Annotated in this window: 90 protein-coding genes, 3 pseudogenes and 3 riboswitches; of the genes and pseudogenes, 18 read left to right on the plus strand and 75 right to left on the minus strand. The window is 48.6% G+C overall.

Annotated elements, in window-relative coordinates; all coding sequences use genetic code 11:
* Positions 1-204: 204 nt before the first annotated feature.
* On the minus strand, positions 205-663 hold the full coding sequence (locus MJ257_RS08075) for a chemotaxis protein CheX (RefSeq protein ID WP_240268761.1): 459 nt from the start codon (positions 661-663) through the stop codon (positions 205-207).
* Positions 664-932: 269 nt separating this feature from the next.
* On the opposite strand from MJ257_RS08075, the gene MJ257_RS08080 reads away from it, so the two are divergent.
* Positions 933-1,835, plus strand: a complete 903-nt coding sequence (locus MJ257_RS08080) for a LysR family transcriptional regulator (protein ID WP_240268762.1) — start codon at positions 933-935, stop codon at positions 1,833-1,835.
* 51 nt (positions 1,836-1,886) lie between these two features.
* Positions 1,887-2,696: a histidinol-phosphatase gene (locus MJ257_RS08085; protein WP_240268763.1), complete on the plus strand. Its 810-nt coding sequence runs from the start codon at positions 1,887-1,889 to the stop codon at positions 2,694-2,696.
* 142 nt (positions 2,697-2,838) lie between these two features.
* On the opposite strand, the gene MJ257_RS08090 is transcribed toward MJ257_RS08085, so the two are convergent.
* Entirely contained in the window at positions 2,839-3,402 is a 564-nt protein-coding gene (locus MJ257_RS08090) for a GNAT family N-acetyltransferase (protein ID WP_240268764.1), read from the minus strand.
* Positions 3,399-4,142 (minus strand): DUF1361 domain-containing protein, encoded by a 744-nt coding sequence (locus MJ257_RS08095; protein ID WP_240268765.1) that lies wholly within the window; start codon positions 4,140-4,142, stop codon positions 3,399-3,401. Before MJ257_RS08095 ends, MJ257_RS08090 begins: the two co-directional genes overlap by 4 nt.
* Before the next feature lie 170 nt (positions 4,143-4,312).
* Between MJ257_RS08095 and MJ257_RS08100 the strand changes: the two genes are divergently transcribed.
* Positions 4,313-4,648: an MGMT family protein gene (locus MJ257_RS08100; protein ID WP_240268766.1), complete on the plus strand. Its 336-nt coding sequence runs from the start codon at positions 4,313-4,315 to the stop codon at positions 4,646-4,648.
* Here MJ257_RS08100 and nagZ read toward each other — a convergent pair.
* The 5 genes from nagZ to MJ257_RS08125 form a co-directional block, all read right to left on the minus strand.
* On the minus strand, positions 4,636-5,979 hold the full coding sequence (nagZ, locus tag MJ257_RS08105; protein WP_240268767.1) for a beta-N-acetylhexosaminidase: 1,344 nt from the start codon (positions 5,977-5,979) through the stop codon (positions 4,636-4,638). The genes MJ257_RS08100 and nagZ overlap by 13 nt on opposite strands.
* Before the next feature lie 44 nt (positions 5,980-6,023).
* Positions 6,024-6,599: an LOG family protein gene (locus tag MJ257_RS08110; protein WP_240268768.1), complete on the minus strand. Its 576-nt coding sequence runs from the start codon at positions 6,597-6,599 to the stop codon at positions 6,024-6,026.
* Positions 6,600-6,638: 39 nt separating this feature from the next.
* Positions 6,639-7,181, minus strand: coding sequence for a hypothetical protein (locus MJ257_RS08115; protein WP_240268769.1), 543 nt, complete (start codon positions 7,179-7,181; stop codon positions 6,639-6,641).
* Between the two features lie 65 nt (positions 7,182-7,246).
* Positions 7,247-7,705, minus strand: a complete 459-nt coding sequence (locus tag MJ257_RS08120; protein WP_240268770.1) for a DinB family protein — start codon at positions 7,703-7,705, stop codon at positions 7,247-7,249.
* 154 nt (positions 7,706-7,859) lie between these two features.
* Positions 7,860-8,465, minus strand: a complete 606-nt coding sequence (locus MJ257_RS08125) for a TetR/AcrR family transcriptional regulator (protein ID WP_240268771.1) — start codon at positions 8,463-8,465, stop codon at positions 7,860-7,862.
* A gap of 192 nt (positions 8,466-8,657) precedes the next feature.
* Between MJ257_RS08125 and MJ257_RS08130 the strand changes: the two genes are divergently transcribed.
* Both MJ257_RS08130 and MJ257_RS08135 read left to right on the plus strand, forming a co-directional pair.
* Positions 8,658-9,437, plus strand: coding sequence for a nuclear transport factor 2 family protein (locus MJ257_RS08130; RefSeq protein WP_240268772.1), 780 nt, complete (start codon positions 8,658-8,660; stop codon positions 9,435-9,437).
* A 28-nt stretch (positions 9,438-9,465) separates the two neighbouring features.
* Positions 9,466-10,647 carry a YhgE/Pip domain-containing protein gene (locus tag MJ257_RS08135; protein ID WP_240268773.1) on the plus strand — a complete coding sequence of 394 codons (1,182 nt, stop codon included), beginning with the start codon at positions 9,466-9,468 and terminating at the stop codon, positions 10,645-10,647.
* A 171-nt stretch (positions 10,648-10,818) separates the two neighbouring features.
* On the opposite strand, the gene MJ257_RS08140 is transcribed toward MJ257_RS08135, so the two are convergent.
* The 4 genes from MJ257_RS08140 to selD form a co-directional block, all read right to left on the minus strand.
* Positions 10,819-11,565: a MerR family transcriptional regulator gene (locus MJ257_RS08140; protein ID WP_240268774.1), complete on the minus strand. Its 747-nt coding sequence runs from the start codon at positions 11,563-11,565 to the stop codon at positions 10,819-10,821.
* 428 nt (positions 11,566-11,993) lie between these two features.
* On the minus strand, positions 11,994-14,399 hold the full coding sequence (locus MJ257_RS08145) for a YcdB/YcdC domain-containing protein (RefSeq protein WP_240268775.1): 2,406 nt from the start codon (positions 14,397-14,399) through the stop codon (positions 11,994-11,996).
* 128 nt (positions 14,400-14,527) lie between these two features.
* On the minus strand, positions 14,528-15,565 hold the full coding sequence (gene mnmH / locus MJ257_RS08150; protein WP_240268776.1) for a tRNA 2-selenouridine(34) synthase MnmH: 1,038 nt from the start codon (positions 15,563-15,565) through the stop codon (positions 14,528-14,530).
* Positions 15,566-15,587: 22 nt separating this feature from the next.
* Entirely contained in the window at positions 15,588-16,640 is a 1,053-nt protein-coding gene (selD, locus tag MJ257_RS08155) for a selenide, water dikinase SelD (RefSeq protein ID WP_240268777.1), read from the minus strand.
* A gap of 197 nt (positions 16,641-16,837) precedes the next feature.
* On the opposite strand from selD, the gene MJ257_RS08160 reads away from it, so the two are divergent.
* Positions 16,838-17,920: a permease gene (locus MJ257_RS08160; protein ID WP_240268778.1), complete on the plus strand. Its 1,083-nt coding sequence runs from the start codon at positions 16,838-16,840 to the stop codon at positions 17,918-17,920.
* A gap of 50 nt (positions 17,921-17,970) precedes the next feature.
* On the opposite strand, the gene MJ257_RS08165 is transcribed toward MJ257_RS08160, so the two are convergent.
* The 8 genes from MJ257_RS08165 to MJ257_RS08200 all read right to left on the minus strand — a co-directional run bounded on the left by MJ257_RS08165 (position 17,971) and on the right by MJ257_RS08200 (position 28,828).
* Positions 17,971-20,616, minus strand: a complete 2,646-nt coding sequence (locus tag MJ257_RS08165; protein WP_240268779.1) for a carbohydrate-binding protein — start codon at positions 20,614-20,616, stop codon at positions 17,971-17,973.
* A gap of 200 nt (positions 20,617-20,816) precedes the next feature.
* Positions 20,817-21,338, minus strand: coding sequence for a YfiT family bacillithiol transferase (locus MJ257_RS08170; RefSeq protein ID WP_270406512.1), 522 nt, complete (start codon positions 21,336-21,338; stop codon positions 20,817-20,819).
* Positions 21,339-21,423: 85 nt separating this feature from the next.
* Entirely contained in the window at positions 21,424-23,781 is a 2,358-nt protein-coding gene (locus tag MJ257_RS08175) for a histidine kinase (protein ID WP_240268780.1), read from the minus strand.
* An 86-nt stretch (positions 23,782-23,867) separates the two neighbouring features.
* Complete coding sequence (gene kdpC / locus MJ257_RS08180) at positions 23,868-24,437, minus strand: potassium-transporting ATPase subunit KdpC (RefSeq protein WP_240268781.1); 570 nt, start codon at positions 24,435-24,437, stop codon at positions 23,868-23,870.
* 26 nt (positions 24,438-24,463) lie between these two features.
* Complete coding sequence (gene kdpB, locus MJ257_RS08185; RefSeq protein WP_240268782.1) at positions 24,464-26,491, minus strand: potassium-transporting ATPase subunit KdpB; 2,028 nt, start codon at positions 26,489-26,491, stop codon at positions 24,464-24,466.
* A gap of 27 nt (positions 26,492-26,518) precedes the next feature.
* Positions 26,519-28,189, minus strand: coding sequence for a potassium-transporting ATPase subunit KdpA (gene kdpA, locus MJ257_RS08190; protein WP_372489758.1), 1,671 nt, complete (start codon positions 28,187-28,189; stop codon positions 26,519-26,521).
* A 32-nt stretch (positions 28,190-28,221) separates the two neighbouring features.
* Positions 28,222-28,302, minus strand: coding sequence for a K(+)-transporting ATPase subunit F (gene kdpF / locus MJ257_RS24965; protein WP_372489759.1), 81 nt, complete (start codon positions 28,300-28,302; stop codon positions 28,222-28,224).
* A gap of 100 nt (positions 28,303-28,402) precedes the next feature.
* Positions 28,403-28,828: a hypothetical protein gene (locus MJ257_RS08200; protein ID WP_240268785.1), complete on the minus strand. Its 426-nt coding sequence runs from the start codon at positions 28,826-28,828 to the stop codon at positions 28,403-28,405.
* A 111-nt stretch (positions 28,829-28,939) separates the two neighbouring features.
* Positions 28,940-29,115, minus strand: a riboswitch (cyclic di-AMP (ydaO/yuaA leader).
* A 113-nt stretch (positions 29,116-29,228) separates the two neighbouring features.
* Positions 29,229-29,411, minus strand: a riboswitch (cyclic di-AMP (ydaO/yuaA leader).
* A 265-nt stretch (positions 29,412-29,676) separates the two neighbouring features.
* On the opposite strand from MJ257_RS08200, the gene MJ257_RS08205 reads away from it, so the two are divergent.
* A complete protein-coding gene (locus MJ257_RS08205) occupies positions 29,677-30,357 on the plus strand; it encodes an MBL fold metallo-hydrolase (RefSeq protein ID WP_240268786.1) in 681 nt (226 codons plus the stop codon).
* Positions 30,358-30,373: 16 nt separating this feature from the next.
* Here the strand turns inward: MJ257_RS08205 and MJ257_RS08210 are convergent, their stop codons facing one another.
* The 9 genes from MJ257_RS08210 to MJ257_RS08250 all read right to left on the minus strand — a co-directional run bounded on the left by MJ257_RS08210 (position 30,374) and on the right by MJ257_RS08250 (position 38,099).
* The gene (locus MJ257_RS08210; protein WP_240268787.1) at positions 30,374-31,159 is read right to left on the minus strand and encodes a nucleotidyltransferase domain-containing protein; all 786 of its coding nucleotides are present in this window, start codon (positions 31,157-31,159) and stop codon (positions 30,374-30,376) included.
* Positions 31,160-31,204: 45 nt separating this feature from the next.
* Positions 31,205-31,540 (minus strand): cupin domain-containing protein, encoded by a 336-nt coding sequence (locus MJ257_RS08215; RefSeq protein ID WP_240268788.1) that lies wholly within the window; start codon positions 31,538-31,540, stop codon positions 31,205-31,207.
* Positions 31,537-32,115, minus strand: a complete 579-nt coding sequence (locus MJ257_RS08220; RefSeq protein WP_240268789.1) for a DUF4269 domain-containing protein — start codon at positions 32,113-32,115, stop codon at positions 31,537-31,539. Before MJ257_RS08220 ends, MJ257_RS08215 begins: the two co-directional genes overlap by 4 nt.
* A complete protein-coding gene (locus MJ257_RS08225; RefSeq protein WP_240268790.1) occupies positions 32,112-32,735 on the minus strand; it encodes a class I SAM-dependent methyltransferase in 624 nt (207 codons plus the stop codon). The genes MJ257_RS08220 and MJ257_RS08225 overlap by 4 nt, the downstream gene beginning before the upstream one ends.
* 11 nt (positions 32,736-32,746) lie before the next feature.
* Positions 32,747-33,514 carry a DinB family protein gene (locus MJ257_RS08230; protein WP_240268791.1) on the minus strand — a complete coding sequence of 256 codons (768 nt, stop codon included), beginning with the start codon at positions 33,512-33,514 and terminating at the stop codon, positions 32,747-32,749.
* Positions 33,480-34,409 carry a glycoside hydrolase family 43 protein gene (locus MJ257_RS08235; protein WP_240268792.1) on the minus strand — a complete coding sequence of 310 codons (930 nt, stop codon included), beginning with the start codon at positions 34,407-34,409 and terminating at the stop codon, positions 33,480-33,482. The genes MJ257_RS08230 and MJ257_RS08235 overlap by 35 nt, the downstream gene beginning before the upstream one ends.
* 156 nt (positions 34,410-34,565) lie before the next feature.
* The gene (locus tag MJ257_RS08240) at positions 34,566-36,188 is read right to left on the minus strand and encodes an extracellular solute-binding protein (RefSeq protein WP_240268793.1); all 1,623 of its coding nucleotides are present in this window, start codon (positions 36,186-36,188) and stop codon (positions 34,566-34,568) included.
* A gap of 47 nt (positions 36,189-36,235) precedes the next feature.
* Positions 36,236-37,156 carry a carbohydrate ABC transporter permease gene (locus MJ257_RS08245; protein WP_240268794.1) on the minus strand — a complete coding sequence of 307 codons (921 nt, stop codon included), beginning with the start codon at positions 37,154-37,156 and terminating at the stop codon, positions 36,236-36,238.
* Positions 37,157-37,175: 19 nt separating this feature from the next.
* The gene (locus MJ257_RS08250) at positions 37,176-38,099 is read right to left on the minus strand and encodes an ABC transporter permease (protein ID WP_240268795.1); all 924 of its coding nucleotides are present in this window, start codon (positions 38,097-38,099) and stop codon (positions 37,176-37,178) included.
* A 358-nt stretch (positions 38,100-38,457) separates the two neighbouring features.
* Here MJ257_RS08250 and MJ257_RS08255 point away from each other — a divergent pair, with 358 nt between their 5' ends.
* The 3 genes from MJ257_RS08255 to MJ257_RS08265 are packed head-to-tail and all read left to right on the plus strand — an operon-like array spanning position 38,458 to position 41,824.
* Complete coding sequence (locus MJ257_RS08255; RefSeq protein WP_240268796.1) at positions 38,458-38,823, plus strand: hypothetical protein; 366 nt, start codon at positions 38,458-38,460, stop codon at positions 38,821-38,823.
* Entirely contained in the window at positions 38,757-40,199 is a 1,443-nt protein-coding gene (locus tag MJ257_RS08260) for a cache domain-containing sensor histidine kinase (RefSeq protein WP_240268797.1), read from the plus strand. Before MJ257_RS08255 ends, MJ257_RS08260 begins: the two co-directional genes overlap by 67 nt.
* Positions 40,196-41,824, plus strand: a complete 1,629-nt coding sequence (locus MJ257_RS08265; protein ID WP_240268851.1) for a response regulator transcription factor — start codon at positions 40,196-40,198, stop codon at positions 41,822-41,824. Before MJ257_RS08260 ends, MJ257_RS08265 begins: the two co-directional genes overlap by 4 nt.
* Before the next feature lie 232 nt (positions 41,825-42,056).
* Here MJ257_RS08265 and MJ257_RS08270 read toward each other — a convergent pair whose 3' ends face one another.
* The 10 genes from MJ257_RS08270 to MJ257_RS08315 all read right to left on the minus strand — a co-directional run bounded on the left by MJ257_RS08270 (position 42,057) and on the right by MJ257_RS08315 (position 46,783).
* Positions 42,057-42,704, minus strand: coding sequence for a FusB/FusC family EF-G-binding protein (locus MJ257_RS08270; protein WP_240268798.1), 648 nt, complete (start codon positions 42,702-42,704; stop codon positions 42,057-42,059).
* Positions 42,705-42,966: 262 nt separating this feature from the next.
* Entirely contained in the window at positions 42,967-43,380 is a 414-nt protein-coding gene (locus MJ257_RS08275; RefSeq protein ID WP_240268799.1) for a VOC family protein, read from the minus strand.
* Positions 43,381-43,399: 19 nt separating this feature from the next.
* Positions 43,400-43,855 (minus strand): NUDIX hydrolase, encoded by a 456-nt coding sequence (locus MJ257_RS08280; RefSeq protein ID WP_240268800.1) that lies wholly within the window; start codon positions 43,853-43,855, stop codon positions 43,400-43,402.
* A gap of 27 nt (positions 43,856-43,882) precedes the next feature.
* Positions 43,883-44,326, minus strand: a complete 444-nt coding sequence (locus MJ257_RS08285; protein WP_240268801.1) for a GNAT family N-acetyltransferase — start codon at positions 44,324-44,326, stop codon at positions 43,883-43,885.
* 28 nt (positions 44,327-44,354) lie between these two features.
* Positions 44,355-44,555, minus strand: a complete 201-nt coding sequence (locus MJ257_RS08290) for a DUF4177 domain-containing protein (RefSeq protein WP_240268802.1) — start codon at positions 44,553-44,555, stop codon at positions 44,355-44,357.
* A 64-nt stretch (positions 44,556-44,619) separates the two neighbouring features.
* Positions 44,620-45,039, minus strand: coding sequence for a hypothetical protein (locus tag MJ257_RS08295; protein ID WP_240268803.1), 420 nt, complete (start codon positions 45,037-45,039; stop codon positions 44,620-44,622).
* A 39-nt stretch (positions 45,040-45,078) separates the two neighbouring features.
* Positions 45,079-45,501, minus strand: a complete 423-nt coding sequence (locus MJ257_RS08300; RefSeq protein ID WP_240268804.1) for a VOC family protein — start codon at positions 45,499-45,501, stop codon at positions 45,079-45,081.
* Positions 45,498-45,968: a signal peptidase I gene (gene lepB, locus MJ257_RS08305; RefSeq protein WP_240268805.1), complete on the minus strand. Its 471-nt coding sequence runs from the start codon at positions 45,966-45,968 to the stop codon at positions 45,498-45,500. The genes MJ257_RS08300 and lepB overlap by 4 nt, the downstream gene beginning before the upstream one ends.
* Positions 45,969-46,024: 56 nt before the next feature.
* Positions 46,025-46,264: a DUF3977 family protein gene (locus MJ257_RS08310; RefSeq protein WP_240268806.1), complete on the minus strand. Its 240-nt coding sequence runs from the start codon at positions 46,262-46,264 to the stop codon at positions 46,025-46,027.
* 60 nt (positions 46,265-46,324) lie between these two features.
* A complete protein-coding gene (locus MJ257_RS08315; RefSeq protein ID WP_240268807.1) occupies positions 46,325-46,783 on the minus strand; it encodes an NUDIX domain-containing protein in 459 nt (152 codons plus the stop codon).
* A gap of 484 nt (positions 46,784-47,267) precedes the next feature.
* Between MJ257_RS08315 and MJ257_RS08320 the strand changes: the two genes are divergently transcribed.
* Both MJ257_RS08320 and MJ257_RS08325 read left to right on the plus strand, forming a co-directional pair.
* Positions 47,268-48,113 carry a sialate O-acetylesterase gene (locus MJ257_RS08320; RefSeq protein WP_240268808.1) on the plus strand — a complete coding sequence of 282 codons (846 nt, stop codon included), beginning with the start codon at positions 47,268-47,270 and terminating at the stop codon, positions 48,111-48,113.
* Positions 48,110-48,652: a PadR family transcriptional regulator gene (locus tag MJ257_RS08325; RefSeq protein WP_240268809.1), complete on the plus strand. Its 543-nt coding sequence runs from the start codon at positions 48,110-48,112 to the stop codon at positions 48,650-48,652. The genes MJ257_RS08320 and MJ257_RS08325 overlap by 4 nt, the downstream gene beginning before the upstream one ends.
* Before the next feature lie 119 nt (positions 48,653-48,771).
* On the opposite strand, the gene MJ257_RS08330 is transcribed toward MJ257_RS08325, so the two are convergent.
* Positions 48,772-49,161, minus strand: coding sequence for a RidA family protein (locus tag MJ257_RS08330; protein WP_240268852.1), 390 nt, complete (start codon positions 49,159-49,161; stop codon positions 48,772-48,774).
* A 90-nt stretch (positions 49,162-49,251) separates the two neighbouring features.
* Here MJ257_RS08330 and MJ257_RS08335 point away from each other — a divergent pair, with 90 nt between their 5' ends.
* The 3 genes and pseudogenes from MJ257_RS08335 (at position 49,252) to MJ257_RS24975 (ending at position 50,354) form a co-directional block, all read left to right on the plus strand.
* Complete coding sequence (locus MJ257_RS08335) at positions 49,252-49,530, plus strand: helix-turn-helix domain-containing protein (protein WP_240268810.1); 279 nt, start codon at positions 49,252-49,254, stop codon at positions 49,528-49,530.
* Between the two features lie 83 nt (positions 49,531-49,613).
* Positions 49,614-49,784: pseudogene (locus MJ257_RS24970) on the plus strand (IS3 family transposase); the annotation flags it as partial.
* Positions 49,779-50,354: pseudogene (locus tag MJ257_RS24975) on the plus strand (IS3 family transposase). The pseudogenes MJ257_RS24970 and MJ257_RS24975, both read left to right, overlap by 6 nt.
* A gap of 414 nt (positions 50,355-50,768) precedes the next feature.
* A riboswitch (cyclic di-GMP riboswitch) is annotated at positions 50,769-50,852 on the minus strand.
* Positions 50,853-51,292: 440 nt separating this feature from the next.
* Here MJ257_RS24975 and MJ257_RS08350 read toward each other — a convergent pair.
* From MJ257_RS08350 to MJ257_RS08475, 26 genes are all read right to left on the minus strand, one after another.
* On the minus strand, positions 51,293-52,675 hold the full coding sequence (locus tag MJ257_RS08350) for a sugar phosphate nucleotidyltransferase (protein ID WP_240268813.1): 1,383 nt from the start codon (positions 52,673-52,675) through the stop codon (positions 51,293-51,295).
* A 68-nt stretch (positions 52,676-52,743) separates the two neighbouring features.
* Positions 52,744-53,331, minus strand: a complete 588-nt coding sequence (locus MJ257_RS08355) for a hypothetical protein (RefSeq protein WP_240268814.1) — start codon at positions 53,329-53,331, stop codon at positions 52,744-52,746.
* Between the two features lies 1 nt (position 53,332).
* Positions 53,333-54,433 carry a glycosyltransferase gene (locus MJ257_RS08360; protein ID WP_240268815.1) on the minus strand — a complete coding sequence of 367 codons (1,101 nt, stop codon included), beginning with the start codon at positions 54,431-54,433 and terminating at the stop codon, positions 53,333-53,335.
* 37 nt (positions 54,434-54,470) lie between these two features.
* Complete coding sequence (locus MJ257_RS08365; RefSeq protein ID WP_240268816.1) at positions 54,471-55,532, minus strand: NAD-dependent epimerase/dehydratase family protein; 1,062 nt, start codon at positions 55,530-55,532, stop codon at positions 54,471-54,473.
* The gene (locus MJ257_RS08370) at positions 55,513-56,883 is read right to left on the minus strand and encodes a UDP-glucose dehydrogenase family protein (protein WP_240268817.1); all 1,371 of its coding nucleotides are present in this window, start codon (positions 56,881-56,883) and stop codon (positions 55,513-55,515) included. Before MJ257_RS08370 ends, MJ257_RS08365 begins: the two co-directional genes overlap by 20 nt.
* A gap of 29 nt (positions 56,884-56,912) precedes the next feature.
* Positions 56,913-57,485, minus strand: a complete 573-nt coding sequence (locus MJ257_RS08375; protein WP_240268818.1) for an acyltransferase — start codon at positions 57,483-57,485, stop codon at positions 56,913-56,915.
* Between the two features lie 32 nt (positions 57,486-57,517).
* Positions 57,518-58,999 carry a flippase gene (locus tag MJ257_RS08380; protein ID WP_270406687.1) on the minus strand — a complete coding sequence of 494 codons (1,482 nt, stop codon included), beginning with the start codon at positions 58,997-58,999 and terminating at the stop codon, positions 57,518-57,520.
* Positions 58,996-60,129, minus strand: coding sequence for a polysaccharide pyruvyl transferase family protein (locus tag MJ257_RS08385; protein ID WP_240268820.1), 1,134 nt, complete (start codon positions 60,127-60,129; stop codon positions 58,996-58,998). The genes MJ257_RS08380 and MJ257_RS08385 overlap by 4 nt, the downstream gene beginning before the upstream one ends.
* 25 nt (positions 60,130-60,154) lie before the next feature.
* On the minus strand, positions 60,155-61,564 hold the full coding sequence (gene wzy, locus MJ257_RS08390) for an O-antigen polysaccharide polymerase Wzy (RefSeq protein ID WP_240268821.1): 1,410 nt from the start codon (positions 61,562-61,564) through the stop codon (positions 60,155-60,157).
* Between the two features lie 30 nt (positions 61,565-61,594).
* Positions 61,595-62,656, minus strand: coding sequence for a glycosyltransferase (locus tag MJ257_RS08395; RefSeq protein ID WP_240268822.1), 1,062 nt, complete (start codon positions 62,654-62,656; stop codon positions 61,595-61,597).
* An 11-nt stretch (positions 62,657-62,667) separates the two neighbouring features.
* Positions 62,668-63,822, minus strand: coding sequence for a glycosyltransferase (locus tag MJ257_RS08400; RefSeq protein WP_240268823.1), 1,155 nt, complete (start codon positions 63,820-63,822; stop codon positions 62,668-62,670).
* A complete protein-coding gene (locus tag MJ257_RS08405; protein WP_240268824.1) occupies positions 63,819-65,102 on the minus strand; it encodes a glycosyltransferase family 4 protein in 1,284 nt (427 codons plus the stop codon). The genes MJ257_RS08400 and MJ257_RS08405 overlap by 4 nt, the downstream gene beginning before the upstream one ends.
* Positions 65,103-65,107: 5 nt before the next feature.
* The gene (gene gmd / locus MJ257_RS08410; RefSeq protein ID WP_240268825.1) at positions 65,108-66,088 is read right to left on the minus strand and encodes a GDP-mannose 4,6-dehydratase; all 981 of its coding nucleotides are present in this window, start codon (positions 66,086-66,088) and stop codon (positions 65,108-65,110) included.
* 13 nt (positions 66,089-66,101) lie between these two features.
* Positions 66,102-67,055: a GDP-L-fucose synthase gene (gene fcl, locus MJ257_RS08415; protein ID WP_240268826.1), complete on the minus strand. Its 954-nt coding sequence runs from the start codon at positions 67,053-67,055 to the stop codon at positions 66,102-66,104.
* A 13-nt stretch (positions 67,056-67,068) separates the two neighbouring features.
* Positions 67,069-67,746 carry a sugar transferase gene (locus tag MJ257_RS08420; protein WP_240268827.1) on the minus strand — a complete coding sequence of 226 codons (678 nt, stop codon included), beginning with the start codon at positions 67,744-67,746 and terminating at the stop codon, positions 67,069-67,071.
* A gap of 15 nt (positions 67,747-67,761) precedes the next feature.
* Positions 67,762-68,652: a UTP--glucose-1-phosphate uridylyltransferase GalU gene (gene galU, locus MJ257_RS08425; protein ID WP_240268828.1), complete on the minus strand. Its 891-nt coding sequence runs from the start codon at positions 68,650-68,652 to the stop codon at positions 67,762-67,764.
* A gap of 135 nt (positions 68,653-68,787) precedes the next feature.
* The gene (locus tag MJ257_RS08430) at positions 68,788-69,867 is read right to left on the minus strand and encodes a nucleotidyltransferase domain-containing protein (protein ID WP_240268829.1); all 1,080 of its coding nucleotides are present in this window, start codon (positions 69,865-69,867) and stop codon (positions 68,788-68,790) included.
* A gap of 310 nt (positions 69,868-70,177) precedes the next feature.
* The gene (locus tag MJ257_RS08435) at positions 70,178-70,822 is read right to left on the minus strand and encodes a CpsD/CapB family tyrosine-protein kinase (RefSeq protein WP_240268830.1); all 645 of its coding nucleotides are present in this window, start codon (positions 70,820-70,822) and stop codon (positions 70,178-70,180) included.
* Positions 70,823-70,835: 13 nt separating this feature from the next.
* Positions 70,836-71,600 (minus strand): YveK family protein, encoded by a 765-nt coding sequence (locus MJ257_RS08440; RefSeq protein ID WP_240268831.1) that lies wholly within the window; start codon positions 71,598-71,600, stop codon positions 70,836-70,838.
* A 45-nt stretch (positions 71,601-71,645) separates the two neighbouring features.
* Positions 71,646-72,407 carry a tyrosine-protein phosphatase gene (locus MJ257_RS08445; RefSeq protein WP_240268832.1) on the minus strand — a complete coding sequence of 254 codons (762 nt, stop codon included), beginning with the start codon at positions 72,405-72,407 and terminating at the stop codon, positions 71,646-71,648.
* A 163-nt stretch (positions 72,408-72,570) separates the two neighbouring features.
* A complete protein-coding gene (locus MJ257_RS08450) occupies positions 72,571-74,382 on the minus strand; it encodes an ABC transporter ATP-binding protein (RefSeq protein ID WP_240268833.1) in 1,812 nt (603 codons plus the stop codon).
* Positions 74,383-74,402: 20 nt separating this feature from the next.
* Positions 74,403-74,894, minus strand: a complete 492-nt coding sequence (locus tag MJ257_RS08455; RefSeq protein WP_240268834.1) for a lasso peptide biosynthesis B2 protein — start codon at positions 74,892-74,894, stop codon at positions 74,403-74,405.
* A gap of 4 nt (positions 74,895-74,898) precedes the next feature.
* The gene (locus MJ257_RS08460) at positions 74,899-75,198 is read right to left on the minus strand and encodes a lasso peptide biosynthesis PqqD family chaperone (RefSeq protein ID WP_240268835.1); all 300 of its coding nucleotides are present in this window, start codon (positions 75,196-75,198) and stop codon (positions 74,899-74,901) included.
* 175 nt (positions 75,199-75,373) lie between these two features.
* Complete coding sequence (locus MJ257_RS08465; protein ID WP_240268836.1) at positions 75,374-76,315, minus strand: phosphoenolpyruvate carboxykinase (ATP); 942 nt, start codon at positions 76,313-76,315, stop codon at positions 75,374-75,376.
* 86 nt (positions 76,316-76,401) lie between these two features.
* Complete coding sequence (locus tag MJ257_RS08470) at positions 76,402-76,527, minus strand: paeninodin family lasso peptide (RefSeq protein WP_240268837.1); 126 nt, start codon at positions 76,525-76,527, stop codon at positions 76,402-76,404.
* A 32-nt stretch (positions 76,528-76,559) separates the two neighbouring features.
* On the minus strand, positions 76,560-78,494 hold the full coding sequence (locus MJ257_RS08475; protein ID WP_240268838.1) for an asparagine synthase-related protein: 1,935 nt from the start codon (positions 78,492-78,494) through the stop codon (positions 76,560-76,562).
* Between the two features lie 349 nt (positions 78,495-78,843).
* Between MJ257_RS08475 and MJ257_RS08480 the strand changes: the two genes are divergently transcribed.
* The gene (locus MJ257_RS08480; protein ID WP_240268839.1) at positions 78,844-79,215 is read left to right on the plus strand and encodes a helix-turn-helix domain-containing protein; all 372 of its coding nucleotides are present in this window, start codon (positions 78,844-78,846) and stop codon (positions 79,213-79,215) included.
* A 1-nt stretch (position 79,216) separates the two neighbouring features.
* Here MJ257_RS08480 and MJ257_RS08485 read toward each other — a convergent pair whose 3' ends face one another.
* The 4 genes and pseudogenes from MJ257_RS08485 to MJ257_RS08500 form a co-directional block, all read right to left on the minus strand.
* Positions 79,217-80,269, minus strand: coding sequence for an LCP family protein (locus tag MJ257_RS08485; protein WP_240268840.1), 1,053 nt, complete (start codon positions 80,267-80,269; stop codon positions 79,217-79,219).
* Between the two features lie 33 nt (positions 80,270-80,302).
* Entirely contained in the window at positions 80,303-80,917 is a 615-nt protein-coding gene (locus tag MJ257_RS08490) for a YdcF family protein (protein ID WP_240268841.1), read from the minus strand.
* A 118-nt stretch (positions 80,918-81,035) separates the two neighbouring features.
* The gene (locus MJ257_RS08495; protein WP_240268842.1) at positions 81,036-81,311 is read right to left on the minus strand and encodes a hypothetical protein; all 276 of its coding nucleotides are present in this window, start codon (positions 81,309-81,311) and stop codon (positions 81,036-81,038) included.
* Between the two features lie 4 nt (positions 81,312-81,315).
* Positions 81,316-81,537: pseudogene (locus tag MJ257_RS08500) on the minus strand (HIT family protein); the annotation flags it as partial.
* Positions 81,538-81,967: 430 nt separating this feature from the next.
* Here MJ257_RS08500 and MJ257_RS08505 point away from each other — a divergent pair.
* Both MJ257_RS08505 and MJ257_RS08510 read left to right on the plus strand, forming a co-directional pair.
* Positions 81,968-82,813, plus strand: coding sequence for a sialate O-acetylesterase (locus tag MJ257_RS08505; RefSeq protein ID WP_240268844.1), 846 nt, complete (start codon positions 81,968-81,970; stop codon positions 82,811-82,813).
* On the plus strand, positions 82,810-83,352 hold the full coding sequence (locus MJ257_RS08510; RefSeq protein WP_240268845.1) for a PadR family transcriptional regulator: 543 nt from the start codon (positions 82,810-82,812) through the stop codon (positions 83,350-83,352). Before MJ257_RS08505 ends, MJ257_RS08510 begins: the two co-directional genes overlap by 4 nt.
* A 31-nt stretch (positions 83,353-83,383) precedes the next feature.
* Here the strand turns inward: MJ257_RS08510 and MJ257_RS08515 are convergent, their stop codons facing one another.
* The 5 genes from MJ257_RS08515 to MJ257_RS08535 form a co-directional block, all read right to left on the minus strand.
* Positions 83,384-83,935, minus strand: coding sequence for a GNAT family N-acetyltransferase (locus MJ257_RS08515; RefSeq protein WP_240268846.1), 552 nt, complete (start codon positions 83,933-83,935; stop codon positions 83,384-83,386).
* Positions 83,936-83,962: 27 nt separating this feature from the next.
* On the minus strand, positions 83,963-84,352 hold the full coding sequence (locus tag MJ257_RS08520) for a RidA family protein (RefSeq protein WP_240268853.1): 390 nt from the start codon (positions 84,350-84,352) through the stop codon (positions 83,963-83,965).
* A gap of 558 nt (positions 84,353-84,910) precedes the next feature.
* Complete coding sequence (locus MJ257_RS08525) at positions 84,911-85,561, minus strand: hypothetical protein (protein ID WP_240268847.1); 651 nt, start codon at positions 85,559-85,561, stop codon at positions 84,911-84,913.
* 59 nt (positions 85,562-85,620) lie between these two features.
* On the minus strand, positions 85,621-86,103 hold the full coding sequence (locus MJ257_RS08530) for a DinB family protein (RefSeq protein ID WP_240268848.1): 483 nt from the start codon (positions 86,101-86,103) through the stop codon (positions 85,621-85,623).
* 42 nt (positions 86,104-86,145) lie between these two features.
* Positions 86,146-87,690, minus strand: a complete 1,545-nt coding sequence (locus tag MJ257_RS08535; protein ID WP_240268849.1) for a serine hydrolase domain-containing protein — start codon at positions 87,688-87,690, stop codon at positions 86,146-86,148.
* Positions 87,691-87,798: the final 108 nt, after the last annotated feature.

Below are 87,798 nucleotides of genomic sequence, written 5' to 3' on the forward strand. Positions count from 1 at the left end.
TTCTCAACATCGAATCTTGAACTCAGCCGGTCCTTCCGTTGCTCACGTAGGTCTGCCTACGCTCCGCTACTCACTCCCTAGCTTCATTCAACCTTCTCGGTGCTCCAAACCCGCCTTTTTGAACTTTTATTTAATCAGTAGTTCAAAAAGTCATCTTCGGATCACGAAGCAAATTCAGGAATCTGACTTCTTGCTGCCCCTATCTTAAGAAATCATCACTTGAATGTCCAGTTCGCCGATTCCGTCCATCAACAGCGGAATGCAAAGCGCCTTGCGTGGTCCCATCCCGGCGGCATTCTCCGTCTTGATGACCTGCGGTGGCGTGATATCCACGGCAAATCCCTGGTTGGACAAAATCGTGCTCGCATTGCCGCTGATCATGTTGCCGAGCTCAGAGATCGCGCTTTGTCCCATCTCATCCATTTCCGTCAGGACGAAACCGCCCATCATCGCCGAAACGATGCGAAGCGCCACGGTTTCCTGCAAACCGAACACGACCATGCCGCTAAAGTGGCCCGTCATGCCGATTTGAATCCATATATGATCCTGCACAGGTATTACGTCTTTAACCCCCATACTCCCGGTGGAAGGAGAAACTTGAACAACCTGTTGTATGACCGAACGTGCGGATTCAAGAAAAGGATTTATGACTTCTGCTTTCAAAATTATGCGCCCCTTTTCACTAGGAGAATAACTTTACGATACAATAGACCCAGCTTTTAGTTAAATCTTATTATACTTTATTCCTATGTATAAGTCATTAAAAATCGAATGGTGGAAATCGGGCGTAGTCTATTAGGAATTCCTGTCGAAGCATGCCAAACGGCGCATCATTGATTTAGCGAAGGAACATCCCCTATAATGATTAAATCACAGGGAAAACGCCAAATCGGGCGCTCTCCCAAATGAACGGAAAGAAAGGAGGCCTTCTGGTGAATATTAGTCAGTTGGAGACGCTGATCACCATATCCAAAACGAAAAGCTTCCGAAAGGCCGGGGAACTGCTCAATTTGACCCAGCCTGCCGTATCGGCCCAAATCAAAAGCCTGGAGGATGAATTCCGCACCGTGTTGGTCGACCGCAACCAACCGGTTACCCTGACGGATCGGGGACAGGTCTTTCTCGAACAAGCGGAACGCATCCTGGATATCGTCGAGGAGCTCAAGCAGAAGTTATCCGACATGGAGCATACCCCGCAAGGCCATATCGTGCTCGGAACCACCACGTCGATCGCCATTCAGATTTTGCCGCGGATTTTATCGTACTTTCAAGACCAGTTTCCGCTGATCAAAACCACCATCCAATCCATGCCTTCCAGCCTAATATATCAAAACGTGGAGCAGGGGCTTGTCGACATTGGCATCGGGTATTTGATTGAAAACAACCCTCAAGTGCTCTCGTCGGTGCTGTATTACGATACCTTCGAATTCGTCGTCTCACCGCTGCACCCTTTGGCGGGCAACCCTTCACCCACCCTCGAGTCGCTGCGCGACGTCCCCCTTATTATGTTATCGCCCGACACGGTTGGGCGCCGTTTTATCGACGAAGTCTTCCGGCAGCATGACATCGAACCGCACATCGTGATGGAACTCTCCAGCAGCGAGGAAGTTAAACGGATGGTGGAAATCAATTTGGGCGCGGCGATCATTTCGCGGCAATCGATATTACGCGAGTTGAAACAGGGCACGCTAAAGGTAGTTCCGATTCCCGAGCTTGAAGTGACGCACCCGGTTGGCGTCATTTACAAATCGAGCCGTTATATCAATTCGGCGATGCAGCAGTTCCTGGGCGACCTGAAAGGCATGCCGGAAACGCATTTCATCAGTTCCGAATAAACCGGACGGAAACAAGCGCAAGTTCCCATTACTAGAAAGGAGCAGACCCCGATGAAATTCGACCTTCATACCCATCATTTCCGCTGCGGCCATGCCGACGGGAACATCCGTGACTACATCGAAGCCGGCCTTGCTGCCGGGTTGTCGGTGATCGGCATCAGCGACCATACGCCGTACTTCGGCCGGGAGGAAGATCAGCCTTTTCCCCGGATCGCCATGGGTAAACAAGCCTTTGCCGGATACGTCGAGGAAGTGCAGAAGCTCAAGCAAGAGTACGCCGGCCGAATCGACGTTCTGCTGGGGATCGAATCGGATTTCTTTCCGGAACACCTGGGCGCATACCGGAATACGTTAAACCAGTACCCGTTTGATTACGTGATCGGGTCGGTGCACAGCGTTGGAGAGGTAAGCATTTTTAACAAAAATCGTTGGAAAGGCCTGAGCCGCGAGGAGAAAGTGGCCAGCAAGGAAGCCTATTACGAATTGATCCGCCAATCGGCGCGCAGCGGGATGTTCCAGATTCTCGGACACATCGATGCAATGAAGGGCAATTACCCGGCGTTTACCGACATACCGGCCGCCCGGGCGATCGACGAGACGTTGAAAACGATCGCGGAGCATGAGGTTGCCATCGAAATCAATACCTCCGGGAAAACGAAGCTCAGCGGCGGTTGGTATCCGGACGATTCGATCCTCGAGCGTGCGCTGCATTTTGGCGTTTCCGTGACCTTCGGTTCCGACGCCCACACGCCGTCGCGGGTTGGCGATGAATGGGATGAAGTTGCCCAACGCCTCAAACAAATCGGCTTTCACGAATGGGTGTATTTCAAGAACAAACAAAGGGTCGCCGTTCCGCTATAGACAAAAAAAGAGAACCCGTCATCACACGCTCCGGGTTCTAAAGAGAAATATATATTCAAAAGGGGGTCATGTAATAAGTGTACCCCCTTTCTATTAGGGTTTGATCACAGCTATATTTCATTTGTGTAACAAAAACGATCACTTACGTTTCAAGGAAGTTCCCTTCCGCGAGATACCTTTTGAGCGTCATTCCCTCGCCCTTTCGTCCCGCCGCGTAGATGTTGCCCGCCTCACGCAGGCCGCATTTCCTCAAGACGCGCTCCGAGGCCGGATTATCCGGGCTGCAGCGAGCTTCGACGCAGCCGAGCCCCAGCGTGCCGAAAGCGAAATCGAGCACGCGTTCTACCGCTTCGGTCGCGTAGCCCCGGTTCCAATGCGCCGGTGAGATTAGATAGCCGAGCCGGGCCTTTTGGACATCTACGTCCCAATACTGCAACGAACATAGACCTATCCAATCGCTTTCCTCTCTGCGAATCACGGCAAAATGCAGATCCCGCAAATAACGGTACGATTCTTCGAAATAGCGGTATAAACGGCCCGGAAATAGCAGCTTGCCCGGATTCATCTCCGTAAACGCGCGCACCGCCGGATCGGACATGCAGCGGAACATCGGCTCCGCATCTTCCGGCAAGAGCCTCCGCAACATGAGCCTTTCGCTCTCCAGTACCGGAAACTGCCGCCGCAGCTGTTCCTTGATTTCCGTCACGTTCCTTCCCCCCGGATCCGCTCCGATGAGCGGAAAACTCTGGCAAACCCGTAGAGCACGACATAACAAAATAACGTGATGAGAAATATCCATTTGCAAAACGCCAGCGCATGCTCCACGTTCGCGGCATCGGCGAAATAAGCGGCCGTTTCTCGGAGCACGAATCCCGGGTGCCTCAGCAAATCCCAACTGTTCCAGCGGATAAAACGGCCGAGATAAATGCCGAAGCTGCTAAGCAGCAGCACGGCAACGGCAAATGCCCAGCCTGCCAGACGGCCTCCCGCTTTTCGCACTAGCTGATGTACCGACGCCAGAGAGACCGACGCCAGCGCCAATCCCAATAACCCGGCAAACAACAGCGTAAATAAGTGATCCCAGAACGAAATCTCTTCCCAGAACCGGGTGCCTGCCGCAATCGGATAGCGGTTAAACGGGTGCAGCAAATCGGTGATCAGATAAGCGGCATTCGGGTAAAAAAACAGCCACAGCAACCCGACCGGCACGCTTAAAGTCAACCTGGCCGTCCGCGATGTCAGCAAGTGGATCAAGTCGAGCAGCACCGCCAGACCCAGCGGAATCCAGGCCAAAAAAGCGTTCCAGATCAGGAACAAGTAGGGCGGACGCCCGCCTCCCGGCAGACGCGTGCCGATCACGTATTTCATCCCAATGACCGTGAAGATGAACAAGAGGATATAAAAGATCCATTTCTCCGGATAACCGAGATTCCTCCAGCGTTGCAAACCCATCCCTCCCGTCTGCCTTTGCCCAATATACGTTACAGGCCGGCGGATAGTTACCGGCGCAGCGAACCCCCGCTCCGGCCTTGGGCGGAATAGAGGCTGGAACTTGTCTCAGCGGCGTGGTATATAAACGATATGGATCCTACGTTTTGGATAAGGAGTTTTCGCCGATGCAGCCGTTTACCGCACGAACGATAGAAATCATCTCTTCCATCCCGCAAGGCAAGGTGATGACCTACGGCCAGATTGCCGCCGCTGCGGGCAGCCCCCGCGCCGCCAGACAGGTCGTCCGCATCCTGCATAGCATGAGCGTCAAATACGGCTTGCCCTGGTACCGGGTCGTCAACGGCAAGGGGCAAATCGCCTTGCAAGAGGAAGCCGCCGTACAAGAGCAGACGTGGAATTTGGAGGCAGAGGGCGTAGAGGTGCTGCCGGGCGGACGGATCGATCTGGATCGTTACCAGTACCACTATCGCCCGGAGAGCAACAAGGATCACAACCCGTAAGGCTTCAGGGTATTGCCGATTTCGCGATTTATCTGCTCCGTATCGGGCCCTGGCGCGGCGTCCTTAGTGAGGGCATATTTCTCCTTCAGCTTCAGGACGTTATAAACCCGTTCATCCAGCGTCTCCGCCGATATCTTGCCGGAGCTGACGGCATCGCGAAGCGCTTGGATCACCTGCTTCTCCTTCTCATCATCATGGCCAACCAGCACGATATTCCCGCCGGCTTGCACGAACTGCACGGCAGCGTCAGCGATATCGTAATGCTCGACGATGGCGCCCATCGTCATGTCATCGGAAATGATCGTCCCCTCGAAGCCCAGCTCCTGCCGAAGCAAGTCATCGATAACCGCCTTGGAGAACGAGGCCGGATGCTCGGGATCGAGCTTCGGCATCAACAAATGAGCGATCATGACGACGTCGGCCCCCTCTTGAATCGCCTGCTTAAAAGGCACCAGCTCCAGCTTCCGCAGTCGGGTTAAATCATGCTCCACGACTGGCAATCCCAGATGCGAATCCACCGAGGTATCGCCGTGCCCGGGAAAATGTTTGACGACCGGGATCACGCCTTGTTCCCGAATCCCCTTCATGACGGCGATGCCCATGCGGCTGACGATTTCCGGCTTCGTACCAAATGCCCGGTCCCCGATCACCGGATTATCCGGATTGCTGTTCACGTCAAGCACCGGGGCGAAGTCCAGATTCAAGCCGAAGCCGGCCAGCTCCCGGCCGATGATGCCGCCGATTTGCCCCGCCAATTCTTCGCTGCCGGTGTTGCCGATTTTGCGTGCGTTCGGCAGCTTGGCGAGTTCTCCAGGCATACGGCTGACCCGGCCGCCTTCCTCGTCGACGCTCAGAAACAGCGGCACGGGCTCGTTAGCGTTGGCGGTTTTCAAGCCATTAAATAATTCGAGCGCCTGTTTGGCGTTCTGGATGTTGTCTTTATAGAAAATAAAGCCCCCGACGTGATACTCCTCAATCAGCGAGCGGGTCACGTCGTTCGGCTTGGTGCCCTCCATGCCGACCAGAACCAATTGGCCGATTTTCTCCTCGGTGCTCAGTTGAGCCAGCAGCTCGGCAGCAGGATCGGCCGGAGGCTCTGGCGTTACCAATGTTTCCGGCTTTCCGGGTGCGGCGGGTGACGCCTGCCCCTGTGGGTTGGTTTCCGATCCGGTGGAGCCGGAACCGTCGTTTCCTTCGCCAGCGGAAGGCGAAGGATTGCCAGTTGCCCCCTGCCGGGGGGAGCACCCTCCAATGAAGAGGACAGCCAGCAGCAGCAGGCAAGTGATCGTCCATAGGCTTCTGTTCCGATGCGGTGCGCTCATCCCGTCCATTCTTTCGCCTCCGTTCTCTTGAATTTGCCTTCATTCCGCAGGGTTCAGCCCTGCTTCCATTTCTTCTCCGCGATGGACGGGGTGAAGCTCTCCATTTGGGACAGCAGCTCCCCCGGTTCCTCGGCCAAATTGATCAGGGATTCATGCCCCGGGTGTACGAACCCCGCCCGAACGCAGGAATTCACCAACTCCATCAGCGGCTCGTAATAGCCCTGAACATTAAGGACGCCAACCGGCTTTTGGTGGATGCCGATTTGCAACCAGCACAGCACCTCAAACAGCTCCTCCAACGTGCCGAATCCCCCGGGAAGGGCGATGAACCCCTCCGCCATTTCGCTCATTTTCGCTTTGCGGGCATGCATGCCCTCAACCTCGATAAACTGCGTGAGTCCCGCGTGGGCCATTTCTCCGTGAATCAAACCGGAGGGCATAATGCCGACCGCTTCGCCGCCGGCCGCCAGGATCGCATCGGCGACCGTCCCCATAAGTCCATGTCTCGATCCCCCGTAAATTAAGCGGTATCCCCGCTGTGCCATGACTTTCCCCAGCAACTCCGCTTTCGCGCGGTATTGCTCGTCTTCGCCGAAACGCGAACCGGCAAATACGCAAATCGATTTCATCCTCTTCCCTCCTGCCAGATGAATATAGACAACACGAAACTAAACCAAATCCAAGCGTCCTCCGGCAAGGTCCCAGCGATGGGCGTATTTCACCAGCCGTGGATGCGGATGTTTCGGCTCGGCCGCAAGCAGAAGCCGGATTTTGACGATCCACTCCTCAAAGGAGGAGAAGGAGGCGAACTGATTCGCCAGCTCCGGCGTGAGATACAAAAAGTGGGGAGCCGGATAAACTTCCGTCAAATGGCGAAGGGCCGTGTCGATTGGCGTGTATTTCTTCCTCTTGCCTTCCCAACCTTCCACGACAATCGCCGGCGCTGCTCCCTTCTGCTCCCGTCTCCACTCATGCAGCCGGTCCTCCCTTCGGTAGAAAGGGCTCACCGGATCTTTGGACATCCGTCGCATCGTTTCTTCATGCAGCGGATAAAGGACCAACTTCGTAAACTTGCGAGTCTCCGCTTCCTCAGCAGCCCGAAGCAACTCTTCGTCCGAAAGCGACTCAAAGGAATCGTAGAAAATTAGCGTACCTTTCCGGCTCGGGGCCGGAGGCTCATAACCAAAGGGCACCTGAATGTTTTGTCTCAAGCCGTTTCCTCCTCGGTGCGTGATTTGGGAGATATGGATTAGATTGCCCTTTTTTTCGAAAAAAGCTACCGGATTCCCCGGTTGATAAAATTAGTCGAAACCGGCGCTAACCCCAGTTCCCGCGACCAAACCGACAACTGCCCGACGTGATGGATTTCATGAGCGATGACATGGCGAAGGATTTCGCCTTGCGTAAACTCCCTTCCCCATGGATCGGTAACAACCAATCCGTCCATATCGTTGGTCCAAGTCTGAAGAAACGCCTCTACTTCCGTATGGAAGGAATCCGAAAGCTTCCTCACCAACTCCAAAGACATAAATGAGTTGAAATCCTCCTGGAAATCGGGTTTCCCTTGGATGATGCGGATCCAGCTCCATTCTACGTCGGCAATGTGAAACAGCGTCTGCAGGATATTCCCGACGCCCCCCACCCGCTTGCGCAGCAGTTCTTCTTCAGAAACGTTCTCGCACCAGTGAAACCATTCGTCCCGGACCTGCCAATTATATTGAAACATTTTTAACATCGATCTGACTCCTCTCCCTGGAAAAGACGCCTCGGATCCTTCACGCTCCTTGGCGGTAACCTGATTTTACCATAAGTGTCCGGCCCAATTCAGCCCGCCGAATGTAAAAAAGCCCCCTGGACAAGATGTCGCGGGAGCTTTTGATGAAACGACGTTATTCCTCGACGGCAATGCCGGCGGCTCTTAAATGCCCGTGGGCAACGATTCGGCTAAACTGAGATGAAACTTCATCTGCAGGAAGGGGTTTGTCGTTTTTAACCCACCAAATAACAATCCCCATGAAAGACGACCCGAGGTATTCGAGCAGCAATTCCTTGGATATCGCTAAAGAAGAATTCCCCTGAGCAGGTTTCCACCCTTCACTCAATTTATCTTTAATGATCTTCTCCATTTTCGCTTGAAACGGATAGATTCGATTCTCATCAATTAACATGGAATGGTAAAAGGTCATATTTAGAGAAATATGTTCCAATACCGTCTTCATGACGGTCTCGAGCAGAGAAACACTGAAAGGGTTCATGCTGATGGGACAAAGAACGACTGCATCCTTTAATTCGCTTAACAATTCATTCATGCATGTATCTAATAAATCAGGCTTGTTTTGGTAGTGAAGATAAAAAGTGTTTCGATTGATCATGGCCTGATCGGCAATATCCTGAATCGTAATCGCTTCATATCCTTTTTCCTGAATCAGCTCATAAAACGCCTTTCGAATGGATTGTTTCGTACGCAGGATTCTTAGGTCGGTTTTCTTGTTCATGTATTCGTTCCCCCAACATTTTTTTAGGTCGTTAAGCGACAAAGTTTTATGGGTTGTCTATTATACTTCAAAATTAAAAATATTGAATATTGAGCATGATGTTAACCTCCATTATAATGAGCACCAGATAAATAAACAACACGATGTTCATTATTTATCTAATGACTAAAAAACTCTAAGGAGGATCTTTCAATGACATCCAACCATCAAAATGAGCTTGTTCGTAAGGCAGTCGCCGTACTGGAAAGTTTCGAGAGCGGCAACCCCGAAGCGATTACGGCTTACGTTCATCCAGATCGATATATTCAGCACAACCAGGCCCTACTGGATGGTCGTGAATCCATGCTTGGTGCACTTCATCATTTAAAGGAAATGGGTACTAAGGTAAGCATTAAGCGGACTTTAGTCGACGGAAATGTTGTAGCTCTTCATTCTGTATATCATTTTCACGGCCTTAAAGTCGCATTTGATATCTTCCGTTTTGAGAATGGACTCATCGTTGAACATTGGGACAATTTACAAGAGATGGAGGAAAGGACACCAAGCCCTCATACGATGATTGACGGACCGGTTACGATTAAGGATAGCGACAAGACGGATGCCAACAAAGCATTGGTCAGAAGCTATGTTGAGAACATTTTGCTCGGGAAAAACCCTGACCTGCTTGTCTCTTATTTTGATGGAGATAACTATATTCAGCATAGTCCGCATATTGCAGACGGCCTTTCTGGTCTTCACGCAGCTTTGCAGGATCTGAGGGAGAATAAGATTGAGTTTCAATACACCCATCTCCATCAAGTCATCGGACAAGGCGATTTTGTCCTTACAGGGAGTGAAGGTCTATTGGATGGTCAACCTACTGCATTCTACGATTTGTTCCGAGTGGAAAATGGAAAGATCGCTGAGCATTGGGACGTCATCGAGGCCATATTGCCGGCAGAAAAACGAAAAAATTCGAACAGTAGATTTTGAAACTAGGCCAATAAGTAGGGAGAGGATCATGAGAATACTGAAAGAAAAAACGACGTGGCTCGGAGTGGTAATCGTACCGGTCGTGTTGATCCTATTCGGATTGGCGACGATGGGTTCGGTGCTTGGATCGGAGGCGAAAGAGATTCCGGTGGCCCTCGTTTTCCTTGACCAACCGACGGAGTTGCCGTCTGGCGGAACGTTAGAGGTAGGGAAGACGATTCAGGCGACATTAGGTTCGAACCCGGCGCTGCCGTTCGTTTGGCATGTTGTGGGTTCCGAGGAAGAAGCTCGGGAAGGGCTGGATAAACGCGAATATTACGGAGCGCTGGTACTTCCGGCAAATCTGAGCAGCGGCTTGCTTTCGTTAGCAACTTCTTTGCCGATTCATCCTCAAGTGAAGATCATCGCTAACGAGGGCATGAGCACCCAAGTTTCGACGATCGTAACAACGGTATTGGGGCAGGCTCTGAGAATGATTAACGAAGAACTTTCGCAACAACTGCTTGAGCAGATCGGACAGCAAAAAGGACAACTTCCAGTTGAGTCGGCTAAAGCTTTAGTGACACCTATGAACGTTCAAGAAGAAGTCCTACATTCGCCGGGGGCTAACAATGCTTCGGGGAATGCACCGGCTTTGTTAACCCAGGTTATGTGGATCGGCAGTCTGGTGACTGGAATCTTCTTGTTCTTGGCTAGCAAGAAGGCGATAGCTGCAGGTTCAAGAGGATGGGCGGTCAGTGCGGTGCAAGCGACCGTCGGACTTGTGATCGTGAGCCTTGCGTCAGGCTTTACCATTTGGATGGCCTTGTCATGGTACGGAATGCAGATGGCAGATGCAGGGGTAACATGGTTGTTCCTATGGCTGGTCGGATCAACGTTCTTCCTGCTGCAATCTTCCTTACTGAATTGGATAGGTTTCCGGGCGATGCCACTGCTCGTATTTCTGATGTTTTTTTCCATTCCGTTGCTGAACACGGCTCCGGAATTCTTGCCACAGACGACGCGAGATTGGATCTATTCGTGGACGCCACTGCGGTTTGCGGCGGGAGGGTTGCGAGAGGTGATGTACTTCGGCGGATTAGACGCGGTTAGCTCAAACGCCTTTATTTTATGGGGCGTCGCCGGTGGATTTATGGTCTTGCTGCTCACTTCGGGATTTAAAGCAAAACGAGCGGCCGATGCCGCCCCTGCTTCTGTTACAGGCGATTAACTAATGGATGGACCAGAACAATGAAATGGTATACTCAGTTGTTGCAGAAAACGGCTATCTTTTCACGCAAGGACAAGCCTCATTACCACATCGGGCCAAGTAGGCCCGATGTGCATTACAGTGATACTTGTTCGGTTCCATATATGGCTCATACTTGCCGTCGGAACTAGACTAAGTTGCGGCATAGGCCTCGGCCGCCGCCAACAAATAATACGCCAGTCCGGTTTGTTGCCCTTCCAGCATGGTGCGATGGAAATCGTCGCTCAGAAAGAACCGGGCCTGCGCCACAAAATCGTCCGGGGAAGCAGGGTGGCCATGTTTCTTCATGAAGTCCAAATGCCTTCCGATGTTCTGCCGGACCTCCTCTTCCCGGTGGGAAACCCCTGAGCGTAACGCATCTGCCAGCTTTTCCGTAAACTCCATGGCTTCCCTGGCTTGCTCGTTCAGTGACGACACGTCGATCGGCTGAGCTCCGGGAACCTCTACTCCGTAGGTTTGGTGCAAATGCTCCTCCTGCTCTCTCAGCGCTTCGCGCCACTCTGCTTCATCGGCAAAACCAACAAACAGTTCCTTGCCCTTCAGAACTTCTCCCGCAGCGGAACTCTCCAATGATTTCTCGAGCGTTTGCAGGATGGCCTCCAGCCTCCGTTGTCGGCTTCGCAGCAGCTCCCGCTGCTCGGTCAAAACCTCTCTGCGATTCCGCTCCTCCTCCAGCAGCGATTGGATTTGCGCGAGCGGCAGCTCCAACTCGCGATAGAACAAGATCTCCTGCAACCGCTCCAGCTCACGGTCTCCGTACAGCCGATATCCCGCCTCGCTGATTTCCCGCGGCTTCAACAAGCCGATCTTGTGGTAATGATGCAGCGTTTTGATCGTCACCCCCGATAAGTCCGATACTTCTTTAACCGTGTATAACATCAAACATCTCCTCCTTTTTTGGCGGTCTCGCCGTTGTTCTACATCGCCTTTCCGACGTCCGCTAATTGAGCTTAAGGCCTCCTCAAAGGGGAGAGTCAAAGAAAATAGTTTTTTCGAACGGGCAGGAAGGCGTGACGATCTAATAACGAAATGGAAATCCTACATCTATTTTTCACGAAAAGTGATAATAAGTCATCAATAACTGGAAAACAAGCAGTTAGTTTAGGGGAAATCGGCACTTAAGGGTGGTTTTGAACAAATTAGTTGTAGGATTTCCAATTAGGACAAGCCGTTACCGCAGGTTTGGATAATTAAGTGTAGGATATCCAATTAGCCTCCGGAAACCAGTAAACCCCAGCCAGAGATAGATCAAGGCAAAAAAAGAGAGAAGCCCCAGGGCTTCTCTCTTTTTTATCTTACCTATCGGCTTATTCTATGCCGATCGGCTGGTCGGTTTGGCCCTGAAGCTTCACCAATCGCATCAGAATGGAAGCCGCTTCGGCTTTGGTGACTTGACGCTGCGGGTTGAATTTGCCGTTTTGCCCCTGCAGCAATCCAAGTCGTACCGCAACGGCGACCTCGCCGGGCCGGGTGATTTGCTTGGCGTCGCTAAACTGATCGACCAATGCATCTTTACCGTAGAAATTCGCCGCCAATCGGTCGTACTTCACCATTGAGGTGAGCAGGACGGCCAACTGCTCCCGGGTCAGCGTGCGATCCAGCTGCAACGGTTGGGCGGCATCGATCCACCCCAGCTCGGCGGCGTAGCTGACGACCTGAGAATACTTGCTGTCCGTCGGAACACCTGCCGCCGTCGCGGCAGAGGAAGCCAGCACGTAACCGGTATAGTTGGGATTCGCCGCTTTAACGGCGTAGGTCAGCCAATCGCCCACCGTAATCGACTCATTCGGATTCAGGTTTCCTTGATCATCCGGTTCAAGAATGCGGTACTGAACCAAAGTCCTTAAATCCGCTTCAGCCCAATGGCCTTTCAGATCCTTAGGCTCCACGTTCCCCGCCGGTTCCGTACGGAGATCCTCAAAGTTGGTCACCCATTTGCCCGTCACGGCATTCAGCACTTGGAAAGGCTTCGATGGATCCTTGGCCTGCGGAGAGTAGACCAGGTAAACCTTCGGCTCCACGTAAGTGTTATCGATCGTATACCCGCCGATTTGGGAATATTGCAATTCCAGTTCATAATTGTCCAAATACGATTTGAGCGCTTGCTCGGCGGTTACGGTCACGGCCTTGCCGTCAGGCATATTCGCCGGAACTTCGCCACGGTTGATCGAATAGTAGAACAATCGGCCGTAGGCGTCGACCGTAATGGACACTCCTCCGGCAAGCACCGGAATGTCGTTCACGTAACGGTTAAGCTCGAAGCGGAATTGCTCCCCGTTCGAGAGGCGACTCCAAGACTCTCCGCGTTCCATCAGCTTCAAGTCCCGGCTTGCTTGCGGATACAGTTGGTTGACCCACTCCAGGGCCCGCTGCTTCGCCTGCTCGTAATTAAGTTTAACTGCTCCCGAAGGCGCCGCCAACGGTTCGCGTGGTTCGCCGTAATTATAGGATTCAATCTGGAATTCCAGGATTTGTCCAGTCAAGGCATCGACCGTTGCGGACGTTTGCGCCGGGAAATAGAAAGGTCCCGCCATGTTTTGGCGCTCCTCTTCCCATCTTAAGCGCCACGCCTTCCGCTCCGGATTCTGATAATCCTTGTCTAGGTTCGGATAACTGAGCTTCCGTCCTTCCGGAATAAAGACGATTTGTTCCACCAGCTTGGCGGCTTCGTCGGACGTCAATTCGGTGGCGGACGTTCGCGGCTGGAACAGCTTGGTTCCGGCAGGAACATCGCTGTACGTAATCTTGGTGGCGGTCATTTCTTTGCCTTCGGCGTCGATCTTACGACCGGTCTGGGCGTTTATTACCTGGGAAGCATCGGAGGCAGGACCCCAAGCCAACACCCAATCCGAGATGACGCCGTTCTTGTACACTGGGACATACCCCAGCTCAACCTGGAACTCCTCCCGGAATTTCTTCTCCGCATCGGCTTTCGAAACCGTCGGAACGGAGGACGGATAATCCAGCTTCTCCCCTGGCCGGCTGAATTGCATCACTTCGCCATCGCCGGTAACCGTGATATAGATGGATTCAAAACCGGAGGACAGGCCGTTTTTCAAAACACTGAAATTAAAGCTATAATTCACGGGGCCAAACAAAGCCTGAGTATCCGCGTAAAACATCGAATCGCTTTCCTTCACTTCGTCCGCAGATAACGAAGGGACGGCTTTAGCGATAAAGGCCTTTGCCTTCTCTAAGGCCTGCTCTCTCGTAACTTTCGGAGGATAATACGACTTGTTGCCTTCCCGCGGAAAACCGATGTATGTATTAATCAAGTCCCCCGTGATCGCGTCGACTTGGCTGCTAAAGCCATAGCTTCCATTCCCTACTTCTACTTGCCATTGGATGGTCCATACATCTTGATTGCTCGGAGCCGGGTACACATTATTCACGCCATAATCCACCTGGGATACCGTGGCTGCTTCCAAAGCCGGGAACCACTCCCGGACCTTGGCAATGGCCTGCTCTTTCGTAATCTTCGCTTTGGACGGATCGGCTGCCGTAGCCCCCGCTTTGGCCGGTCCGGTTCCCAATGGACCGGACTCCGCGATAACCGTGGTCGTCGAGGAGGACGCCGCTGCATCTGCCGCGAACGCCGCACCTTGCGGCAAAGTCACTGAAAGCGCAACCAAACCGACGAATGCCAGTTTGGCTGACGGCTTCCTGCCTGCCTTTTTGCCGAATTTATGAGCCTGTTGCTTCAACCGTTTCACCTTCCCACTTTTCCCAATATTTTCTTCTCTATTGTAAAGCGGTTTGTCTGTATTTACCATCCCCAAATCGGATTTATCCAAAAGAAACAGCCCGCAAATTCATTTGCGAGCTGCCTAGAAACGTTCACTTAAATTGGCTTTGGCAAGAGCCGCTGCGCTTTCGTAACCGCCTCATCGACCGAGTCGGCACGGATCACCGTAAATTCCGCATCCTCGTATTGCCCCTCCGTATGCGCATACCGGGGATCATAATAATAGATCAGCAGGAGCTCAACCGCACGGTCATAACGGCCTGCGAGCAGACTTTGTTCGATTTCCGCAGCGATCGGCGTATGCATCTTCGATTTGATTTTCCGAAACGCCTGCAGGCAGGCCTCCGGATGGGTCCAAGGCGCATAATCCTCCAAAATGATCTGCACGCGAACGTCCGTCGGCAGATCGATGCGGATATGACGGCCCCGCTCTTTCTTCGCCATGAGAAGATCGGGGACGACCACTTTGCCGATCCGTTTGCTTTCCGCCTCCATCAACACATAGGGCGCTTCCCGGTAACGCAGTAAATCCTCCAGCAGCAGCGAGTCGAACATCTTCTGGTTACGGGCCTGTAGCCCGATTTGGCCAAACACCGATCCTCGATGGCCGGCCATTCCTTCCAGATCGACCACGGGGTATCCTTGTTCCTGGAGTTTACGCAGCAACAGCGTCTTGCCGCTTCCCGTATTCCCGTGGATCACGGTCAATTCCGGCGCAAAGTCCAGATTCTCCAGCGTGCTGACGACCCATTGGCGATAAGCCCGGTATCCGCCAGCCAGCCGGTAGGTGTGAATATCCATGAGGCTGAGCAGCGTGGCCGTCGTTCGGCTCCGCATGCCCCCGCGCCAGCAGAATACCGCTTTACGCCCGGAAATTTCCGCAAACTTCCGGACGAAATCCGGCAGCTTGGCCGAAACGATTTCAAGCCCGCGCTGTTTAGCGGCATCCACACTTACTTGTTTGTATAAAGTTCCGATTTCCGCCCGCTCCTGATCGTCAAACAGCGGGATATTCAAGCTGCCCGGAATCGTGGATTCGGCGAACTCGGAAGGCGATCTCACGTCGATCATCGTGATCGCCTTGCCGCTCTCTCTCTGTCCCGCCCATTCCTCCAGCTCTAAATCCTGAAACATATCCAATGCTGCAAACCCCTTCCTACGCTTCCACCACGATATGGCCCGCGTTCTCCGCGGTAACCTCGCCGATCAGGCTTGCCTCGACGCCGGCCTTCCGCAGTTCGGCCAGCAGCTGCTCGCTTTGGTCCGGGTTCACCGAAATCAGCAAGCCCCCGGACGTCACCGCATCGCACAAAATATACCGGCCGATCTGGTCCAGCGAATCCGGGAACGTAATGTCCGCTTCCACATGGGCGTAATTGTTTTTGGTCCCGCCCGGAACAAAACCTTGTTCCGCCAATTCGCGCACGCGCGGGAGCACCGGCACGTCGCGCTGCATGATTCGGATGCCGGTGCCGCTGCCCTTGGCCATTTCCAGGGCGTGGCCCATCAAGCCGAAGCCGGTGACGTCCGTGCAAGCGTGCACGTCGTACGGCTCCATCACCTCGGCCGCCGTCTTATTCAGCGTAGCCATGACAGCGGTGACGCGCTGCGTCTCCTCCGCGCTTAACTGATCCTTCTTGATCGAGGTCGTCATAATCCCGACGCCGATCGGCTTGGTCAGGATCAGCTTGTCCTCCGGTTTGGCGCCGGCATTCGTTCTTACTTTATCGGGATGCACCAAGCCGGTAACCGCCAGGCCGAATTTCGGCTCCTTGTCATCGATGGAATGGCCGCCCACCAGCGTCGCCCCGGCCTCTTGAACCTTGTCTCCTGCGCCGCGCAGGATGTCGGCCAGAATGCTTTTATCCAACGTTGAAATGGGAAAAGCCACAATGTTCAGCACCGTGAGCGGCTTGCCGCCCATCGCGTAAATATCGCTGAGCGCGTTCGCCGCAGCGATCTGCCCGAACGAATATGGATCGTCGACGATCGGCGTAAAGAAGTCGACCGTCTGCACCAGCGCGAGTTCGTCGTTTAACCGGTAAACACCGGCATCGTCACTTGTATCGAGGCCCACCAGCAAATCGGGATTCGGCACCGTAGGCGGGAGGCTTCGAATCACCTGCATCAGGTCGGCCGGGCCGATTTTGCAGCCGCAGCCCCCTTTGCTGGACAGGGATGTTAATTTTACAGGTTCAGCGGTAGACATGATTGATCACAATCCTTCCCTATATCCTAAATAGGAATCTTTCTTCTATATTCAAGCGTACTCCAGTTCCGGTATAAAAGGCAACCGCCTGGCTGCTGCTGGAGCACGGATGCGATATAGTTCACTTGCCATCGTATGGTATACTATATTTCGTGCATTTGATCAAATCTAATCGTTAGTGGAGGGAGCAACATCTTATGGTTTCATCATCGACAAGCGGCCATTACCCGCAGCAGCCGCCGCACGGTTTCAATAAACGCAAAACGGCGTTGTTTATCGTACTGTTTCTCATCATAGCCATCGCCGGCTTAAGTTATGTCAAATGGTGGCCTTATTACGGAAAAGCGTTCAAGGCCGCCACGGAGCATTCGATCGGCTCTTCGATCCTGGGAGCGGATGCTTCCGGTCCGATCTCGTGGAGCGCGGCGCTCGATTATGCGGCCGCCTATTTCAAATCGGTATGGAAGGCTGCCGTACTAGGCATTTTGCTAGGTTCCCTCGTACAGGTTCTTCTACCCGCTCAGTGGTTACATAAAGTTCTCGGCAGCAGCCGGTTTAAGAGCACTTTTCTCGGCGGCATCGTCTCCTTGCCGGGGATGATGTGCACGTGCTGCGCCGCGCCGATCGCCGCAGGCCTGCGTAAACGCAACGTGTCCGTTGGCGCCAGCCTGGCTTTCTGGCTTGGCAATCCGGTGCTGAACCCGGCGACGCTGATTTTCATGACCTTCGTGTTGTCCTGGAAATTCACCTTGCTCCGCCTCGTCTTCGGAATCGTGCTGACGTTTGGAGTCAGTTATTTCGCCAACCGTCTGGCCAAAGGCCAGCAGGTTCCTGCTCCGGCGGAGATGGAACGGGCGGAAGCGGCAGCCGAGCTGAAGGACGAAGGACCGTTTGCCCTGCGTTGGCTGAAAAGCCTCGGAATGATGATCCTGAACGTCGTACCGGCGTATCTGTTATCCGTCCTGCTGCTTGGTGCATTCCAAGGCGTCTTGTTCCCGGTCGAACTAGGCGGCGGCATTCTGGCCATCCTGCTATTCGCCCTCGTCGGCACGTTGTTCGTGATCCCGACGGCGGCGGAAATTCCGATTATTCAGTCGTTCACCGCGCTTGGACTCGGTGCTGGACCGGCTGCAGCCCTGTTGCTTACGCTGCCAGCGATTAGCCTGCCATCCTTGCTGATGGTGTCGCGCTCTTTCCCGCGCAAGGTGCTGGGATTCGTGTTCGCCTCGGTAGTCGTCCTCGGTATCGTTGCCGGTGTCGTAGGCGCTTGGGTACTGTAAAAAATAGATAAAGGGAGCCGTGATCCACGGCTCCCTTTTTTTATTGATTTTTATTCGCCGCCCGCCACGGGAACGAGCTTATACAGCTTGGACTCAGCGCCTTGCAGCCGGGTGTGCAGCCCGGTCTTCGCACGCGATTCCTCACCGGTCCATAGATCCGTCACGCGGAAGCCGGAGCGGCCTTTGTTGTCCATTGCGGCTCGCTCGAAATCAATCGTACGCTCCGCCGGCTCGTTCGTGAAGTTAAACAACGCGAGGTAATACTCGCCGCCGTCGTTCAGGATAAAAGCGTCCGCCGCCGCGGTTCCGGTATTGCCTTCGATCGGGCGGAACGCTTGCCCTTTCTTAGCCACCGCGTTGACGGCCGGATTGACCAGCAGCTTCTCCATGTATTCGCGCGCGGTCTGATCAGCGACGTCGTCCGAGTTCAGGAACACGGTGCCGGAAATCGCCGCCGCGTTCACGCGGGTTTGCGCGCCGAGCAGCGATCCACCCTTGACCAGTGTCATGTAGTCCGGATCGGTGTAGCGGTAGATCGTGCCGTTCTGCCACCAGCCATAGGTCAAGTTGTTCAGCTGGTATTCGGTGCTGCCCAGCGAACCGTCCACGTCGCAGGAGATCCGCCGGCTATGCGCGTATTGGCTTGGGAACAACGGAGCGATCGAAGCGCTGATGAACATCGAACCGTCCAGTGCATCCACGATATAAGCCATGCCTTCATTGTAAGCCTGAATCCCCGTAGTAGCTTGCGGGTTGTAGTGCTGGCCTTCCAGCGAACCATGGCTCAGGAAATCCAGCTTAATATACTCGAATCCGTGCTCCTTAAACCGATTCACGTAATAGTCGATCCGCTGCTTCGTGCCCGGATGGGTCGGATCGACGGCGTAGGCGCCGTCCAGCTTCGGCAGCGGATTCCCTTGCGCATCACGCAGCACGATGTCGCCATAGGTATACTTTCCGTCCGTCCCTTCCACCGGTTGGCTTAAATTGTCGCCCCAGTAGACGAAGGGGCCGTAATAAATGCCGGCTTTTTGACCGTTCGCCTTGATATGTTCGACCAGTTGACCCAATTGTTCGTCATTCATGTTGTCCCAGTAGGAATCGAGGTTGATATAAAGTTGGCCGCCGTTATCAAATGACTTCCCTTGCAGATTGGCCTTAAAGTAATCGGAAGTCTCGACCGCTTTGTCGTAGGATAAATGGCTGCCGACGGCTCCCCAGCTGTTCCAGCCGACCGGAACACCTTGCGGCACGCCGGGGCCAAAGGCAAGCGGCGGCGCCTCTGAGGCATTCGCCCGCCCGTATGTCTCTAACCCGTCCCGATAGTCGGCGAAATAACCGACAAATACCTTCGGCGAGGCGACCGTCGTCCCGCTGACCTTGGCATGAGGCAACGAATCATGCGTGGAGGCCAGGGAAGAGAACCCGCCGTAAACGTTCAGCTTATTCAGCCGGTCGTTCGAACCGCTCCAATAAATGCCCGTTTTCCACGTATCGTGGCTGACCGAACCCACCACAAAGCCGCGGCGGCTGTCGTTGTCGTAAATTGCCGTTAGTTCCGAGCTCTCGTAATTTTGATTGTTCAAGTCTGTATTGATCGTCTTGGACAAGTACCGCGACCACGCATCGTTATCGAACGGGGTCACCAGCACCCGGTTGTCGCCGTACTGGCCGAGGTCCACCCCGCCGCGTCGATCCACGATGAGCGGAGCGATATAGTTCGTGGCCATCGGCGTGGCTTGCTCCGCGACGACCTGGGTAAGCAGGTAATCCTTCTGCTCATAAATATAGTAAATTTGCTTCAGGGTCGGCAGTCCGTCCTGCCGATGGCTCACCGTCACCTTGATTCCTTTGCCGCCCCGGTCCTGGAACGGTTCTACCTCTTCCATCTTAAATTCGTGGTTTGCGTAATCCTTGCTGGTTAAATATTGATCCAGCTGCAGGGAGCTGTAAGCCCCTTGGATCTTCGCTTCTTCCCCGCGCGCTTTCCAGATATAAGCCGACAACCCGGTTTCCGTGTTGTATTGCAGCTTCAAGCTACCGCTCGAAACACTTACTCCTTTCTCGTGCCGGGTCACGGCGATCAGTCCGTATTTCTCCGTGCTCACCGGTGCGCCAAGCTCCAGATCTTCGCCATCCCCCGGGCCCGTTCCCGGATCCGACGCGGACACGAAGGTCAAGCCGATCTTGTCCAAATCCGGAGCATACCCTCCATCATCGTCAAAAGACAACGTATTGGCGCCCGCCTGCAAACGAACTTCGAAATCGAAAACACCGACCGTATTCCAATCCTTCGTCGCCGGCGGCGTGAACCGCTCTCGCTCTCCGCCATTAACGCTGATCATGAACGAGCGGGTGTCCCCGGAAATATAGGACAAGCTCAGTTTGTACACGCCGGCTTCCGCAACGCGGACGTCATGAAACTGCATGGCCGATCCTTGGTAGAGATTGCCTACCTTGGCCCCGCCGGAGCAAGTATCGCACGAGACCGGCCCGGCTTTACCGGAATAAGAGTTCGCCGGCGCCTCCGCCTCATACGAGTATACCGCGCCCGCTTCTTGCGCGTTCGCCGCCTCGGCGGCAGCCCGCTTCGGAGCGACCTCCGCGCCTCCGGTCATCGAACATGCCAGTATCGCGATCAACAGGTATCGCAACACCGTCTGCAACTTCCACTTCTTCGCTGTGTCAGCCTTCACGAATCATCCATCCTTTCGTCGGGTAAGTTCGATTACGAACCCCATGTTAAAATAGGCAGCGCTTTCTTTCTATAACTCAAAATGCCGATTTATAGCCGAAATTAAAGTTCTTTTCCAATTCCGCAAAGCTCCCTGGAACGCAAAAAACAGCCCGAGGTCCTTCTTGGGACTTTCGGGCTGCTGCGTCGATAAAGCCGGAACTAAAGATCCAGCTTCGTTCTTAAGGCGGTGATATGCGCGAGATGATGGTTTCCGTGCCAGGCGTAATTGCCGAGGGTATAGGCTAAGCGGGTCGTCTCACCCGATTCGGGGTGATGGAACTTGCGCTCATAATCCGCGTCGCCCAACGATTTCAACAGGTTGGTCCAGCGGCGGTGCAGCGCTTCGAGCAAAACCAGCGAAACCTCGATTTCACCCTCGTAGTCTGCCAGCCTCGCCCAGCGGTCCTCGAAGTAAGGCCGGATCGTCGGCGTCTCTTCGGTTAACGCCAGTTTAAAACGGGTGTAGGCATTGATATGGCTGTCAGCCAGATGGTGCACGACCTGACGCAAGGTCCAGCCTCCCTCGCGGTAGGGCAGGTTCAGTTGATCTTCGCTCAAACCGGCTACGGCCTGCCTTAGTCGCGCCGGCAGCGTCTCGATTTCACGTATCCATTGCTCCCGCTGCGCCGCGGTGATCTCGCCTTCGAATGCATACTTGCCAATCGGATATCTAGGGTCCATTGCTAGGATCGCCTCCTGTTCAGGAATGAATGACCACTTTCTTGTTGATTCATTTATACCTGATATGAATCACCTTGTCGATATCCTATTCCGTAGAGAAGGGAAGCACCTCCTTGTTGATTTGGGCCGAAGGATCGAAATCGGCAACGACCAAGATGTCCATATGCCTAGCAAGCCGGAGCAACGGGCGGATGACCTCTCCTCTCCAAAGCCGCTGCCACCAGCTTCTCCGGGATTGGCCAAGGATCATCTGCGTGCTCTTCAGTTCATCCGCCCTGCGAACGAGCGCCTCGCCGAGCTTTCGCGTGCGCGGCCCCCTCTGCATCTCGAAGGTTCCGCCCAGACGACGGGTCAGCTTCTCGATCGCCTGGAGCCGCTCCTGTTCCTGCGGAGTCGGCTCTTGGCCGCTATGCCGGTAGAAAACATGCCATTTGGCTTTCAGACGATAAGCGATCCGAAATCCCCGCCTTACCAATCGCTCCGCGTTGGCGCTTAAAGTAACGCCCACGAAGATCGCTTCTTCCCGGGATGTCGGACCCCGAAGCGGACTTTGGCGCTGCCATGATTCCAGCCGTTCGTCGACGTCGTCGGCCAGTTCTCTAAGCGCGAGTTCGCGCAGGGCGATCAGATTACCGGTTTTGAAAAAATTCCCGAGCGCCTGGTCCACTTTGTCCATCGCGTAGATTTTACCTTCCCGCATCCGTTGCTGCAGAGCCCTGGGGGCTACGTCGATAAGTTCGACCTCATCGGCCTGGCGGAGGATCGAATCCGGCACGGTCTCCCGGACGCGAACGCCGGTCATCCGTTCCACGGCGTCGTTCAAGCTCTCCAAATGCTGCACGTTCATGGTCGAAATCACCGAAATACCGGCGTCGAGAATCTCCAACACGTCCTCGTAGCGCTTTTTATGTTTGCTGCCAGGAACATTCGTATGGGCCAACTCATCAACTAAAATGACCTCCGGATTCTCGGCGATGATCGCCTGCGTATCCATTTCCTCCAGCCTCGTCCCTCGATAATCGATGACCGCACGGGAAATCTGCGGCAGCGAGCCGACCTGCGCCGCGGTTTCGCTTCTTCCGTGGGTTTCAAGCAACCCGATCCGCACATCGATTCCTTTCTTGCGCAAATCGTTGCCTTCCCGCAGCATCGTGTAGGTTTTGCCGACCCCGGGGGCTGCGCCGATGTAAACCTTGAACCGGCCGCGTCGGATGCGCCCGATTTCACGGTCCACTTCCGCTTCGCTCAAACGGCGGTAAGGCTCGGCCGCCCCGTGTTCCTCCCTGGTTTTGGTCGGCAGAATGCGCTCCCCTTCGTTGTCGGCTCGGTCGGCGATGATAAAGACGTCCACATTCCTCGTTTTCTTTAAGATATCGCCGACGATCGAGCCTTGCCGCCATTCCTGCATCCGGCTTTGCTTGGAATGCCCCAGGACGATCCGGGTCACGCGATGTTCCAGGGCAAACCGGACCAGCGCTCCCGGCAGCTCCCGCCTGGATGCAAGGGGAAGTTCCGCGAATTCGGCCTCCACTTTCTCCACCAGCTGTGTCAACGACCGTTTGAAGGCCATGGCTTCCGGGGATAGTTTCAAGCGCGGATTCACGAACGTCACCACCAGCAAATCGCCGTTCAGCCGTCTGGCGATCTGCTGGCCCCGCCGCACGTAAATCGAACCGTTCCAGTGATACTGCGCAGATACCAAGATCCGTTCCGCCACGCCCGCCGCGCCGATCAGCCCCTGTTCCTCCCGGTGTTTCTCGAGCGTATCATTGACGCCCTCGGCCATCCACCGCAATGCCAGCTCGCGTAACACGCCCAAGTTCCCCCGGTTGAAGACGGCCTTATCGGGAATATTGCGCAGGTTCCCGTCCGCCAGCCGCTGCAGCAGCGTCTCCGGAGAAACGTCGATCAGCCGAACTTCGTCGGCAAGCTCCAACGTATCCGCCGGAACGGTTTCCTTGACCTGGATCCCCACCAGTTTTTGAACCAATTCCGTCATCCCGTCCAATTCATAGATGTTTACGGTCGTGATCACGCTGATGCCATGGCCAAGCAAATAGTTGATGTCTTGGAGGCGGGTCGGAAAAGGGGCGCCTTCCCGGTTGGTGTGCGCCAGTCCGTCCACTAGTACCACCTCGGGATTACGCTGGAGCAAAACCTCCAGGTTCAAATCCTTTTTCTCCACGCCGTCCTTTTCCCAGTGGATGCTCGGAATTCGCTCCAATCCGGCCAATTGCTCCACCGTCTCCGGCCTTTGCGAGGTCGATACGGCGCAAACGACCACGTCGATGCCTTCGGCCTGCAGCATTTGGCCCTCCCGCAGCATGTGGTAGGTTTTCCCTGATCCGTTGACCGCCCCGACATAGACCTTCAGGCGACCCCGATGCAATTCGAAGATCGATTTGAGGATTTCCTCCGGCGTCTTTCGTTTGAAGCTTTGCAAAACCTTTTCCTCCCCCATGGATTTCGCATTTTAAAACGCCAATAACCCTGCCTGAAAAATCGCTTTTCAAGCAGGGCACCGGCTTTCTATTTCACGGCCTTTTGAACGTCGATATTCAGCTGCAACACATTGACCCCCGGTTCGCCAAGGAATCCGAGCTCGCGTCCCCGGGTATGCTCCTGGATCATTCCCTCCAGTTCCTCCGCGGAAATCCCCGTGGCTTGGCTGACCCGCGGGATTTGCGCTCGGGCAGCCTCCGGGCTGATCTCCGGATCCAGGCCGGAACCGGAGTTCGTGATCAAGTCGATCGGCAGCTCCTTCACCGGGACATCCGGGTTATCTTGCTTCCACGCTTCTACGGCGTCCGCCGTCCGCTGCAGCATATCGGCGTTGGACGGCGCATAGTTTGGCGTTCCCGAGCCGCCCGCATCATAATCAATGCTGGACACCCGCCCATGAAAGAACCCCGGGTCCGTGAAGCTCTGGCCAATCAGCTTCGAGCCGATCACTTCATTATTTTCGTTGTAAACGAGGCTTCCATCCGCCTGATCCGGCATGGCCGCTTGAGCAACCCCAAGCACGACCAGGTGGTACAGCAGCCCGCAAAGCACCATCAGCACGAGGCTGGCGCGCAGCGTTATCCATATATTTCGCATCGCTCATTCCATCCTTCCGAAAGTAATCAAATCCACAAGTGGACCAGCAGATCGATGATTTTGATGCCGGCAAACGGCACGATCACGCCGCCCAGTCCGTACACCAGCAGGTTGCGGGCCAGCAGTTTGGAGGAGCTCATCGGTTTATAAGCAACGCCCTTCATCGCGAGCGGAATCAAAAGCGGAATGATGATCGCGTTGAAGATCAGCGCCGAAATGATCGCCGAGTCGGGGGAACCCAGCCCCATGATGTTGATGGCTTTCATCTCGGGAATCGCCAGCATGAACATCGCCGGGATAATCGCGAAATATTTGGCAATATCGTTGGCGATGCTGAAGGTGGTTAACGCCCCGCGGGTCATCAAGAGCTGCTTGCCGATCGACACGACCTCGATGATTTTGGACGGGTCGGAGTCGAGGTCGACCATGTTGGCGGCTTCCTTCGCTGCCACGGTGCCGCTGTTCATCGCGATCCCTACGTCCGCCTGCGCCAACGCAGGGGCGTCGTTCGTGCCGTCGCCCGTCATCGCGACCAGCTTGCCCTCGGCTTGTTCTTTGCGGATGACCGCGATTTTGTCTTCGGGTTTGCTTTCCGCGATAAAATCATCCACGCCGGCTTCCCGGGCGATCGTCGCGGCCGTCAGCGGGTTGTCGCCCGTGCACATGATCGTCTTGATCCCCATTTGCCGCATTTGGTCGAACCGTTCCCGCATGCCGGGTTTCACGGTATCCTTCAAATAGATCAATCCAAAGATCCTGTCGTCCACCGCCACCGCGAGCGGCGTGCCGCCGGCCGTGGCGATGGCGTCGCTGTTTGGATCAAGGTCCGCCGGAACTTGACCGCCTTGAGCGAGAACCCATTTCTTCACCGCGTCCACCGCGCCTTTGCGGACCTTCCGGCCGTCGCGCATATCAATGCCGCTCATGCGCGTTTCCGCCTTGAATTCGATGAATTCCCCGCCTTCGGCCAGAGCGGCGTCGTAGGCAAAACCTTGCTTTTTCATCAGTTCCAGCACCGAACGCCCTTCCGGGGTATCGTCCTTGACCGAGCTGATCGCCGCCCAGGCCGAGACTTCGGCCAACCCGGCTCCGCCGACGGGAACGAATTCGCTGGCCATCCGGTTACCGAACGTGATGGTCCCCGTTTTATCCAAAATGATCGTGTTGATGTCGCCGGAAGCCTCGACCGCTTTCCCCGACATCGCCAGTACGTTAAACTGCGTGACGCGGTCCATGCCCGCAATCCCGATCGCCGACAGCAAGCCGCCGATCGTGGTCGGAATCAAACAGACCAGCAGGGCGATCAAAATCGGCACTTCCAGTTGAACGTTCAGGTACTGCCCGAAGAACTGCAGCGTGACGACCACGATCAGGAAGATCAGGGTCAAACTGATCAGGACGGTGTTCAGCGCAATTTCGTTTGGCGTTTTTTGGCGTTTGGCTCCTTCCACGAGCGAGATCATCCGGTCCAGGAAGGATTCCCCGGGATCGCTGGTGATCTTCACTTTGATCCGGTCGCTGATCACCTTCGTGCCGCCGGTCACGGAGCTGAAATCCCCGCCGGCTTCTTTGATGACCGGCGCCGATTCGCCGGTGATGGCGGATTCGTCGACAGAGGCCAGACCTTCGATAACCTCCCCGTCGCCCGGAATCATTTCGCCTTGGGATACGACGACGATGTCGCCTTTGCGCAGTTCGGTGGAAGGCACCTGTTTCACTTGTTGGCCTATCAGCTTATTGGCCATAATCTCTTTTTTCGTTTTCTTGAGCGAGTCCGCTTGCGCTTTGCCGCGGCCTTCCGCCAGCGCCTCCGCGAAATTCGCGAACAGGACCGTAATCAGCAGAATCAGCGCAACCGTAAGGTTAAAGCCACGGGATACGCCGCCTCCGAAAGCGTCCGGTACAAAGATCAGAAAGGTGGTGATCAGAAACCCGATTTCGACCACAAACATGATCGGGTTGCGAATCATGACCCTAGGATCGAGCTTAATGAATGATGCTTTGACCGCATTTTTAACGATCGCTCCGGAAAGCATCGTTTTTTTCTTATTCATGCCAGTTCCTCTCCTTCATTCAACGTACTAAGGCATCAAGGTGAGATGTTCGGCGACCGGTCCCAACACCAAGGCCGGGAAAAACGTCAGGGCGCCGACGATAAGAATCGTGCCGACGAACACGCCCGCAAACAGGCCCGTATCCGTCCGAAACGTGCCGGCCGTCTCCGGTACCGGCTTTTTCGCCGCAATCGACCCCGCTACCGCAAGCAGCGTCACGATTGAGAAATAGCGGCCGAGAAACATCACGATGCCGGTGGCGATATTCCAGAAAGGCGTATTGTCGCCAAGCCCTTCAAAACCCGAACCGTTGTTGGCCGCCGACGACGTAAATTCGTACAACGCCTGCGTCAAGCCATGGAAACCGGGATTGGAGATCGTGTCCGGGTAGCTAACCAGAGCCAAAGCGGTCGGGGCCAAAATCAGCAGCGGATGAATCAGCAGCGTGACGGCGATCAGCTTGATCTCTCTGCCTTCCAGCTTCTTGCCGAGGAACTCCGGCGTCCGCCCTACCATCAGGCCCGACAGGAACACCGCGATCATCGCATACATCAAGACGTTCAGGAAACCGGCGCCCACGCCGCCGAAAACCGTATTCAGCATCATGTTGGAGATCGTCACCAAACCGCCGAGCGGCGTCAGCGTATCATGCATCGTGTTGACGGCCCCGGTTTCCGATGCCGTTGTCACGGTGGCATATAACGCGGACTGGGCCATGCCGAAACGGACTTCCTTGCCCTCCATGCTGCCTTGGTCATGCTGGATTCCCATGGCGTTCAACGCCGGATTGCCGGCGCTTTCCGACGCCAGCGCGACGCCCAGCATCACGATAAACATCATCAGCATCGACACGAATAATACGCGACCCTGTTTGGTGTTTCCGACCATTTTCCCATAGGTGAAAGGAAGGGAGGTACCGAAAAACATCATCAGCAAAATTTGCAGCAGATTGCTGATTCCGCCCGGGTTTTCGAACGGATGGGCCGAGTTCACGCCGAAAAATCCGCCGCCGTTATTCCCGAGCTCCTTGATCGATAGGAACGAAGCGACCGGTCCCCGGGCAATATGCTGCTCCGCCCCCTCCAGGGTATGGGCTACCGCGGTCGGCTCGAGAGTTTGGGGAACTCCCGCAGCCACGAAAATCAAAGCCGTTACAAAAGCGATAGGCAGTAAAATCCGCGTAATCGAACGGATCAAATCGACGAAGAAGTTGCCGAGCGGCTTACCGGCCAGCCCGCGAATAAACGCGATGGCCGCAGCCAGCGCCGAGGCCGGCGCCGTAAACATCAGGAATACGATCGCGATCATCTGCGAAAGATAGGACAGGCCGCTTTCCCCGCTATAATGCTGCAAGTTCGTATTCGTCATAAAGCTGATCGCCGTATTGAAGGCCAGCGTTGGCTCCATGTTCGGCACTCCGCTTGGATTCAGCGGCAGGATACTCTGTACCCTGAAAATCAGATAAACGATCAATATCATCACCGCGTTGCTCAGCACGACGGATATGGCGTACTGTTTCCAGGTTTGATTTTCCTGGCGTATGCCGCTGATCTTGTAAATCACCTTTTCCAAAGGTCCAAACCATCGGTCCAGGCCGGTTGTGTTGTAATCGAAAGCCTTCGCCATATACAAACCCGCCGGTTTGGCAATGAGAACGACAAGCCCCACCGTCACGATAATGGCGATCCAACTATAGATAGTCACGTCTTATCCCTCCGAACGACAAATATTTAGAACTTTTCCGGATGAAGCAGCGCATAACCCAAGTAAACGAACATCGCGGCAAGGATGATGCCCAGTACCCACATCATCGCATCTCACTACCTTCCGAAGTCGCTTTGGAAGCCCACGAAACAAGGCCGACCATCATCAAGGTCATGAGGATCAAAATGCCCAACATATAAATATCCGTCATTGTCCGTATGCCCCTCCTTTGTTCTCTTTTTGCAAAATAAACGAGACGTCTTTCCCTTTCGTATAAATTACGTAGTTCGCTCCGAGCCCTTTGTAGACCGCACCGGGGTTCATCCTTTGCGTAATGATGTAGATCGGACTTCTCGTCCACGGGCGGCAGAATTGCAAATACCGGCAAGTCAAAGTCAACGATTCCTCGAAAATATACACGGGCCCGATGGGGATTTCTGGAACGATTTGATTTTTGCGCTTTGTAGTATCCACCAGAACAACATGCTCTATTCCCCGCTCCGTAGCTTCTTTGCGGCTTTTGGAATTATTGACCATTAGCGCAAACGGGATGCCGCGGATTTTCATCGTTCGGATAAACTCGACAGCCAAGGCATTCGGGGCCGTCACAAGCGCATATTCGAGCTTGCACATGTCTTTTCTTTCCTCCTGAAATCACTGAATTCGGCATCAAAAAAGAAGCCTTGGGAAGAGGGAATCTTCGCGGGCTTCCGGCATGTGCTGCTATGGGAATCGCGCTATAAGGTTTCCTCTCTCGTTGCACTTACGAGGTTAGCTGCCGGGCTCGGGCGCGAGAGACGCCCTACCTCGCGATACGCAAGCATCGCCAGGATTCGCCCCATAGGCGGTAAGCGCGACCTGCGCTCCGCCCGAATGGGTCCCCCGTTCCTTGAAAGTCAAGGACTCAGTGTAGATCATGTTTATTTTTTGTTAATTTTCTACTTCTTTGTTAATGTAAGCAATCTGAAATCTTTCATTAAAGGGCATAATAAAACCACAGAGGATTCCCTGTGGTTTGCAAGATTACAAGCCATCATCCTCTCTCCTTACGCTGACGAGGTTAGCTGTCGGATTCGGGCGGTGAGAGTCGCCCTACCCTTGCGGCAAGCACTGCTGCCGCAAGGGATTCACCCCGGACCGTTCCGCCGACTCTCACATCGGCACCGGTCATTTGGGTCCCCCGTTTTCCTGATCGGAAATTAAGCGATACAGAATGTTATATTGGATTCATTTCATGAGACGAATATTACGCTTCCGGCAAATCTTTGTAAAGCAAGGCCGAATGCAAAAAAGATAGGAAAAACAAATTATTTTCGGCATTTTTAGCGTTTTCAGGGGACAAAAGAAGCCTTTCTCGACGATTTGCTCCTCCGCAGACCCTTACTTGAAGGTTGGGCTAAGGCTTGTCGTTCGGACGATTCTTTGCTACGATTTGGCGCAGGAATGAGTTATCAGAACATGACCGCTGAGGAGGAACAATCATGGAGCAAAGAACTGTAGCGGGGATCCTGCCGCTGCCGCTAAACCTGAACTTGCCGAATGGGAACCAGATGCCGGTCCATGCGGCGTTGTTATGGGGTACCGATCATCTCGTCCTCGTCGATACCGGAGTTCCCGGTCAATTGGACGTGATCCGCGAAGGGCTGGAGCAAGCGGGGTTCTCCCTGGAACAGCTGACGCACGTGATCATCACGCATCAGGACAGGGATCATATTGGAAGCTTGCCGGAACTGATCCGGGCGAAAGCGGGGAAGTTGGACGTGTTGGCCCACGAAACGGGGATTCCTTACCTGGCCGGCGAAATCCCGCTGATCAAGAGCGGAATTACCGCCGAACCGGTCAAGGTGGATCGGGCGCTTCGCGACGGCGACGAGCTGCCGTTTGGCGGGGGATTGCTGGTGATGTACACCCCCGGACACACGCCCGACCATATCAGCTTGTATCATCCTTCCAGCAAAACGTTGATCAGCGGGGACGCGCTCGTCTCGAGCGGCGGGACGGTTCAGCCGCCCGAAGCGAAGTTCACGCCGGATTACGCCCTGGCTCTTCAGTCGGTTGAAAAATTGGCCGCCCTGGATGTGGAAACGGTAATTACCTACCATGGCGGCGTATGTACCGGGCCGGTCAAAGAACGGCTGAAAGAGATCGCGGCAGGAAAATAGGCGAGCCGTTGTTCCGTTAAATATCACCCACTGGCGTAAAGCCGTTCAGCCAGTTCAATTCGCTGTCTTCCAGGAAACGCGACGGCCAGCTTCGTCCGTCCTCGCCCCAATCGGCGAACGTGCGGACCGACTGGTAAAACGCTTCGATATGCTCGGCCGCGGGTTCTTGCAGCATCCGTTCGATCAAATGCAGGAGGCCTTCGGGCCGATGCGGCGCTTTTTCCAGGACGTTAAGAAACCATTTGTGGTAAGGATAGAGCATTTCATTATGCGCTAGGATCAATCTTCCGCCGAACAAAACCAAGTTATTGACGGCATGCCGCAGCAGGTAGAGGTTGTCGTGCTTGAAGGCTTCGGCGGAATACCATTTCCACGCTTCAAGCTGGGCCAGGAAACGGGCGATATTCTCCCGCTTTCGTTCTGCCGGGTACCGGACGATACTCGCCAGCAGATCTTCCAATCCTGCGATTTTCGAAAAGATAAGGATCGCCCCTTCGAACGCAAAACGGGCCGGCTCGCTCCCTTTCTCGGCCACCTGCTTCATAAACCCGCAAGAGATATATTTCCCGTCCACGTAACCGGACTCATAGTCCGTCGATTCATTCTCCCAATACGTCGTCTCTCCCGTGTTTACTCGACGGGCATAGTCCTCTTCGGACACCACGATCATTACGTCTACATCCGAGGACGGTTTAGCGAATCCGTGGGCAATCGAACCGGAAACCAGCAAGGCCAATATGTCCTCCCGGGCTGCCAGCTTGGCCTTTAATTTCTCGATCGACTCGGCATGATGTGCGTACATTTCCTTTCTCCCCTTCCTTGGATACAAAAACAGTCGTGCATCCCTTCAAGCCAACACCCGGTCCCCCCGCGTATTCGGGCGGGAAATGACGAGAAATTCTACCGGGTCGGCTGACCGGTTCATGGCCTGGTGCGGAATATTCGACGGGATCTCGATCCCTTCTTGCGGATGAAGCTCGTGTTCGGTCCCGTCCAATTCGATATGCAGGCAGCCGGACAAAACGAAGAAAAACTGCTCCGCCTTTTCGTGAAAATGCCGGACTTCCCGGCTATCCGGAGGCATTTTCTCATGAATAATGCTGCATTCCTCCCGGTCCACCAACCGCCAGCCATCGCAATTCCCGCCCCAAACATAATGCTCCGCGTTCTGTTTGCTGATCATTTCGTTCTGATCCTTTCTTCCATAAATTGGCGCAACCGCGCATCCTCCCAATCGTACATGGCCAGCAGCGCCTCATAAGGGTCACCGTCGATTCGAAAAAACTCTCCGAAAGCCGGTTCCGTCTTCAGCCCTCCTGCCTTTAGCTTACGGATGGCGTCGCGGGTTCCGGCCCCTCCCATCTCCAGCATCCGATGCTCGATCACCATATGCCTGTAGGCGTTTTGCGCCGTTACCGGCACGGGCTGGCCAAACACCTCGAACGCCAAGCCGCGATGCGTAAAATTCGCGACCGTACGCAGGAGGCCGCCAACGGTTTTGCTGGAGCAGGCGTAATCCCGGCATGCCCCGAAATAGAGCTGCAGCTCCTGCTCAAACCGCTTGGCGTCATAAACCTCGCAGATGAGATCCAAGTCGCTTTCGGGCACATCGATCTCCAGCGGAATCGTTCCGACCAAGACCGGATGGTAGAAGGCCAGCCTGTCGGCAACCTGCAGCTCCGTTAGCGCCTCGTAAGCCTGGCGTTGACGCGCATTGCCTTGTTGCAAATAAGCCAGGTCGAAGAAGTTGATCGTCATGATCTTGCCTCCTGTGCACTTCCGGGTTTCGCCCGAAGCAACTGGACCATATCCATCCAGTAGCTTTCCGCCTCGATGACGTGGAGTCCGGCCTGTTCGGCCAATTGCCGGATCTCCCGCGTTTGATGACAGCCATAAGCCCGGTATAACAGGGGATCCAGCGATTTTTGCAGCGCGGCGACCAGCCGACGGGAACTGATCCCATGCTCCAGCAGCAGAATTTCACCCTCCGGCTTGCACCAGCGACGAAGTTTCCTCATCAGCTCCAGCGGCCGCTCATAGCTGCAAAACGAAAGCGTGGAAACCACCGTATCGAACGAATGATCGGCAAAATCCGCATTTTCCATGTCCGTGCAGACGAATTCCGCGTTCACATGCAAGTGCGTTGCCCGGCGCTGAGCTCTCTCCAGCATGGCCGGACTGAAATCAACCGCCGTGACGTGCACGCCCAACGGGTAGTAAGGGAAGTTCGCCCCCGCCCCGACAGCGAGCTCCAGAACATGTCCCCGGGCATGGCTCAGCAGTTGCTGACGCCACCGGCTTTGGGCTGGATTTTCCGTACGGCGATCATATTGATTGGCCTGCTTGTCAAAGATGCGAACCAACTTCTGCTTATCCACCCAATCCCTCCTTAACCTTGCTTTTGGAGCCGTTGCTTGATGCGAATCGCCTTGTTCAAGTGCAGGAAATTATGCCGGGTCGCCGGCATCAGAATCAATCCGGCCAACGTCTTCTTACTCCAATACTCCAGCAGCCATTCGGCTTCCGGCTTCACCGCACTTTGGGTACGAAGCCTTTCGATTCCCGCCCCCGGCACTTTGCGCTTCATATCCGCGGGCTCCATGCTGCGGACGATCTCCCGGGTGCGCCGGCCTACTTCGATCCGATAGCCGAGCAAGGCTTCAATGTCGATTCCGGCACTCAGCTCGGCCGCTTCCTCCTCTGTCATGCCGTTTCCCGTATGGGTGCAAGCGAGTCCCATCTTGGCCAGCCAATCTCCCTCCTCAAAAATCTGCTCACGCCCTGCAATCAGCACGTTCATCGTCATGTCCTCTATGCGGGCGATATGCCATAAATGCCAAAGAATCGAGTTTTTCGTGTCAGGCGCCTTTACGGGATACTGACGAAGCGTCTCCTCCCTGATCCCATCCAGCAGTTCGTCTTCCAGCGTATTCAACTTGTTGGCCGAACCCGCGTCCGCCATCTTCGAGACATACAACCAGGCATGCTGGCTGAGAAACAACTCCACCGCTTGCTCATGCCCTTTTGGATTCTGCAAAAGAGCGGTTAACCGCTGATGATTGGCATTCCACAGCTTTCTTTCCGTCAACTGCATCGTGATCCCCCCTTTCCCGTTATTGCGGCTAGCGCCGCAGCGGTCTGGCCGCCACTCCTTCATGGGTCATCTGCACCGGCTGAATTCGCCCGTCCTCTTCAAACCACATCCGGTCCATGCAAACCACGCGATGATTCGCATCCGTTTCGCTGAGCGGCCGGCGATGGTAAACGATGTACCATTCGTCGCTGTCCGGAATTTGCAGGAATCCATGGTGGCCGGCACCGGTGGCGATTTCCGGATCCTGCTGCAGAATCTTCCCCACTCTCTTGAACGGTCCGACCGGCGAATCGGACATGGCGTAGGCCACGGAATAATCCGGCCCGGTCCAGCCCCCTTCGGACCACATGAAATAGTAGACGCCGTTCCGTTTGAACATGCAAGGCCCTTCGATATAATGATCCGGGGTGATCTCCTTAAACGGGGTTCCGTCCTCGAACGTGTCCAAATGAACCAGATCCTCGGCCAACTTCGCCACATTGCAATGCCCCCAGCCCCCGTAGTACAGATAAGCGCTCCCGTCATCATCGAGAAACACATGGGGATCGATGGGCTGCGCGCCATAATGAAACCGGTCGATCAACGGCTTGCCGATCGCGTCCCGAAACGGTCCCTCCGGACGTTCGGCAACGGCCACGCCGATCCCGCCAAGCTCATCGTCGTGTTGTATATCGTTCGCGGCAAAGTAATAATAATAGGTTCCGTTTCGTTCGATCGGGGACGGAGCCCATAACGCCCGCCTCGCCCATGCGATGTCTTCCATCTTCAGGATGCGCTCTGCCTTCGTCCACTCCGTCAAATCCGTGGAATAGAAGGCATCGAATTGCGTCTGCATATCGTATGGGGCTGAATACGTCGGGTAAATCCAGTACCGATCCTGAAAAATCCTCGCTTCCGGGTCCGCATACCAGCCCGGAAATAACGGATTGCCCGATTGGTTGATCCGCTTTTCGCTCATGGGGTTCCTCCTTCTCCTTATGGCATCAGCGCATATCTAATGCTTTATTCTCCGCCGCGGGCATCCATACCTGCATCAGGCCCGGTTATTCCGATGAGAAACAAAACCGCCCTGCATTTTCATTTGCAGGGCGGTTTCCGCAGACATTAATTCGGTTTATTTCACACTCATATAACGGTCATAGGCGTCGGTGCGGATTTTCATCAGCTTCTCCAGGCCCATGTCGTTCAGCTTCTTCACATACGCGTCCCAGCCTTCGTCAATGCCGCCTTTCGTTACCCACTGGGCACGCATCGTCGCCACATAGGTATCGATGTCCGTCGTCAAGGTCGGGAGCTCCTGGAACTCCTCGGCCGTATACATGACGTTCGGGAACGGCGTGGTCACGTATTCGCTGCCCATTTTGTCGATCTCCAGCTTCAAGCCATCGCCGGCTTTCGGGTTCAGCACAATGTTTTTCTCGAAGGAAGGGCTGACGTATTTCGGTCCGAAGTCCCGCAGCGATTGCTCCCAGTACCACGCATCCGCGCTGGTTCCGGCCGGCGGATCCATCAAAGTGTAGGTGCCATCGTCGTTCTTCTGAATGACCGTGCCGATCGCGCCCCAGAAGTTCTGGATGCTCGCTTCGTTGGTATAGAACTGGTCGGCCCACCGGGCGGCCACTTCCGGATATTTGCAGGACGTCGTAATCAACAGCTCGTTGCGGTTAAAGCTCATGCCGTTCGGATTCCCCGGATTGTAGCGCTTCCCGTCGGGACCGGCGATCGGCGGAATGGCGGCATACTGATCGCTCCATTTGCCGAACACCGCATCCGGCGTCCATTGGTTCGTGAACCCGACGATCGGGGCATCCGCGTTTTGCTGTTTCGCCGACGTCATCGTCGCATCCTGGGTGAACAGCTCTTTGTCGATCAGGCCTTCCGCATACAGCTTGTTGGCGAATTTCAAGCCTTCCTTGTACTCTTCGCTGATTGGATAGTACACCGGTTTCCCGTCTTTCACCAGCATGTTATTGGCGTTGATGTCGGTAATGCCGAACGGATTCAGGAAATCCGGCGCCAGTCCGGTTTCGGTATACGGAATTTCGTCCGCTTTCCCGTTACCGTTCGGATCCTGCTCCTTAAACGCTTTCAATACGTTGTAAAGATCGTCGACCGTGTCCGGTACTTGGAGCCCCAATTGATCGAGCCATGCTTTGTTGATGACCGGCTGGTTTTTCGTTTTCGGTCGCGACGGCAGCCGGGTCGGCAAGGAGTAGATTTTGCCGTCCGGGAACGTGCTGATCTTCTTCAGCTCCGGCGTCTCGGCCATGGCGGCTTTGAGGTTCGGCATGTATGGATCGATGTAATCGTCCAGCGGACGGAAGTAACTCAGGTTATTAACGATATCGGAATCGGAAAAGGTCTGGTCGCCCAGGATGATGTCCGGCAGCGTGCCGCTGGCCAGCATGATCGATTTCTGCTCGCCCCAATCGTTGGAGGACACGACCTGCCATTCGATTTTGACGTTCGTGTTCGTCTCCAAATCCTTTAACCATTGGTTTTGGGTAAACGTATCGCCCATGTTCCCCCAGCGCATGGTCAGCACTTTGAGGGTCACCGGTTCGTTCACGATCGGCAGTCCTTCCTTATTGAAGTTGCTCGTTTCGCTTGGTGCCGGGTTCCCCGAACCCGTGGCAGAATTGTCCCCGCCGCAGCCCGCCAGCCCAAAGGCAAGCGCGCCTGCGAGTACCAGCGCCGTCCATTTTTTCCCCGCGAATTTTCCGGCTTGTTTGCTCATTGAAAGATCCCCCATTCATGGATTTTACTTTGCTTAAACGTAACGGATTAGCTCTTTACCGCGCCGATCATCACCCCCTGATTGAAGTATTTTTGCAGGAAGGGATACACGCACATGATCGGAACGGTCGCGATAATGATGACGGAGTACCGCATCAGATTGGCGAGCCGGAGCGCGATTTGCGCCGCTTCACCGGTCCCCATGCCCGACTGCATCTGATTGGTGATCAGGATGTTGCGCAGCACGAGCTGCAGGGGATGCAGGTCCGGATTTTTCAGATAGATCAAAGCATTGAAATAAGAGTTCCAGTAACCGACGGCGATCCAAAGCCCCAGCACCGCGATGATCGCCTTGGACAGGGGCAGCACGATTTGGGCGAAATAACGGAGGTTGCCGCAACCGTCGATTTGCGCCGCCTCCCACAGGTCCTCGGGAATGCTCGATTGAAAAAACGTTCGAGCGACGATGATATCGTACACGATCACGGAAAACGGGAGGACCATGACCAGAAACGTATCGTACAGATGGAAATCCCGGATCGTCAAAAAGGTCGGGATGAGTCCGCCGCTGAAAAACATCGTAAAGATGAAAAACAAGGAAAGGAACTTCCTTCCGACGAGATCCTTCCGCGACAGCGCGTACGCCGCCGACACGTTGACGACCAGGCCGATGGCCGTGCCCGCTACCGTATACAATATCGTGTTTCGGTAACCGATCCAAATGTTTTCGTGCTTGAACAGTTCCTTGTACCCGTCCAGGGTAAAGCCCTTGGGAACGAACCATACCTGCCCGTTCGCCACCGTCGACGGATCGCTGAAGGAAGCGATGACGATAAAATAAAGCGGATACATCAAGACGATCAGAAACAAGACGGCAAAAACATAAAGCAGCACTTCCATCACTCTGTCGGACGAGCGGTTGTTGATCGGCTGCGCGGCCGCGTTCGCTACCGGATTGGCTGTGTCCATCTCCCTCTCCTCCTTTCCCCTACCATAAGCTGTTCTCGCTGTATTTCTTCGAAATCTGGTTCACCAGAATCAGCAGCAGGAAGTTAATGACGGTGTTGAACAGGTTGACGGCCGAGGAGAAGCTGTACTGGCTGCTCAGCAGGCCGATTTTGTAAATGTACGTGGACAAAATTTCGCTCGCGGTAATGTTCAGGTCGTTTTGCATCAGGTAGACCTTCTCGAATCCGACCCCCAGCAGGCCGCCGACCCGCAAAATAAGCAGCGTGATCGCCGTCGGCATCAGCATCGGAATATCGATGTAACGGATTTTGTGCCAGCGGCTGGCCCCGTCGACCGTGGCCGCCTCATACAGGCTCGGATCGACCGTGGACAACGCGGCGATGTAAATGATGCTGTCCCATCCGACGTGCTGCCACACGTCCGACCAGACATAGATGCTGCTGAACCATCCGGCCGAGCCGATTAAATCGGGCGCATCCCCGCCGAACAGTTTGTACAAATTACCGACCAGGCCGGTACTCGGGGAGAGCAAGATCAGCATCAACCCGACCATGACGACCGTGGAGATAAAGTGCGGCATGTACGACACCGTTTGGAAAAACCGGCGAAACCGGTTCGCCCGCATCTGATTCACCATCAACGCCAGCACGATCGGAATCGGAAACGTGGCGATGCTGTATAAGCTGATCACGATGGTGTTCTTAATGGTCGTCGAAAACTGATACGAATGGAAAAATTTCTCGAAATGCTTGAACCCCACCCATGGACTGCCGTCAATGCCCAGCGCCGGGCTGTAATCCTTGAACGCGATCAGCACGCCGTACATCGGTTTGTATGCGAACAACAGCGACAGCACGACCGCGGGCAACAGCAGCAAATACAGTCCCCGGTTTTGTTTGATTCGCCCGAACGTCCGCCTAAAACCCCATGCGCCGGATTTCATGACATCCCCTCCTTCTCTATCGTCTGCTCCGAGGCGCGCCTTCCATCAGTCCGGCGGCTTCAACGTCTTAAGTATAGCTTCGCGCCTTGCGCGTTTACCGGACCACTTGGGCGCGGAATGCGGACTATTCCGCCGAGTTCCGAAGCCCGGGGAGCCTCATGGGCGACTCCCTCGGCAGCCGTCTGACGGTAAGCAGACTTTTCCTGGCATTATCCGGACTTTCCGGCAGGGCAAGCCGGATAACGCCTTCTTTTTTTAAAGGTAGGATTTATAATAGGGTTAAACACTGTAAAAGCGCATTCATCGGATCGGTTGAACGAATGGATGCGCGCGGGAAAGGATGCGGCGCTAGCGAGCCATGGCCAAATCGACGAAAAACAAACAGTATCCGGTCCGCCATTACGTCAATTTCATGTTTCTGATCTCCTTCATCGTCCTGATTTTGGATTTCGCCATCAGCCTGTCCGCGATTTCGATCGTCAAACAGCAATCCACGCGTTACTTGCAGGATACCGCGGACTTATACATCAACCGGATTAACCATGATTTCGCTTATATCAACCACTATACGGGCTGGACGCTGGCGAACGACGAAAGCCTGAAGGCGATGAACGATAACCCCATGAACAGTGTGGAGTTTTTCGAGGGGAATGAAAATTGCACAAACGTTTTAACGAGCTGCAAAAAAACTACGGGCAGGAATACAACTTCTTCGTGTATTTGAAGGAACAGGAGTTTTTCCTCAACTGTTCGCCGATCAGCATTCCGTATTCGGATTACCTGGAACTGAAGGAGCAGGTCATCGCCAACGTGGAAGCGGGGCGGGACGTGTACGAGAAAATTTACTCCAAGTGGATGCCGGTTGAGATTGGCGGCAGGTATTACATCACGAACATCGTTCCTTATCACGACAGCTACATGATCAGCCTGGTATCCGCGGATCATCTGATTCGTCCGTTACGGGAGTTGAATCTGGGCGAAAACGGGTTCGTCTCCCTGGTCGATGATCGCGGCCAGGTCCTGACCAGCCCGATTTCCAACAACGGCGAACGGCTGGGCGAGGAGCGGCAGTCGTCATTCTTTCCGAATTTATTTAAGGGCGGAACGACGGTGAACGGGGAGTTCACGAACGCCTCTTTTCACGTGAAGCTGGTGATCCAATTCGGGACATTCGAGAAAATCATGATTGCCCAGTTGCTGATTCTCCTGCTGGCGGTCATCATCACTTGCAGCCTCGGGTTCATCCTGCTCTATTTCCGGAACAAGGTCCTTCGTCCGATCAAAAGCTTCTCCTACAACCTGGCGTTCTGGACGGAAGAAGGCGAGTCATTAGCGTTCGAAGGCAGTAAGATCATCGAGCTGGAAAGAGCTAACAAGCAATTCATGAACCTGGTCGACCAGATCAAGAAGTTCAAAATCGACCTGTATGAACGGGAACTGGAAAAGCAGCGCATCCAGCTGGATTATATGAAGCTGCAGATCAACCCGCATTTCTTCCTGAATTGCCTGACGAATATTTACAGCATGGCGCAAATGCAGCTGTACCGGGAAATCGAGCAGATGGCCTTGTCCACCTCGCGTTACTTCCGCTACATCTTCCAGAACGACGGCGATTTCGTGAAGCTAAGGGACGAGATCGAACACGTGCGGATTTATCTCGACATCCAGAAGCACCGGTATCCCGATGCGCTAGCCTACCGCATTGAGGAGAGGGATCTTCTGGGGGACGCCAGGATCCCGCCGCTCGTCCTGCAGACCTTCGTGGAAAACGCGGTCAAATACGCGGTATCCCGAGTTTCGCAAGTGCAAATCGAGTTGGCGGTGCGGCTGCGGCAGGAAGCCGGCGAGGAGCGATTAGTGATCCGGATCGCCGATACCGGACCCGGATTCCCGCCGGAGATCCTGGAGTGTTTGCAGAACGGCAGCCCCTTGGATCAATCCGCAGGGAACCATATCGGAATTATGAACACGTTGCAGCGTTTGGCTTCCCTCTATAGCGGGCAAGCGGCCGTGTCGTTCTCCAATCGGGAGGATGGCGGGGCGTGCGTGATTTTATCCCTCCCGGCATCGGCCGGGACGAACAGGAGCGTGGCGGTATGAATGCCTTGGTCGTGGATGACGATGTTTACGTCGTCGCCGCTTTGGAGAAGAAAATCGAATGGACGTCGCTGGGCATCGAGAAGGTGTATACAGCAAACAACGTTGCCCAGGCTCGCGATATTCTGCAGCGGTATCCGGTGCAAATCCTCATTTCCGACATCGAGATGCCTCAGGGAAGCGGGCTTGAGTTGCTGGCCTGGATTCGGGAGGAGAACTACGCCGTTCAGGCCATCTTCCTGACCAATTACGCCGACTTCAACTATGCGCAAAAAGCGATCGAGCTGCAGAGCTTCGAATATTTCCTCAAGCCGATCGAATTCGATAAACTGATGCTGATCCTCCGCAAAGCGGTTGCTCGGGCCCAGGAACAGCAGCATCGGGAGAGGGCGATTCAGGAAGGGGCGCTGTGGCAGAAAAATCAGGCGAACCTGGTGGAGTATTTCTGGCGGAAACAGATCAGCGCCAGCGCGGCCACCCCCGTCAAGCCGGCGGCGGTGGCTCAGGCCGTGGAAGATCAGCAGCTCGCCTACCTTCCGTCTGACCTCATCCAGCCGGTGCTGATTCACGTATTTCCCTACAACGGCAGCCTGGGCCGGGAGGAGAAGGGGTTGTTCGACTTCGCCCTGGGGAACGTGTTGGGCGAGCTGCTGCAGAACCCGCGATTTTCCGTCGAAACCCTCCTGGAGTTCAAGGAATATCATTGGATCGCGATCCTCAAGTGGAACGGCCCGCCGGAATCCGCAATACTTGCGGAGTTGTGCGCCGAATGGATTCGCCGGGCGAACGCGTATTTGTATTGCGACGCCTGCTGCTGCGTGGGCCTCTCCGGCCGGTTGGAGAGAATCGGTCAGGTACTGCACCAACTGCTGGCGATGAACGAGAATTTGACGAAAACCCGCAACCGAACCTATTGGGCGGAGCGCGACGATTCGCAAAAGCCGCCGGTATATCTCCCCCCGGACTTGGCGCGATTGGAGGAGTTGCTTCATCAGAACAATCCGGCCGCGTTCATGGAAGAAACGTCGCGTTACCTCAAGGACCGCTTGGACCGCAAGACATTAGACACCTCTTGCCTCGCTTTGTTCCGGTTGGATATCGTGCAACTCGTATACGCCTTCCTGAAGTTAAAAGGCATCGAAGCGCATAAGCTGTACGCCGCGCGGGCTAATGAGGAGCTGCTAGCCGGATCCCTCCATTCGATCGAGGACATGCAGGAATACGTGACTTATTTGGTGAATACGGCCATGGCCTATCGGGACTTCGCGGCGGAACCGAAATCGGTCGCCGAGGAAATCAAGCAATACATCCACGCCCATTACGGCGATGAATTGACGCGGAACGATCTGGCGGAGGTCGTCTATCTCAACCCGGATTATCTGGCCCGCTTATTCAAAAAAGAAACGGGGATCTCGCTTGGCAGTTACGTCATCCAGGTCCGCATCTCCGTCGCCAAGCAGTTGCTCGAAACGTCCAAACTGTCCGTGTACGCCGTGGCGAACCAGGTCGGTTACGCCAACTACTCCTATTTCTCCAAGCTGTTCAAGCAGGAGGTCGGGGTGACACCTAACGAGTACAAGAAGAACCCGCGGAGTGCGGCGCGTTGGCCGGTGGCGGAGCGGGCTTGAGGCTAGAAGAGCGCATGAAAAAGGGCCTTCCCGACGGTTGGGGGGCCCTTGTCACTTGTCAATTCTATTTTTGCACCTTAAACGTAAATTTCCACTCTGCGGTGTTCCCGGAGTATCTCCCCCGATTATCACCTTGGTTTCGCTTCCATTTTACTCCAATGCCTAAGCACCTACAATCCTTGCAAAAGCAAAAAGAAGACCACCGTATAACGGCGATCTTCTTCTCCCTTATTTATTTTCCTACCGACAGCAAGAACCTCTCCAAGGCTCCCGTATCCGTAATGCTATGGTTGCAGCCCTGGTTCTCCAGGCAGACATAATGCCCGTACATGGAGAAGTTATCCGGCGAAGCATTGGCGGATTTGGTTTTGACCGAGAAAAAAGCAAGCTCCTGATGCCGATTGCAGAACAAGCAATACCCTTTCTTGTTGGTCGGCGTTATCCGTCCTTCGATGCCGATAAACCGACCCTCATGCGGATAGACGATAAACAGCTTGTTCGACGCGATATCCACCCAACTCAAGTACGTCACGTAACGAAAGTCGATGGAGGCGAGATCCGGTACTTTCAGTTTCTTATTTTTAGGGAATAGCTTCTCAATCTGCTTCGCCGTAATCGGCGGAAAAGGCTCCAGATATCCTTCTAATGCGCCAAGATACCTTTGGAAATCGTAAGCCGTCTCGAAGGAAGCGATTTGACCCAGCATCTGCTTCTGCTCCTCCGTCAGCATCGGAAAGGCCTCAACGATCTTCGTAACGGCACTAAACCTTACGGTCTCCAGAACGCTTCGATCCGCGACGGTACGCAGTGTTCTCTGAAGAAATTCCGCTTGTTTCTTGATCACGTTATACTGGTGGTTTCTAATAAATGGTGTACTCATAGCTTTCAGCCCCTTATTTGTGATGTACCCTCAAATCCATAAGGTGCAAAGCCTGTTATTAGAAACGATAAAGTTAAGTTTGGGCGATCGAATTCATCCTCTCGCACCCCACGCAAAGTATCGCCCTAGATCAGGCTTTGCATGAGGACTTCCTAGCAAATGAGCAATCGCGAATTGCCATCTGTAAAACCCCCAATTCCATTTTATAGGCAAAAGTATAACAGCAAGTTCGGAAAGCCGCAATTCTATTCCAAGTATCCTGCTAGATTCCCGCCGTGTTCTGCAAGACGATTCTCCAACCGTCCGGGTCGCATACGGTGATGCCCTGTTGCTTCCAATAGGGATTTTCAGGTTCGACTTCGGGGTAGCCCATGGAACTTAACCGCGCGACGATTTCGTCTCTGGCGCTGCCATCCGGAATGTAGAAGACCAACAAATTGTCTTTGGAGGGAGGCAACACCGGAACGGCGTCCACATGCTGCGTAAACTCCAGGTGATAATTGACTCCCGGCAAACCAAACATCACCCCGTCATAACCTTCATGTTTTGCGAAGGAACCTACGATTTCCAGTCCAAGCCCTTTCGAATAGAACTCGATGATCTTATCCATCTGATGCGTCGGCCGTGCTACGCGAAACTGAACCGCCGGCATTTGCTCTGACCAAGGTTGATTCATCGGAAGCCCACCTCTCCTTTTACCATTTTTGGATATATCCCGCTTGTTTTAAAATCATATAGCTGTTGGAGTTCAAGTTGTCGATCGGCTCGTCCAGGGAGAAGTACCTTAATTCAAGGCCTTCATCATCGTTGATGGTCGGTGTGCCATGGACACGAACCGCCTCGTAAACGGCGATGGCATTATATACCTCATCCCCATGCGGGTACTTGTAGTAGAAATCTTCGCCGGACAAATTCGTGATGAATTTCAGCGCATCCGCTTGGAGCCCTGCCTCCTCAAAATGCTCACGGCGTGCGGTTTCCTCAAAGGTCTCTCCGAGTTCCATGGAACCGCCAAGCGTTCCCCAATCCCGACTATCCGTCCGTTTCTGAAGCAGCACTCGTCCTTCCGGATTCTTGACGATGACGCTCACCCCAACCATGATGATCGGCCTTGTGCCGACCAGTTTGCGAAGCTCCGAAATGTATCCCATGAAACAATCCTCCCTTAAGGCATGCCGTTACAGGTTCATAACGAACCCCGTTTTCTTCCCCTTTATAAATCCAGCGCTCTCATAAAATTCATGGACACCTTCGGTTCTGGAGCTCGTTAATAACATCAGCTTATAACAATTCTGCTCCATGGCCATTTCCTTGGCTTTTTCCAAAACCATTCGTCCAAATCCCATTCTTCTGTAGGCTCCATGCGTTACCACGTTTTCGATGAGCCCATAGGGCCGAGCATTTCTTGTTAGGTTCTTTACAATAATGAATACGCATGACGCGACAATTTCACCATTATGTTCTACAACCACGATGTTCATGTTGTTATCATGAAGGATCTCATTCCAATGCTGATCCAGTTTAGGACCTCTTTCTACTTCTGGATCATCCGGTATCAGAAATTTGTATAGAGCGAGAAGGTCCTCCAGTTCATCCTTATAAATCAATCGGCATTCTGCCATCTTAGGGCACCTTCCTTCGGGACTATTTTCAGTCCACCAAGAGTCTCTTAAATACAACAATCACTTCTCTAGATGTCCCCTGACCATAACTGGTATCGAAACAGGACACCACTTCCCAACCAGATTGGCCAAAATGATTTAATTCACTCTCAAACTCCGTCTCATCCACTTTCCCCCCCATAAATCCTCCGGTTTTCACCTTAATCGTTTTATACTCCCATTTCGTCATTGGATCTCCTCCCATACGGTTTCCTAGTTATTTTTACGGCTTATATGATAGAGAACATGCTTGCTTAATGGACTATCTTTCTCAACAAGGAATTCTTCTCCGTCACCAACCAGGTTTTGGCATCCTCTGGATCCGCATAAAAACGAATGTTCAAGTCTAGACCCGATTTTTTGATCTGCTTTTTCAGCCTCCAGGCATTCATGGGGGAAAGGCCCACGATAGACAATCTCTCTACATATAAGCTTATTCTGCTTAAATGATTGATCAATTCCTGAATCACTCGATCCGTTATGGAGGTCTTGTAAAAATCCACCCAAATCTTTAATTTCCGATGAACCCCGATCATAAATTGTTCTTCCTCTTGAATGAGTCGAAATAGTCTTTCCTCATCTTTATACATGCTTCCATACTTCAGGCAATGGATCTCGCCCCCTTTGTAATAGTAGGGAAACATTGACCCTCCTGGAGATTTCACACTGATCATTTCTTCCCCTCCCTAGCATGTGATGGCTCGCTTGCCGATTTATTTCACGCGTTTCATCATCGGATGATCTTCTTTGAGCTGCAGTAAATCCCACAGGTTGCCGAATAAATCCTTAAAAACTGCCACGATTCCATATTCCTGTTCCTTGGGTTCTCTAACAAATTCAATCCCTTTTGAAACCATATCCTGATAATCTCGCCAGAAATCATCCGTGTTCAGAAACAGAAAAACCCTACCTCCGGCCTGATTTCCAATGAACGGCTCTTGCTCCGGTTTCGAAGCCTTTGCGAGCAATATTGTCGTACCCACTGAGCCTGGCGGAGAAACGACTACCCATCGTTTATCCTGTTCCGGCTGATAGGTATCCTCTACTAATGTAAAATGAAGTTTTTTCGTATAAAAATCTATGGCCTCGTCATAATCCTTAACCACAAGAGCGATATGGACGATCGACTGAATCATGGTCTTTTCTCCTCAATTCTATTCGTATTTGTCATTTTCATAACTGAAGTCACTTTCCCTATAATCTGCGATCTTTTTATGGGTCCATACGTTCTGCTGTCCAGGCTGTTATCAAGATTATCTCCGATGACATAGAACTCATCTTTCTGTAGGGTAATATCAGTGTCTTTCCCGATTTGAGCTTCCGATTGGTATCGCTCCTTGCCGTTAACCCTGATTTGAGTTCCCACCGTTTCGATATGGTCTCCTTCAATCCCGATGACACGTTTGCAGAATGATTTATCGTCTTGCTCAAAAATAATAATGTCATCTTTACCAATACGATCATTCAATTCCGTGTTTACCATCACCCGATCTCCGTGATTTATCGTCGGGCTCATGGATGGACCATCGATAATAAAGGTTTTCTCTGTTGGATTCCCAAAGAGTACGGTAAGTAAGATAAGAAGTGCGGATATTGCGTTCACTTATTTGTCTCCTTTCCTATTACGTTCACGACTAGAGGTTATTCAGTTGCGAGCTATCAAACGCCGTAAAATCCTAGTATGATCTTGAAGTTGCTTTTACTTTTAGCCTGAACCTTTACTCCTTCTCTGAGATCAAGAATCAAAACTCTCCTTCTTATCCAAACTCTTAAATAAACTGATTTTAATTTAAATGGTTTTACGATACCTTTCATTTCGGTCTCGGTTCCATCTTCGTGTTCTATCTCTGTTCTAATTAGCCACGTGTTACCAATCCCAATCTCAATATACTTCTTCAAGGAAACCTCGGTCAGAATCTTCTCTCCCTTTCGTGAGTGTTGCATCGCGCTTAAGCTTTTTCAATCAAATGTACTTTCAAAGTAAGGACCCTCAGGACCACGAATATAGTTATGAATAAGCTTTCTCATTGGTTCGGGAAGTAAATTGTGACGATCCATCTCATTTACGGGGATCCAATAAAAATCTAGATGACTCTCTTTCGATTCGGGATTCGTTCCAAGATCTAAATACTCTAGTTTAGTAGCAAACACATGATTGATTTCTTGATGATACACGCCTCCGTCTTCGTAGCTAGCTTCAACCGCTCCAAGATAAGCGCCAACCTCACTGGTTAAACCAAGTTCTTCATTGATTTCCCTGTACAAGGTGGTCTTTATGCTCTCATGAAATTCAACATGTCCTCCGGGTAAAAATGTGTTATCCATTCCCTTACAATGAGCAACTAAGAGATGGAAATCCTTGATGATAACTCCTCGAGCCAGCACATGATATTTTGCTATCGGAGTTTTTTCTTGCATCAACCTTCCCTCCTTGATTCCTCAAAATTACTGTTTCATCCCCGCAATCACGTTATTGGGTTCTTTTCATTCTGTCCTCAAGCCTTTTAATTTCATAATTAGCTTCCTTTACCAAACACTTCAGCGAGACTCCTGCAATGAACGAAGAAACAGAAATCACAAAACAAACGATTTCATGTTTCTGATTCTTCCAAATTGCCTTTGTATACACAAAACGCCCCAGCCCAAGATAGCTCTTATCTTAGGTTAGGGCGTTTGTCGTCTGAGCATCTTCCATGATTATACATCTGTTCGCCAAGTGGCGGAAGGACCCTGCAGCATATATATCTTGCTTACAACTTATCCTATAATCTCATATTCCAACGTCATCGTGTCGATCGTCCAACTTCTTAAATCATTTTTAGCAATTTGACTATTGCCTAAGCATGTACTAAGCTAAACATAGTCTAATTAGACTATAGTAGTGATGTGAAGGAGTTAGCTGATGATGAAATCATTTTTAATGTTAGGTCAGTCGAATATGGCGGGCCGTGGATTTTTGCATGAAGTCGATCCGATCTATAATGAAAAAATAAAAATGCTGCGTAACGGACAGTGGCAGATGATGACAGAGCCGATCAATTATGACCGTCCCGTTTCGGGCGTAAGCTTGGCGGCGTCTTTTGCCGATGCCTGGTCGATAGCCCATCCCGAGGAGGAAATTGGGTTGATTCCTTGTGCGGAAGGCGGCAGCTCTTTAAATGACTGGCATCCGGAAGGCATCCTGTTTCAACATGCTTTGTCCGAAGCCCGCTTCGCCCTGCGGTCCAGTCAAATCTGTGGAATCCTATGGCACCAGGGGGAAAGCGACAGTTATGGTTCGCTGCATGAAACGTATTACAAGAAAATCGCTTTGATCATCGAGACCCTGAGACACGAATTGAATCTAAAGGATGAAGTGCCGCTGATCCTTGGTGGACTAGGTGATTTCCTGGGGAAAACCGGTTTTGGACAGCACGCGACAGAATATCGTCAGGTCAATGAACAATTGCAGCGCTACGCCAATGAACACCCGAATTGTTATTTTGTCACGGCGGCAGATCTGACCGCGAATGCGGATGGCATTCATATCAACGCGGTTTCGCAGCGCAAATTCGGCTACCGTTATTTCGAGGCTTTCTCTAACAAGTGTCATGTCCTGGGGCCCCTCCCGGAGGAGGAGCAGTCGCTGAACGTGAAGCGCGACTACTCAAAAACGGAACAGATTTATCTTCATAGCATGGATTTGGCTTTGGGCAAAATCACGTACTCGGAATTCGAGGCGCAGATGGCGAAGGTGATGTCGCCTTGATCCCCTTACTCATTCTTGGCTTACTGATCCAAAACCCCGGCGCCCACGGCTACGAGCTATTGGCCTTCATGGAACAACGCCATTACAAGTACATTGTCAACTTCACGAAAGGCTCGTTTTATTACAATCTGCAGCAGTTGGAAGAGAAGGGTTGGATTGAACAGATCCAACAGGGATCTTCAACCCACGGACGCGAAACCCGGAACTTCAAAATAACCGAATCCGGAAGGATTGAATTCGAGAAATTAATGGTCAAATACGGCACCCAATCGGAGTATGTGAACCTGCAATTTTATGGAGCGCTGCTTTTTGCAGATGAATATGACCAGAGCAAGTTGCTGGAACTAATCCAATCGCAAATCGATCAGACGAAATCCCGAATTGCTCTCCTTGATGAATACCTGTCCAACGCGCAGGAGGTTCCCGGCACAATCGACTACTACCGCCGCATGAACGAAAATTCCCGATCCCATCACTTGGTGAACTTAGCGTGGTTTGAACAATTAAAAGCCGAAATAGAAGGAACCCCAGGGGCATAGGTCACATTGATCTGAGCCTCTAGGGTTAGCTTTATTGCTTATTTCGTCTTCATATTCTTTTTTCAAAATGCTCATATAGATCGTGTCTGATAGATTGCTACTGTCTAAGGCTGGGTCATTCATATCTGAACGATGGCTTGCACTTCAATTTCAACTAGTAAGTCGGGATCAATTAAGGCTTTAACCTCAACCATTGTGGCAACCGGCCGAATATCCTTGAAATACTCTCCATGGGCTTTTCCGATCTCCTCCCACTTCGAAATATCCGTTACAAACATTCGAGTCCTCACCACGTTTTCCATCCCTGCTTCAAGCTTTATTAAAGCTTCCTCGATTGTCATTAAAGCTTGTTTCGTTTGTAGATATGCATCACCTTTACCTATGATTAAGTTGTCTTTCATTGCAGTCGTCCCGGCGACTTCTATGACATTACCAATTCTGATTGCTCTACAATATCCCACTACGGGCTCCCATGGAGAGCCGGTGGATACGCTTATTCTTTCTGTCATAAGTTCCTCTCCCTTTACAAAAAACACCCCAACCCTAGATTGAAGTGCACCCCTTAGAATGGACATTGGAAAAACCCCTAGGAACTGAAAATGGAAGCGATCTGCCTTCACATTGAGGATAAGTGGACGTATCGGCAGATCAATGAACATTTGGGGATACAAGATAAGGATCGGATGAAGGTGTGGATTCCGCAATATAGGGAGAAAGGGCAGTTTGCCCTCTTAGATCAAAGGGGAAGACGGAAGAACTACATAGATCAAGATCGGTATGTACAACAATTAGAACGGGAGAACCGAATGCTAAAAAAGTGTTTAGAAATCTGGATGCGGGAGGTGCAGAGGAAAGGTATGTACTCATTCGTGAGTTAGCGGATGGCTCCAATTTTCGCTATCTCTGCGAGTTATTCAACGTTTCTCGTAGCGGATATTATGCCTACCTGAACCGAATGGACATGGATCGGGATCAGGCCTCCAAAGAGCTAGTGAAGATCGTATATGACCGGTATGAGGGCAAATACGGGTACAGGCAAATTCAACTCTTCTTACTCCAAGACCATCACGTATGGTGGAATCACAAGAAAGTATTGCGACTTATGAAAGCCTTGGGATTATACTCTATGATTCGGCGTAAGCATCGTTGCAACTATGCCTCATCCCTTCAAGGCCGCGTTGCGGAGAACATCTTAAAGCGCGATTTCAACGCCCAAGCGCCTAACCAAAAATGGGTGACGGATATTACCCAGTTTCGAGTCTTGGATACATGGATGTACCTCTCCGTGATTAAGGATCTATTCAACAATGAGATCGTTGCCTACCACATGAGCTTACGCAACGACAACTAGCTCGTCCTGGAGACGTTTGCTAAAGCCTTTGAAAAGACGAAAGACGTGACTGGATTGATCGTTCACAGCGATCAAGGCTTCCAGTACACGTCCTACGCTTACCATGACATGCTGCAACAGGTTGGCGCCCAAATCAGCATGTCGCGGAGAGGCAATTGTTTGGACAACGCCTCGATGGAGAGCTACTTCTCGCATCTCAAAACGGAAGGGCTCTATCCCTATGATATCCGAACTATGAGCGAGGCACAAAGGCGAATTGAAGAATACATTCATTTCTATAACCATAACCGACCGCAACGAAAGCTAAATAAGCTGCCGCCAGTACAATACCGGCGACAGCTTGCAGCCTAGGTGTTTTTACTATGTCCACAAAATGGGGTCTTGACCAACTACATCACCCGCATAGCGGGTGGTTTTCTGTTTCGCACGCTTCGCGAGCTCAACTGGCTTAAGCCATTAACAAAAAAAGGCAGCAAGTCCTTGGGATCCAAGGTCTTGCTGCCTTTTAGAAGATACATTTTATTATAATCATGAACAGTGAATGGTTTGTTTATGTATTCTTTCCTGGAGGCAATACAGTATGTGGGCTGTTTTTCTGGTGTTCGGCCGGATCTAGGATGTGCGTTTCATAGGAGTACTCTACTTCTTTCCACTTGTCATATTGGATTCCAAGATAATCCAGAACATCTTTCAATTCAATTGCGATCTTCCCATCATAACGCATTAACACAACATCCTCTCGACACCGGAATATTTATATATACGTGTAGAAAGGCCGGTTGCACCACTAGCTATTAACGTTCCAAGGTGCCCAAATAAGGAACGAAAATAATCGCATCCATTTCTTAACGACATTATACTGAGTGCAATGAGCAATGTCACACGAAAATTGTAATGAAAGAATGTGAAATTCTGTAGAAAAAAATCTTTCTTTGTTGAACATTTCATAATATTTGAAAACTTTCATTTATAAGTGCATTCCATTTCTAGGCTCCTTCAACATGGAGGCTCCTTTTTTTTCTTACGTTTCAAGTAATATTTCCTGTTGTACTCCTTCACCCTATCTTTGTATTTCGCCCTCCATTGTCGATTATATTCATTTTTTTCCTTATCACTGAGAACCGGCGTTTTTTCTCGCTTCGACGCGGGCACGATTTCCAATCCGTCCAAACTTGCACTTAACGTGACATACATATCATATGCTTTCTTTTTCCCATAAATACTTATATAGTCCTTCCCCTTATAGACAATCGACCATTTCGTATTGTACTTTTTCCGCAAAAATAAACTCATCTCCCAACATAACTTTGTAAAATTTCCTCCCATGAGGTGGCGAATCGGAGAATATCATCTTCCACTAACTCCGTACCCTGCTGTACTTCGATAAACTCCAAATCTTCCAGCGCTCTGATACTGTGCTTCGATCCAACCGGAATACGCAGCACATCCCCGGTTTTCACGCGAGTCATCTTGTCGTTCAACAAAAAATCCCCTGCCCCAGAAATGATGGTCCACACCTCACTGCGTTTGAAATGCAATTGGTAGCTTACATTTTTGTCAGCGTGGATATGGATTCGCTTCGTCAACACCTCCCCGCCTTGAGGCAATTTGCTATAGTCCAGCACCTTATACCAACCCCAGCGGCGTTCCTCATACATAGGCCGCTGGTCGTCCATTTGTTTCAAGGCGTCTTTGATTCGTGGACTTGACTCCTTCTGTGAAACCAATATTCCGTCTGGACTTACGGCAACAACGGCGTTAGATACTCCCAGAATGGTTACCGGCAAATCCAACTCGTTGACCAAATGCGTATTGATGCAATCCATCGTAATGATACCTTTGCCGATTTGCTTACTTGCCATCTCCTCCGTCAGCGTATTCCAGGTGCCAAGATCTTTCCAGTATCCGTCGTAGGACACAGCAGCAATGTTGGCGGCCTTCTCGACAATCGCATAATCGAAGCTGATCTTCGGCAACCGGTGGTATTGCTTCAGCAATTCCTCATAATGAATCGGTAGCCCCTGGCTGTGTAAATGATCGATGATATAACCGAGTTTAAAAGCAAAAACACCGCAATTCCAAAGCGCTTGTTGATCGATGAGCTCCTTCGCTTTATCTTCAGCGGGTTTTTCGGTAAAGTGGCCAACGGTAACATATTCCATAGATGAAAGGCTTGCTTGATCATGTTCCGGAACAATATAACCGTACTTCTCGGAGGGATAGGTCGGTTTCACCCCCATGAGCGCTACGTCAGCTCCAGATAAATGAACAATGGACTCCAATCGTTTTATCGTTTCAAAAAAATGATCCTCCACGTAAGGGTCTACGGGGAGGATCGCTATAACCTCATTCAATTCCACGTCTTTTATCGAATACAGGTACGTTGCCGCGAGTGCAATGGCTGGATACGTATCCCGCCGTTCCGGTTCCACAATAACCGGTACCTCGTAACCGATTTGGCTTTGCAGCACATCTAACTGGCCCTTCCCTGTCGCAATATGCGCGAAGTTCTGCAGACCCGCTGCCTCTAACTGCCGCCAAACCCGCTGTACCATCGACTCAGGCTCGTTGTCCGGTGATGTCAACACCTTCAGGAACTGCTTCGAGCGCGAGTCGTTCGACAGCGGCCACAACCGTTTACCGGAACCTCCGGATAATAGTACGAGTTTCATTGAACCACTCCTTATTGAAGTTCTAGTTTATTGCGTTGAGAGCTAGACAAGGATCATAAACCTTGATGTTAGGGTCTAGTGGATTGTGGCTCATGGATCATCTTCTTGCTCCAAAGATCCGTTGCAATGATACTGTTCGTGACAGGTGAGTGTAGTTTCATGATGATTGCAGCAGCTTCTTGGCTATCTGTTCTTATATCCTCTAGAAACTCCGGCATCATCACGATATCGAATGGATTTTCCGTGAGACCACTTATGATTTGCTTAATCCGTTCGTTGGTGCCAACTGGAACCACACCTCTCACAACGATGATTTTATAACCGTTCATCGCCAGAGCGATTTCTCGAGCCGCTTGCTCAATATATAGAAGATTCTCTTCTCCGCTTAACGCCTGCGACGTACCAGCTGTTATAAACAAAATCTCCGCGTCCTGTACAGGCACGGAGATGTCGGAGGTGAAGGCGAGTCTTCCTTCGAATCTATTCTTTTTGATCAGCTCTTCTAATCCCGGTTCATCGAAGGGAATCTCGCCATGAAGTAGCATCTCAATATTGGATTTGTCTTTGTCCACGCAATAGACAGCGTTACCTAGGTCTGACAAACAAACACCGTATACCAGGCCGGCGTAGCCAGTTCCTATAACAGCGAGTATCATCTCACCGCCCCCCTTCACCCACTGGGTTGAATTTTTCTATAGTATCGATCAAACGATGAATAGCTTCCTCATTGTCGGACCCCGATTTATTGACGGTTTGTAAGGATAAATCATGGAGTACATCATCATCTAGGGATAGGTTACAGATATCCTCCCAAGGCAACATCATACAACGACCTTGTTTCTCCAAAAAAGCTAACGTATGACGATCTTCATTCAGCTGTCTTCGATCTAATAGAACCATAGGTTTGTTGTTTACCATGGCCTCACTTATGATTCCCCATCCTGCTTTTGAAATGACGAGGTCGGACGCTGCGATCATATTTTGGGTTTCCGTGTAATGGCCCGGAATTTGATATACGTGAGGTCGCAATACCTGAATATTGCTCGAAACGATAAACGCGCAGTTTTCGTGATCCCAGAGCTTTATAGAGGATAAAGCAGCTAGATCCATTTTCATCCCCATTCCAAAATATACAATACACTTGTCTCCATTAGGATCCATCAGGCTTCGCAACCGCTGCACTTCTAACTTGTCGGTACGCCTGCAAAAAAAATCATATCTCCCACTGTACGGACTCCATAATGGCTCGTTCGCTCCTGCTAACGATGCGAAGTAATCAATGGATTGGTAGCATTTTTCTAAGATTTTTAATTTAGCTTCGGGTATTAACCCTTGATATGCCGTGTACCAAGTAAAATTGGATATCCCTATCGTCGGGATGCTAAGCGATCGTGCGGCTAACAGTGGAATGGGCGGAATGTCAGAAATGACCATGTCCACCTTCTTCTCTTGCAGAAACCGTTGTTCTTCACGTAATGCCTCAGGGAAGCTGTCTAGAAACCGGTCATATTCAAGATTCAGCCCATCAATATCAACTTCCACTGATCTTCCCCGCATCACGTACCCGATATCGTTTCTTACTGTGCGAAATTGAAGCTTCTTATCCGATTCTGTCGCCAGCGATTGCATCATGAGTTGCATGGAAAATGAAGTGCAAACGATCACTTCAGATACCCACGTTTTGGTTATCAGTTCACGAATGATAGCGATGCTTCTTGTTGCATGCCCAAAGCCATAATCCGAGATGTAATAGGCCATTCTCCGGGATTCGACACATCTCCCTACCATTTGCACTCTATATACCTACACCCAGCTTCCTGACGATCTCTTCCTTATAGTACTCGCAATACCAATCCGTGAACTTTTGCAGGCCTTCTTGAATTGAAGTATTCGGTTTAAACTCAATCACCTTTTCCAATAAATCGGTGGACGCATAGGTTGCAGGGACGTCACCCGGCTTTATCGGTTCATAGGATTTTTGGAAGACGACTTCTCTGCCTAATGAATGGCTAAGGCATTGCTCCAAGGTTTGAATAAAGCTCATTAACTTTTCCGGTCGATTATTTCCAATATTAAATATCTGATGAAGTATATCTCCCTCCTTCCTAGATGCCGGATGGCTAAGTAGACGTTCAATCCCCTCCACAATATCGTCAATATAAGTGAAATCGCGGTATAGGTCGTGATCAAAGTCGCCGTTGTTGAAGATTTTGATGGGCTTGCCTGAAAAATAGTGCTGGGTGAATCCAAAATAGGCCATGTCGGGACGTCCCAACGGCCCATAGACGGTAAAGAAGCGGAGTCCGGTTACCGGAATCTTATACAGATGGCTATACGTATGAGCCATTAGTTCATTCGATTTTTTAGTTGCAGCATAAAGAGAAACAGGATGATCCACCGGATCGGTTTCTTCAAACGGCACTTTTGTATTCGCACCGTACACCGAACTGGAAGATGCATAAAGGAGGTGCTTCACCGGATGATGCCTGCATGCCTCTAGAATGTTATAAAAACCGATGACATTGCTTTGCATATAGGCATCAGGGTTCTCTATGGAATACCTTACCCCGGCTTGAGCCGCTAAATTGACTACAATATCAGGCTTATATACTTCAAACGCGTAAGATACTGCAGCCTTATCCGAAATATCACCATAGATAAAGGTGAACTCCTTGAATTTTCTTAGTAACTCTAACCGAGTATACTTAAGGTTAACGTCGTAATAGTTATTTAAATTATCAATACCGACAACCAGATAACCTTGTTCCAATAACTTCTTGGATAAATAATATCCAATGAAGCCCGCTGCCCCAGTAATTAAGTAAGTTTTACTTTGATCAAGCGTGTTGTAAGGCATCGTTCGTCACCTCCACTCCCTCTTGTCTTCTCGCCGGTCTTCTTCCAATGGAGTGATACTCGATCCCAGCTTGTTGCATTTGATCAACTTCATAAATATTTCTTCCATCAAACACTAAAGGAGTTCTCATTAAGCTCTTAAAAGACTTCGGTGAAATGGCCTTGATCTCTTCCCATTCTGTGAAGATGAAGCAGACATTCGCCCCATCCAAGGCCTGCTCGATGTTACGGACATACGTCATACTACCTTTAGGATGATTACCTTCGGGATAAGATTTAGCAAAGTTCTTTGCCCCCACAGGATCATAAGCATAAATATCTGCGCCTTGTTCGAGTAGTAGAGGAATATTCTCAAGAGAGGCCGCTTCCCGCAAATCATCGGTACCCGGCTTAAAGGTTAATCCGAGGACCGCTACCTTAAGGCCGTTAAAGGTAATCAGCCTATTGCTGGCTTTCTTGAACAATATCTTCTTTTGCTCGTTGTTTACCTCAATCGCTGCCTTCACCGTCCGGAGTGCATAACCTTGTTGCCGTGCAATATACTCTAGAGCTTTCGTGTCCTTAGGAAAGCATGAACCGCCGTAACCAATACCCGCATTGAGAAACTTGCTACCAATCCGAGCGTCATAGCTCATTCCACTGGCAACATCCTGAATGTCCGCACCCACCAGTTCGCAAAGATTGGCAATATCATTCATGTAGGATATTTTTAACGCAAGGAAATCGTTAGATGCATACTTAATCATTTCAGCTGACCTTCTATTCACGGAAACAATAGGCAAATGAAAAGGCTGATAGATCTGCGTAAGCAGCTCTTCAGCCCATTGACTTTCTGTACCTATGATGATTCTCTCGGCATGCAAGGTATCGTGTACTGCAGAGCCTTGTGCCAAAAATTCAGGATTGGACGCCACTTCTACTTTGACGTCGTTGATTAAGAAATCGTGAATAAATTGTTCAACCTTATCATTGGTTCCAACTGGAACGGTTGATTTCACGACTACCAGACAATCTTGTTCAACGGATTCAGCAATTTGCCTTGCCACGGTTGCGATATACGAAAGATTGGCTGAACCATCAGGCTGCTCTGGCGTTCCCACCCCTATGAAGATGGCATCTGCATCCCGGTATGCCGATTGGTAATCGGTCGTATAACGGATCCGCCCGGCTTCAAAATTCTTCTGCATTAATTCCTCTAATCCCGCTTCATAGATTGGAGAAACACCAGATTTCAACAGCTGAACTTTAGCTTCGTCAATATCTACGCAAGTTACTTGATGCCCTACTTCCGCAAAACATACACCGGCAACCAAGCCAACGTATCCGGTTCCTGCAACGGCGATTTTGAACATGGGTTCACCTTCCTTATTTTGTTTGATTATTACTGCTCTAGACGTTTGATCACTTTTGCAGGATTACCTGCAATTACGCTATTTGCCGGATATTTTCCGCTGACGACGGCTCCTGCCCCTACAACACAACCTTCTCCAAGCACGGTCCCTTTCAAAATGATACTATTACAACCAATAAAGCAGTTATCACCTATAACGATCGGCCTGGTTCTGATTCTTTCCTTGAGGTCCGCGTTTCTTGCCTCAATTTCGATGGGATGAAAATCATTGTCCAGGATTTTCGCATTGCCGCCAATGTGGGTATTATCACCAATGGTGATGGATTTCCTGGCGTATAGGGTCGCTCCGGAAATGCCAACGTTATTTCCTATAATGATGGAAGCTTCTTTCGTTCTAGTAACGATGATCGTTCTCGAGTACAGTCCAACTAAGTTGGATAAAAAGGAGGACTTGACCACGACATCATTTCCTAACCTCATAGTTGCTCCAGCGTGGTTGTAGATAACCGGAATTCCCTTTAGCAATAACCCGGTACCATATTTAATGTTTAACAACCTTAGAACGATTTTAAAAAAATTACTATTCAAATCAATCATCCCCATTTGTGAAATCGATCTCTATCAGCCTTCCCGGGTTATTCATTCGAAACCTTTACCTTCCTTTTGACTCTTTGTTTGATCGAAAAAATACGAATAACGCGTATAAACAACTCGTTTCTCGTTTTCACAAAATAAAGAGTACAGATGGACATGTAGATGGATGCCCCAATGAAAATTTCACCCAAAAGCATGAAAATAGATGGCTGCGTGTAGGAGGAGATCACGGTTACTACACTAAACATGACCAGTCCACTGAAAAGGTATATAACCCCCTGCCTGAAAAATTTATAGAGGTGAAGTTTCTTTCGAACGCAGTAGGTTTGATAAATAGAAACAAAAAGCTCTGCAGAAATGGTTCCGATCGCAGCTCCTATGGCTCCCAACATAGGAATCGTGATGAGGTTGATGGCAAAATTCAATACAGCACCAAAACAGACCGCTTTCACATAGACGTGTTCCATTTTATTAGGGATCAGATATTGCATGCGAATCACATTGGCCCATGAGATAAACAACACCGTGATCGTAAGTATCTTTGTAATCACGATACTGTCCTCAAAGCCTTTGCCATAAAAAATAGGAATAAAATCATTGGATATGGACGCTAATCCAAACGCTATGGCGCATCCCATAAACATCGCTACTTGCATGGACTTCTCTAAATATTTTTCGAGCTCTTCGTTTTTGTTGTTTGCCACTAAGTTGGACATCTTTGGCAACATGACCGTGCCGAGTGCAACGATCGCTGCCAAACAAATATTAATCAGTTTTTCGGAGTACTCATAATATCCGACTTCAGCCATCGTGCTGAAGTTCCCGATCATGATCTTACTCATGATTCGATATATGCTTGTTGCTATTAGTGGTACAAATAACAGCAAATTGGGTTTGAAATGTTGAAATACAGTACGATAATCGGTTTTAACAAATGAAACAAACTTCCTGACAAACATCCATAAGTAAATCTGTCCCACAAAGTAGCTCAACGTCATAATCAGGGTATATTTCCATAAATCACCCACTGATTTGACAAAAATGAATACACAGACAACCGTTATTAGTTTGATTAATATCTTTCTTGTTACCGTTTTTTTGAATTCCTCTAGTCCAAAAAAGAACCAATTGATGTCCAAAAGGGCCGAAGCGACAAAGATCATTTGAAAAGCAGCAATTAAGAAGTTTTCCTTAACGCCTAAGCACAAGTAAATGACGTATGCGGTGATGGATAGTGCTGAAGTCATGACTTGAAAAACAAAAATGCTTGAAAAGGTTTTATTGAGCTCATCTTGGCCTTTATCCCGAACGGCAGAGATCGATCGATTCCCGTAATTATTGACGCCGAGCATCGCGAAATACAAAAAGTATTGGGCGATTGAGAAAGTATAGGAATAAATCCCCGCCCCCTCCGCTCCAATCACACGTGCCAAATACGGAGCTGTAGCTAACGGCAAGATCATGATGAGTACCTGATAAATCATGCTATATAAGAAATTGAGGGTGGAGGATGATTTTTTCATTTAGAATAAGCTTTCTCATATTTATTACTGGATTCCATTCTTGCGGTCTGTATGGCACTTTTCATGACTTCAATATTCATTTTCGCCGTCCTCCGAATGGAATCATCAATGGTAATGGGTTTATCATGGTACGTTTCGATCATCTGTTCGACGATTTCCGGATTCACTTCCGAAAACAACTTACACCGACCCTCTTCTCCGATTTGCCGATAATATCTAAGCGTTTTTTGTTTGTGTACCGGGAAAGATACGACGGATTTGCCTAATGAAGAACTAATAATCCCTACGTGTAGTTTAGGGGTAATGACAAAATCCACTTTATTTAGCAGTGCAGTTAATTGCCATGCACTTGAATATTTATAGAAATACTTTTTTTCACATTGTAGTGATTTAATGGACTTAAATTGATTAATATCAAAATTTGACTTTCCATCGTTCCCAAAAATAACGCCGTATTCGGGGTGCTTCCTCAAAAAGCGATTTAAGCCCTCGACGATATTTTGGAATTTCACATCATCCTTTGGCGTAATCCCGACATGTAGAAAAATTAATTTTTGATCCGCAAACAGTTGATTAATCGTTTCTTCTTCTTTAAGGTCAATATGTTCAACCATGGTCCGGTCGATCACTTGCGCCGTATCGCAGGTGACCTGGATATGGTTTTTCACTCCATTATTTAGAAAATACTCTTGGGTCTCATGATCTCGAACCGTTATGTACATCGCCCTATTCATAATAAATTTAATGACCTTCAGCAGCATTCGGTTTGAAATAGGCCCGCCGCCTACCCCACAGATAACAACCTTCTTCTTCCTAAGCAAATAAAACAAGCCAATCCAAAAATAGCGAAAAAAGCGTTTAAGATGATCTTTGAAATGCGGAGTAGTTTCTCCAAAATATCCCCCTGACATATAAACCAGCAAATCCGCTTGAAAAAAATCCTTTAAAGACATTCTGCTCGTATATTTCAGCTCATCGCGATAAAACTGGCCGATCCCATAGTGCGGCATTTCCATAAATAGAACATCCTTGGATGGTAAAGCTTCGCACGCCCCCCTATAAAACAAGTCTGCGAATAAAACATCTCCATAATTAGAACCATTGGTTGCTCCGTGTATAATTACTTTCATATGAACACCTCTTTAGATTTTCATTTCACGATAGTTGGGCCGGCAGCGTGCGTTTGCTTTTCGTAATTCGTCTCCTTCTCGCGGTCATTACTTCAACCGTGATCTGGAGAAGCACCGCAAAAATAACAATGACAAAGTTAAACGCTAAGACATTACGTGACCAAAGCATAAATAACGAACCGAGTTGGAAGAAAAACAACAGTCTTCTGCTATTACTGCAAACCGATTCTATATAACTGCTCAGTTTTCCGAGTAGGAAAAAAGCAATCACAATCCCGAGGACTCCAAAATTAATATAGATCTCGGCAATATAAGAGAATCCTCTGCCATAATGTCCTAGATAGTTCAAGACATTACTTGGATTGTAGAAGGTTGTTTTGTACAGGTCGGATTCAACAATGAAGTTCAAAGTTGAAATCGATAAAGACGGTACAATCATCGTCATGCCATATTGGAAAGAATAAATCCCCGTATCAATGGCTGATAAAATGATCGAAAAAGGATTAAGTTGCTGCCCCATTTCCAACAACGCATCTCTTAGTCCAAACGATCCCGATAACAACGTTTCAAATCCATCTTTCCTTGTATTTGAAACCATCGGGTTGATCACCAGAACAAGAATCAAGGTGCCGATGATCAAGGATTTAGGTACGCCTTTACCCGAAAATACTTTCATGCGCCACACATACACACCTATTGCAATCGCTAAAGGATAAAGAATTTCATTTCTGTTCCCGGTAAACATCAGGATGATGAACATCACGCTTACCGGAATCAAAAACCGGGGAAGATCCTTCTTTTCCGCGAAGAACAAATAAGTGGGCATCGCTACCCAGGTCGCCCTCAAGATATACATCAATGCCGACTGTTGCCGGAAGAAGTCCTTCACCTCAATATAGTTGGTTAACGGCAACCGACCGGTAACTACCTCGAACACAAGCCATAAAATGTAGAAGTAAATAATGCCTAATGAAAGATTCATGAATAATTTTCTTTCCGCTGGAGAAAAAGTCGAAAATCGGAGCGTCTTTTTCTCTGGGGTTATATTTGCCTTTCTCTTCGACATCATGATGCCAAACACAAATGAAAAAACACCTATATGGTAGTAGGCGTTTGCTAAATTAAAATAATCCATGTACGAGTGCCTTAGAGAGGCTATTGTTTCATACTCCGAGGGATTCAACATGACCAAAATGTCATAACCGAAACAGGATATAATGGTGTAGAGCAATATAATGTACGTAGGCCCAAAAACAACGATTTTCTTGGTTGTCGATATTTTGACAATAAATAGTACGGCAGCAAGGCCGTACACTTGCATAGCCGTTTTGGGATCTACAACATGATCATTCACGATAATCGCCATACTAAAAAATAGAGAAGCAACTAGTAGTGTATTTAATCCCCATGCTCCAAACCTCAACTTTTTCTTCATAATCATCCTTTTCCCTTTACAGTATAATGGTTACACTGTAGCTTCTATAAACTGGAGCCATCTACTAGCAATGATTTCAGATGATAACTTTTCTCGAATTTCAACTCCCTTCTTGCTGAACTGCCTACGCAATTCATCATCACTCATTAACCGGTCTAACGCGGATTCCAGACGATCGACATCTCCAACCGGAACCAAAAAACCATTCACGCTGTCCTGGATCATATCTTTTGGGCCCCCTATTCGACAGTTCGTCGATATGGAGGGAATCCCCAAAGCCAATGCTTCAGCTAATGAATTCGGAAATCCCTCGTTATTTGAAGAAAGCACAAAAATAGCGTCTTTCCGTATAATGTCTAAAATATTGGGTACGGCCTCATAAATGGTAATGCGATCTTCAAGATGTTTTTGTGCAATCAAGTTCTCTAATCGCTGCTTGTTAGGTCCGTCCCCATAAATGGCAACCGTAAATTCAGGGTGTTTTTTACACACTCTCGAAAATGCTTCAATAATGATTTCTTGATTCTTTGCATTCACTAAACGAGCCGTGTTAACAATTCTTGGATTTCTTGTTTCATCATGAACCTGAGGAAGATGGGTGATGTCTAATGGATTGGGTATGACGACTTTTTTTAGCCGAGGAAGGAAATCAAAGTGCTTTTCCGCTTCACTCGTCTGAAATACGGCTCCGGTTGCATAGCGATAAGCAACGTACCGGAGCATTTTAAACCTGGCCGGGTAAACGGCAGGGTCGTTCCTTTCGCAAACAAAAACAGGAACTCTCGTAAATGGTGCACACAATGAACATAGGATGGATGGAATGACGGCGAAACCGATAATCGCATCGTAATTTCCCGTTCTTATTTTTCTGAAGATTACCGAGAATTTTCTGATGTTTTTATTTCTGTATTTATCACATTCAGCATAGTTGATATCAATTTTGGAGTTAAAGGTAAAGTGTTTTTCTTCTTTTTTATTCAACACCAGGATGTCGATGTCATGCCCTTGTTTTATAAATGCATCTGTTAAAATACTAGCTGCCTTTTGCTCGCCGCCGATGCCTAACGAAGAAATCACAAACAACATTCTCATCGTTATTCTCCTTAATTCGGTATTGCCAATGAGTTCGATTCGCCATGAATCATTTGCTTATACCTTAGTAAGAGGTCGTTAATTTTCAACTTTTCTTGTGTGTAGTTTTCCAATTGATTCAACATCACATCGTATTCTTCCTGACTCATTGCGGCAAAGCTCTCTAGTTGATCGATCATTTGTTCAATGTTATGGAGTTCAAACACATAACCGCCGTTCCCATGCAGATCATCCCAAGGTGTCGTTTCTTTGCTTATCATTGGAATGCAATTCGCAATCATTGCTTCTACGATGACATGACCATAATTCTCCGATAAGGTAGGGAATAAGAAGCCATGGTAGTTATAGTAGATCTTTCTTGCATCCATCATGTTTAATAGTCCACAGTAACGAACTTGAATATGCTCCCCAGCTTGTTTGATGATTTCTTGACATTGATTCCAATAAGCTTCGTCTTCTACAGGGCCATAGATATCAAATACAACCCTAGCGTTTAGTTTGACTACCGCTTTTAAGGCATCCAGCAAATTCTTTTTAGGATGAATCCGAGAAATAAACAAGAGCTTCAACTCATTTACCTCTTTGGCTAATGGCGATACACTGTATTTTTTTCCATGCAAATTAGGTAACATGATGATTTCCTCATTAGGTATGGATAGGTATTTTTGGAGTTGCACATATTCTTCATCACTTGTAATTTGAAACTTCAATCCATTAAAATACCTCAACGTTTTCATGATCTTTAAATAAGTAACCTTCTTCAATTTCTTCATGGCAAGAATATTAATGCAAATTTCCCCTCTTGTCGCCACTACTACGGGGATGTTAAGTTTCCTTGCTGAATCAATCGCCGGTTTATTCAAACGGATACTGAATACGCCGGTTAGATAGACCATCGAAACGTCATACTCCTTCAAAAGGGAGTAGAAATTTTTCCTTGTGTACTCTCTTTCATCAAGATACAATACGGACGCTTTGCCAATTCGATTCCATCCATCTCTGATATTCGCATAGACTTCTCGTTTTCCATGATCATGATTGCTGGTAACGATGCGGATATCGTATTCGTCACCAAAATATTCCACGAAGTTAGAGATGCTGCTAACAGGTCCTCCATATCCTGTACCGGGTATATATCCATATATGAATATAAATATCGTTTTCATCGAGCCCTCCCAGGGACGAAGACGTACTCATTGTCACTATCTAAGATTTCATCAATAAACTTCTTGATCGAGACATCCTTTGTAAGATGATGGACTAAATAGTCCCTTCCACGCTGGCTCATTTCAGCAAGTATCGGGGTATCCTTCTCACGAAGAAATCGTTCTAGGATCGCTTCGACTTCGTCGTAATTCCCCGGTTCCGTCACATAGCCGGACTTGGTTTCCTCAATGATTAACCTTGCTTCCGAACCCTCCTCAAGTACGCCAAGAAGCGGTTTTCCTGCAGCAAGAATGCCGTACAGTTTACTTGGGACAGACACGCCTTTAATTCCTTTCGCATTAATGCACCAGTGGACATCGCCGGCATTGAGGCTGTAAATCAGCTCCGATTTATCTTGATACGGGATAAAAGTTACGTTTCGGAGATGAAACTTGTCTTTATAAAGGACCAGTTTATCCCGAATGGTTCCTTCTCCCACAAATACGAAGGCTACATCCTCTCTATCCTTAAACTTCTGAATCACATGCATCAAATTTTCCAGATCGTAATAAAGGCCCAGGTTACCTGAATACATAATGATGAATTTATTTGCCAATCCGTATTTCTCTTTGAAAGCTATGACTTTAGGATGATCCGACCGCAAAGGATAGATTTCCTTTTCATCGATCCAGTTGTTAATGAACGCATGATTTGGTACCTTTGTTCCGTTAAATCTGCTCTTTAAAGTTTCGATGAGATCACGACCAACCACAATGACCTTGTCTGCACGCTTGCAGCTAAACTTGTCTATCCACATCATTACATTTAGAATGAGTTTATTGTTGCTGTACCCTACAGCCATGGTCTGCTCGGGGTTGAAGTCATGGACATTATAGATGAATTTGGCTCGCTTCAACCATTTCCCCCAAACACCGATCAACCCACCTAGGATCGGCGGTTGAGAAATGGAATACACGTAATCCATCTTTCCAACCTTCCAGGTAGCCATCATAGCACCAAAAAAATAACTCAATATATTTCTGATCCTGCTCACTTTGTTGCTCTTGGTGAATTCCGGAACTCGTATCCTGAGCACCTTTACACCGTTGATTTCTTCCAAGTAGTACTTGTTCTTCTTATACTCGTCAGAAATGGTTCCTGTATAAGAAGGAACCACGCAAATGATCGTGATATCAAATGCGTGAAGCATGCCTTCAGCCATTTCTCTTAAAATCTGACCTGTGGACGCGACATCTGGAACATAATAATGGGCATAAATTAATAGCTTTTTCTTTTCCATACTCACTAATTAACCAATGAGAGGTTTTGATTCGAATTTTTGATAAAATCGCTGTCCACCATCATTTTAATCAACTCTTCGAAGCTTACTTCTAATTCCCACCCCAACTTCTCCTTCGCTTTAGAACAATCACCAAGCAACAAATCCACCTCAGCCGGGCGGAAATATTTAGGATCGATGACGACATAGTCTTCATAGTTTAACCCGACGTAGGAGAAGGCCACCTGCAGCAACTCACGAACGGTATGCGTTTCACCCGTGGAGATCACATAATCGTCGGGTTGATCCTGCTGCAGCATTAACCACATGGCCTTCACATAATCCCCTGCAAAACCCCAATCCCTTTTAGCATCAAGATTACCCATGCGGAGATCGCTCTGCAGTCCGAGCTTAATCCGGGCAACGGCGTTGGTCACCTTACGTGTAACGAACTCCATACCGCGGCGAGGGGATTCGTGGTTAAACAAGATTCCGGAACATGCGAACATGTCAAAGCTCTCGCGATAGTTCACCGTAATCCAATGCCCGTAAGCTTTAGCTACTCCATATGGACTGCGAGGATAAAAGGGCGTCGTTTCCTTTTGAGGGGTCTCCACCACTTTTCCGAACATCTCGCTGCTGGATGCCTGATAAAATTTGGCATCCGGCTTGGCTATACGCACCGCTTCAAGCATATTCGTTACGCCCAACCCCGTAGTCATCCCTGTAAATATGGGCTGCGGCCAGGACGTTTCCACGAAAGACTGGGCAGCAAGGTTATAGACTTCGTCCGGGTCAGATATCCTGACGGCTTCGATCAGCGAAGAAAGATCGGACAGATCACCCGAGAGCCATTCAATTTCATCCTTGATATGCTCAACGTTCTCATAGTTCGGCGTACTGGTTCTACGCCGAACGCCGTATACCTTATAGCCTTTCTTCAGGAGAAGCTCCGCCAGGTAAGAACCATCCTGACCTGTAACACCTGTAATTAATGCCTTCTTCATTCCGAATCTCCTCCTAGATCGCTACAACTTTACGAAGTTGATGTTCGTTATTTACAAACCATTGATAGGTTGCTGCTAGACCATCTTCCAACGGAATGGATGCTTTCCAGCCCCACTGGTTCAGCCTGGTTACATCGACGAGCTTGCGCGGAGTCCCGTCCGGCTTGCTCGTATCAAATACGATCCGTCCGCTATAGCCGACGACTTCTTTGATTTTCTCCGCAAGCTCGCGAATGGAGATATCCTCCCCAACTCCAATATTGATGATTTCATCCTCTTCATATTGATTCATGAGATAGACGCAAGCGTCCGCTAAATCATCAACATGAAGAAACTCGCGTCTTGGATTGCCAGTTCCCCAAATTTCCACAAATTCGGCACCACTATGCTTCGCTTCATGAAACTTTCGGATGAGCGCCGGCAACACATGCGAACTGTGAAGATCATAATTATCGTTGGGACCGTACAAATTGGTCGGCATGACGGAAATAAATTTCGTCCCATATTGGCGATTGTAGGCTTGGCACATCTTGATGCCGGCGATCTTCGCGATTGCATACGGTTCGTTGGTAGACTCCAGCTTGCCGGATAGTAAGTACTCCTCTTTCATGGGTTGCGGGGAATATTTCGGATAAATGCAGGTACTCCCCAAGAAAAGCAGCTTCTCGACACCGGCCCGGTAAGCCGAATCGATAACACTGTTTGCGATCAGCAGGTTATCGCGAATAAAAATCGCCGGGTACTCGTTATTGGCGACGATTCCCCCTACTTTAGCCGCAGCGAGAAACACGTACTCAAACCGTTCCTCCTGGAAGAAGGACAACACTTGATTGGAGTCCCGCAAATCCAGTTCAGCCGAGGTTCGAACCACGATATTTTCATAACCCTCAGACTGTAGTCGGCGCACAATAGCCGAGCCGGCCAGGCCGCGATGGCCCGCCACAAAGATTTTCGATGTTTTTTCCACAATATACCTCCGCTTAGAAAGCGTCATTAGGGCGAATCAAAATAATAAACGTCTTAAAAATCAGCTTTACATCATAAAAAAAACTACGTTCCGAGATATACTTCAAATCCAGATCCACCATTTCCTCAAATCCGACACTGTTTCGGCCGCTCACTTGCCACAATCCCGTACACCCCGGAGTTACCTCCAGCCTCTTCATGTGGTACGCATTATACTCTTTCACTTCCCTAGGCAGCGGCGGCCTCGGGCCAACTAGGCTCATCTCGCCTTTCAACACATTGATCATCTGCGGCAATTCATCCAAGCTCGTTTTTCGGATCAGCTTACCTATTTTCGTGACACGCGGGTCCTCTTTGATCTTGAACATATGGCCGCTAACTTCGTTTTGATTCAGCAGCTGTTCCAGCAGCTCTTCCGCATTCGAAACCATCGAGCGAAACTTATACATGTTGAATGGCCTTCCGTTCTTGCCTACCCGTTGCTGCTTAAATAGGATGGGCCCTTTCGGATCCTCTAACTTAATAAGTAATGCAATCAGAATCAGCACAGGTAGTAAAAGGAGGATGCCGAATGATGCTCCGAGAAAATCCATCGTTCGCTTAGCAGCTAAATATATGCTCCGAGTTTTAGAGGAAACTGAGACATAGGACCCTGTTTCAATAACTTGTGCTTCATTCGTTGCATTTTGCATCCAAGGTTACACTCCTTATCCGATTTCTCTATGGACAAGATCTTTATAGATGAGACTTTCCATGGCTTTTAATAAATCACCGCGGAGCTCATTATCTCTTAAGGCAAAGTCTAAAGTAGTCAGGATAAATCCCAGCTTCTCTCCGACATCGTATCGGATGCCATCGAAATGATACGCATTGACGCCCTGAGTGGCGTTCAATTTCTGAATCGCGTCGGTTAGCTGGATTTCTCCCCCTGAACCCCTCTCTTGCGTCGATAGAATGTCAAAGATCTCCGGAGCCAGCACATACCGCCCCATAATCGCCAAATTCGACGGAGCGGTTCCAAACGGCGGTTTCTCTACGAAATTGCCGACTTTATATAACCGCCCGTTTTTGCCTAAAGGATCGATAATTCCGTACCGGGTTGTTTCCTGATCCGGAACCGGCTGAACTCCAATGACGGATGTACCCGTTTGTTCATACTGATCGATCAGCTGCTTTAAGCAAGGAACTTCGCTATGTACGATATCGTCTCCTAACAGCACAGCGAATGGCTCATTGTCGATAAAGCGTCTTGCGCACCACACGGCGTGCCCCAATCCCTTGGGTTCCTTCTGTCGAATAAAGTGAATGTCTACGCTAGAGGAACGAAGCACTTCCTCAAGCAGCTTCAATTTCCCTTTCTCCTCCAGGTTGGTTTCAAGTTCGTAGGCGTGATCGAAATGGTCCTCAATTGCACGTTTTCCTTTTCCTGTCACGATGATGATGTCTTCGATGCCCGAATCGATCGCTTCCTCCACAATGTACTGGATGGTCGGTTTGTTAATGATCGGGAGCATCTCTTTCGGCATCGCCTTTGTCGCCGGAAGAAATCTGGTGCCGAGTCCCGCTGCTGGAATGATCGCTTTACGTACCCTCTTCATGTTCATTCGCTCCTCCAATCAAGTCTCCATTGAATTTTTCGATGATTGATAAAAAACAAAGATTTGCCAATTTCCCATGAAGGAACTCGGCAAATCTTGGCTTTTCATTTTACATTATCATTTTTATCAGCCAGGCTAGGGCCTATATCCTTGTCTGACCTTACGTGGAATTATTCTAGAGATTCGTCTCAACACCCTAAAGATAGGACAAATGACAAAGTAAAGGAAATGCAGAGCTTTGGGCAGGCGCAGCAGGTCTATATCCTCTTTTCGTGGAGATACTAACTGGATCAGCAGATCTATTTTATACCTGAATTTTTTACGTGAAAAATGATATCGTGTACGCCCATGACCGCTGATCAAATGAGCTGCAAGTACAGCAAAGCGAATAGCCTTTCGATTAGGAACCAATTTGACCGAAAACGACTTCATAGGGGTATGAAACAGTTCACCCAATAGTAGAAGGGTTTGCGAAAACTCCAATCGAAACTTATAGGTGTCCAACATCTCTTCAACTGCACGCCAATCGATGGGTTTCTGGACAAGGAAATGGATGTCCAATAGCCAACGCAGGCGAAACCAACCATGTCGAAACCCGTGCGATACTAAACTAAAAAACAAGTCCTCTCTGCCCAAAAAATCAACTGAAAAATTGGAAAAGGAGCAAGTGTCCTTCCGGGACCACAATTCATCGAAGGAGGGTTCCTTCCCTCTTTCCGGCTCTAGTCTCCAATGAATTTCGACTTCCAGTTTTTTCCTCGGATGATAGTAGGACGTGTGATGTCTCTTCTTCATGTCAACGGCGTCCTCATTGACGTACCCCAGCGTCCGTAACGCTTCATCTGTATTCTTCAAGTCCTCTAAAGGCACTAGAATATCCAAATCCTTTGATGTTCTTAAAGAAATATCGCCATAAAGCTCTTTTCCAAGGACCGGGCCTTTCAGAATCAATGATCGGATGTTGTTGTCACATAATAACCTTGTTACAAGTTCCAGTTCTTGAGTGAGGCGAAGCATCTTGATCACATTGCGATTTGATTCTTGTTTTAACGACATGACGACTTTCTCAGGAACAATTGTAAGCTCATAAGTTCTAATATTTCGATAGACTAGAGGATATACACGGTGATGCATGCATAATTCTAGAAAGTAATCCCAATCCATTTCGGGGTATTCTCTGGATAGGCGTGTTGGAAGCTCCGGATCCATATCCATTCCTATGAGAGAGAGAAGTAGTCTCAACTCTTTTGGATACGTCTTGAAAATTTCTCCAACCTCCAAATTACATGATCCTCCCTAAAGTAAACTAAAAAAACGAATGAAATAGCTGGGCATCAAACCCGTCCTCACTCCATACCATCGACGATCAACGTCTAAGGTTTCTTGAACCCACAGCATGGCCGAGTGCCTACATTTGATAAAGGTGTAGTAGACATTACCTATAGATACCGTATATCTAATAGCTACTACCTATATATTAGATATGGAGCATCCATGATCGAGATTAAGACTCTCCCGCTCGCTTTTAATAATAGGCTTGCTCTCGTTTATTTCTTCGGTGGCGTTTGACATTGTTAAGCACTACGCCTAGTAGTCTAGCTTTGACGTAATCTAATTGTTCTTTCACCTTGATCACGGAATCGTGCTTGGCTTTTCCTGAGTTCACAACGAGAATTGCGCCATCACATTGGGCCGCGACAACCTGTGCATCTGTAACCGTTAGGGCAGGTGCAGAATCGACAATAATAACGGAATAATTCATCTTGAGCTCATTGAGCATCTCCGAAAAAGCATCAGAGGAAAGCATTTCCGAAGGGTTAGCCGGCAACGGCCCCGACGGGATGATCGATAAATGCTCAATGTGTGTTTCCTGAATCATTTCATGAATCAGATGTTTTTTTGCAATGATATTGGAAAGACCGCCTTTATTATGCTTGTTAAAAATGTGATGAATGGATGGTTTGCGTAGATCCGCGTCAATCAGCACCACACTTTTTCCAGCTTGGGCGAAAGCAAGCGCCATGTTCACCGCTGTTGTCGTTTTTCCTTCTCCCGGTTTTGCAGAAGTCACGGCGATTGTCTTCAGTTCATCATCGAACGAAGAAAACTCGATGTTTGTCCGAAGCGAACGATACGATTCCGCGATGAAGGATCTCGGATTCATATCCATGATCAATGGGTATTTATGAATTGACTGTCGCATAAGTAGCCCCCTCCGCTTCAGGTTTGCTTCGTTTTTCTTGCCGTGAAATCAAGTCCTTTCTTGTAATCACAGGTACAGCGGCAAACGTAGGTACTCCAAGCAGCCCTGCAATATCGGCTTCGCTTCTCACGGTATCATCCAGATATTCAAGGAGGAATGACATTCCGACGGAAATGATAAGCGCTGCAATAAGTCCAACTATAATAAACTTAAGCGGGTTTGGAGAAACGTCATACGCAATTTTCGCTTCACTCAGAATCTCTACATTGTCAACGCTCATAATCGTTGGTATCGTTTCTTTAAATACAGCTGCCACGGCGTTCACCGTATTGATGGCATTATCATACGATTGATCTTGTATCGCTAAAGTCATCACTTGCGAATCATTGACCGTTCCGACTTGAATTCTTCCAATTAATTGTTCCGCCGTAAGTCCTAACTCAGGGTGCTGTTGTGCAACCCGGTCCATGACCGCGTAAGTCTTTATGATTTCCTTGTATGTATTTACCAGCTGTATATTTAAGTTGACCTCATTAATGCTAAGCTGACCTGCTAAATCCTTACTTTCTTTCGATTGATTCACGATGATCTTGGAGCTTGCTATAAAATTGGGATTCGTAAAAAAGTAATTATATAAACCTGCAGCCAAACATCCGACAATTACGCAAACTGCGATAAGCCACTTTCTTTTCCATACAATTGCGGCATAATCCTTAAGGTCCAACTCCAATGATGAATCCCTCATGAGCATAATCTTCCTCTCGCATAGTTATTAATTGCTAAACATTCATTAATGAAAGAAAAAGAATTTCTTTTTTGGTTTTTCAAGCATTAACTTTTCGATGGGAAGGTCTTCCACCAGCTTTTCCGAATTCTCCATATAATAATTTCGATATTCCTTTCCCAGTGTTCGATCCACCGCCTCGTATGCTTCACTGAGTGTGAATCCACGGTTAGATACGTTATGCGCATCGGAAGCAATGAAATGAATCAAATGCTGCCTGCACAGATCCAAACAAAATTCTTGAAGCTTCTTCCCCCTTTTGCCCGCGATCGAGTGTGCCGTTAATTGGCTTAATGCCCCCCGCTCGACTAGTTCGGATAACCGCTTCGGATTTTGAAAAATGGCGAAGTTTCGTTCTGGATGAGCGATAATCGGAACTAACCCCAGCTTTCGTAGTTGATCAATTAAGTTCAAGACTTGAACCGGAGTTTGCATCGTAGGCAACTCAAGCAGCAAATATCTACTGCCCGCTAAAGTAAGCAATCTCCCTTCCCGGTAATCATTGAGAATTTCACCATAGACACGAATTTCTTGACCAGGAAGGATGTGCAAAGAGATATTCCGCTGAAACAGAGTCTCATTTAAGCGCTTAATAGCACGAAGAACTTGATCCGACTCATTCCGATAAAACTCATTCGCATGATGGGGAGTGGCTATGATACTCCGTACTCTTTGTGCTTCTGCTTGCATGGCCATCTCGATCGATTGGTCTATATCCTTAGATCCATCATCCAAGCCAGGTAGAATATGACAGTGAATATCGATCATTTCACGCTTTCCTTCCAGTTAAGCTGCTCTTGACCATTTCAGCCTTGTGATACTAATAGTATCATTTAGATTTATAATTTGACTTTACGATACAGTTTGTATCGTGTCAAGTAAATTTTTTTAAATTTTGTCACATTTCATCGAAAGCGCATTCATTTAGATTCTATGATTGCACATTCAGCTCTGTTTGATATTTCAATAACCTGCCAAATACGCCACTCGCTTCTTGAGAAAGCTGCTGGTAACCTCCCTCCTGTATGACCTTTCCATTTTCCAACACAACCACTTGATCCGCGTTTCGAATCGTCGATAACCGATGTGCAATGACAATGATGGTCATCTCCCCTTTAAGACGGTTAAGGACGTCCTGGATTCTCTTTTCGTTTTCGACGTCTAAAGAGCTTGTCGGTTCATCAAGTATTAGAATTGAAGGCTTTCGTAGGATGGTTCTTGCTAATACCAAACGTTGCCTTTCGCCTCCGGATAATCTGACACCACGATCACCGACTTCGGTATCCAAACCTTGCGGAAGCCGTTTAATAAATTCATCCGCCGCGGATAGCTTCAATGCATCCCATATATCGTCTTCGCTTGCATCCGGATTCATGATCAAGAGGTTATCCCTAATAGTTGTATGGAATAGGAAGGGGTCCTGCGAAACATAACCAATTGATTGTCTCAGAGACAGCACCATTTCATCCGTAAGCGGGGTTCCGTCAACGAGTACTTGCCCGCTCTCAGGCCATATCAGGCCCATCAACGTATCGATTAAGGTGCTTTTGCCAGCTCCGGATTTTCCGACAATCGCCGTCATCTCGTTGGCAGGAACAAACAGGCTCACATTATTCAGAGCATACATTTGACCGTTCTGATCATATCGGAAAAATAAGTTGCGACACTCGATGCCTTCCGTAATCCGCAACGGACTCTGATTATTGTGGTGATGTTCCAAAGCTATCGTTTCAATGGCACTTTCACATTCTTGCTGCAATTCGACCAAGTTTTTAAAAGAAGGTATCACCGATGCCATTTGTTCCATGTTGGACTGAATGCTTGTAAATTTGGGCCATAACCGTGAAAAAAGAATGATAATAATCATTAGCTGGCCGGTCTGCGCTTGGAATACATTTAAGGATATATAAATGAATACCCCGATTAGAATGGCCGAAGAAACTTTATATAATAACTGGGAATTCGATTGCATTCTCATTTGCTTAATGACATTGGTTTCGATGTCACGATTCAATTTACGGAACCAGGATATTTGCGACCGTTCAAGCATGTTGCTCTTGATATCTTTAATTCCGTTAAACTGATCATTGATCCCGGCGTAATAACGTTTTGCCAGCTCGGTGGTTTGGTTTCCGTATTCACGAGAATATTGAATAAACGTTCGCGATATCAACGCCAGCAAGATCCCGCACAAGAGGACCAACAGGGTAATCTTATAAGATAACCAGAGCGCGATGCCGATCTGAATCGCCATAAAAGTCATGGATGTGAGCAGCCGTAAAAAAAGAGTCGTCCCCTGATTCACTCTACCTAGTTCAGAGGTCAGGATATGCTGAAAATCAGACTTCCTTCGTTTTAGGTGGAAAACCCAGTTTGCCTTTAGCAGAGCCTGATAAATATCTAATCTGATGTTTCGCATAAAACCCTGTTGAATCTTGGCATCCAATACAGACTGATACTTCTGAAACAAGGCCTGCGCCGCAATGATAACACTAAAGCTCCCTAAAATAACGATAAGTTGATACGTCTCTGGGATCCCCTTCAACACGGTATCGAAAATGGCGAAAAACGAATATTCTTCCGTAGACAGTTGAAAGATTCCGATTAAACCAAGCATGGGTACAAGCAGAAAGATACCGATCCCGTCAAGCAGGCTAATCATGATCATGCTGAGTAAATTGATGACCAATTTGATGCCTGCAAAATCATACATTTTTCTTATGAATAGTAAAATATTTTTCATTGATTCTCCTCTTATACGGACTAACCCACAATTTCCTGGTTCTTTACGGTTTCTCGACTCTGATTGGATTTCAATTGTTTTCCGAATTTTGCAACAACCGTGAACTTCTTCATTTCCTCGAATCCTGTAAGATAAATTGGGCCACTTCGCAGCCATGCGTGGGCAATCATTTTGCCTGAATGGTCCTTAGAGGTTCCTAAGTATAACGTTGATTCTATACCTCTCCGTTCCAGCATCTTCATGGCGGCTACCGCCCTGACCATACATGCGCTTTCCCAAATCGTATGACGGCTCATCTTGCAAACGGCAGAGGAGATTTCTCTTAAGATCGGCGCATTCCTTGGATCATTAGCTAGAGGCGTTTCCACCATTGGGGTGCCTAAGGTCGGAGCTACTCTGGAGAAGGGTAAACTCTTCAAGATACGCGCCCATGCTAAGAAAAAGAAGGCCTCTAAAAAGAGCTTCCGCTTAACTTGGGGGGAACGAATCCACTTCCATACCTGCTTCCACATCGATTTATACGCTTGCTTCTTCAATGTGAATTAGATTTTCTTGAGATAACCGCGTCAGAAACGAGATAACCTGCTCTTCGCAAAGCTCCCGATCAATGTCATACTCGGAGGCAAGGGCGTCCACAAGCTGAGTTACCGTCACCGGCGTAGACACCAGTTCCCAGATTCTCCCGCCCACTTTACCTAGGTTATAATACTTCCCTGTATCGATGCCCATCATGACTTTGTCCCCATCCATGTCGCTGACCAGGTAACCGCTTCGTTGAAAAATCGTGTTGCCTTTTGCCATCAGATCATTCCCCATTTATGGATTCACTCCTTCTCTTAGATACATTTTGTATCATAACAGTTGATATTAATTTATGATACTATTTGTATCAATGTCAAGATTAACTTTTTAATTTTGTCGTATAATCGGTGATTTGTTGTAGGAACAAAAAAAATAGACCCTAATCGGATGTACCGTACAAGGGCCGAATTCACTTTAAAGGCATCGCATCCCGATGGATTTCGGAAAGGATGGAATCCGCCAACTCATGTGCCGTAAAGCTGGTAATCGGTCTGATCAGCCGGAAAAGATTAATCCGATTAATTAGATGGACGGATGTCTTAAAATGCCACTCCTTTAACCCTAAAGGAGCGATAACCGACTTTCGGTAGGTATGGCGAGACAAGACCGATATTCGTTCAATGCCTTGGATCCGCTCAAAACCAAGCTGATCCCCCTGGTTCTTGACAAGTTCAAAAATACCAGCAATCGGTAACGGATCGGGATAGAACTGCGAAGCAACGGGTATGGAAAACTTCGTTTCTCTCTCGAACAAAGGCTGATAATCTTCGCTCTTCATCCCTAGCTGACTCATGCTCTCCTGCCACAGCTTTTGCCGCGGGTAGGACGGCATCACCAGAGGCATATCATCCTCCGTAAACATCACCGGAATAACGTCATCACTCAAAAGCTGATAACCGCGATTTAACAGAACGGTAGCCAGCGTAGATTTGCCGGCTCCAGATTCTCCGACTACAGCATACGCCTTCCCGTTGATAGCAATTGCGCTCCCGTGAAGCGGGAGGATTCTTCGCTGCAGCAAGATTACGCCGATACAGGTACCAAGCAGATACAAGCGCACTTGATTCGGATCCGATCCGTGAGCAGGGGTAAACTGGATCATGTCACCCTCTTGAATACAAAAGATACCTATATCGGGCAGTTTAAACATCACGATATCTTCCCTTACGACAAGTGTCTTCTCCTCTCCCTCGATCTTGTCCCATAACCCAGACAAATCAGCAATTCGGATCGAAATATCGGCTTGATCGACATCTTGACATTGCTGCCCTTGCAATTCAGGAAACAAAATATCGCTAGATATGGTTAATCCGAAAGCTTTATAAGCGGCCATTTGTTTCGTCAGGATCATTTGCTTCACTCCAACTCAACAATAAAATGCCCTTATACACCATCAAAATGTATAAGGGCTTTTGATGATAATAAAAATTGCAGAAATTAGCTGTAATTGACCACATCATCTTCATCTGGCTGCACCGCGTCAGGGATCGATCTACCTGGACCAGCCAAGGTCATTTTCACGTCGAGCACTTCCAATTCTGGCGTTTCCCATACTTGCTTCATCTTCTCACCCCCTCTCCAGAGTTATAAGTAAGTTACGTATACTTCTTGATAAATCTGTAAAAAATCAAACTTCGCATGGCGATTTTAAAATCGTCGCCGAAGATATGACTGGATTCGGGGCCTGACTGAAACTTAGCTACCACTTCCTTAACCAAGCTGGTGTTAATGAAAGGGGCTATTTCCTCATCCGTGCTAACCCGCTGAAGTTCCTCCATGAATAGATCCCAGCTAGGTTTCATCCGGTGGATTCCGTCAGCTCCCTGGACACCGCGGGTCTTCACGTTCATCCTAACCTCGTCAGGTAAATGATTCTTCATGGATCTCCTTATCAGTGATCTGCCTACGCCGTTCTTAACGAATTGATCTTCCGGGACGGATAAACAAAACTTGATGACCCGTAAATCATTAGTGGGATCTCGTTCCCACAAGGAGTAACGCAGTGACATCTTCGTTCCGAATGTTCCGTTAATGTTCCAGAAATATAACTTCTCAAATTGTCTCTTTCGGATCTCATAGGCATTAGAGCGATAAGTCCCCGAGACATCGATGTTGTGCTGCTGCAATTTTTCGAACACATTCATTTTTCTAGCAAACTCCGGATTGATCAACTGTGGGAATGGATCTTCATGATTTACGGATAGATGTTGAACAAAGGGAAAGGCTTTTCTTGCGATAACCGGGAGAAGCTTCGATCGTCTTACGCCTACGACATTGCTATGAAGCTTCAGCTCGTTATAAAACCGGTGCCAATTCATTTTTTTCAGCAAAACAGCCATATAATCCAGACAAGGCCCCCACGATATCGTCCAGTTGCCTCTCTGTCCATTTAACAGCATGCCTACTCCGTGCTGCCGGGCGGACTCATAAATCCCCTTGATCCAATAGGCGTTTTCAAAAAATTTAAAAGGCATCTCGTATGTATCAAGCCAATCATCCACCTCAGATAGTGGGCTTTTCCCCTGAAGATCCAAATAATGATCGGCAATGTTTCCAACGTATTGCACGGTGGAACGGATAAAAGGTCTTTCATTGGCAACTCGGCTTTTCGGTGTCCAATCATCGAAGTCTTCGACGGGCACATAACTGAAGGTATGAAGCTGTTTATTCTGGGCCTGCAGCGCCTTGGCGGCAAAACTGACGACCGAGCCGGAATCCAATCCTCCGCTTAATTGGGCGCCAACCGTACGATGAGTCCGGATTCGAGAGTGTATGGCCTCTTGAAAGACTTCGCGAAATGCCTCTTCATACTCCCCGTCCGATGATAACCGTAACTTCTCCCCCGTCTCAATGGTGCAGTACCTTCTGAATGCAACCTTCCCATTCATTACCGTGATGGTATGGGAAGGAGGAACCTGTTCAATCCGCTTATAGACCGTAGATGTTATATCTACCGCATCGGTGGTAATCGGAATAGCCAGAAATTCGGCGATCCACTGCTCGTTCAGCCCCTTGTCTATGTAGGGAAGTGTAAGTAGAGGCTTGATCACAGTACAGAAGGCGAATCGATAGGGGTCCCTGTAAAAATAAAGCGTTCGGGTTCCGGAAAAATCCCTCGCACCAAAAAGCTTTTCATGCCTTTGGTCCCATATCATAAAGGCAAAATCTCCGACCAGATACTTTGGCGTATCCTCTCCCCACTTATGGTAAGCGAGTAAAATCAGTTCGCTGTCAGTCATGCTTTTTCGCCGCTTATGCTCTAATTGCAGCAGGTTAAATAACTCGGTACGGTTGTCAATGATGGCATCTGCCGTGATCGAAAGTCTTCGTTCGGAGTCGTAATAAGGCAATATTTCAAGCGTGGATTCAGGAGTAACCCATTGGGCGAGACAACCGAAAAAGGTATTCTCATCAAACCAAGTTTGTACCTGATCGGCAGGGTATTTCTGCAAAGCCTGCATCAGTGCTTCAGCATCACTTCGATGAGTATCGGATGTATCATAATTAAGAATTCCGGTAATAGCGCTCACTTTTTCACAGCCTCGCTTAGATCATTTTCGAAATATTTTTTTAGAAATTATTGGATAAATTCATTGGCTTTCCAGTGAAATTTAATATAGAATAGATTATTATAAAAGTGCAATTACGTTAAGCTAATATTGCCCAACAAGCTCACGATGATAGTTGTTCTATTAGCTTCATCAAACCTCATCTCAAAGTCCCAAAAAGCGCATGATACGATTAGCAGCATTCTGCTATATAACTTAAATTTATGCTACAAACTGTATCATGTCAAGCGTGTTTTTTGGATTTGTCTGGTTTCAAGAAAATTCGTATCGGGTAAGAATATTTTAACAACAAAGATTTGAGGGAATATTTATGAACAATTGTGGTGAACGAATTTCGGCTTTGAGAGAGCAGAGAAAGCTAACGCAAGAAGAATTGGCCCTTCAACTGCAGATTTCCCGTGCTGTCTTGTCGCATTACGAGAAGAACAGAAGAAAACCTAATTACACTACGCTTCGTAAAATCGCCGATTTCTTTCAGGTATCGGTCGATTATTTGCTTGGACGTGACGAGGATATCCCACATGAATCCCAGGGTAAACTCCAGGAATTCGCGGATAGTCTGGAGCTTTCGGACGGCCATATTTTGGAGAAGTTTACGCTTACTATTGATGGCAAGGAATTAACGCCAGAAGAAGCAAAGCGATTTATCGCCTTCATCCGGGCTGAAAGATCCATGAATTGAATTACCGTGACAAGCTTGGTTTTACATCTTCATAGATGTAATGCTGAGCTTGTTCTTTTATTTTCTCCAAATCAACCTCCATAATCCAGGCGCCTGAGCTTCTCCCCGCTTTCCAAGATCCGTCGATCGGGAAGCGCTCCTCTTCGGTTACCATAGGTCCATCCTGAAAATATTGATAACCGAGCGATAAAAGCTCGGATCGACTCAAGCTTGTTTCGACATCCGGCATTATTTGCATAAGAAGCGAGGGAATCTTAGCGGCACCCATGGCATTCATCTTCTCTTCAATCGCCTTCAGTACCCGGCGTTGACGTTCCGTCCGCTCAAAATCGCCATTCCCGACGTATCGCACCCGTGAATAGGCGACTGCCTGAATTCCGTTTAGAGTTTGGATTCCATTGTTTGTTAAATGAGCTGGCTCCTTCTTTTGAAGGGAAGAGATTTCGTTAATATATTGATTCATTACGATTACTTCCTCCGGCTTTATGTCGATCTGGATTCCACCAATCGAATCAATCACTTTTTCCATCACAAAGAAATTCACGGAAATATAATCTCGAATATCTGTACCAAAAACTTGATTGATCGTCTTGATGGCCAGCTTGGGACCGCCATAGGCATATGCGGCATTCAGTTTGGCGAAGCCGTGAGCATCAATGGGAACCCAAAGATCTCTCATTAACGAAATCAACTTCACTTTCTGTAATTGAAAATCAAGTGTAAGAATAATCATGGTGTCCGAGCGCCCCCTCTTATTCACGTCACGGTTGTCTAGGCCGAATAGCGCGATGCTTACTATTTCTCCTTCGTTAGAGAGGGGAGAATGGGAAGGCGATGACTTTGGATCTGTTGTGCTCTTTGGACGCGAAATCGATTGAATCCCTAACTCTTCATCTGTAGCATCAAGCGGGACATACTGATAAGACATCATTTTAGACCCGATGTAGATTCCACTGCCAAGCAAGACTAGCAATATCACAATCGGAATCCAAATCCACCTGCTTTTCCGCTTCTTCTTATTGTGTAGCTCAATAGAAACTAAGTCCTTATTCATGCTTACCCTCCATTCAATGGATTATGATAATTCTTATCGGCTAAGATTGATCAAAAAAAGTAGTTTTTTGTATTCATTTCCTTCAAACCCAAGGATATTCCCAACGAATTTGATGTATTCGTTAATCACAATCCTTCTACTATTGTTGTCGAGCCACCATTGATGAGGATGAAAGGTTTGAGTTTCTACGGAAGTGTACGTAAACGTAATCCCTGTCCCTTTATACACCTTGTCAAAATGATATTTGACTCTGCGCATATGGTAATCAGGGGTTACAATGATTGCGGAGTTTAACCGGTGCTTGATCATCAAATCTTTGGTATAGATGGCATTTGTATACGTGCTGTCTGCCTTTGTTTCGAAAATAACGGACGTGGACGGTATTTTTCTTTTTTCCATTGTGCCAATTGTATCATAATCAAGGGCGTTAGATACCATGATTTGGGGAGCATACTTCTGTTCATACAATTCAATCCCAATGTTTAAGTTATTGCTCCCACCACTGAGAACGATGATGACATCTGATTTTTGAGGATTTTCGTGAATGACGAGAAAATTTCCGGCAAAGGGACCAAGAACAACAAGAAGGAATAAGATAAGGATCGCAAGCCATTTCAAGATTCTATAGAGTTTTTTGAAAAGATTCATGAGGTACCTCCGGGCGATAAATATCATTCTTAACTATTCGATCCCAATCTCAATATACTTTTTTAACAAATCCTCTCCAGTCAAGATTCCCGATAGATATATGTAATCACGTTCTTATCTAAGGCTGACTTCCCCTCATTCTTTCTTCAAGTCTTTTCATTTCATAGTTAGCTTCTTTTTTCATAACCTTCAGGGCTACTCCTGCAATTAACGAAGAAACAGAAATCACAAAACAAACGATCATCCAAACGGTTCCTCTCAGATCATTGGTGAAATTATACGAGAGAACTTCCGTGAACTGGCTGCTTGCGAAGATGAGAGATAGAATGAGAAACAGCACAAATAGGGTAAGTAGGACATTGGACAGCTTGTTTGTTTTCTCGAAAAATAACATCACCTTAGCTCCTCTTATTCCTTTCGCTTTTAAATAGATATCTTATTCCTTTACCAGCCATCGGTTCATCCCTGAACCTTGGAATAACATGGAGATGGGCGTGGAAAATATGTTGCCCTCCTACCGCTCCACAATTCCAGCCGATATTATATCCGTCCGGATGGTATCTAACATCGATATATTCCTTTACTGTGTGCAACATTTGATAGGTTGCATTCCATTCTTCTAAGAGATCCCCTCCTTAGGCTAAAGTAACTGCTCACTTGATCGTCTCAACGTCGATTCGTGTACTCATTAGGGTTGCCAGACCTACCATATGTTACCATCTAGAATGGACTCGTAAACATCTCTCACCGGTACATAGATACACGTTATGCCCGTAAGGTCTTCATGTTTTTCCTGTTGCTTTATTTCCTTATTTTCTTCCATAATCGCTTCCTCCCTCATCATTTTGAAAACACTTCCTATTTACTACACAAAATGCCCCACCCCAAGATAGCTCTTATCTTAGGTTAGGGCGTTTGTCGTCAGAGCTTCTTCCATGATTATACATCTGTTCACCAATACCAGCCACATTCATTTGACTATTGCCTAAGCATGTACTAAGCTATACATAGTCTAATTAGACTATAGTAGTGATGTGAAGGAGTTAGCTGATGATGAAGTCATTTCTAATGTTAGGTCAGTCGAATATGGCGGGCCGTGGATTTTTACATGAAGTCGATCCGATCTATAATGAAAAAATAAAAATGCTGCGTAACGGACAATGGCAGATGATGACAGAGCCGATCAATTACGACCGTCCCGTTTCAGGCGTAAGCCTGGCGGCGTCTTTTGCCGATGCCTGGTCGAAAGCCCATCCCGAGGAGGAAATGGGGTTGATTCCTTGTGCGGAAGGCGGCAGCTCCTTAAAGGACTGGCACCCGGAAGGCACCCTGTTTCAACATGCTTTGTCCGAAGCCCGCTTCGCCCTGCGGTCCAGTGAAATCTGTGGAATCCTATGGCATCAGGGGGAAAGCGACAGTTATGGTTCGCTGCATGAAACGTATTACGAGAATTTCGCTTTGATCATCGAAACCCTGAGACACGAATTGAATCTAAAGGATGAAGTGTCGCTGATCCTTGGCGGACTAGGTGATTTCCTGGGGAAAACCGGTTTTGGACAGCACGCGACAGAGTATCGTCAGGTCAATGAGCAATTGCAGCGCTACGCCAATGAACACCCGAATTGTTATTTTGTCACGGCGGCAGATCTGACCGCGAATGCGGATGGCATTCATATCGACGCGGTTTCGCAGCGCAAATTCGGCTACCGTTATTTCGAGGCTTTCTCGAACAAGTGTCATGTCCTGGAGCCACTCCCGGAGGAGGAGCAATCGCTGAAAGTGGAGCGCAACTATTCAAAAACGGAACAGATTTATCTCCATAGCATGGATTTGGCTTTGGGCAAAATCACGTACGCGGAATTCGAGTCGCGGATGGCGAAGGTGATGCAGAATTGATCCCCTTACTCATTCTTGGCTTACTGATCCAAAACCCCGGCGCCCACGGTTACGAACTATTGGCCTTCATGGAACAACGCCATTACAAGTACATTGTCAACTTCACGAAAGGCTCGTTTTATTACAATCTGCAGCAGTTGGAAGAGAAGGGTTGGATTGAGCAGATTCAACAGGAATCTTCAACCAGCGGACGCGAAACCCGAAACTTCAAAATTACCGAGTCCGGAAGGGTTGAATTCGAAAAATTAATGGTCAAATACGGTACCCAATCGGAGTATGTGAACCTGCAATTTTATGGAGCGCTGCTTTTTGCCGATGAATATGAGAAGGGGAAGTTGCTGGAACTCATCCAATCGCAAATCGATCAGACGAAATCCCGAATTGCTCTCCTTGATGAATACCTGTCCAACACGCAGGAGGTTCCCGGCAAAATCGATTTCTACCGCCGCATGAACGAAAATTCCCGATCCCATCACTTGGTGAACTTAGCTTGGTTTGAACAATTAAAGGCAGAAATAGAAGGAACCCCAGAGGCTTAGATGACGTCTATCTATGCCTCTGGGTTTAGCTTTACTGCTTATTTAACTCTTCGTATTCTTTTTTCAAAATGCTCATATAGATCGTGTCGGAATACCGTCCGTTAACAAAATTCTTCTCTCTTAATCTTCCCTCTTCCTTGAAGCCACACTTTACATAACACCGATAGGCCCTTTGGTTAAAATCATGAAGTTCCAGCTGTAATCGATTCAGGTTTAATCGGTTAAACACAAAATCCTGTAATACTTTTATGGCTTCAGTACCGTAACCCTTCCCAAGGTATTTTTTTATTCCAATCACAATTCCGAGTTCCGTCGATCTATTCTTCCAATCAATTTTGAATAAATCAATTTGTCCAATGTATTCCTCGGTATCTTTGTGTGCAATCACAAATCCTTTCTGTTGGGTATTCCCTTCAAGGATGGAGTTCAAGTATTGTTCTGTTCCATTTACGGTATGCGGAAATAAGAATACGTCGGATAGATTATCAACGATTTCCGGATCATTGCACCAAACTCTCATATATTGTAAATCTTCCTTGCGATATTCTCTTAAAATAATTCGATCACCCATAAGCCGCGGCATACCCACACGTCCTTTTCATTTCGATTCTCACAACGTAACGATGGCTTGTACCTCAATCTCAACTAATAGGTCTGGATCAATTAACCCTTTAACTTCAACCATTGTGGCAACCGGCCGTATATCCTTGAAATACTCTCCATGAGCTTTCCCGATCTCCTCCCACTTCGAAATATCCGTTACATACATTCGAGTCCTCACCACGTTTTCCATCCCTGCTCCAAGCTTTATTAAGGCTTCCTCGATTGTAATTAAAGCTTGTTTCGTTTGTAGATATGCATCGCCTTTACCAATGATTTCGTTGTCTTTCATTGCAGTCGTCCCGGCTACTTCTATGACATTCCCGATTCTGATTGCTCTACAGTATCCCACTACGGGCTCCCATGGAGAACCGGTAGATACGCTTATTCTTTCTGTCATAAATTCCTCTCCCTTCACAAAAAAGCACCCCACCCCTAGATAGCTCTTATCTTGGGCTGGGGCGTTTGTGGTCTGAGCTTCTTTCATGATTATACATCTGACAACTCATCGACGATAGGTGCCGTTAGAATATTCCCGCCGATATTATCGCGGATTCTAGTGATTACTTATCCGTAGTTTATCTAGCAACTTATTACTAATGATTTCGAATCCTATAATGGTGAATACGATGAGTAGTAGTAAAATTATTTTGATACTTAACTCTCCATTATGAATCATAAAGATGTTTACACCAAAACAGATGGTAACAGGTATTGTGACGAACAGTTCTACCGACCTCTTTACTGGCCTTCTAAACGTCCCTATGACTAAGCCGAAAAAAGCCGCAATATAAATAAGTAAATTCAGATGAACTCCGCCATAATGCATACATCCTAAGATGATTCCATATTCAAATAGGATCAAAATCGATTTTGATAATCTATATTTGATTAGTGTGGCTTTCGGGAATGTTTGGTTAGCTTCCATTTCTCCAGCCCTTTCCATATAGCGAATCCATCATTTGTCCCATTCTTTGAATATATCTCCCAATCGATCAGCTGCGGTGTCTACAAATGTACTCACGATCTCATCGGTGAAGAAATGGGGATTAATTTTAGGCTCTTTAAGCGGATCTTGAAAAAACGAAAATGTCCGATCTCTCCATAACAAGATCTCATTTGAGGTTAATAAATCAATAAAATCATAAGACCTAACGCCCTTTAATAGTTCCCATACTTCAGTTCTCCACGCCTGATGATTATAAAGATGAAAGTCCGCTTGATCCGTTTCTCTGTAATATAGCATTCTGATTTCCTCATTCGTTCGACCTAATTTCGTATATTTCTCTACGAACGCGGGATACAACTCACGGAACCATAAATCATCAGTAATCAGGTGCATAAAGTAACCTCGTACAAACCAATTCCAATCACATTCTTCACTTTGATTCATTAGCGGGTAATAAAACCTCTTCAATTTAGATAAATAATCTCCCTCTTCGTTTGGAAAAAAGTGAGTTTTGGGTTTATCTTCCTTCGTTATGCCCTCTCTCATATGTATGGAATCCGGAGCAAGGTTACCCAGAAAAAAGGTTCCCAACGGATCACTTATTCCCTGCTTTTCTGCGTAACTAACGGCAACACTCAAATGAACCATGGGTAAGGGCATGAGGTTCATCTCCTTATGCAAAATATAACGGGGGCGTTATCCGAATACTCACAGTTCTTTCAACCTATACTTCTCAATTGTTTTTTTAACAGCATAATCTGTCCAATATGATAGGCATTATGAATACATAAATTTGATACGACTCCCCACCAAGGAGCATGAAAATAAGTAGGGATTTCTTTAGTTAGTTTTAGATCATCGCTCTCCTCAAGCGCTCTATTCCAGCTATAAAAGACGGTTTCAAGTCTCTGTAGGGTTTTCTTCCACTCAACATCATTTATTGCATCTCGATTCAAATAAAAAGTGTCATCATTGTTGATGAAGCTGTCTAACTCAACTTGGTCTTCAATATATCTCTCAAGCCACTTTTCATTCCAAAAAATGAGATGATTCACGATCGACCAAATGGATTGTTTACTTTCGTGCTCCCATGCGGCTTGTGTAGCTTCTAAGTCCTTTAAAATATCATGAAGCGGAATAAACCAGCTCTTATCGTGATAACAAGCGTTTAATTGGTCGATGAGAATAGATTTATAACTCATCCGAGCACCTCACTTTTCATGTATTCACGAACTCTCACTGCCTTATGCGACAAACGGCCGCGACCGCGAGGCCTTTAGAGCATGAAGGGTCTTGATATTCATTATTATCGATAAAATGCAACTGATCGCAGCAAGTCCCATCCAAATCAATATGGAATGCGACATCCACACCTCTATCACGAAATAATTATGGTTTATTAGATAAGGCCAGATCATGACGAATACCAAAAGTATAATTTTTAAGATTAGTGCGATACTGCTTCTTGTTTTTATTCTGATCCTTGTCTTTTCATCATGAAGATCTAGTTTAATTCCTCTAAAGAGTTTAATGGCTTGAAGACATAAGATAACCACTGCGATTAGGGCTAAGAATGAAAATACCAAATCAATTAATAAATACTCGTCATCATACCTAAATCTCCTCATAGGATTTCCATTCATATTTTCATATATATTATTAGCAATTAGCGAGGGCGCAGTTGAGTTCAGATTAGCCAAAACAAATATGGCCTGCCGCTTATCTAAATCAATAATAACCTTTGAGGAATAATTCGGATTAGCTCCATTATGACTTACAACATTACTTTTCGTATCCACGCTCCATCCGAATGAGTAGTATTGATTTTCATCTACGTATCCAGCGGTTTTGATGTCAACTTGATGAGATTGTTGGATCGCATTCAATAGATGATCTGGAATATCGCCGATCCCCATTTGGGCATTTATCCAGCGTTCCAAATCTTTTGAATTCGTGACCAAATATCCTGCCGCGATATTCCCATAATATCTAGGAGCATCATATTCTATGCTTCTTCCAAAAAACACGCGATATCCTTGGGTAAGTTGATCAGATTCCTTTTCCTGCCCTGTTGAAAAATAACTATCCCTCATTCCTAAAGGGACCAGTATGCTATCAGTGAGGTAATCCTGATAACGTTTGCCTGTAACTTTTTCAATAATCATCGCTAAAATATCATAATTCACGGTAGCATAATGATAGGCTGTCCCAGGATACGTATCTAATGCAATGTCTGAAATATTATGTATGGTCTTTTCAAGCAAATCCCCTGTTGTGCCTTCTGGAATTAACCGAATACTCCACGGCGGAATCCCACTGGTATGGGCTAACAACTGAGAAATGGTCATATTCACTTTCTCCCCTTTAAGGGTTGGCTCAAACCAAGGAATATAATCTGTAATAGAGTCGGAGAGAGAGAGATATCCCTCGTTTTCTAATAAAATTATGGCCAAAGCCGTAAATGCCTTTGTCGTTGATCCCAATTCAAATAATGACTCTTCAGTTACCCTCTTCTTATGATTGACATCTGCATATCCGAAATTCTTAAATTCGGTCTTGCCCTGCTCTGATACGACCATAGCCACTCCTGGAGTCGCTGATTTGTCCATTATGGTTTCCACCATATGATCCGGATTGTCATAGTTCCCTGTCCTCACCAAACTCCCGAGTTCATCCCAACACACGATAGTAGTAATGATTGCGATAAGTAGGATGACATATCCCGTTGATCTGCCTGTTTTGCTTCGTATTCTCTTCATTGTAGTCTCCCTCGACTGGGCTTCTTCCACGCCCCCTACTTCCTTAAGGGGTCCAACCTCATTCTATCCGCCTATTGGTTTACATGGGCATCAGGAGCTTTATCCATGACTAAATTAAGTACGACTTTATGCTCTAAG

Source organism: Paenibacillus timonensis (assembly GCF_022427145.1).
Taxonomy (GTDB): Bacteria; Bacillota; Bacilli; order Paenibacillales; family Paenibacillaceae; genus Fontibacillus; species Fontibacillus timonensis.

Excerpts from the sequence above, each read along its gene's own strand:
- MJ257_RS08290 (WP_240268802.1), bottom strand. The coding sequence starts at position 44,555 with ATGACGAAATGGGAGTATAAAACGATTAAGGTGAAAACCGGAGGATTT.
- gmd (WP_240268825.1), bottom strand. The coding sequence starts at position 66,088 with ATGAAGAAGGCATTAATTACAGGTGTTACAGGTCAGGATGGTTCTTAC.
- MJ257_RS08250 (WP_240268795.1), bottom strand. The coding sequence starts at position 38,099 with ATGAAATCCGGCGCATGGGGTTTTAGGCGGACGTTCGGGCGAATCAAA.
- mnmH (WP_240268776.1), bottom strand. The coding sequence starts at position 15,565 with ATGTTTCAGGATTTAGAGCTGGAGGAATGGGCGGGACAGAGAGAGAGC.
- MJ257_RS08235 (WP_240268792.1), bottom strand. The coding sequence starts at position 34,409 with ATGAGCGAAAAGCGGATCAACCAATCGGGCAATCCGTTATTTCCGGGC.
- MJ257_RS08470 (WP_240268837.1), bottom strand. The coding sequence starts at position 76,527 with ATGAAGCAAGTATGGGAAACGCCAGAATTGGAAGTGCTCGACGTGAAA.
- MJ257_RS08320 (WP_240268808.1), top strand. The coding sequence starts at position 47,268 with ATGATGAAATCATTTTTAATGTTAGGTCAGTCGAATATGGCGGGCCGT.
- MJ257_RS08400 (WP_240268823.1), bottom strand. The coding sequence starts at position 63,822 with ATGAAAACGATATTTATATTCATATATGGATATATACCCGGTACAGGA.
- MJ257_RS08505 (WP_240268844.1), top strand. The coding sequence starts at position 81,968 with ATGATGAAGTCATTTCTAATGTTAGGTCAGTCGAATATGGCGGGCCGT.
- MJ257_RS08135 (WP_240268773.1), top strand. The coding sequence starts at position 9,466 with ATGAGAATACTGAAAGAAAAAACGACGTGGCTCGGAGTGGTAATCGTA.
- MJ257_RS08205 (WP_240268786.1), top strand. The coding sequence starts at position 29,677 with ATGGAGCAAAGAACTGTAGCGGGGATCCTGCCGCTGCCGCTAAACCTG.
- MJ257_RS08085 (WP_240268763.1), top strand. The coding sequence starts at position 1,887 with ATGAAATTCGACCTTCATACCCATCATTTCCGCTGCGGCCATGCCGAC.
- MJ257_RS08370 (WP_240268817.1), bottom strand. The coding sequence starts at position 56,883 with ATGTTCAAAATCGCCGTTGCAGGAACCGGATACGTTGGCTTGGTTGCC.
- MJ257_RS08520 (WP_240268853.1), bottom strand. The coding sequence starts at position 84,352 with ATGACAGAAAGAATAAGCGTATCTACCGGTTCTCCATGGGAGCCCGTA.
- MJ257_RS08140 (WP_240268774.1), bottom strand. The coding sequence starts at position 11,565 with ATGTTATACACGGTTAAAGAAGTATCGGACTTATCGGGGGTGACGATC.
- MJ257_RS08125 (WP_240268771.1), bottom strand. The coding sequence starts at position 8,465 with ATGAACAAGAAAACCGACCTAAGAATCCTGCGTACGAAACAATCCATT.
- galU (WP_240268828.1), bottom strand. The coding sequence starts at position 68,652 with ATGAAGAGGGTACGTAAAGCGATCATTCCAGCAGCGGGACTCGGCACC.
- nagZ (WP_240268767.1), bottom strand. The coding sequence starts at position 5,979 with ATGGACGGGATGAGCGCACCGCATCGGAACAGAAGCCTATGGACGATC.
- MJ257_RS08120 (WP_240268770.1), bottom strand. The coding sequence starts at position 7,705 with ATGTTAAAAATGTTTCAATATAATTGGCAGGTCCGGGACGAATGGTTT.
- MJ257_RS08275 (WP_240268799.1), bottom strand. The coding sequence starts at position 43,380 with ATGAATCAACCTTGGTCAGAGCAAATGCCGGCGGTTCAGTTTCGCGTA.
- MJ257_RS08395 (WP_240268822.1), bottom strand. The coding sequence starts at position 62,656 with ATGAGAATGTTGTTTGTGATTTCTTCGTTAGGCATCGGCGGCGAGCAA.
- MJ257_RS08220 (WP_240268789.1), bottom strand. The coding sequence starts at position 32,115 with ATGACGATCAACTTCTTCGACCTGGCTTATTTGCAACAAGGCAATGCG.
- MJ257_RS08300 (WP_240268804.1), bottom strand. The coding sequence starts at position 45,501 with ATGATTCAGTCGATCGTCCATATCGCTCTTGTGGTTAAGGATTATGAC.
- MJ257_RS08380 (WP_270406687.1), bottom strand. The coding sequence starts at position 58,999 with ATGAAAAAATCATCCTCCACCCTCAATTTCTTATATAGCATGATTTAT.
- MJ257_RS08360 (WP_240268815.1), bottom strand. The coding sequence starts at position 54,433 with ATGGCCTATTACATCTCGGATTATGGCTTTGGGCATGCAACAAGAAGC.
- MJ257_RS08375 (WP_240268818.1), bottom strand. The coding sequence starts at position 57,485 with ATGGGGATGATTGATTTGAATAGTAATTTTTTTAAAATCGTTCTAAGG.
- MJ257_RS08280 (WP_240268800.1), bottom strand. The coding sequence starts at position 43,855 with ATGGGATACATTTCGGAGCTTCGCAAACTGGTCGGCACAAGGCCGATC.
- MJ257_RS08130 (WP_240268772.1), top strand. The coding sequence starts at position 8,658 with ATGACATCCAACCATCAAAATGAGCTTGTTCGTAAGGCAGTCGCCGTA.
- MJ257_RS08240 (WP_240268793.1), bottom strand. The coding sequence starts at position 36,188 with ATGAGCAAACAAGCCGGAAAATTCGCGGGGAAAAAATGGACGGCGCTG.
- MJ257_RS08330 (WP_240268852.1), bottom strand. The coding sequence starts at position 49,161 with ATGACAGAAAGAATAAGCGTATCCACCGGCTCTCCATGGGAGCCCGTA.
- MJ257_RS08440 (WP_240268831.1), bottom strand. The coding sequence starts at position 71,600 with ATGAGGGATTCATCATTGGAGTTGGACCTTAAGGATTATGCCGCAATT.
- kdpF (WP_372489759.1), bottom strand. The coding sequence starts at position 28,302 with ATGATGTGGGTACTGGGCATCATCCTTGCCGCGATGTTCGTTTACTTG.
- MJ257_RS08265 (WP_240268851.1), top strand. The coding sequence starts at position 40,196 with ATGAATGCCTTGGTCGTGGATGACGATGTTTACGTCGTCGCCGCTTTG.
- MJ257_RS08355 (WP_240268814.1), bottom strand. The coding sequence starts at position 53,331 with ATGATACTCGCTGTTATAGGAACTGGCTACGCCGGCCTGGTATACGGT.
- MJ257_RS08430 (WP_240268829.1), bottom strand. The coding sequence starts at position 69,867 with ATGGATATGGATCCGGAGCTTCCAACACGCCTATCCAGAGAATACCCC.
- MJ257_RS08170 (WP_270406512.1), bottom strand. The coding sequence starts at position 21,338 with ATGGACCCTAGATATCCGATTGGCAAGTATGCATTCGAAGGCGAGATC.
- MJ257_RS08215 (WP_240268788.1), bottom strand. The coding sequence starts at position 31,540 with ATGATCAGCAAACAGAACGCGGAGCATTATGTTTGGGGCGGGAATTGC.
- MJ257_RS08385 (WP_240268820.1), bottom strand. The coding sequence starts at position 60,129 with ATGAAAGTAATTATACACGGAGCAACCAATGGTTCTAATTATGGAGAT.
- MJ257_RS08350 (WP_240268813.1), bottom strand. The coding sequence starts at position 52,675 with ATGAAACTCGTACTATTATCCGGAGGTTCCGGTAAACGGTTGTGGCCG.
- MJ257_RS08530 (WP_240268848.1), bottom strand. The coding sequence starts at position 86,103 with ATGAGTTATAAATCTATTCTCATCGACCAATTAAACGCTTGTTATCAC.
- MJ257_RS08245 (WP_240268794.1), bottom strand. The coding sequence starts at position 37,156 with ATGGACACAGCCAATCCGGTAGCGAACGCGGCCGCGCAGCCGATCAAC.
- MJ257_RS08255 (WP_240268796.1), top strand. The coding sequence starts at position 38,458 with ATGGCCAAATCGACGAAAAACAAACAGTATCCGGTCCGCCATTACGTC.
- MJ257_RS08525 (WP_240268847.1), bottom strand. The coding sequence starts at position 85,561 with ATGCCCTTACCCATGGTTCATTTGAGTGTTGCCGTTAGTTACGCAGAA.
- MJ257_RS08480 (WP_240268839.1), top strand. The coding sequence starts at position 78,844 with ATGAACAATTGTGGTGAACGAATTTCGGCTTTGAGAGAGCAGAGAAAG.
- MJ257_RS08495 (WP_240268842.1), bottom strand. The coding sequence starts at position 81,311 with ATGTTATTTTTCGAGAAAACAAACAAGCTGTCCAATGTCCTACTTACC.
- MJ257_RS08100 (WP_240268766.1), top strand. The coding sequence starts at position 4,313 with ATGCAGCCGTTTACCGCACGAACGATAGAAATCATCTCTTCCATCCCG.
- MJ257_RS08295 (WP_240268803.1), bottom strand. The coding sequence starts at position 45,039 with ATGATCAGTGTGAAATCTCCAGGAGGGTCAATGTTTCCCTACTATTAC.
- MJ257_RS08210 (WP_240268787.1), bottom strand. The coding sequence starts at position 31,159 with ATGTACGCACATCATGCCGAGTCGATCGAGAAATTAAAGGCCAAGCTG.
- MJ257_RS08270 (WP_240268798.1), bottom strand. The coding sequence starts at position 42,704 with ATGAGTACACCATTTATTAGAAACCACCAGTATAACGTGATCAAGAAA.
- MJ257_RS08460 (WP_240268835.1), bottom strand. The coding sequence starts at position 75,198 with ATGGGGAATGATCTGATGGCAAAAGGCAACACGATTTTTCAACGAAGC.
- MJ257_RS08110 (WP_240268768.1), bottom strand. The coding sequence starts at position 6,599 with ATGAAATCGATTTGCGTATTTGCCGGTTCGCGTTTCGGCGAAGACGAG.
- MJ257_RS08315 (WP_240268807.1), bottom strand. The coding sequence starts at position 46,783 with ATGCAAGAAAAAACTCCGATAGCAAAATATCATGTGCTGGCTCGAGGA.
- kdpC (WP_240268781.1), bottom strand. The coding sequence starts at position 24,437 with ATGCGAAATATATGGATAACGCTGCGCGCCAGCCTCGTGCTGATGGTG.
- MJ257_RS08445 (WP_240268832.1), bottom strand. The coding sequence starts at position 72,407 with ATGATCGATATTCACTGTCATATTCTACCTGGCTTGGATGATGGATCT.
- MJ257_RS08160 (WP_240268778.1), top strand. The coding sequence starts at position 16,838 with ATGGTTTCATCATCGACAAGCGGCCATTACCCGCAGCAGCCGCCGCAC.
- selD (WP_240268777.1), bottom strand. The coding sequence starts at position 16,640 with ATGTCTACCGCTGAACCTGTAAAATTAACATCCCTGTCCAGCAAAGGG.
- MJ257_RS08515 (WP_240268846.1), bottom strand. The coding sequence starts at position 83,935 with ATGCCGCGGCTTATGGGTGATCGAATTATTTTAAGAGAATATCGCAAG.
- MJ257_RS08450 (WP_240268833.1), bottom strand. The coding sequence starts at position 74,382 with ATGAAAAATATTTTACTATTCATAAGAAAAATGTATGATTTTGCAGGC.
- MJ257_RS08420 (WP_240268827.1), bottom strand. The coding sequence starts at position 67,746 with ATGCAAAATGCAACGAATGAAGCACAAGTTATTGAAACAGGGTCCTAT.
- MJ257_RS08435 (WP_240268830.1), bottom strand. The coding sequence starts at position 70,822 with ATGGATATGAATCCGAGATCCTTCATCGCGGAATCGTATCGTTCGCTT.
- kdpB (WP_240268782.1), bottom strand. The coding sequence starts at position 26,491 with ATGAATAAGAAAAAAACGATGCTTTCCGGAGCGATCGTTAAAAATGCG.
- MJ257_RS08465 (WP_240268836.1), bottom strand. The coding sequence starts at position 76,315 with ATGATCCTGACGAAACAAATGGCCGCTTATAAAGCTTTCGGATTAACC.
- MJ257_RS08490 (WP_240268841.1), bottom strand. The coding sequence starts at position 80,917 with ATGAATCTTTTCAAAAAACTCTATAGAATCTTGAAATGGCTTGCGATC.
- MJ257_RS08485 (WP_240268840.1), bottom strand. The coding sequence starts at position 80,269 with ATGAATAAGGACTTAGTTTCTATTGAGCTACACAATAAGAAGAAGCGG.
- MJ257_RS08405 (WP_240268824.1), bottom strand. The coding sequence starts at position 65,102 with ATGGAAAAGAAAAAGCTATTAATTTATGCCCATTATTATGTTCCAGAT.
- MJ257_RS08200 (WP_240268785.1), bottom strand. The coding sequence starts at position 28,828 with ATGTGCAAGCTCGAATATGCGCTTGTGACGGCCCCGAATGCCTTGGCT.
- MJ257_RS08230 (WP_240268791.1), bottom strand. The coding sequence starts at position 33,514 with ATGAAGGAGTGGCGGCCAGACCGCTGCGGCGCTAGCCGCAATAACGGG.
- MJ257_RS08335 (WP_240268810.1), top strand. The coding sequence starts at position 49,252 with ATGGAAGCGATCTGCCTTCACATTGAGGATAAGTGGACGTATCGGCAG.
- wzy (WP_240268821.1), bottom strand. The coding sequence starts at position 61,564 with ATGAAGAAAAAGTTGAGGTTTGGAGCATGGGGATTAAATACACTACTA.
- MJ257_RS08285 (WP_240268801.1), bottom strand. The coding sequence starts at position 44,326 with ATGGCAGAATGCCGATTGATTTATAAGGATGAACTGGAGGACCTTCTC.
- MJ257_RS08455 (WP_240268834.1), bottom strand. The coding sequence starts at position 74,894 with ATGTGGAAGCAGGTATGGAAGTGGATTCGTTCCCCCCAAGTTAAGCGG.
- MJ257_RS08365 (WP_240268816.1), bottom strand. The coding sequence starts at position 55,532 with ATGCCTTACAACACGCTTGATCAAAGTAAAACTTACTTAATTACTGGG.